Source organism: Leisingera sp. ABM4_103 (assembly GCF_056158685.1).
The window spans coordinates 229,692-343,520 of sequence record NZ_JBSWTU010000006.1 but is presented as its reverse complement, the minus strand read 5'-3'; the positions used below and the strand labels follow the sequence as shown (position 1 = coordinate 343,520).

Here is a 113,829-nt window from a genome sequence, read left to right as displayed (position 1 = left end):
TTTCAGGGTCTTCGAATTGTGCATATTTGGGTCCTTTCAGTTTAAGTGGATACACAAGGGGCCTCCCGCAGCTGTAAGCCGCGGGAGGCCACTCTGTGCGGAGTGGGTTTCGGGTCGTTGTTGATAGACGCTATGTGGAGCGACTGGGCGCCGCGCTTCCGGGCATTGGACGAACACAGGGTATGTGTTCAGCCGCTGAAATGTGCTTGGTCTGCGCCGATGCTGAGGTTGGAATGTTCATATGAGAGTGAAATCTGAGTAGTAGGGAGCAAGTATTGGTTGTTGGAGCCTACTGCCTAGACAATTAATAATATTCGCGAAACCTGCCAATTCGACCCCGGTCATAATGGCAATGCGAAACGTGAAATTTGCATGAAATCAGTTGCTTACAATGCAGGCACTCGCTGTTTCTGACTAGGCCAGATCAGCAGCTATGCTTCCCGCTAGACGTGAGTTACCTAACGGCACATCTTTCTTGGATATCCGGGTGCCTGCCATGTCATCGTTGCTTCAATTTCCCCGCCACCGTGAAATCTCCTCAGGAGAAGTCCCAAGGAAATCAGAACGAGTGGAACGCGCTGTCCGAAGTGGCTGCGATATTCCCAGCGCAGTGGCTGAACTGCTGGATAGCGTCGAAGCCGCAACTTCGCTCGAAGTGCTTCGGAACGGCATTTCACAGCAAATAAGTCAGCACTTTGATGCGGACCATATTGTTCATGTTAGTGTGCTTCGCTCTAGTAGCGAATATACATTGGGAACCTATCCCTCCGAGTGGATCAAACGGTATCTTGATCAAGGATACTTCAGTGTCGATCCTGTTTTCCGAAGCTGCCGCAACTGTTTCCACCCGATTGACTGGAGGCGCTTGGATTGGTCTCATCTATCCGTGCGGAAGTTCCTGGCTGACGCGCAGGCGCACGGCCTCGGAAACCAAGGAATTTCTATCCCCATGCGCGGCCCTCACGGTCAGTTTGGTGTGTTCTCGGTCAACAGATCCTGCAGCGATGAAACCTGGCACGAGTTCACCAGCCAGCGGACCAGGGATCTGATACTGACTGCGCATGCCTTCAACGAAAGGGTCCTGCAGTTGCAGCCCGACCTGGCGCTCCAAACCTTGCCGCATCTCGGCAGACGAGAGATCGATGTTCTTGCTTTACTTGCCAGGGGGTGCGGCCGTGCGGAAGCGGCGGCTAAGCTGGGAATTTCGGAAAGCACGCTGCGGACTTACGTTGAAACAGCGCGAGGCAAGCTCTCAGCAGCGAATACCACTCAAGCTGTGGCAATTGCCGCCAGCAGGGGATTGATTGTTGTTTAGGCAAGGGTTGGCAAGTGCATTCTGAAGATAAGATTTCTGTCCCCGTGGCAGATCATGCGAGTTGGCGAGGAGGTGGAACCTGGTCGTGAAGTCACCTCTTGAACACCCGAAACCCTGTCGCGAAGTCCCCCTTGACCTAATGCGATGAACTGCCTTCCCGCCGAGACCGCGGCTATTGTCATGGAGATCAGCGGAGAAAGAGGAGGATTCCGATGGAGATCGCAGTTCTGGGCATTGATCTGGGCAAGACGACTTCCAGTGTTGCGGGTCTCGATGGTGGCGGCGAGGTCGTTCTGCGCAAGCGTGTTCAACGTCATCGGCTGCTGGCCTTTCTGTCCGGGCTTTCGCCGTGCATCGTGGCGATGGAGGCGTGCGGCGGGGCTCACCACGTTGGTCATTTCTGCGTCGAGCACGGCCACGAGCCGCGCCTGATGTAGCCGCTCTTTGTCCGCCCCTACGTGAAGGTCCAAAAGACCGGCGACCGAGATGCCGAGGCGATTGCCGAAGCAGCGACGCGTTCGACCATGTCCTTTGTGACATTGAAGACGCCCGAGCAACTCGACCTTCAGGCGTTGCACCGGGCACGGTAACGCCTCGTCCAAAACTGGAACCGGTTGGTGATCCAGGCCCGTGGCTTCCTGATGGAGCGGGGCATCCACATCGGCACCGGCCGGCATTTTTTTCAGCGTGAGTTGACACGGCTGCTTGAGAGTGACGAAAAGCCCCTGATGTCCGCCATGGTCCGCATCCTGTCCGGCATGGCGGCCGAACTGACCGAAATGAATGAGCGTGTTGCCGCGCTCGTTGCGGCAATCGGCGATGGCATCATTTTCACGCGCGCGCGGGACCTGTCAGCCTGGCTCAGGCTCGTATCGAGGCAGATCACGACTGGCGGCAAAGCGCGTCTCATCGGCATCTCCAAGCACGGTTACAGCTATCTGCGAAAGCTGTTTATCCATAGCGCCCGGACCATCCTGCACCTTGTCCGTGACAGCTCGACCCCTTTGGCAAGGTGGATCGATGCGCTGAAGGAGAGAGCGCATGCCAACGTTGTCGGCGTTGCCATGGCGAACAAGCTTGCCCGGATTTCCTGGGCCGTGCTGACAAAGGGCGAACGTTTCAGACCGGGTGCCCTCGCGACGGCATAGCCTGAAAGAGGACGACGGAATCTACGAGTGAAGACGAGATGGACCAACGACCTGATCGGCGGTGTGCAAGTCTGGCGGGGGGCATGGCCTGTGAGTGCCGATGACCTAATGAGACGCACGCCGCGCGACTTCCCATCTTAGTCAGGGGCGACAGAATGCCCCGAGAACAGACCGAATACATAGAAGCAGGGTTAAAGGTGCATCGAAAAATCGCTTGTAGGGGAAGGCAGTTCATACATGACCCCCGCGAAATCCCTCACCATGAGGTAAAGTCTGCGTAACCTTGATGTGCTACCCAACGTGCGCTCGGCCGCTGTTAGAATTTCCGCGGTTCCATCAGGTTCACGGGCTGGTGTTGTGAACTGATTTCGTCAGGTCTGCCGGGACCTTGTTCCCGATAGCCCCGTGCGGGCGTTCTTCATTGTAGTCTCTACACCAAGCCTCCAACTTTTCGGTTGCATCTTCAAGTCTCAAGAACCAGTGCGCGTTCAGATGGCGTAATCGGGGCTCAGTCCTCGGGATCGTCGGTAGCTGGCGCTCTGGCGTTACGAATACAACACGGTCCGGCCGCACTCATCGCTCGGGAACAAAACACCGGCCGAAGCGCGCCGGACGCTTGAGCAATTTGAGAGCTCCGCGCCCGGCGCGCTTGCCCAGCCCAAAACCGACGACTATCAAAACCTTTGCCGCAGCAGTGGCATTCGGTTCGCTTGCTAAAGGCAGGAAGACTGAAGATTGGCCAAATCTGGAGTCTAGGGTCAGGATGCATTGATGTTCACAGCTCTGCGTGATTCACGGCTTCGACAATGGAGCGGTGACATGAGTGACCTTTGTTGACCGACGAGCAGATGGCCAGGCTTGCCCCTTTTTTCCCGAAGTCGCACGGCAAGCCTCGGGTCGATGACAAACGGGTGCTGAGCGGGATTATCTTCATCAACCGAAATGGTTTGCGCTGGCGAGACGCCCCCGAAGCCTACGGGCCGCACAAGACGCTTTACAGCCGGTGGAAGCGTTGGAGCGAGAAAGGCATCTTCGCGCGGATGATGGCGGGGCTGGCCGCCGAACACGGCGAGAATAAGACCGTAATGATCGACGCGATTTATCTGAAAGCACACCGTACCGCGACCACCCTGGCCGCGAAAAAGGGGGGTGCGGCCGCCTGATCGGTCCAACCAAGGGCGGCATGAATACCAAACTGCACGCCATCTGCGACAGCCAAGGGCGGCCGCTCAACCTGTTCGTCACCGCCGGCCAAGTTAGCGATTGCATCGGCGCAAGAGCGCTGCTCAACAGCCTCCCGAAAGTTGACTGGCGGCTTGGGGACCGTGGCTATGACGCTGACTGGTTCCGGGACGCGTTGAAAGACAAAGGCATACGCGCGTGCATCCCCGGCAGAAAGCAACGCAAGACAGCGGTCAAATACGACAAGCGTAGATACAAGCGGTGTAACAGGATCTAGATCATGTTCGGCAGGCTCAAGGATTGGAGGCGCGTGGCGACCCGCTATGACCGCTGTCCCAAAGTCTTCCTCTCAGCCATCGCCTTCGCAGCAACCGTCATTTTCTGGTTATGAATCCTGACCGTAAGGCCCTCGGGACCGCCCGGGTACTGAGCCCGGGGCACCAATCCTGAAAGGCTTCTGCCGCAGCACCGGCAGGCTCCCTTTGCCGTGCGCGCTGCCTTGCAACCGTGCAGTGCGATTGCCCCGCCGCCCGCTCTCCCCGCGGCTGCAAGCGCCCTGCCCTGCATTCACGTATCCTCTGGCATCCATAGCCCGGCCCTATTTGCGCGGAAGTCGGCTTCGGGGTGTTCTGCCGCCAATACCCCGACCAACAGGAGCATGAACGATGAACACCAAAGCCACTTTCTTCCGCTGCGGTCTGCTGGCCCTGGGCCTCGCCGCCCTGGCCCCGGCAGCGGCGCTGGCCGAAAGCGTCAGCATCCGTCTTGGCCACGTGCTGCCGGAAAGCCATAGCTGGCACAAGGCAGCCACCGGCTTTGCCGAAGACGTGAAAGCCCGCACCGAAGGCCGTGTGCAGATCGACGTCTACCCCTCCGGCCAGCTTGGAAGCGAGAAGGAAGTGATCGAAGGGCTCCAGTTCGGCTCGGTGCAGGCGGGGCTGATCGGCTCCGGCTCCTTCCAGTCGATCGAGCCGCGCGTCGGCATCATCGAGATGCCCTATGCCTGGAGCTCCCGCGAGCAGGCCTTTGCCGCGCTGGACGGGGAACTGGGCGCGGCGCTGGCCGGCATGCTGGAGGACAAGGGGCTGAAGGTGATCGGCTGGTGGGAGAACGGCTTCCGCAACATCACCAACAACACCCGCCCGATCGAGACGCCCGCCGATCTGGAAGGGCTGAAGATCCGCGTGACCCCGGACAAGGTGCGCCTGGCGACCTTCGAAGGGCTTGGCGCGGAACCGGCGCCGCTGTCCTTTGGCGAATTGTACTCCGCCCTGCAGCAAGGGCTGTTCGACGCGCAGGAAAACCCGCTTGCGATCATCCACTCTGCCTCCTTCTTCGAGGTGCAGAAATACGTCTCCCTCTCCGAGCACATCTGGGGCGCGGCAACCCTGACGCTGTCGAACCAGGTCTGGAACAAGCTGTCTGAAGGGGATCAGGCCATCGTGGCCGAGGCCGCGGCGGAATGGGGCGGCAAGCAGCGCGCCATGGTGGCGGAGGCCAACGACGCGCTGATCGCGCAGCTCAAGGCCGAGGGCATGGAGTTCAACACCGTCGACAAGGCCGCCTTTGCCGAGGCCGTGGCGCCGATCTGGGAACGCCAGAAGGACGTCTATGGCGCCGAACTGCTCTCCATCCTGGACCAGTACCGGAAATGAGCCTCGCGCCGGAAATCAAGGAAGTTGCATCGGTCGATCCGGTGCAGCTTTTCGACTTCAGCCAGAAGGTGCTGTTCTCCCCCGCCGCGCGCGGGGAGGGCTTCATCAAGCTCAGCGTGACCACGGGCAAAAAAGGCGCCCGCTCGGTCGCCCACAGCCACCCGCGTGACGAGGTGACGCTGACCCTCAAGGGCGAGGCGGTGCTGCGCGCGGGCGGGAAGGAATACCGGATGACCGAAGGCACCGCGGTGCGCCTGCCGCCCGGGCTCGACCACGAGGTCGAGGTGCTATCGGAGGAATGGGTGGTGGTGGCAGCCTATTGCGACGAATGCATGCTGTGCCGCGGCCCGGAAGGACTGATGCAACCATGAATATCTCTTCGACGACTGAAGCCGCCGCGACCGGGCTGGACCGGGCGGCGCGCTGGACCGGCGCGGCGATGGTCGCGGGCTTTGCCGCGATGGTGGTCTATGTGGTGATCTCGCGCTACCTGTTTTCCTCCACCCCCCGCTGGGCCGAGGAGCTGCCGCGGCTTCTGCTGGTCTGGCTAACCTTCACCGGCGCGGTGTCCTGCTTCATCCGCGGCAGCCATTTCCGCGCGGGCCTTCTGGACCTGATGCCGGTGCCCGCGCCTTTGCGCCGCGCATTTACGCTGCTCGCAGGACTGGCAAGCGCCACTTTCCTAGTTGTGCTGGCGGTGAACGGCGTCCGGCTGACCGGCATCACCTGGAGTCACCAGACCACGGCACTGTCGCTGCCGGTTGGGCTGTTCTACCTGGCGCTGCCGGTCTGCGGCGGCGCGGCGCTTCTGGGGATGCTGCTGAAAGGGGGCCGCGCATGAGCCTGGCCCTTGTCCTGCTCCTTGTGGCCTTCGTGGTGCTGGTGCTGATCGACGCGCCGATCGCGGTGGCACTTGGCTTGTCGTCGATGTTCTACCTGCTGATTGCCGATACCGCGCCGATGCTGGTGGTGGCGCAGCGGGCAGTGGCGGGGATCAACAGCTTCACGCTGCTGGCAATCCCGCTATTCCTGCTCGCGGGGCTGCTGATGGTGCATGGCGGGCTGGCGCCCAGGATCATCGCGCTGTGCTCGGCGCTGATCGGGCGGCGCACCGGCGGGCTTGCGATGGTGATGATCATCGCCTGCATGATGTTCGGCTCGCTCTCCGGCTCCGGCGTCGCCGACGTGGTGGCGATCGGCACCATGATGCTGCCCGCGATGCGCGACCAGGGCTATGCCCCGGGCTTCAGCGCCGCGGCGCTTGGCTGCGCCGGCTCCCTTGGCACCGTGATCCCGCCCTCGATCGTGCTGATCGTCTATGGCACGGCCACCAACAGCTCGATCGGCCAACTCTTCGTCGCCGCCATCGTGCCCGGCGTGCTTTTGGGCGTTGGCCTGATGCTGGTGGCCTGGCTGATCTCCCGCAGGAACGGCTGGCAGGGCGGGCGCGACTTTTCCTGGCCCGAGCTGGGCCGGGCCGCGCGCGGCTCGATCCTGGCGATGATCGCGCCCCTGGTGATCGTCGGCGGCATCCGGCTCGGCATCTTCACCCCGACCGAGGCCGCGGGCATCGGCGTGGCCTACGCGCTGTTCATCGGCGTCTTCGTCTACCGCGTGATCACCCTCACGCTGCTCATGCGGCTGTTGCGCGAAACCACCGAGATGACCGGCGCCATTCTGCTGGTGATTGCCGCGGCCTCGGTCTTCGGCTGGATCCTGGCCGCCGAGCAGGTGCCGCAGATGGCGGTTGCGGGCATCACCCAGGCCACCGAAAGCGCCACTGTCGCGCTCTTGATGATGATGGCGATCCTGCTGGTGCTTGGCACCTTCATGGAAAGCATCGCGATCATCCTGATCCTGGCGCCGGTGTTCCTGCCGATCCTGGGCCACTACGGCATCGACCCAGTGTATTTCGGCATCCTGCTGACCATCAACCTCGCGATCGGCGCCAATACACCGCCGCTTGGCATCGACCTGATGGCCGCCTGCCGTGTCGGGGAAATCCCGCTCAGCGACTCCTTCCGCTATCTGGTGCCTTTCCTGGGCGTGATGGCGGGAGTGCTGCTGCTGCTGGTTCTGTTCCCCTCACTCATCACACAGCTGCCCGGGGTCCTGTTCTGACCCCGCGGCCTCCTCAACAAGAAAGCTGATCCCATGCCCATTCCTGAAGACACACGCGCCGACCTCGGCCGGTTCTGGTCCACCATCGAAGCCTCCGCCGAGATCGGCAAGGGCCGCCCCGGCGGGCTCTCCCGCCTGACCCTCAGCGACGAGGACCGCGCCATGCGCGACCTGTTCTGCCGCTGGTGCGAGGAGGCCGGGCTGAGCGTCGAGGTCGATGCGGCCGGCAATATCTTCGGCCGCCGCGACGGTACCGACAACAGCCTGCCGCCGATCCTGATCGGCAGCCACCTCGACACCCAGATCAACGGCGGCCGCTTCGACGGCATCGCGGGCGTGCTCGCGGGGCTTGAGGTGGTGCGCCGCCTCAACGATCTCGGCCACACCACCCGCCGCCCCATCGTCATCGTCGACTGGACCAACGAGGAAGGCGCCCGCTTCTCGCCGCCGATGGTGGCCTCGGGCTGTTTCACCGGCCACTACGACATCGGCTGGGTGCATGACCTGATCGGCGACGACGGCACCCGCTTCGGCGACGAGCTGGAGCGCATCGGCTACAAGGGCGACCGCCCCTGCAAGGCGGGCGAGATCGACGCCTATTTCGAGCTGCACATCGAGCAGGGTCCGATCCTGGATGCCGAGAAGCGGGAGGTCGGCATCGTCACCGGCGGCTACCCGGTGCGCGGCATCCGCGCCTCCTTCAAGGGCCAGACCTCGCACACCGGCCCGACCCCGATGGACCTGCGCAAGAACGCGCTGGCGGCGGGCGCGCGCTGGCTCACTGCGGTGGATGACATCGGCTGGGAGTTCGCGGTGCATGACGGCAAGGCCACCGCCGCCCGGCTCACCGCCTGGCCCAACAAGCCCGGCATCCTGTCGGACACCGCCGAGGCGGTCTGCGACGTGCGCCACCCCGACCCGGTGACCACCCGCGCCATGGCCGAGAAGATGCGGCGCGCCCTGTTCGAGGCGGCCGCGCGCTGCGGCTGCGAGGCGGTGATCGAGGACGAATGGGAATGGGGCGGCGCCATTTTCGACGACGAGATGATCGAGGGCCTGCGCGCGGAGGCCGTCCGCATGGGCTGCAACTGGCGCGATATCCAGAGCCAGGCGGGCCATGACGCCTATTTCCTCGCCACCCATTGCCCGACGGCGATGATCTTCACGCCTTGCAAGAACGGCATCACCCACAACAACGAGGAACACTGCGAGCCGGAGGATTTCGCCGCCGGGCTGAACATCCTTCTGCACGCAGTCGTGAAGCGGGCGGACCGGTGAGCAGGCTGATTTCGCACGAGGGCGTGGAGTCGGCGCTGGACTGGGCGCCGCTGATCACCGAGCTGCGCCGTTGGTACCGTGCCGACAGCGTGGAGGCGCCGGAGCGGCAGGTGCTGAGCATCCCCCAGCCGGACGGCAGCGCGGCGACGCTGCTGGTAATGCCTGCTTGGGTGCCAGGGGAGGCCATCGGGCTGAAGGCGGTGACCTTCTTTCCGCAGAACGCGGCGAAGGGCCTGCCGACGATCAACGCGGGCTACCTGCTGTTTGACGGCGCCACCGGGCAGATGCGCGCAGCGCTCGACGGCGACGCGCTGACCGCGCGCCGCACCGCCGCGGCCTCGGCGCTGGCGGCGGATTGCCTGGCCCGGCGCGATGCCCGAAACCTGGTGATCGCAGGCACCGGCCAGCTTGCGCTGGCCGTCGCGCAGGCACATTGCGCCGTGCGCGACTACGCCAGCGTCCAGGTCTGGGGCCGCAGCCCGGAGAAAGCCGCGGCCATTGCCGAAGCGCTTGCCGCGCTCGGCTTGCCCGCCACGGCAACCGAAGATCTCGAAACCGCCTGCCGCAGCGCCGATGTGGTCAGCACCGTCACCGCCGCGACCCGGCCCTTCATCCGCGGCGCCTGGCTGCGCGGAGGCAGCCACCTGGACCTGATCGGCGCCTTCAAGGACGACATGCGCGAAAGCGACGATCAGGCCATCGCGCAGGCCGAGGTCTTCGTGGACCTGCGCAGCGGCGCCTCGCTTGCGGGCGATCTGGCGCAGCTGCTGGAGGCCGGGATCATCACGCCGGCGCACATCCTTGCCGACCTGTCCGAGCTCTGCCGGGGAGACCACCCCGGCCGCAGCAGCGATCAGGCCCGCACGGTGTTCAAATCCGCAGGCATGGCGCTGCAGGACCTCGCGGCCGCAAGCCTCGCGGCCGACGCGACCGGCTGATCGTACCCTCAGGCGCGGGTCTTCGCAGGCCCCCGCCCTTCCGCCGACCGGCTCAGGCCATGTCGGGGTAAAGCGCCAGCAGCTCCTTCGCGGTCTGCACGAATTTTTGCTCGGGCGGGGACAGCGTCTCCAGCGGGGCATGCACCAGGTAGACGTCCGCGCCGATCTGCTCGTCGGTGATCTTCAACGGCCAGAGATCGCCGCGCCGGATATCGTCCTGCGCCGTCATCAGGGGCAGGATGCCGATGCCCAGACCCGCCACGATCATCCGCCGCACCTCCTCCATGTTGGTGCTGAGCCCGTTGATGCGGCTGCCGATCCGCGTGCCCTCGCGCAGGACCGACATCGGCTCCAGCCCCATGCCCTCGGTCGCGCAGGCAAAGGAGATGAAGGGCTCGCGCTGGAGATCGCGCAGCGCCACCTCCTCGCGGCCGAACAGGGGATGCTCCGCCCCGCAGAACACCCGGAATTCCTCGCGGAACAAGAGCACGCAAGGCAGGTTCACCAGCGGCCGTGCCAGCAGGCAGAAGCCCAGCGTCGCCTTGCCCTGCTGGATCGCGCGCACGATGGACTGGCTGTTCTGCACCTCGCTCTGGAAGGCGACCGAGGGGTAGCGCTGGTGATAGAGACGGAACAGCTCGTCCAGCATCGGCGACACCAGGTTGCTGATGATCTGGTAGCGCACCTGGCCGCGCTCTTCATCCTCGGCGTTTTCCACCAGCAGCGCGATGCGCTCGGCGCTGTGGAAGATGTCGCGGCATTCCTGGAAGATCTTGTCGCCGCGCAGGGTCAGCTCGAAATGGCGGCTGCCGCGGAACACCAGCTGGCAGCCGAGCTGCGCCTCCAGCTTCTGCAGCGCGTTGCTGACCGAGGGCTGGCTCAGCCCCAGCCGCCGCGCCGCCTTGGTGATGCTGCGCTCGCGGGCGATCATGTAGAACACCCTGAGCAGGTTCCAGTTCAACTCGGACTGCAAGGGCATTTCCATCGCGTCTCTTCCACCGGCCGTTCCAGTTGCCGCCACCCTACCCGGCTTTGCCCCGATCCGTACATCGGCGCAAGCTATGGCTGGCATCGCGCCGGGCTATGGCCCGGCACCGGCCGCGGCCTGTGCGCCCGCGCGAGGCGCGGTTACTGCTTGTGGCGCAGAACCCACGCAAAGGAAAGCACCATGAGCATCACCCGCCTTCACCCCGGCCCGCGCATGAGCCAGGCCGTCATTCATGGCGAAACCGTCTACCTCGCAGGACAGGTCGGCACCCCCGGCGCCGATGCGGCCGCACAGACCCGCGACTGCCTCACCGCGATCGACCGGCTGCTGGAGGACGCGGGCAGCAATAAGTCCAAGCTGCTGCAGGTCACCATCTGGCTTGCCGACATGGCCGACTTCGACGCGATGAACGCGGTCTACGACGCCTGGATCGACCCCGCGAACCCGGCCGCGCGGGCCTGCGGCGAAGCCCGGCTGGCAACCCCGGACTACAAGGTGGAGTTCATCGTCACCGCCGCGCTCTGATCCTCCCGTCAGGGCCGCGCGGCGGCAGGGCGGGGGTAATGGCTGGCATAACCCCCGCCTATTTGACCCTGGCCGCGCGCCGCCGCCATCATCACGGACAAGCAAAAGCGCAGGACCGGGCATGACCTCAGCACTTCCCCACACGGACATCGAAACCGCCACCCTCGGCCATTTCCTCGATACCGGCTTCATGGCGCCGTCGGTGCAGGCGCTGCAGCCCGGGCCGCGCATCCTCGGCCCGGCGCTGACGGTGCGGCTGCATGGCGATGACGGTGCCGCGCTGGTCGATGCCCTGTCCCAGGCGGAGCGCGGCCAGGTGATCGTGATCGACCGCTGCGGCGACCTGCGCCACGCCTGCTGGGGCGCGGTCACCACCCGCGCCGCCCTGGCCCGCGGCGTGGCAGGCGCGGTGATCGACGGCTTCATCACCGACCGCAGCGCCATCACCGCGGCGGGCTTCCCGGTCTGGTGCCGCGGCCGCTCGCCCGTCACCACCAAGCCGCGCGGCATCGGCGGCGACGTCAACATTCCCGTCACCTGCGGTGGCGTGCCGGTGCGGCCCGGAGACCTGGTGCTGGCCGACGAAAGCGGCGTTGCGGTGCTCGACCCGGCGGCGGCCGAGGCGCATCTTGACCGCGCCCGGCAGATGCAGGCCGACGAGACCGCGATGCTCGCACGGCTGGACGCGGGCGAGACCCTGGCCGAGATCACCCGCCCCGCCCCGGCACGAAGGCGCTCCGCGCGGGGCTGAGCCGCCACCGCCAAACCACTGAATACCCAGCGCGAGAACCGGGCAAACCGGCACGCATACGACCCCCACTGCAACCAACAGAGAGACCCATGAAACCTGAATTTTCCTCCCGCCCCGTCGGCGGCGGGCTGTCCCTGCTCGCCTCCGCCTCCGCCGCCGTGCTCACCCTCGCCTGCGCCGCCCCGGCGCTTGCGGGCAAGGCGGACGACACGCTGAACGTCGCCTTTGCAGCCGAGCCGGAGCCGCTCGACACCTACAAGATCGCGGGCCGCCAGGGGCTGATCCTCGCCCGCCACATCTACGACGGGCTGCTCTACAAGGACCTCGACACCGGCGAGATCGTCCCGGCGCTGGCCGAAAGCTGGGAGTTCACCGATCCGATGACGATGGAGTTCACCCTGCGCAAGGGGGTGACGTTCCACAATGGCGCGGCGTTCAGTGCCGATGACGTGGTCGCCACGCTCAGCCGGGTGATCGAACCGGACTACGGCACCCGCTACTCGATCTCGGTGGACTGGATCGGCAGCGTCGAGAAGCTGGACGACCACAAGGTGCGCATCAAAATGGCCAAGCCCTTTGCCGGCGCGGTGGAGATGCTGGCCGATGCGCTGCCGATCTACCCGGCCGCGCAGTTCACCGCCGAAGGCTCCGCCGGGATGGCGGCGGAACCCGTGGGCACCGGCCCCTACCGCCTGGTCGCGCAGGATCCCGGCATTCGCTACGAGCTGGAGCGCTTCGAGGACCACTATGCAGGCAGCCCCAAGAGCGGCGCCGGCATCGGGCGTATCGTGGTGCGCACGATCCCCGAGATGAACACGCAATACGCCGAGCTGATGTCGGGCGGGCTGGACTGGATCTGGCGCATCCCGCCGGACCAGGCGGCGCGGCTCGAGGGCCGGGTGCAGGTGCTGAGCGCGCCGATCATGCGCATCGGCTATGTCGGCTTTGCCTCCGAGGCGCTGGAGGGCGAAAGCCCGATTGCCGACAAGCGCGTGCGCCAGGCGCTGATCCATGCCACCAATCGCGGCGCCATCGTGGAGGCCTTTGCCGGCGGCGCCTCGGAAGTGCTGAACACCCCTTGCAACCCGGCCCAGTTCGGCTGTGCGCAGGATGTCGCGCGCTATGACTACGACCCGGAAAAAGCGAAATCGCTGCTGGCCGAGGCCGGTTATGCCGAGGGCTTCGATCTGGAGATGGTCTTTGCCGCGATGCCGCGCCCGACGGCGGAGGCCGTGGCGGCCGATCTCGCCAAGGTCGGCGTCACGCTGGAGCTGAACGAGCAGCAGTATGTCGCGGGCATCGGCAAGTGGCGCGCCAAGGAACTGCCCGCCTTCTTCTCCAACTGGGGCAGCTACGGCATCGGCGACAGCGCCTTCATCCTGTCGAACTTCTTTGGCGGCGGTGCCGACGATCTGGTGCAGGACACCGAGGTCGCAGGCTGGCTGAGCGAGGCCGACACCGCGTCGGACCGCATGGTGCGCGAGGAGAACTACACCCGCGCAGTGCAGAAGATCGCCGAGGAGGCCTATTGGATGCCGATGTACAACTTCAACGTCAACTACGGGCTGTCGCCGGATCTGGACTTTACGCCGCATCCGGATGAATTCGCCCGCTGGTGGATGGCGGGCTGGAAGTAAGCGCCGCGCGCGCCTTTCCGGCACTGCGGCGGACGTCCCCCGGGGCGGCCCGCCGCAGACCCGGACTAATCCGGCCAAACCCGACCAATCGGACAAAGATCATGTTATCCTTCATCTGCAAGCGGCTCCTGGTGGCGCTCGCCGTCTGTCTCACCGTGTCGGCGCTCAGCTTCGGGCTGATGTTCCTTTCCGGCGATCCCGCCATCGCCATCGCAGGCGCCGGCGGGCGGGCTGAGGATGCCGAGGCGATCCGACAGGCCTATGGCTTCGACCGGCCGGTGCTGATCCAGTTCCTGGACTGGGCCGGCAACGCGATCAGCGGCGACCTGGGCCAAAGTATCTATTTCAACACGCCGGTCACCGGCATCATCGCGGGCCGCGCCGGGGTGACGCTGACGCTTGGCTTCATCTCCTTCGCGGTGGCGCTGGCCATCGCACTGCCGCTCGGCGTGGCGGCGGCGCTGCGGCCCAACGGCTGGATCGACCGGCTGGCGCTGGTGATCGCGGTCTCCGGCCAGGCGATCCCCAGCTTCTGGCTCGGGCTGATGGCGATCGTGGTCTTTGGGGTGTGGTACGGGCTGGTGCCGATCTCCGGCGCGGACAGCTGGCGCGGCTATATCCTGCCGGTGGTGGTGCTGAGCTACTACGCGATCCCCGAGCTGATGCGCATCACCCGCTCCGGCATGATCGACGTGCTGGCCAGCGACTACATCCGCGCCGCCCGCGCCAAGGGGCTGCCGATGCAGGTGGTGATCCCGCGCCACGCGCTGCGCAACGCGGTGCTGCCGCTGGTGTCACTGTCTGCGGTGCAGCTCGGGCAGCTCCTGTCCGGCTCCATCGTGATCGAAAGCGTCTTTGCGCTGAACGGGCTGGGCCGGCTTGCCTGGGAGTCGCTTCTGCGCAGCGACCTGCCCGTGGTGCAGGCGATCATCCTGATCCTGGCGCTGCTTTACGTGCTGCTGACCACCCTGGCCGACATCCTGAACGCCTATCTCGACCCGCGCCTGAGAGGAGCCTCCTGACATGGCCGATCTGAATACCGCCGCGCTGGACACGGAGCCGCCGCGCCCGTCTGTCTGGCGCAGGATGCGCCGCAACAGCGGTGCCGCGACCGGCGGCACGCTGCTGCTGCTGATTGCCGCCATTGCCCTTCTGGCGCCGCTGCTCGCCCCGCATGACCCGGTGGCGCAGGACCTGAGCCGCCGCCTGCTGCCGCCTTTCTGGCACGACCGCGCGGTGCCGGAGCATCTTTTGGGCACCGATCACCTGGGCCGCGATTACCTCTCCCGGCTGATCTACGGCGCGCGGGTGTCACTGGGTGTCGCGCTGGGGGTCATCCTGGTCACTGGTGCAATCGGCATCACACTGGGGCTGCTTGCGGGCTACTTCGGCGGCTGGATCGACATGGTGATCAGCTTTGCCATCACCACCCGCCTGTCACTGCCGATCGTGCTGGTGGCGCTGGCCGCGGTGGCGCTTGGCGGCGCCTCTTTCACCACGCTGATTACCGTACTGGGGCTATTGCTGTGGGACCGCTTCGCCGTGGTGACACGGGCCGCAGCGCAAAGCCTCCGGCACCAGGAGTTCATCCAGGGCTTGCACGCCATCGGCGCCAGCCGCGCCCGCATCCTGTTCCTCGAGGTCCTGCCCAACATGCGCGCGACCATCCTCGTCGTGGTCTCGCTGGAGGCCGCCAACGTGATCCTGCTGGAAGCGGCGCTCTCCTTCCTGGGGCTCGGGGTGCGGCCGCCGACGCCCTCATGGGGGCTGATGATCTCGGAGGGGCGCGACAACATCCTCTTCGATCCCTGGCTGATCGCCCTGCCCGGTGCTGCGCTGTGCCTACTGGTGCTGGCGGTGAACCTCTTTGGCGACGGCATGCGCGACATCATGGGGCCTGAACGCAAATGAGCGACCTGATACTGGATATCCGTAACCTGAAAGTAACCCTGCCAACCGAGGCCGGCGACCTGACCGTGGTGCGCGGCGCCGATCTGCAGATCCCTCGGGGCGAAACGCTCTGCGTGGTGGGAGAGTCGGGCTGCGGCAAATCGCTGACCGCGACCGCGATCTTGGGGCTGCTGCCGCGCTATGCCAAGGTGAGCGCGGACCGCTTCGCGCTCGCAGGCCGGGACATCACACACCGCCCGCAAAAGCACCTTGCCCGGATGCGGGGCCGCGCGGTGGCGATGATCTTCCAGGACCCCGCCAGCGCACTCAACCCCACGCTGACCATCGGCCGCCAACTGACCGAGGGCGTGATGCGCAGCGAGGCGCTGTCCCGCGCCGAGGCCGAGGGCCGCGCGATCACCCTCCTGGACCGAGTCGGGCTCTCCAACCCCGAAGCGCGGCTGCGGCAGTATCCGCACGGTTTCTCCGGCGGTCAGCGTCAGCGCATCATGATCGCCATGGCGCTGATGGGGCAACCGCAGCTGTTGATCGCGGACGAGCCGACGACGGCGCTGGACGTCACCATCCAGGCACAGATCCTCGCGCTGCTGAAGGAGCTGCAGGCCGACCTCGGCCTGTCCATGCTGCTGATCACCCATGACCTTGGCGTGGTGGCAGCGGCGGCCAGCAGCGTGGCGGTTATGTATGCCGGCCGCATCGTCGAGCGCGCGCCCGCGGCCGCGCTGTTCCGCGCGCCGCAGCACCCCTACACCCAAGGCCTTCTGGCCGCGATTCCGGTGCCGGGCGTCACCCCGCGCGGCAGCCCGCTGCCCGCGATTCCGGGCCGGGTGCCGGGGCTGATCGGCGGCATCGAAGGCTGCGCCTTCCGCAGCCGCTGCAGCCGTGCCGAAGCCGCCTGCGCCACGGGCCCGGTGCCGTGCCACGCCCCTGTCCCCGGCCGCTTTGCCGAGTGCGTCAATCCTGTGGAGGTGATCCAATGACCGCCGCTCCGATGATCCGCCTTGATGGCATCCGCAAGGCCTACCGGCTACGGCGCGGGCTGTTTTCCCCGCCCGAAGAGCTGGTGGCCGTCAACGGCCTCAGCCTCGATGTTGCCGAAGGCGAGACGCTGGGACTGGTCGGCGAATCCGGCTGCGGCAAGAGCACCGCGGTCAGCATCCTGCTGGGCTTGCGCGCGCCCGATGCCGGCACGGTGGAGATCGCGGGACGCCCGATCACCAGTCTACCCGCAGCGGAACGTGTGCGCCTGATCCAGCCGGTGTTCCAGAACCCTAACGCCTCGCTCAACCCGGTCAAACGCATCCGCCAGCTCATCGCTCAGCCGTTGACCCTGCACGGCGGCAGCGGATGCGCGACGGAGGCCGCGCGGATGATGGAGCTGGTGGGCCTGCCGTCGCGGCTGGCCGAGGCCTACCCGAGCGAGCTGTCCGGCGGCCAGCGCCAGCGCGCGGCCATCGCGCGGGCGCTGATCCTGAAGCCGCGCGTTCTGATCTGCGACGAGCCGACCTCGGCGCTGGATGTCTCGGTGCAGGCGCAGATCATCAACCTGCTGCTGGAGCTGAAGCGCGAGCTGGGGCTCACCATGGTCTTCGTCAGCCACAACCTCGCGGTGGTGGAGCACCTCGCCGACCGGGTGGCGGTGATGTACCTGGGCGAGAAGGTGGAGGAGGCCGCGACCGGCCGTCTGTTCTCCGCGCCGCAGCATCCCTACACCAAGGCTCTGCTAGCCGCGACGCTGATGCCAGATCCGGCCGCGGGCCTGCCCGAACAGCTTCTCGGCACCGCGTCGGCCGATCCCTTCGCCCGCACGCCAGGCTGCCTCTTTGCGCCGCGCTGCCCGGCGGCGGAGGATAGTTGCCGCACCGTCCCGCAAACGCTGCGCGCCGATGGCGGCGGCTCCCTGGTGCGCTGCGCCCGGGCCTGAGGCGCCCTCTCCCCCGCCTCCCGACTCCATGCCGCAGCCGCCACGCCGCCCGCCTGCCTTTCTGTGCGGCGGGCGGCGGAGGGCGAAGCCGTTTGGCCGCGCCCCCTGTCTCTGATCTTCAAGGCGACACTCAGGAAGAAGAAAGCCAGCAACAAAAATCGAATGCCGCGCGCGGTCAGGACAGAACGTAGAACGGCCGCTTTGAAGGCTCCAGCGGGTCCCTTTGTGCCCAGGTCCTGAGCGATAAGTGCGCTTTCCAGAATAGTCTTCAGAACCGTTCTCGCCAAAACTTCCGAGGCAAGGAGCCTGACTGCTTATGACAGCCTCTGGATGAACTAATGGGATGAACTGCCTTCCTACCAACTCGCTGCTACCGTCTCGGGTATAGGTGGAGAGAGGAGCATCTGATGGACATCAAGGTTCTGGGCATTGATTGGGGCAAGACCGTTTGCAGTCTTGCCGGGCTGGATGAAGCGGGAGCGGTCGTGTTCCGCAAACGCCTCCAGCGGCATCGGCTGCTGGACTTTCTTGACACGCTTCCGCCCTGCGTCGTTGCGTTGGAAGCTTGCGGCGGGGCGCATCACATCGGGCGCTTCTGCCTTCATAAGGGGCATGAACCTCGGTTGATGCCGCCTCTGTATGTCCCGCCTTATGTGAATGTTCACAAGAACGATGACCGTGATGCGGAGGCCATTGCCGAAGCCGCGACGCGTCCGACGATGTCATTCGTTGCAATCAAATCCGAAGAGCAGCTTGATCTTCAAGCCCTGCACCGTGATCGGGAGCGCTTGGTGTCAGACAGGACGCGTTTGATCAACCAAGGCCGCGGTTTCCTTGTGGAGCGCGGTATCCGGGTAGGAACAGGGCGCCATGTCTTCCAAAAGGAACTGGCTAGATTGGCCGCAGAGGGCGCTGCCGATCTTTCACCCCGAATGCTCCTGCTCGTGACTGACATGGCGTCCGAACTGGACGTAATCAATGATCGGGTCGCAGCATCGATGCCGAAATCAAGGCGCTGGCCAGGACGGATGCTGATATGCAGAGGCTGATGGAGATCCCCGGCATCGGTCCCACGATCGCGACGGCACTTGTGGCAGCCGTCGGCACGGGTAGCAGCTTTGGTAAGCGGTGTGATCTCGCCGCATGGTTCGGCATGGTGCCGCGGCAGATCACAACAGGCGGCAACTTCGGTCTCAAGGTCGGTATCGTCGGCAGAGGGAAGTTCGGAGGCCGCGTCCTGGAACTTGTCGCGGAACTGCCGGAACTGGAGAAGGTGATCTGCGTCTTGCTCGCGGCAAGGCGCCAACTCAGTGAGGGCTTCGCCAAACTGCACCGCGAGGTTGTGAAAATCGCGATGGGAGACACCGTTTGCATGCGCCTGATGACATTCCCAGGAGTTGGGGCGGTGAGTTCGCTTGCCTTCGTCAGCATCATTGATATCCCGGCTCGCTTTCGAAGGTCGCGAGCGGTTGGCCCGGTCTTGGGGCTGACACCGGTTCTAAATCAGTCCGGGGAAAGGCGCCAGCAGCTTCCCTTGGCACTATGCACCTGGAACAAAGGCGCACCGGCTGCTGGCGCTCGTGCTGATCAGGCGCTCAGCCGTTGCGGGGCCGCGTGACGAGCAGCTGCCGGATTGGCGCCGCCGAGGTCGAAGCTGCCGACAATTCCGGTCAGGCTGTGCAATTCATTCTGCAGCAGCTGGCTGGCGGCGGCGGCTTCTTCCGCCATGGCCGCATTCTGCTGGGTCATGCTGTCGAGCTGATGCATGGCGCCATCAATCTTCTCCAGCCCGCGGGACTGGGCGCGCACGCCGTCAGCAATATCCGTGACCAGGCCAGACACCGCCGACACCTGCTCGATGATGCTGGTCAAAGCGTCGCCGGCGCGGCCGACCATCGACACTCCGTTGGCCACGTGCTCTTCGCTGGCGCTGGTCAGCCCCTTGATCTGCCCCGCCGCGTTGGAAGCGCGCTGTGCCAGCGCCCGAACTTCGGAGGCGACCACCGCAAACCCGGCGCCTGCCGGTCCCGCCCTTGCAGCTTCGACACCCGCGTTCAGCGCCAGCAGGTTGGTCTGGAAAGCAATGTCGTCGATCATGTTGATGATCTTGGAAATTTCCGAAGACGCTTCCTGGATCTGATCCATTGCTTCCACGGCTGACGTCACAACCTCAGTGCTTTGCTCCGCTTCGCTGCGGGCGCCGCGCATGGTTTCGTCCATTTTGCCCGCCCGCTCCGCGGTGGAGCGAATGCCCTCCGTCAGATCGCGGATGGCGCCTGCGGTTTCCTCCAGGGTGGCTGCCTGGCTTTCGGTGCGATGCGCCATTTCCGTGGCGGCGCCGCGCTGCTCTTCGGAGAAACGCCCGACGTTCTCAGCGGCGCCAACAACCTGAGCCATCGAACTGCGGAGTTTGTCGAGGCTGCGGTTGAAGTTCTCCCGCAGCGCTTCGTACTGGCCCGCAAACGGGGCCTGGATGTCGCAGGCCAGGTTGCCGCGCTGCAGTTCGGACAGCGCTGCGCTCATGCTGTCGACCACCGCCGCGGTATGCCGCGCAGCCTCTACTTCACGTGCTGCGGCTTCATCCGCGTCTTTCAGCTTGCCGCGGAAGCTGTCGAGGCTTCGCGCCAGGTCGCCCAGCTCGTCTCCGCGGTCGCGGCCGTCGATTGCGGTATCGTAATTGCTATCCGCCAGCGCATTAGTGGCTTCGCGCAGGACATGGATCGGCCGGGTGACGCTGCGCGCCGCAAGCCAGGACACGCCGATGGCCGCCAGCAGCGCCGCGCCGATCAGGCCGGCTGCCGTCAGGCGGATCCGTTCGACCACGGCGAACGCGGTATGCTCATCGGTTTCCAGCACCAGCGACCAGTCAAACCCCGGCAAGCCCAGCGGCATCACCAGCGCAATTGCGCGCTCACCCAGCGAGGAGACCACTGCCTCGAATTGGCCAGCTTCCCGGGCCTTCGCGGCCTGGATCTGCGGTGTGTCGGGCATTGACTGCAGGACCGGAAACAGCCCTTCGACCGAAGACGGGCTGCGGGCGAGGCCATCGCTGCTGACGACAAAGATATTCTGGTGGGTGCCACCCGACAGGTTGCTGGTCAGGGCGTTGACAACGCCCGCCGTGCCCAGCTGCACAGCGATCACCCCGACCACCTCCTTGCGTTTGGAAAACACCGGGGCGGCCATGAAGGCAGCGACGCCGTCTGCGCTGTGGCTGTAGGCGGCAAAATCTGCGGCTTCCACGGTGCCGGCCTCTGCCTGCAGTGCGGCCTGAAACACCTGGGCCAGCCCGCTGCTGCCGCCGGGCTGAATGTCCGTCAGGAAGTCACCCTGCTTCTTTACCGAATAGACCACCTGCCCCTTGGCGCTGATCAGGTAGAGATCCTGATAGCCGTTGAGGCGCAGGCTTCGCAGGAAGGTCGGGTGATAGGTGACATGCGATTGGTTGTAATAGCTTCCGTCGCCCGCGTCTGTCAGCTCCTCCCGCTGGTCCGCGGGGTGCGGGTTTGCCTCCGCATAGGTCTGTTTCAGATAGGCGATAGGGTCGTCTTCCTCGACCATGCCGATCACCCGCTCGAAATTGCCGATCGCCCGGAAAACCGCAGGCTGGCCCGCCAGGCTCGACACATCGGAGCGTGCGGCCTTGATCAAAAACTCCAGTGCCTGGGCCCCGGACTTGGCCTCAATCTCCTGCGCGGCAAAGGCGTTTTCCCGGATGCTGCGCTCCGCCATTGAATAGACAAGCAGAGACACAGTGACGAGGAACGCGCCCGTCAGCGCCACCATGATCATCGGCAGTTTTAGTTTCAGCGGCAGTTTCGTGGTCCGGGGCATTGGCGAAAGTCTCCTGCAATCGGCGGCACGCCCCGGCTGCGGGGGCGCATACAGGAGTGTTAATCAGGAAATTCCTGAGAAAGTGTGTACCGCGATGCCACCGCAAATGAAGTTTTCCGGAATTGACGTTTCCATTATGCCGCAAAATTGAAGTCTGGAACGTTCTAAAGGCAGGAAGATGCTTTTCTTTATTTTTATAGGTATTCTGTCTGCATGTATTGAAACCGCGGGAAATTTGATGACGCAAATCAGCTGTGCTGAACATATTCATATTCCATGATCTTGCAGAAACGAGCCGGTGAGGTTTGACCGGAGACTAGCGATTGAAACGGTGCTGGAGTAATCTTCTGGCAGCTCCTTGCCCCGATGCAATTTGTACTCGGAATTGCTGGTGAGGCCGGTCCAAGCCGCCTGCAATTGAAAAACTTAACGGTTGGCCGCGCCGGAAGCCCTCAAAATTGCAGGAGAAATCGACGAAACAAGTTGTCAAATACGCCTTGCCGGATGAAAACTCGGCCATGGATGACAAAGACCACGACATTTTGCGGCTGATCCAGTGCAACGCTCAACTGACCGCCGAGGCCATCAGCCACGAGGTCGGGCTGTCAGCGCCCGCAGTTCAGAAACGGCTGAAGAAGCTGCGCGACACCGGTGTGATCGAGAGGGAAATCGCCATCCTCTCCCCGGCCCGGCTGGGGCGGGAGATGACGGTGATCGTGCAGGTGGTGCTGGAGCGGGAAAGCCGGATGCATCTTGATGCTTTCAAGCGCAAGATGCGCAAGGCAAAGCAGGTGCAGCAGTGCTACTACACCACCGGCGAGGCGGATTTCATCCTGGTGGTCATCGTCAAGGACATCAAGGAATACGAAGCCTTTACCCAAGAGTTTTTCTTTGACGAGTCCAACGTCAGCCGCTTCACCTCCTCGGTGGTGATGGACCGGGTCAAGGTGTCCCTGGATATCATCTAGGCCTGGGTGGCGCCGTACCGGGTCAAATTCGCCTCAGAGATCCGCCGCCGGCCGGGAATGTGCAGCAACCAATGTGTCGAGGAACAGTTTGGTGATGCGGTTCACCGCAGGGCGCTTGCGGGTGACTGCGGCGAATTGGCTGCGGTAAAAGGCCTCGTCCGGCAGCACCTTCCTCATCAGCCCGTTGCGGACAAATCCTGCCGCCAGGTGGTCCGGCAGGAACCCCAGATAGCTGCCCGACATAATCAGGATTGCCAGCGCCTGTTCGTTCTGCACCTTGGCGGCGCGGCGGAACCCCAGCTTTTGCCCGACGTGCAGGTTCGGCGAGTTCACCCGGATGCCTGCATAGTTCATCGCTTGCACGTCCCGCAGCCCCAAGCTGGTGTGGTCGCAATCAAAAAACGGATGCCCCTTGCCGCAGTAGAGAAACATGTTTTCTCCATAGAGCGGCATGTAGTCCAGGCTGGGCGATGGCCGGTGCAGCGCCAGGATGCCGATGTCGAGCTGACCGCCGATCACCTTGGTCTCGATCAGGTTGGGCGGCTCCAGCGACAGTTCGATCTCGACCGAGGGGGCGGCCTTGTTGAAGTCGCGGATACCACCCGGGACAAAGGCTTCCGGATTGGAGGCGCATTGGTCGAACAGTGCAATCCGGATGGTGCCAGCCAGCTGCTGCTTGATTTCATTCACTTCGGCGCGGAAATCCGCCACCGAGGTCAGCAGGCCCTCGGCGGATTTCAGGACCTTGATGCCATCATCGGTCAGCGAAAACCCCGCCGGACCGCGGTTGCACAGTTTCAGGTCCAGCCGCAGTTCCAGGTCGGCGATGTATTTGGAGATCGTTGATTTACCGATATTCAGCTCGGTTTCCGCGGCAGCCAGCCCGCCGCTTTCTGCCACTGCCTTGAACACCCGCAACAGTTTCAAGTCGGCATCAGCAACATGTTTGACGTGTGATTTCCGGTTCATACCTAAGTTCGATATATGTGAAACTTTGCTTTCAAAAGTTTACATTCTAGAAACATAAAACGCAATGTAGCTTCCCGCAGACCAAGGACGGATCGGACTGGCAATCACGCTGTGGAGGGCGGGCCAGCGCGCACCTTGGGCCCCAGAATGACAATACGGGAGGAAGTTATGTCATTTCTCAAGAAGGTCTGCACGCTGACCGCAGCCGTTTCTGCCGCCGCGTTGCTGACCGCCGGTGCGGTATCCGCCAAGAACTTCAAGATCGCTGTCGGCGACAGCGCCGGCAGCCCGCAGGAAGCCACCGGGAAGTTCTTTATCGAGGCGCTGGAAGCAAAATCCGGCGGTGAGCACAGCGCGACCCTGTTTCTGAACGGCCAGCTGGGCTCAGAACAGGACACCGTGAATGAAGCGGCGATCGGCACCTTGGACATGTCGCTGCTGGCGATCAACAACGTCACCCCGTTCTCCCCGACCGTGGGCGTGTTCACCCTGCCCTATGTGATCCTGTCGCTGGAAGACGCTGAAACCCTGACCCAAGGCCCTATCGGTCAGGAGCTGACAGAAAACACCTTGCGCGATGCCGGCGTGCGCATCATCGCCTGGACCTACACCGGCTTCCGCCGCCTGACCAACTCCAAGAAGCCGGTGACCTCTGTCGCCGACCTGCAGGACCTGGTGATCCGTGTTCCCAAGAACGAGATCATGATCGAAACCTACAAGTCCTGGGGCATCAACCCGACCCCGATGGCTTGGTCCGAGACCTTTACTGGCCTGCAAACCAAAGTGGTTGACGGTCAGGACAACCCCTACATGACCATCAACGCGATGAAGTTCTATGAGGTGCAGGATCACGTCACCAACCTGCGCTACATTTTCTCGATCGAGCCGCTGATCGTGTCCGAGGCCGTGTTCCAGGGGCTGAGCGAGGAAGATCAGCAGATGATCCTGGACGCAGGCAAGGAAGCTACCCTGAAATCGGCCCAGTTCCTGCGCGACTCCGAGGCCGCGATCAAGGAAGAGCTGATCTCCAAGGGCATGGAAATCGTTGACCCCGAAAACGATGAGGCCGAGTTTATTGAGCTGGCCACTGGCGCCGTCTGGCCGCAGTTCTACGACTCCATCGGTGGTGTCGAAAAGCTGAACGCGGTGCTGACCGCCATCGGCCGCGACCCGGTCCAGTAAGCCTCCGGCACATCCAAACGAACAACGGGGCAGCGTTCGCGCGCTGCTCCGCACAGGGGAGGAGACCATCATGTTCTGGAAGTTCCTGGACAATCTAGAAAGCTATATCTGCCGCTTACTGCTGTCCGGCTTTGTCATTCTGCTGTTTGTGCAGATCATCTCGCGCGAGGTGTTCGGGCACTCGTTTTCCTGGATCGAGGAGCTCTCGGTCTACATGTTTGTCTGGTTTGTCTACTTTGGTGCTTCATACGCGGCGCTGAAAGGCGCGCACAACCGGGTCACCTTCCAGTTCAAATTCCTGCCGGCGGGCTGGATCAAATACATTGAAGCTTTCGCCGACCTGTTCTGGCTGTTCTTCAACTGCTATTTCCTGTGGCTGGCGACCGATTTCGTCTTCAACAAGATGAACAAGTTCTGGAAGTCGCAGACCTTGGGCATCGAGATGAAATATATCTACATGGTGCTCCCCATCGCGTTCACGCTGATGACTATCCGCATCCTGCAGGTGAACTACCGGAAACTGATCCGTGGCGAAGAAATCCACGATCCCGACCAGATCGACCTTGATGAAATCAAGGCCGCCGCTGGCGCGGAAGGCCGCGTGTGATCAAGGGAGGGATAAGATAATGGAAACCGAAATCGTCACGATCCTGTTTGGATCATTTCTGCTGCTTCTGTTGCTCGGTGCCCCGATCACCGTTGCGCTGGGGGTGTCCTCGCTGCTGTCTTTCCTCTACCTGGACGAAAACCCGATCAAATTCGTGCAGATCGCCTTCACCTCAGTCGGGTCCTTCCCGCTGATGGCGCTGCCCGCCTTCATCCTTGCCGGTGCGCTGATGGAGGCGGCGGGGATCTCCAAACGCCTGATCAATGTGGCCGAAAGCCTGGCCGGTCCGTTCACAGGCGGAATTTCCGCCGCCACCGTGATGGCCTGCCTGTTCTTCGGCGCGATCTCCGGCTCCGGCCCGGCGACCACCGCGGCTGTGGGCATGCTGATGATCCCGGCCATGATCAACCGCGGGTACGAGCGCGGCTATGCCTCTGCCGTGACCGCGTCATCGGGCGGCCTCGGCATCATCATCCCGCCATCGATCCCGATGGTGATCTTCGGGATCGCAGCGCTTGGCATGGCGCCGCCGCCGGAGGCGGTGGAGAAATTCGGCACCTTCCAGTCGGTCTCGATCTCGAAACTGTTCATCGCGGGCTTTGTCCCGGCCTTCCTGATCGCCACCAGCCTGCTGATCATGAATTTCGTGATGTCCAAGAAGCGCGGCTACAAAGGCTCTGCTGACGGCTGGTCGGTGCGCAACGTGATGTGCGAAATGTACCGCGGATTCTGGTCGTTGATGGCGCCGCTGGTGATCCTGGGCGGTATCTACACCGGCTTTTTCACACCGACCGAAGCAGCGATCGTCGCGATCTTTTACACTCTTGTTATTGGCGTCTTCATTTACCGCGAGCTGACCTGGTCGTCGTTGTTCCAATCGCTGGAGGCCACGACCTGGCTGACAGGCCGTGTGCTGCTGATCCTGTTCACCGCCACCGTGTTCGGCCGCCTGCTGGTCGAAAACCAGATCCCGGCGCTGATTGCGGAGTCGATGCTGAGCTTCACCCAAAACCTCTATGTCATCTGGGCGCTGATCATCTTTTTCCTGCTGTTTGTCGGCATGTTCATGGAGACCCTGGCGACGATCCTGATCCTGGTGCCGGTGATGCTGCCGGTGGCCTATTCGGTCGGAATTGACCCGATCCACTTCGGGGTGGTGATGGTCTGCACCCTGGGCATCGGTTTCCAGACGCCTCCTTTGGGGGAGAACCTGTTCATTGCCTCAGGGATCTCGAATATATCGATCGAGACGATCTCGCTGCGCGCCCTGCCCTTTGCCGCAGTGAACACGATTGCGATCTTCATCATCGCCTTCTTCCCGGAAATCTCGCTGTGGCTGCCGCGGCTGTTTGGCTATTGATGGGAAAGGAACAGACATGACACCGATGATCACCAGCATCCTGTTTGCCACCGACCTGTCGCACAACTCCACCTTAGCACTGCGCCATGCGGCAAGTCTGGCGCACGCGACGGGGGCGGAAATTCATGTGCTGCACGTGAATGAGCCGATCTCAGAGGACGCCCGCATTACCTTTGAGATGTTCGTGCTGAACGACGAAACCCGCAAAACTGCGGCCAAGCGGCGGCACGAGATGGTCAAGCAGGTGCTGGCCGAACGCCAGGCCCGGTTCTGGGCGGCCTTCGAGGGCGATGACGCCAGGATCCGCGATCAGGTCACCTCGGTCGAGGTGACCGACGGCCACCCGGCGGAGGTTATCCTGCGCCGCTCGGTCGAGCTGGGCTGCGATCTGATTGTGCTCGGCGCTCATGACCACGGGTTTTCCCACACCTTCCTGGGTACTGTGGCCAAGCGGGTCCTGCGCCGGTCGCAGATCCCGACGCTGGTGGTGCCTTACCAGAATGGCGAGGACGTCTGACCCTGTTCGCGAGCGGCCACCCCTTGGCCGCTTGCGGTATGTGTCTTAGCCCTTGGCCGGAACGGTCCTGACAGCGGGATGCAGGTTCTTGTAAGGCACCTGTTTCAGGTCGCAGGGAAACACGCCGGGGGCGGCCACTGGATAAACGGCGCTGGCAATGGGCTCGAAATCGGCGCGGAAATGGGCGGTGCTTTTCACGCAGATGGTTGCGTACGCCTTGGGATCCAGGCCGATATGGGTGAAATGCGCCAGGTCCAGGCATTGGTTGCGGATGCTGGTAACGACCAAAGTGATATCCGCCTCCGCTCCATGAAGCCGCAGCGCAGCCGTTGGACCCAGCGTCGCCACCCCGCCGCCATACATCCCGCCGGTATAGCGGCAGCTGCCGTTACCAAGAGCGGCGACCTGAAATTCCGCTTCAAACGGCTGGTCGCCTGCAACCCCCGAACGCCCGCCAAGGGCTGCGCGGAAGATACCGCCCTCCCCTGCCTCATGCGCGGCGGCTGCGGCCTGGGGGTCATGGAACAGCCCCATCAAGACACCTTGCGCCCCGGCCGCAGCCAGTGCCGCCAGCAACCCGGTGGTGTCGGAAGTGCCGCCTGCACCCGGATTGTCCTGAACGTCTGCCAGCACCACAGGCTTGCCTGCGCGAGGCTGGCAGGCAATGGCCGCCGCTTGCTGCGGCGACAGCATCGGGTGGTACGACTGCGCCTCCAGCGCGGCGAACAGGGTCTCGATCTGGTCCACCGCCCGCCCCGCGGCCTCAGCCGTGGTGCCGTACGCCACGCAAGAGGGCCTGGTGTCCGGGAAATCCGCTGCGGTGAAGCCGAGCGCAATGTCAGCCAGAACTCCGGCTTCCTCCAGCGGCGGCAGCGCGGCATAGAGCTCTGCGCCGGGGGCTGAACCGGTGTACTGGGCGTGCAGCGGGATCAGATAGTCCATCTGCCGGAACGCCTTGTTCAGCTTTTCGCCCGCCAGCAGCCGTTGCAGAACCGGCAGGCAACGCGCGCCGGTGCCGTCCATGTCCAGATGCGGATAGGTCCGGAAAACGGCGATGTAATCCGCCAGTTCCACCGACGCTGCCGAGATATTGGCGTGCAGGTCCAGGCTGACCACGATGGGCAGGCTGCCTCCGGCTTGCTCCCGCACCCGGCGCAGAATCTCGCCCTCACCATCGGCATATGTTTCGGTCACCATGGCACCATGCAGATCAAGGTAGATGCCGTCCAGCGGCCCCGCAGTCCGCAGCCCGTCCAGGATCGTGCCGCAGATGGTGTCAAACGCCTCATCCGTCACATGCGCCGAGGGTTCTGCCGCGCACCACAGGATCGGTAGCACTTCCATCCCGGCCTCCTCCGCTGCCCGGGCAAAGCCTGCGATGGGCAGGTTCATGCCGCGGGTTTCGCGGACCACCTCCTCTCCGTGCAGCATGGCGGGCCAGGAATTGGCCATCTCAAACTCCGCCAGCCCGGCCTTGTTGATGCCAAAGCAGTTGGTTTCGTGCTGAAAGCCCGCAATGGCGATCCGCGGTTTGGCCTGCCTCATGTGTGCTCCTGCGCCCAGACGGTCCGTCCGCGGCGGATTGTTTGAGTGACTATGGTGGTTTCGATGGCATCCGGGTCTTCCAGCGGGTTGCGGTTCAGCACCGCAAAGTCCGCCAGCTTGCCGGGTTCGATGGAGCCGCGGGTGCCCTCCTGAAACACCTGCCAGGCGGCGTCGATAGTCTGCGCCCTGAGGGCTGACAGCGCGCTGACCCGCTGGTCCTCTCCCAGCCGCCTCCCGGTTGCGGTCAGCCGGTTCACTGCGCAATGGGCCAGATGGATAGGCCGGGTCGGCGTGACCGAGGCGTCGTTGTGGATGGTGTAACGCACGCCATAGCGCTCAGCGGAGGCGCAGGGCGAAACCCGCTCGGCCCGTTCCGGCCCCAGGAAGGTGTCGAAATGGCGATCGCCCCAAAAATGCACATGCGCCGGGAAGAAGCTGACGGTCATGCCCAGTTCAGCCATCTGCTGCAACTGATCGTCGCGCAGGGCTTGGCCGTGGATGATGGTGTGGCGGTGGTCGGCGCGCGGGTTGGCCTCCAGCGCCTCGGCAACCGCGTCGATGAACATCTGCGCCCCGGCATCGCCGTTGCAGTGGCAGTGTATCTGATAGCCCAAATCATGCAGCTTCTTCACTTCACGGCGGTGGTTGGCGGCATCCGCATAGGGCATCCCGCAAGGGTGCGCCGGGTCCACTGGCTTGTGATAAGGCGCACTGAGGAAGGCTGTCTGCAACTGGAACGCCCCGTCGGTGAACAGTTTGCGGGGCCCAAGAGTGAAATGCGGGTTGCCGGGCCAGTCGAGCGCTTCGGGGCCGCGGCTCAGCGCTGGCTCCAGCTCTCCAATGGGCAGCAGCATCAGGTCGTAACCCGGGTCCTGATCTGCGGGCAGAGAGGCGAAATGCTCCAGCATATCACGCGTGGCCCAGGCGTTCTGGGCGTAGGTGACGCCATGGGCCAGGTATTCATCGCGGCAGCTGTTGAACCCAGCCCAGAAGCGGTCGCGGTCGATCAGGAAATCGGTGTCTCCCATTTCACCCATCGCTGACAGGCCCTCGATCAGCCCGGTCAGCGCGCCGGTCTGAGGGTCGCGGCCGAAGCGGCCGCCCAGGGGATCGGGCGTATCGCGGTTCACACCGTGGCGTTCCAGCGCCAGCGAGTTTGCAGATCCGTTGTGGCCGGAAGCGTGGATCACCCAGACGGGGTGTTCGGTCGAGACACTGTCCAGCTCGGTGCGTGTGGGCATCCTCCCCTCTGCAATGGCAGTATTATCGAACAGCACCCCCATCACCCATTCCCCGGCGGGCGTCTCCGCCGCCTTGGCCCGCAGCCGCTTCAGCGCGGTTGGGATGTCCGGACAGTCGCCGCTGGGGGCAGAGGCGAGGTTGACACGGAACAGCCGGATGAAGCCGGGATCGGGAAAATGCCCGTGCGGGTCGATGAAGGCAGGGATCAGGGTCTGGCCCTGCAAATCCACCAATTGTGTGCCCGCAGGCATCCGCGCGCGCAGGTCTACCTCTGCGCCAACGGCCCGGATGGTCTCGCCTTCGGTCAGCACCGACGGGGCGCAGGAATTGGCCGCGTCCATCGTCAGGACAGCGCCGTTGAAATACAATGTGCTGGTCATGGTCTTTCAGATGTTGAGGGGTTTCGGGCGGAAGGCCGTCAGCTCAAGGGGGCAAGGCAGCGCAACCCGTGGCCGTTTTCGACCTCCCATTGCGGGGTTTGAATGCAGACCTCCTGCGCGAAGGGGCAGCGCTCGCGGAACTCGCAGCCCTTGGGGCGGCGCAGCAGGCTGGGCGGTTCGCCCTTTAGCGCGATGCGCTCCAGCCGGGCATCGGGGTCGGGTTCCGGATTGGCACTCAGCAAACAGCGGGTGTAGGGGTGGCGCGGGTCCTTGAAGATGGCCTCCGTCGTGCCCTCCTCAACCAGCCTGCCCAGGTACATGATGCCCATCCGGTCCGCCACATGGCGCACGACGTTCAGGTTGTGGGTGATGATCACCATGGCCAGCCCCAGCCGTTCGCGCAGATCATTCATCAGGTTCAAGAGTTCCCCCTGCACCGACACATCAAGGCCCGCAGTGGGTTCGTCCGCCAGGATCAGCTTCGGCTCCAGCGCCAGCGCGCGGGCGACACCGACCCGCCGCGCTTGCCCGCCTGACAGCTGATAGGGATAGCGGTCTGCAAAATGCGCAGGCAGGTTCACCATTTCCAGAAGACGCTTGGCCTCGGCGTCCAGATCGCGGTCCTTCATGCCTTGGATGCGGTAGGGTTCAGTGATCAGGCTGCGGATCGTCAGACGCGGCGACAGAGAGCCGACCGGGTCCTGGAACATCATCGAGATGTCCTTGCGCAAGGGGCGCAATTCGCGTTCCGAAGCGCCGCGGATTTCCCGGCCTTCGAACTTGACCGAGCCTTCCTGCGCCGGGGCCAGACCGGCAATCGCTCGTATCACCGTGGTCTTCCCAGAGCCGCTCTCGCCCACCAGCGCATAGGTTTCGCCTGGCTCAACGGTGAAGCTGACACCGGCGAGCACGTTGACAGGGCCATAGCTGGTCTTGAGGTCTTTGACTTCCAGCAGGCTCATTCCGCGGCCTCCTTGTGGTTCAGCCAGCAGGCGGCGTGGTGGCCGTCCTTCAGCTGTGTTAGCGGCGGAACATGCGACGCGCAGCGCGGCATTGCCTGGTCGCAGCGGTCGCGGAAGATGCAGCCGCCGGGCAGGTTTGCCAGATCAGGCACCTCGCCGACGATGGTCGGCAGCACGCGGGCGCGTTCCTTGATGTGGCCCGGGTCGCAGTCGATCAGGCGGCGGGTGTAGGGGTGCTTGGGATCGTGGAAGATCTCGCGCACCTCGCCGCTTTCGACCACGGCGCCCGCGTACATCACCACTACGCGATCGCAAAGCTCTGCAATCACGCCGAGGTGGTGCGAGATGAACAGGATGGCGCAGTCGAACTCCTGCTGCAGTTCCTGCAGGCGCTCGATGATCTGCACCTCCAGCGTGGCATCCAGCGCCGTTGTCGGCTCATCCGCGATCAGCAGGTCCGGTTCCGACATCAGCGCCATGGCTATGGCAATCCGCTGCCGCATCCCGCCGGAGAACTCATGCGGGAACTGGTCCAGCCGTGCCTCCGGGTCGGGGATGCCGACGGCCCCCAGCATCTGCGCGGCGCGTGCCCTTTTCTCTGCCTTCGTGGCCTTGGAACGGTGCTGGATATCCAGCATCTGCTGGCCGATCGACAAGACCGGGTTGTGGGTCTGCATCGGGTCCTGGAACACGATGGAGATATCGGCGCCGCGCAGATCACGCATCTGGCGCTCGGGTTTTTGCAGCAGGTCTTCACCCTTGAACCGCACCTCGCCCTGACGAAACCGGGTGTTCGGCGCGGTCAGCCGCAGGATCGAGGAGATCAGGGTGGACTTGCCGCAGCCCGATTCACCAACGATGCCGACGATCTCCCCCTTGCGGACGTCAAAAGAGATTTCGCGCAAGGCTTTCAGGTCGCCGCGGGCGGTCTCATAGTCGACGCTGAGGCGGTCAATTTCCAGAAGCGTATCGGTCATCGCTGTTTCCTCAGTTTCGGGTCAACCACATCGCGCAGGGACTCGCCCAGGAAGGTGAAGCCAAGCGTTGCCAGGATGATCGGCAGCCCGCCGCCCACCACCAGCCAGGGGGTCTGGCGGATCAGCGAGTAGCCGTCCTTCAGCAGCGCACCCCAGCTGGGTGTCGGCGGTTTCACCCCGAGTCCGAGGAAGGACAGCCCTGCCTCCAGCGCGATCACGGTTGGGATGTCCATCGCCGCCAGCACCGCCAGAACGCCGACGATATTGGGCAGCATGTGCACGCCCAGAATACGCTTCATGCTGGCACCCATGGATCGTTCGGCCAGAATGAATTCCGAGTTGCGCAAGGTCAGCGTCTGGGTCCGTGCCACCCGGCCGTAGGTCGGGATCGAGGTCGCCATGACCACAAACACCACGGTCTGCAGGCTTGGCCCCACCAGGGCAACCACCGCCAGCGCAAACATCACCGTCGGGAAGGAACGGATGGTGTCGAAGAACAGCATCAGCAGGTTGTCGAGCCACTTTGGTCCGTAACCCGCGATCATGCCCAGAGTCAGGCCGATGGCCATGGCACCGAAGACCGCGGGCAGTGCCACTTTCAGCGCCACCTGGCCGCCCATGATCACGCGGGAGAACGTATCGCGCCCCAGCTGGTCAGTGCCCAGAAGATGCGCCGCGGAGGGCCCTTGCAGGCGGTCCTTGATATTCATCGCCACGGGATCATAAGGCACGATCCAGGCGGCGAAGATCGCGCAGAACACGATGGTGCCGACAATGATCAGCCCCATCAGCCCCAGCGGGTCGCGGGCGACGCCGTGAAGGATCTGGCCCAGCTCGGACCGGGATTTGGGCGAGGCCCCAGGCGGGGAGGCCGGCTGTGTTCCGGATTGAACGTCAGACATTGCAGCCTCCTCAGGTCGCCGTGCGGGCGCGGGGGTCGAGCCAGGCGTTGATCAGGTCGGCCAGCGCGGTGGACACCACGAACAGGCCGGTCGAGATCAGCACCGACCCCATCACGATCGGGTAATTGCGGGTGGTGATGCTGTCGATCACCAGCTTGCCCAGGCCGGGGCGGGCAAAGACGATCTCGGCAAAAACGGCAGAGGACAGCAGGAACCCCATGCCAACACCGATCACTGTGACCACCGGCAAAATGGCGATGCGCAGCGCATAGACCATCACCACCCGGCGCTCGCTGATGCCAAAGGCGCGGGCGGTGCGGATATGACTCTCGCCCATCACCTCCAGCATCGAGGCGCGCACCAGCCGGGCGATGTAGCCCACCCAGCTGAGGCCGATGGCAAAGGCGGGCAGCACCAGATGGTTGAGGCGGCCCCAGAAGCCATCTCCCGCGCCGATCGCCGGGAACCATTGCAGGTTCACCGCAAAGATCAGCAGCGACAGCAGCGCGACCACAAAGGCGGGCGCGGCCACGAAACTTACCGAAATTGCAGCGGTGATGCGGTCAATCAGTGTGTTCGGATGCGCCGCGGCATAGCCGCCAAGCGCGATGCCCAGCGTAGCGGACCAGGTAATCGAGCCTAGGATAAGCCACAGGGTGTGCGGCAATTGCTGAAACACGATCTCGGTCACCGAGCGGCCCGAGAACACGTCGATCCCCAGATCTCCTTGCACCAGGTTTCCGTAAAAGATGAGAAGCTGTTTCCAGATCGGCTGATCCAGCGCCAGCTCAGCCGTCAGCCGCGCCTGCAGCTCAGGCGTGGCGCGCGGGCCCAGCATGATCTGGACCGGATCGCCGGGCACGGCGCGGATCATCAGGAACATGACGGTGACCGCCACGATCAGGATCAGCAGTGCCAGCCCGAACCGCCGGGTTGCATATAGTAACATGGCCGCATGGCTCCCTTATCTTCGCTGTGCGGATGAAAACGGCACGGCCGCGCCGCAAACTGCAGCCGTGCCAGGTCAGGTCCGGGGGGAGGACCGGGCCTGAGGGGAGTGTCAGGCCTTGCCGAAATAGCGCAGCAGCGCCAGCCCGTCGGGCCGCAGCGCAGGCACCACACCCGCCGAATGGATCACCGGCGTCGCCTCATGGGTCAGGAACCGGTAGGCACCGCTTTCCTCCATCAGATCCTGCGCGCGCTGATACATCTCGGCCCGCTTCGCCTGATCGGTCAGCTGATAGGCCGAGGCGTGGATCTGGTCGAACTCTTCGTTGCTGAAGCGTTCCCAGTTCCAATGCCCGACCTGCTCGGTGGTGAACCAGGAGGTCGCATAGTACGGGTCGGGGGTCATCGAGTAGCGGTTCAGCACCAGCTGCAGGTCCTCGTTATCCGCGCTGGCCCAAAAGGCCCCGGATTCCAGCACATTCACCTCAACCGTGATGCCGATCTGCGCCAGCGTCGCCTGGATCACCTGCGCCGCGGTGGTGAAGGTGGTCTTGTTCAGCGTGTCGAGTTTCAGCGTGACATTGGTCTCACCGGATTCCGCCAGCAGCACAGCAGCTTTCTCGAAATCCGCCTGCGGCGGCACCAGCGACTGCGGGCGGTTGCCTGCAAGGCCCGGGGCAATGATGCCGGTGGAGGGTTCGACAGCGCCGAAATATGCGGCCTCCAAGACCGACGGCACGTCGATGGCGTGCTGGATGGCCTGGCGCAGCTTCTTGTTCTGCAGCTTGGGGTGATCCAGGTTCATGCCCAGCCAAGCATAGTACAAGGACGGGTATTCCAGCAGTGTGCCGCCGTTCGGCACCCCGGCGCGGTAGCGCTCCACCGAACCCAGCGAGACGCGGGTGAAATCCAGCTCACCCGCCTCGAATGCGATCTCGGCAGTGTTTTCGTCGTCGATCGGCAGGATCTCGATGGTATCCCAGGCGGGGGCTTCGCCCTTCCAGTCCGGGTTGCGCTTCAGCACGGTCTTTTCCTTGGGCGACCAGCTGTCGCGCAGGTAAGGCCCGGATTCCGCCAGCGGATCGGTGGTTGCCTTGCCGCCCGCGGCTTCCCAGGCCTTTTTCGACACGATATTGCCGGTGATATAGGGCAGCGCGATGCTCCACAGCGGTGCAAAGGGTTCTTTCAGAACAATGGTTCCCTCGCGCTCGCCGGTCACCTCGACGTGGCTCAGCGGCCCCATGTCGGGTTTGTTCGGGCTCTCGGTCTCCTCCGCCACAACCCGTTCAAAGCTGTATTTCACGTCTTCGGCAGTCATCGCGCCAAAGCCGTTCGTAAACCCGATGTCATCGCGCAGTGCGAATTTGATGTGCGTCTCGTCACCCTGCTCGATCATCGCGGCGGCATCCATCTGCCAGTCCCATTCGCGGCCCGGCTTGTACTGGATCAGCTTGTTGTAGATCCCGGCGTGGATCTCCTCGTCGATCACACCTTTGGAGTACGCGGGGTCAATGCTTTGCAGATCGCCATAGGAGCGCACCCGCAATGTCCCGTCCCCAGCCGCCATGGCGCGGCTGCCCAAGCCCATCGGCAGAACGGCTGCCGCACCCAGCGCAGTGGCGCCCTTCAGGAATTTGCGCCGCCCCACCGGCGCCTTGGTCCATTCGATCCGCATTGTATCCTCCCTTGGATCAGATCAGGAAGCCCGCAAGACAGGGGCCTCCCATTGCGCCGTTCCTCAAGCCGCCCGCACCCCTACGTCCTCCTGGTCTGCGGTCCGCCAAAATCACACGGCTTGTTTCCAGAAACGCCGGTTTCGCCGGATTCAAAACTGTGCAAACATGCGCGGAGTGACGCTATATGGTTCGTGATAGCGTCAAAACGCGAAGGATTTTGGCACTTGTCCGTCAATTTTTCAGAAAACCTGCGTTCGCTTTGCGCCGAGCATGGCAGCATTGCGCATATCTGCCGCGAGATCGGTCTCAACCGGCAGCAATTCAACCGCTACCTCAATGGCAGCAGCCTGCCATCGGCGCACAACCTGCGCAGGATCGCCCGCTACTTCGGGATTGCAGAAGCGCAGCTGTTTACCGCGCGTTCCGATTTCGAAGCCCGCCTGGACGCTGCGGCCGGCCCGGGGCAGCATGGCCCGGGTGAGCAGTTTCTGGCCCCGTTCCGCGGCCAGCAGCGCAATCTGAAACGCTACCTCGGCTTCTACCACGCCTATTTCCACACCCCCTCCTGGGGCGATGGTATCTTTTGCGCGCTGACCCGGTTTATCGAAAAGGACGGGCTGATCCTGTCTCGCAACCTGGAAATCGCCCATGACCCGGAACAAAGCATCCGGCAGATCTCGCGGTATCAGGGATTGGTCACGATGCGCGGTAACCGGCTGTTTATCACTGAGCATGAGCGCGCTCATGAAGGCAGCGTGGCGCAGACCATCCTGTTCTCCGCCCACCGCCAGCAGCTCAAGTACCTGCGCGGTATGACTATGGGGCTGGCCTGGCGGCCGTTTCCCCGCCCCTATGCGGCGCGGACGATCTGGAAGCGGCTGGACGAACGGGTGTCTGCACGCGAAGCAATTGCCGCCTGCGGCGTCCACCCGGTACGCAGCACGCGCATTGATCCGACGGTGCGGAAGTATCTCGAAACTCCGGCCAAGGAGGATCTGCCGGACGCTCACGGCAGTTTCCTGTTCTGAGATCAACCGCTTGCTGCGTGATTGAACGCGGCTCTATCCCGCCGCCAGATGCCGGGTGGCCATGGAAAACAGTTCAGCCTGCGAGGAGATCCCCAGCTTGGAATAGGCATGGTGCCGGTGCACTTTCACCGTGCCCTCGGCAATGCCCAGATAGGCGGCGGCCGAAGGTGTCGAGTGGCCTTGCAGGATCAGCTGCACCACCGCCCGCTCGCGCGGGCTGAGAACGCCGGTGCCAAAGGTCTGCATGCGGTCTTCCCAGCCCTCCTGCTGGAACCCTTGCGCCGCGGTTTCCGCCTGCCCCCACTGCCGCCGGAGGGCGGCGGAAATCACCTCGAACACCGCGTTCAGCCGGCCGGTATCCGCTGCCTCAAACCGCTGCTGGCGGGCAAAGCGGGCGAGTGAAACGATGAACCAGCGCTCTGCCCGGTCCTGCACCAGCACGCCGATCTCATCGCTTATGTTTATCTTGCGGTAGAAGGCGCGGTAGTATTCCGAGCGGTAGAACGCCTCCGGCGCCAGGTCCATCAACCGGTAGGCGCCAGGTTTGCAGCCGTTGCGGCAGGCCTGGTAAAGCGGGTCCAGCAGGTAGGGGCCGCTCGCATAGAACTCCACCGTTATCGCCGCCTGCAGTTCATCCAGGTCCTGATAGAGCGACACCGGCGGCGACGCGCCCTCATAGCGCGAGATGATCATCGAATCGAAACTGCAGCATTGGCCAAGGATCTGCCGAAGCGCGCCGGGAAAACGCTCGGTGCCGGCGGTTTCGGCCAGGGCAGCCATTGGGCCCAGCCAGGGGGCAGGCAGCACGGGGAAGGCAGAATCTGATGTCATCTATACCCATAGATATATACCTGTTGTTGAGTTTACCGGCATAAGCGCGGATTTAAAACTGGGCTCAAGCAAATTCCAATGAAACGGAGCCCCAGATGACCGATACCTCCAGCGTGAACCCCGTGCAGGGCGACCTGGCATTTACCCGCGAAACCGACCGCGGGGTGATTGCTGAGGCCAGCTATGCCGGCGCGCTCAGCTTCATGCGCCGCCGCTACACCCGCGACCTGAGCGGCGCGGATGTTGCGGTGATGGGCGTGCCCTTCGACCTGTCGGTCTCCAGCCGCTCCGGCACCCGGCTGGGCCCGCGCGCGGTGCGCTCCGGCTCCAGCCACATAGCCTGGTCGAAACCCTGGCCCTGGGAGGACGACCCTTATGAGGCGCTGCGGGTCGTCGATTACGGCGATTGCGAATTCGACTATGGCTACCCGCACCAGGTGCCGGGGCAGATCGCCCAGGCGGCGCGGGACGTGCTGGCAACGGATACCGCGCTCTTGTCGATCGGCGGCGACCACTTCATCACCTATCCGCTGCTGAAGGCGCACGTGGAAAAGCACGGGCCGCTGAGCCTGATCCAGTTCGACGCCCATTCCGACACCTGGGCAGATCAGGAAGGCCGCATCGACCACGGCACCATGCTGTGGCATGCGATCCGTGAAGGCCTGGTGGATCCGGCCCGCTCGGTCCAGGTGGGAATCCGCACCCACAACCCCGATCCGATGGGCATGAACATCATTGACGCTATTGAGGTGCAGAAGACAGGACCGGAAGCGGTGGCGGAGAAAATCCGCGGCATCGTCGGCGGCCATAAGACCTATGTCACCTTCGACATCGACGCACTGGAGCCCGCCTCCGCCCCCGGCACCGGCACGCCGGTGATCGGCGGCCTCAGCCCATACCAGGCGCAGGAGATCATCCGCGGCCTTGCAGGCACCGACGTGGTCGGCATGGACGTGGTCGAGGTCGCCCCGGCCTACGACATCTCCGAGATCACCGCCATCGCGGCGGCCACAATCGCCAACGATTTGCTCTGCCTCTACGCCGCCGGAGACTCCGGCCAGCGCTGAGGCAGTGCGCAACAGGGAGGAAAACATGGCCAAATCAAAGACCATTCTCGCAACAACGCTGGCGGCCGCCCTTGCGGCGCCGGCAGCCGCCGGGGAGCTCGCTATCTACAACTGGGCGGACTACTTCGGCGAAAAAACCATCTCCGGCTATGAGGCCGCTACCGGCGCCAAGGTGACGCTGGACTACTTCGACAGCAACGAGGTGCTGGAAACCAAGATGCTGGCAGGCGGCTCGGGCTATGACGTGGTCTTCCCTGCCGCCTCCAACGCGGAACGCCAGCTGCAGGCCGGGGCGCTGCACCCGATAGATACATCGCGTCTGGAAAACTACGGCAACTTGCGCCCGGAAATCCTGGCCTCGCTCGACAAGGTCCCGGGCGGGCGCGAGCTGGGCGTGCCGTACACCTGGGGCACCATCGGCATCGCCTACAATCCCGCGCTGGTCTCCGAACGGCTGGGGGATCTGCCCGTTGACAGCTGGGAGTTGCTGTTCAACCCGGACTACGCCTCCAAGCTTAAGGATTGCGGCATCGGGGTGCTGGATTCGCCGGTCGAGATGCTGTCGGTCACTCTGAACTACCTCGGCGCTGATCCCTATTCCGAAGACAAGGCAGAGATCACGCAAGCGCAGGACCTGCTGGCCGGGGCGGCGCAGAATATCCGCTATTTCAACAACCAGAAGCCCTCCACCGACCTGCCGGCAGGCAATGTCTGCCTGGCGGTGATGTATTCCGGCGACGCGGGCATCGCTCAGGCCCGCGCGATGGAGGCAGATAACGGAGTCGAAATCCTCTACGCGATCCCCAAGGAGGGAACGCTGATGTGGATCGACCTGATGGCGATCCCGGAAGATGCTGCCAATGTGGATGCGGCCTATGCCTTCATCGACTACATGCTGCGGCCCGAGGTGATCGCCGAGGTCTCCAACACCGTGTTCTTCGCCAATGCAAATGCAGCGGCAGACGCGCATGTGCTGCCGGAGATCCTGTCCGATCCGGGGATCTACCCGGACGCGCCCACCCTGGCGCGTTTGTTCCCGGATAAAAGCCTCGGCGCCAAGGCGCTGCGCCAGCGCACCCGTGCCTGGACCAAGGTGAAATCAGGGATCTAAAACGCAGAGGCCGCCAGCCGGCCCCTGTGTCGATTCCAGCAAGGCTAGCGGGGGAGAATGGCACCTTGCAGCGAAAAATGCGCAGGGAACATCGCCGCCAGAAACCGGAAGATGATCCGCGCCGCCTCTTGCCGGTCGAAACGGTCGGGATGCAGCAGAAAGTCTGTCCACATCCCTTCCAACAGCGCCAGCGTGCCGTGGGTGGCGTCGCGGGCTGCGCCCGAAGCATCCGGTGTCCCGGCCTCCCGCACGATCCTGGAAAAGGCGTTGTGGACCATGCCGCGCAACCGGCCGTCGCGCGTGTCTGAGTGTTCGGCGATGGCCCTGCGATTGCGGGATTTACCACGGAAAGCGTACCAGATGCTGACATTGCGCCGGTTCAGAACCCGTTCGCTGAGGTCGCCGCGCACGATCATCTCAATCCGCTCCTGGGGGCTGTTGCCGGCTGTCTGCAGCAGCGCATCCAGCCCGTCGTAATACTCCTCCGAGGAGTAATGCGCTGCGGCCTGCACCAGGTTGTCTTTACCGCCGAAATGCAGATGGATCATGCCGCGCGACAGGCCCGCGCGCTGGATGATCTCGCTGACGGACGTTTCCGAGATCCCTTTTTCCGCCACCGAATCCAGCACTGCCTCAATCAGTGCCAGGCGGTTCTGTTCACGGTTTTGTTCCCTTTTTCCCGTCATCCGGTCCCAATTTTCCAAACACTTGCGCAGGTTTTCCCCGCTGTTATGCGGGTCCGCCTGCTGCGGCAAGCTGTGATGATTTGCCCATCTAGCCATATCGCGCAGATTTCTCCAAGCAAAATGGACGTTTGTACATTTTTTGGAAAAACCTGTTGACAGAACGGTCCCCCGGGCCGCAGATTTTGATGGACGATTGTCCATTTAAGATGGCAGCGCCACGCCCGCAGATCAAGCAAGCAACGGAGTCACATGGCCGGATTTCTCAGAACCGAGGCTGGCAAAGGCCTGGCGCTCAGCGCCCCGGCTTCGCTTTATGTGGGGCTGCTGGTGGCTGCGCCGCTGGGGATACTGGTGGCCTACAGCTTCTGGACCCAGACCTATGTCGAGATCGACAAGACGCTGACCTGGTCCAACTATCTGGAGGCCGCTACCGATCCGCTGGTGCGCCACCTGATGCTGCGCTCGATCGCGATTGCGGGCGCGGTGACAGCGGCCACCGTGGCGCTGGCCTATCCGATTGCCTATTTCATCGCCTTCCGCACCCGCAAGAAAACCCTGTGGCTCTTGCTGATCACCATCCCGTTCTGGTCAAGCTACCTGCTGCGGGTGTTCAGCTGGAAACTGATCCTCGGCTTCAACGGGGTGATGAACTCGGCGCTGATCTCATTGGGGCTGATCGAGGAGCCGCTGACCTTCCTGCTGTACAATGAATTCGCGGTGGTGCTGACCCTGGCCCACGCCTGGGCACCCTTTGCGATCCTGCCGATCTATGTCTCGCTGCAGAAGATCGACCGCTCGCTGCTGGAGGCCGCCACCGACCTCGGCTGCTCCAAGCTGGAACGCTTTGTCCGCGTCACCCTTCCCCTGACCGTGCCCGGCATCATCGCTGCCAGCCTGATCATCTTCATCCCTACCGTCGGCGACTACGTGACCCCGTCGCTGGTTGGCGGCTCGCAGGGCAAGATGGTCGCCAACCTCATCCAGGTGCAGTTCGGCCCGGCCAACAACTGGCCCCTGGGCGCCACCCTCTCACTGGTGGCCATGGCCTCGGTCGGCTTTGTCGCCATCCTGTTCGTCATCCTGGCCACCGCCCTGGGGAGGAGGATCCGTTGAGCACACCGATGAGCGAACCCCTGAACAAACCGCTGAACCCTGATGTCAGCAAGCCCCGGCGCAAACCCTTCCGCTTCCCCTGGCTCTTGGTCTATGCCATCGGCTACCTGATTTTCCTGTACCTCCCGGTGCTGCTGCTGCCGCTGTTCTCCTTCAATGACGGCACCATCGTGGCCTTTCCGATGAAGGGCTTCACGCTGAAGTGGTACGCCCAGCTGGGCGAACAGGACACGCTCTTGCAGGCGATGGCCAACTCGCTGATCGTTGGTGCGGTGACCGCAATTGTCGCCACCTCTCTGGGGCTGTTCGCCGCCCGCGCCTATGTCCGCTACCGCTTCAAGGGGCGTGAGCTGTCGGAAGGGCTGGTGATGCTGCCGCTGGTCATTCCCGGCATCATCGTGGCGTCGTCGATGCTGGTGCTGTTCATCTCGCTGGGGCTGAAGCCGTCGCTGACCACGGTGATCCTGGGCCACGTTTTTGTGGCGCTGCCCTTTGCAGTCTCGATCATGAAATCGGCCTTCGACGACTTCGACCAGTCGCTGGAGGAAGCCGCCTTCGACCTTGGCGAAAGCGTCATCGGCACCTTCCGCCGGGTGACCCTGCCGATCGTGGCGCCGGGGATTGTCGCCAGCCTGCTGGTCACCTTCACCGTGTCATTCGACGAGTTTGTGCTGGCCTTCTTCCTGTCGGGCAACCAGCCCACCCTGCCGGTCTACATCTGGAGCCAGATCCGCTTCCCGGCCAAGCTGCCGAACACGCTGGCGCTTGGCTCCTTGCTGCTGCTTGCCTCGGTGCTGCTCTTGCTGACCGCCGAATACTTCCGCCGCCGCTCCACCAAATCCGCCTGATGAAGGATACGCAGATGACCAGTCAGAACATCATCGAAATCTCCGGGGTGGAAAAGCGCTTTGGCACCTTTGTGGCGGTGCGCGACCTGAACCTGGAGCTGAAGGAGGGCGAGTTCTTCTCGCTGCTCGGCCCCTCCGGCTGCGGCAAGACCACGGCGCTGCGGATGATTGCAGGCTTTCAGGACCATGATGCCGGCACCATCCGCATCGCGGGGCAGGAAATGGCGCATATCCCGGCAAACAAGCGCCCGACCAACATGGTGTTCCAGTCCTATGCGATCTTCCCGCATCTGAACGTCGGCGATAACGTTGCCTTTGGCCTGCGCAAGCTGAACCTCGGCAAGGCAGAGGTTAAGGACCGCGTCGCCGAGGCGCTGGAAATGGTCGAGCTGGGCGGCCTGCAGGCGCGCAAGGCGGATGAACTGTCGGGCGGCCAGCGCCAGCGGGTGGCCTTGGCCCGCGCCCTGGTGATGCGGCCCAAGGTTCTGCTGCTGGATGAGCCTTTGTCGGCGCTCGACAAGAACCTGCGCGAGGCGATGCAGCTGGAAATGCGCCGCCTGCAGCAGAAGCTGGGGATCACCTTCGTGATGGTCACGCACGACCAGTATGAGGCGATGACCATGTCCGACCGCATCGGCGTGATGTTCGCCGGCAAGCTGGAGCAGGTCGACCGCCCCGAGGTGCTTTATGCCCGGCCCTGCAACCGCCGGGTCGCGGCCTTCATCGGCGGCATGAACTTTCTGGATGCGCGGGTGACCGCTGACAATGGCAAGTCGGTCAATGTCGATCTGCAGGGCTTTGGCCCGCTCACCATCGACGTGAACCCCAATGTGCTGGCCCGCAGCCCCGACCTGCTGGCGGGGATCCGCCCCGAACAGCTGGAAATCAGCGCCACCCAGCCGCCCGGCTATGACGCCTGCCTCCAGGGCAGCGTCAGCGACATCGCCTTCTACGGCGAGAGCGTCCACTACTACGTGCGCGCCGACGGGGTGGAGGAGCCGATCTCCGTGGCCGTCCCGAACTACTTCCACACGGTGGATCACAAGCGCGGCGACCGCGTCTGGCTGGGGGTGCAGAACGCCTCGGTCATCGACCTCGGCGCGCGGGAAGCATGAGAATAACAGGGAGGAAGGAAATGAAACATTTTGCTTTGGGACTGACGGGCGCTCTGGCCGCCGCCACCGCTTTGACCGTCCCGGCCGGCACTGCCCAGGCCGGGGCCGACAGCCTGTCGGTCTTCGACTGGTCCGGCTATGAGGACCAGGGGTTTTACGGCGATTACGTCGAGAAATACGGCGGCGCGCCCAGCTACACCTACTTCGGCAGTGTCGAGGAGGCCTTCACCAAGCTGCAGTCAGGCTTTGCCGCCGACATCGCCCACCCCTGCACCGACGCGCTGCGCAAATGGGTGGCTGCGGATCTGATCAAGCCGATCGACACCTCAAGGATCGACAACTGGGACAAGCTGCTGCCGCAGATCAAGGATGTGGACGGCGTCACCATCGACGGCCAGACCTACATGGTGCCGTTTGAGTGGGGCAACACCGGGCTGATCTACCGCACCGACCAGATCGACGAAGCAGACGTCTCGCTGCAGCTGCTGGCCGATCCCGCCTACCAGGGCAAGATCGCCATTCCTGACGCAGCTTCCTCGGCCTATGCGATGGCGGCGCTGGCCACCGGCGCCTCCAGCTATACCGACATGAGCGAGGAAGAGTTCCAGAAGGCCTCCGATTTCCTGCGCCAGATCCACCCGAACGTGCGGTTCTACTGGTCCGACGCGGGCCAGCTGGACCAGGCCATCGCCAGCGGCGAGGTGCTGCTAGGCTGGGGCTGGAACCAGTCGGAACTGAACCTGATCTGGAACGAAACCCCGGCCAGGATGATGCGCGACGTGGACAAGGGCATCGCCACCTGGGTCTGCGGCTATGTGCATCTGAACTCTTCGACGCAAAGCGACGAGCAGGTCTATGACATGCTGAACGCGCTTAGCGCCGAGGACAGCGGCAAATACATCATCGAGAACTGGGGCTATGCCCATTCCAACGCCGAGGCCTTCAAATCCGCCGACCAGGAGCTGATCAAGACCTATGGCTTTGCCGATGTGGACAGCTTCTTTGACGGCAGCCTGTTCTTCGACGCGGTCAACCCTGAGCTCGAAGGCCGGATGCTGAAGGAATTCGAACGCATCAAAGCAGGCTTCTGATCCCCGCAAGCGGCGGGCCATGCGGCCCGCCGTCCTGCCCCTTAACGACAATCTGTGAATAAAAGGATGTGCCAATATGTCAGGCGCAAATGGGTATTCCATTCTGTTTGAACCGGTGAAGATCGGTCCCGTCACCGCGCGAAACCGGTTTTACCAGGTGCCCCATTGCAACGGCATGGGGCATGTGCGTCCGCAGGCCGAAGCCGCCATGCGCGGTATGAAGGCCGAAGGCGGCTGGGCCGTGGTCTCCACTCAAGAAACCGAAATCCACCCCACGTCCGACCTCGGCCCGTATGCGGAAAACCGTCTGTGGGACGAACACGACGTTCCCGCCCTGCGGCTGATGACCGAGAAAGTGCATCAGCACGGCGCGCTGGCGGCAATCCAGCTGGCCCACAACGGCCACCACGCCACCAACCATCTGACCCGCGCCCCGGTGCTGGCGCCCTCTGACGGGCCGATCGACACGGTTTTCCCGAAACAGGCCCGCGCCATGGACAAGGAGGACATCCGCAACCTGCGCCGCTGGCACCGCGCTGCCGCCCGCCGTGCCAAGGAGGCCGGGTTCGACATCGTCTATGTCTATGCCGGCCACCAGATGACCCTGCCCCAGCACTTCCTGCTGCCGCAATTCAACAGCCGCAGCGACGAATACGGCGGCTCTTTGGAAAACCGCGTCCGCCTGACCCGGGAGCTTCTGGAGGAAACCCGCGAGGAGCTGGACGGGCACTGCGCCGTCGCCTTGCGCTTTGCGGTCGACCAGATGATGGGCGCGGACGGGATGCAGGCGCAGGAGGAAGGCCGCGCTGTGGTCGAGATGCTGGCTGAGCTGCCGGACCTGTGGGACGTGAACGTCTCCGACTGGAGCAATGACAGCCAGACCACCCGCTTCCAGCCGCAGGACGGTTTCCAGGTTCCTTATATCGACTTCGTCAAGCAGGTGACATCGAAGCCGGTGGTCGGGGTCGGCCGCTTCACCTCGCCGGACCTGATGACTTCGCTGGTCAGCAAGGGCGTGCTGGACCTGATCGGCGCCGCCCGCCCCTCCATCGCCGACCCGTTTCTGCCGAACAAGATCAGGGACGGCCGCGTTGAGGAAATCCGCGAATGCATCGGCTGCAACATCTGTGTGTCGGCTGACAATCTGGGCGTGCCGATCCGCTGCACCCAGAACCCCACCATGGGCGAGGAATGGCGCCGCGGCTGGCACCCTGAGAAGATCGCGCCCAAGCGCAATGAAACCAATGCCTTGGTGATCGGCTCCGGCCCGGCGGGCCTGGAATGCGTACTGCAATTGTCGAACCGCGGCTATGACGTGACCCTGGCCGAAGCCGCGCCCGAGTTCGGCGGCCGCGTCCTGCGCGAATCCCGCCTGTCGGGACTGGCGGCTTGGAAACGGGTGGCCGACAACCGGCTCTGGCAGCTGCAGCAGCGCGCCAATGTGCACATGTTCACCGACAGCCCGATGAGCGCCACCGAAGTGACCGATCTGGAAATTCCCAATGTCTTCATTGCCACCGGCAGCCGCTGGCTGCGCGACGGCAGCGGCCGCTCCAGCCACGCGCCCCTGCCGGTTGAGGGCCTGCCGGTTTTCACGCCCGACGACATCATGGCGGGCGAAATGCCCCCTGCGGAAGGCCCGGTTATGATCTATGATGACGATCAGGCCTACCTCGGCGGTGTGGTGGCGTACCACCTGGCCGCGGCGGGCCGCAAGGTGATCCTGGCCACGCCCGGGGCCGTGGTCTCAGCCTTTACCGAACTGACGCTGGAGCAGGCCCGGGTGCAGGCCAGCCTGATCGAGGCCGGGGTCGAGATCATCCCGCTGCATCTGCTGCAATCGGCCGATGCGGGTGGCGTCACCCTGGGCTGCGCCTACACCGGCCGCCCGCGGACCGTGCCCTGCACCAGCCTGCTGATGGTGACCGCCCGCCAGCGCGACGCGGCCCTTTATGAGGAGCTGAAGGCAGACCACCCGCACCGCTTCACCACGCTGGAGCTGATCGGCGATGCCGCATCCCCGGGGCTGATTGCCGATGCGGTCTATGCCGGCCACATGGCCGCCCGCAATTTCGAACGCGACCCGGCGGCGGCGGACGCGGACTGGTTCCGCCGTGAATTGATCTCTCTGAACGATATGGGAGGCAGCTGATGCCCAAAGATGACCTGCAAGTGATGCGCGAGCTGATGGAAAGCCACCAGGAAGGCTTTGCGCTCGAACGCCATTTCTACACCTCCCAGGCGGTCTATGAACACGACATCCAACGGGTCTGGAACCGAAACTGGATTTGGGTTGGCCACGTCAGCCAGATCGCCGAGCCCGGCAACTACTTCCTGTTCGACTACGGCCCGGAATTGGTGATCGTGGTGCGCGACCGCGAAGGAGAGGTGCGCGCCCATATGAACATCTGCCGCCACCGCGGCTCCCGCGTGTGCCTGGAAAAGCAGGGCACCGCGCGGGTGTTCTCCTGCCCCTATCACGCCTGGACCTTCGGGCTGGACGGGCGTCTGCGCGGCGGCCGCGCCATGGGGCCGGATTTCGACCCCTCCGAATACGGGCTGTTCCCGGTTCAGGTGCAGGTATTCCAGGGCCTGATCTTCATCTGTGCCGATGAAAACCCGCCGCCGCTGGAGGAAAGCCTCGCCCGGCTTGCGCCGCTGTCGGCACCGATGCAGCTGGACAACCTGAAACTCGCGCATGAGGCCTCCTATCCGGTTCCCGCCAACTGGAAACTGGCGCTGGAGAATTACCTGGAGTGCTACCATTGCGCGCCCTCGCATCAGGACTATTCCCGCAGCCATTCGCTCAAGGATCCCGCGGATGTGGAGAAATACGGCGCAGACTTGCGCGACCGCTCCGCCTCCGCCGGACTGCCAACAGAGGAGCTTGATCTGACCGGCCCGAATGCGATGGCTCTGGGCGCGGATGTCTACTGGCGGCGCTACCCGTTGTTTCCCGGTTACCAGACCGGCAGCAAGGACGGTGAGCCGCTGGCCCCGCCGCTGGGGCAGCTGACGGGGCATGACGGCGGCGCCACCGATCTCGCGATCGGCACGCTGAACTATTTCCTGATCTATGCCGACCACCTGGTGGGATACCGTTTCATCCCCCGTTCCCTGCAGGAAACCGACATCCAGATCGCCTGGTATGTGCGCGGCGACGCCGAGGAAGGCCGCGATTACAGCAAAGAGGCGCTGACCTGGCTGTGGCACGTCACCTCGCTCGATGACGAACGCATCATCCGCCACAATCAGGAAGGGGTGAATTCGCACCGTTTCGTCCCCGGCCCGCTGTCGGAGATGGAGTGGAGCCTGCCCGGCTTCTACCGCAGCTATTTCAGCATGATCTGAACGCTTCAGACCCCAAAAATGAAAGCAGGCCGCGCCTTTGCGGCCTGCGCTGACCTTTCCGGAGACCGCTATATGGTTGACGTCACCAAGACCCGAACCCGCCGCCGCAGCGGCGGACGCGAAGCGCGCGCCGCCGCCCGCACCCAGGCCGCGCCCTCGCAGGCCATCCACGCAGGCATCCCCGGCGGCCGCTACAGACCGCTGTCGGATGCGGACATGCAGAAGATCCACCAGGCGGCGCTGACCATCCTGGCCCAAACCGGCATCGGCGACCCGACCGAGGGGCTGCTCGATCTGGTCCTGCCCAAGGGCGCCGAGCTCAACGCCCACGGCCGCCTCTGCTTCCCCCGCGCGCTGATGGAGGACTTGCTGACCAAGGCGGCCAGCGAATTCTACGTCCACGCCCGCGGCAGCCGCGCGGGCAAGGATGACATGCACTGCACCAAGGAGAAGGTTTATTACGCCAACTCCGGCACCGCGGTCACAACCTTTGACGCCGCCACCCGCAGCTACCGGCCCTCGGTGCTCAAAGATATCTACGATTTCACCCGGCTGGTGGACCGGCTCGACAACCTACACATGACCGGCGACACGGTGCTGGCCACCGACGTGCCGCAGGATTTCGAGCATGACATGTCGATGCTCTATGCGATCCTGGCCGGCAGCGAGAAACCCTCCTGCCTCACCTTCCGCGACCGCGCCCATATCAAACCGGCAATCGAGCTGTTCGACATGGCCTCCGGCGGCGAAGGCAAGTTCCTCCAGAAACCCTCCGTGATCTTCGGCGGCTGCCCGATTGTCTCTCCGCTGCGGCTGGGGCGCGAGAACCTGGAGATCATGATCGACACCGCCAAACTGGGCCTCACCTGTGATCTGGCGGTGCCGCCGCAGGCGGGCGCGACCTCCCCTGCCCCGCTGGCCGGCACGCTGGCGCAGGCGGTGGCCGAAACCCTCTCTTGCGTGGCCATCGTCAACCTGATCAACCCCGGCACGCCGGTGGTGTTCGCCGCCTGGCCCTTCATCACCGACCTGCGCACCGGCTCCTTCACCGGCGGCTCGGGCGAGCAGGCGCTGATCTCCGCCGCCGCCATCCAGATGGGCAACTTCTACAACCTGCCCACCTCGGTCGGCTGCGGCATGACCGACTCCAAGATCCCCGACGCTCAATACGGCCTTGAAAAGGCGCTGACCTTCAGCCTCGCCGCCCATGCCGGCGCGAACCGTTTGTGCGAATTCGGCGGCATGGTCGGCTCGCTGATGGGCTGCTCCTTCGAGTCGATGGTGATCGACAACGAAGCCGCCGGCATGATCTCCCGCACCCTGCGCGGGATCGAGGTCAGCGACGACACCCTCTCGGTCGATGTGATCCACGACTGCGCCATCAGCCCGGGCCATTTCCTCGGAAACAACCAGACGCTTGAGTACATGGAGACGGAATACGTCTACCCCGAACTAATGGACCGTGAGCTGACGGACACTTGGGAAAAGGCGGGAAAGCAGACCCTGTTCGACCGCGCCCATGAGGCCTCGGAGCGGATCCTGGCGGAGCATTACCCGAACTATTTCGGCAGCAAGCTGGACGCGGAAATCCGTGCCAAGTTTCCCGTTAAGTTGCCGCCAAGCGCAATGCGCCCCGGCAGCTGAGGCCGGGGCAGCATCATGTCCCGATGGCTGGCAGGTCACCGCCTGCCGGCAACAATCCGGTCGAGGATCAGCGCGCAGAACAGGATCGCCAGACCCGCCAGAATACCCTGCCCCGCCGCCGCATATTGCAACGCTTCCAGAACGTCCTCACCCAGCCCCTTGGCGCCGATCAGCGAGGCCACCACCACCATCGCCAGCGACAGCAGGATGGTCTGGTTGACACCGGCCATGATCGTCTTGCGCGCCAGCGGCAGATCCACCCGCCACAGCAGGTAACGCGGCGTGGCGCCAAAGGCGAGCGCGGCCTCGCGCACCGTGTCCGGCACCTGCTGGAGCCCCAGCACGGTAAAGCGGATCACCGGCGGGCTGCCAAAGATCATTGTGGCCACCACCCCTGCCGGCTTGCCGGAGCCAATGAAGGCCACAACCGGGATCAGATAGACAAAGGACGGCATCGACTGCATGAAATCCAGCACCGGGCGCACCACCGCAAACACCCGCGGGCGCCGCGCACAGTAGATGCCCAGCGGAATGCCCAAGGTGATCGAGATCAGCGCCGCCGCGCCCAGCAGCGCAATGGTGGTCATCGCCTTTTCCCAGAAATCCAGCAGCCCCAGATAGGCCAGCGCTGCACCGGTAAAGATCGCCACCCGGGCGCCCGCTGACAGATAGGCCAGCATCACAATGACCAGCGCCACCACCGGCCAGGGGGTATCGACCAGCACCACCTCGATCCAGTCGAGGAGCGTCCGCATCCCCGCCGTCAGCCCGTCAAAGAAGCCGCGGCCGGACGTCTTGGTCCAGTCGAACGCCGCCTGCACCCCGTCCCCCACATTCAGCCGCCAGTCGCGGTTGGTGGGAAAGGCGTTCAGCAGCGAAAACGCATCCGGCATCGCAAACTTCAGCGCCGACAGCACCACGACCGCCGCTGCCAGCACAGTGGAAACTGCCAGCCGCGGCACGGACCAGCCGCTGGCCACGCTGCGGTCGGAGCGCCAGCGGGCAAACTGCCCCTCCAGCGTCCAGTTCGCCAAGGATGCCGCCAGAAACTTCACCGACAGCAGCAGGGCGATGCCCGCAACCAGGTAGACAACACCGCTTGCATTGGCCGCCGCCGCGGCCTCCTGCGCCCCGGCCAGCGCGCCCTCCAGCGACTCCGCGGCACGTTTCAGCGAGTCCAATGAGGACGCGCCAGAGGCCTCCGCCGCCTCAATCTGCTGCCGCCGCAGCTCCAGCGTCTGTGCGATCTGCTCCGCCCGGATGCGGAAGTCGCGGCCCAGATCACCAAACAGGCCCATCGCGATCTGGATGTAGGCCAGGGTTTCCAGCACCAGAAAGCCCAGGAACCAGGACCAAAGCCCCCTTGCCCCGAACCAGACCGGGCCCAAAAGGCCAGCCGCCCAGTTCAAGGTGAACCGGTAGCCCGGCGCCTCCATCATGTAGCTGAAAACCTGCTGATAGTAGCTTTGCGACTGGCCGGTGAACTCACCCACCAGCGCGCTCAGCCGCCCGGCGGTTTCCGGTTTGATCTGTGATTGGTCGATGTGCTTCATCACCCTCCTCCTTACGCCTGGCTGTCCTGAATGGCGCGGATCAGCCCCGCGCGGTTGATCACCCCGACGGTGGCGCCAGCATCGGCAACTTTGACGATGCCGTGGCCATCCACCGCCAGATCCATCAGGTCGCTCAGGTCCATGTCGGGCCGCGCCACCTTGGCATCCGCGGGCAAGGCGCCGTGGGAGGCCTCGAATTCTGCAACCGGCTTCATCACCGAATGGGCAAAGATCATGTTGAGCTTGGAGATCCCGGCCACGAAATCCGCCACATAGTCATCTGCCGGGTTCAGGATGATCTCCTCCGGGGTGCCGATCTGCACGATGCGGCCGTCCTTCATGATGGCGATGCGGTGGCCGATGCGGATCGCCTCGTCCAGGTCGTGGGTGATGAACATGGTGGTCTTACCCAGCTTGCGGCTCAGCTCCATGAACTGGTCCTGCAGCTGCTTGCGGATCAGCGGATCCAGCGCCGAAAACGGCTCGTCCATCAGCAGGATCTCAGGGTCGGAGGCAATGGCGCGCGCGAGGCCAACCCGCTGCTGCATCCCGCCGGACAGCTCATGGGCGTATTTGTCCTCCCAGCCCGACAGCTCCACCAGCTCCAGCACCCGGTCGGCTTCCTCCCAGCGGCGCGCCTTGCCGGTGCCGCGGATTTCCAGCGGCATCGCCACATTGTCGCGCACGGTGCGGTGCGGCATCAGGCCGAAATTCTGGAACACCATGGCAACGCGGCGGTTGCGCAGGTCGCGCAGGCCCTCGGCGTTCAGCCCCATCACGTCCTCACCATTGATGAAGATATGCCCGTCTGTCGGCTCCAGCAGCCGGTTCACGTGGCGCACCAGCGTCGACTTGCCGGACCCCGACAGGCCCATCACGCAGAACAGCTCGCCCCGTTCGATCTGGAAACTGGCATCCGCCACCCCGACCACGCAGTTAAACCGTTCCAGCACCTGCGGTTTTGTCAGCCCTTCCGCGTGAATGGCCTTCAGCGCCTCGGCTGAGCGTGCCCCGAAAATCTTCCAGACGCCGCGTGCGTCAATTGCGATATCACCCGCCATGGCCTCCCCCTGTCTTCAAAAGTCTTTTGCCGGCCCCGCCGCCAGCCGGTCGGCGGGGCCAAAGGATGGGATCAGTTCAGGCCCAGCCAGCCGTCCACGATTTCGCCATTGGCCGCCAGCCAGTCCGACACCGCCGCGTCGATCTCCTGGCCCTGGATCACCACCTGATAGGTGAGCTTGGAGAGTTCCCCTGCATCCATGTCGATCTGGCTCAGGAACGACGCCGCCGCCGGGTTCCGCTGCTCCAGCGACTTGGAATAGGCCACCGTCACCGTCTTCACCTGGTCGCCCGAGGTGATCGAGGATTTGCCGTACCAGTCCGCGTCCTGATCCGGCTGGATGATAGTATAGGCCTCCGGGTCGTGCTCTGGCTCTTCGATCATCGTCACGTCATACAGCGCATGCACGTAATGCGGCTTGTAGCAGTAAAAGACGACGCCCTCTTTCTGCTCCACCGCATCCTTCAGCCGCGAATAGAACACGGTTTCATCTTCGGAGGACGGCTCCAGAAATGTCTCGATCCCGTAATCCCGCACCTTCACCTTGTGCACATTCGTGGAGGCCCAGCCGGAGGCACCCACCCAGATCTCGCCCTTGCCGTCGCCATTGGTGTCATAAAGATCCTGCGCCGCCGGGGTGGCGAGGTCGAAGATCGACTTCATCCCGTGCTCCTCGGCCATATAGGTCGGGGTGCAGAAACCGGACCGCCCCTCGTAGCTGCCGGAGGACAGCGCCACGGTGCCCTTCTGGTCCACGTATTCGTCGGTAAAGGACGCCTGGTTCGGCAGCCAGACGTCGGGGTGCACGTCGATATCGCCGCGCCCGCCGTCCATCGCGGCAAAGATCACCGCATTGGCGCCTGGGGCATAGCCCGCCTCGCCGCCCAGGCGCGTCTCGATCACCTGGCCGATGATCCGGCTCATGATCTTGGCGCCGGGCCAGCTGGGCTCGCCCACCATGACTTTTTCCTGCGCCATCGCACCGGTGCCCAAGGCGGCAATTGCAGTTGCAAACGCGAGATGTTTCATCGGTTTCTCTCTCCTGTTGCTGTGAGGTTTCGCGCTCAGGCGCGGGCCCGCTTGCGCTGCGGGTCTATGAAAGGAATGTTCGTAACGGTGGCGCCAAGGCGTTTCATCCGCCCGTCAAGCTGGCCAACTTCCAGCCGGGCGCCGTCTTCGGCGTGCTCGACACCCAGCCGGGCGATGGCGATGGCATGCTCCAGCGAGGGCGAGCGGGTGGCGGAGGTCACCACACCCACCTGCCTCTCGCCGGCATAGACGGGGCTGCCGTGCAACGGCACATCGTTGCAGCCAAGCAGCAACCCCTTCAGCACCCGGCGCGACTCCCGCGCGTTGCGTTCCAGCGCCGCCTTGCCGGTGAATTCCGGTTTGGTCAGATCAACGGCAAAGCCCAGCCCAGCCTCAAACGCGTCCACGCCCGCTGCGAATTCCGCATTGGCGGCGGCCAGCCCGGCTTCGATCCGGATGATCTCCAGCGCGGCAGACCCCATCGGGGTGATCCCGAACTCCTCGCCCGCTTCCATCACCGCGTCCCAGATTTCCAGCGCGTGCGCCTTGGAACAGAATATCTCATAGCCCAGTTCGCCGGTGTAGCCGGAGCGGGACAGCACGAAGGGGGCGCCCTCCCGGTCATTGAGCCGCGCCACGGTGACGCCGAACCATTTCAGCTGGTCCAGATGCGGCACGTGCGGCTGGGTAAAGGCGATCTTGCGCAACAGGTCGCGCGACCTGGGGCCCTGGATCGCCAGATTTGGCATCGCCCCGCGCATATCGTGAATGCGGACTTGCAGCCCCATCTGCTGCGCCAGCGTCTCCAGCACCCGGCCGCTCTCCTCCGAGCCGCAGCACCAGCGGAACAGGTCGGGCGCCAGCCGGAACAGGGTGCCGTCGTCGATCACCGTGCCGGCCTCATCGCACATCAGCGTATAGGAGCCGCGCCACACCGCCAGCTTGGCCACGTTGCGGGTGGTCGCCTGCTGCAGCAGCACCTCGGCATCGGGGCCGGCGATGTCGTATTTCCGCAGCCCGCTCATGTCCTGCACCGTCACCGCATTGCGGCAGGCCCAGTATTCCCCGGTGGTGCCATGCGACGGGAAGCTCACCGGCGCCCACAGGTCGCGGGCCGGGGCAAAATGCTGGGTCAGCGGTTCAAGCCGGTCATGAAAAGCGGAGTTCTGGCTGATCGACATCGGAGCGTCTTCCTTTTCGCGGTAGGCAACAGCGCGGCGCAGGGGTGTTTCGGGGCGGTAGATGCGCACATGCACATCGGTCGGGTTCCAGCCGTTGATCGGGTCGATGTCGTCCGGACAGGCGGTGGAGACGCAGACCAGATCCTCCAGCGCCCGCATCGCCACATAGTCGCCGGGGCGCGAATGCGACTCCTCGGTCAGGATGTGGTGCGAATGCGGGTCGACCCAGGTGTTCCAGAAGAAGTTGACCGCAGGCCAGGCCGCCCGCAGCTGCACACCATAGGGCGCGAGCGCATGGGACATGTTGTCGGAGCAGTTCACGTGGCCGGGAAATCCGCGCTCCTCGTACCCGCGCGCGGTGCAGGCCAGGCCAAAGGTGTCATGCCGCCCGCAGGTGTCCTGGATCACGTTCAGCATCGGCCGCATATCGCGGTCAAAGAACTTGTCCAGCAATCCCGGCCCCGGATAGGCACGCCGCACCATCGACCGGGTGGCAGTGCTGTCGATCATCAGCTCCTCGCCCCGCTCCAGCCCATCGGCGCGGAAAGCGGTAAAGTCGGAGCACTGCTGTCCTTCAACGTCGATGACCTGGATGATCTCGCCCTGCTTCACCTCATAGGCAAAGCCGGTGCCACGGCTGACGGTGAATTCCTCCCGCGTATCGCCCAATAGCGGCGGCAGCAGCGGCGTGCTGCGCTCCGCAGGCTGCCAGGTGACCTTGGTATTGGCCGGGGCCGCGCCATGCACCAGCGCCTCAGGGCTGGCCGTATGGAACACCCAGACCGTCGCCGCGCTGACCGCTTTCAGGATCAGCGGCACGCCGTTAGCCGCCAGATTTGCAGCGGGAATATCAGCGGTGGCGCCGCCATTTGCCGCGACCCAGCCCAGCAGCTCCGCGCTGTCGCACTCCGCAACCCTCAGACGTGCATCCGCCTGCAACCCCAACGCTGCCAGCGCCGGGCGCCCGCCGGCATCAAAAGCTGCGATCTGCACACCATCCTCGGCTTGGGCAATCTCTACCGACAGCAGGTCGCCCGCCTGCATTTCCTGCCGGATCCCGTCGCGCAGCGCCAGCACGCGGGTGCTTCCCCGGGCGGGTTTCGCAAAGCCGGGAAAGGCCCGGGCAGGGCTGTCGAAACCGATGTTGTCAAGGCCGCGCAGGACTGTGTAGCGGGTCATCTCTTCTGCCGATTCTGCAAAATGTAACTGGTTACATCGTTGATGAAACTGGTTACATGTGTCAAGAATTTCCTATCCGACCGGCAAAGGCGGCAAGAAAGGCAAAGAGCGGATGAGCAAGACACCAGGCCAGAAACGCGCGAACTTACGGGATGTTGCCAGTGCGGCGGGGGTGTCGGTGGCGACGGTCTCAAGGGTGATGAACGCGCCTGAAACGGTGGCCGAAAAGACCCGCCAACGGGTCGAGGAGGCGATGACCAGCCTGCGCTGGGTGCCAAGCGCTGCGGCGCGGGCGATCAACACCGGGCGCACCCGGTTCGTCGGCGCGCTGGTGCCGACCCTAGACAACGCGATCTTTGCCCGCTTCCTGTCCAAGCTGGAACACCAGCTTGGCACCCATCGGCTGTCGCTTGTGGTGGCCACCACCGACAGTGACCCGCAGACAGAGGCGGAAAAGGCCAAGACCCTGATCGACATCGGCGCCGAGGGGCTGATTGTTTCAGGCATCACTCATGACCCCGCGCTCTATGACCTGCTGGAGCGCAGCCAGCGCCCGGCGATCGCCACCTCCTTTTACGATCCGGATTATACCCTGCCCACCATCGGCTATGACAACGCCGCCGCCGCGGCGCTGGCGCTGGAGCATCTGACCGGCCTGGGCCACCGCCGGATTGCCGTGGTGCATGGCCCCCGCGCCAACAACGACCGAACCCAGGCGCGGTTGAACGGGCTGAATGGCTCCGGCGCTGCGCTGCAGCTGTTCGAGACGGAGATTTCCATCGCCGGCGGCTGCACCGCCGCCCGCGATATCCTGCAACAGACGCAGCAGCCGACCGCCATTCTGTGCCTGTCCGACGTGCTGGCCTCCGGCGTCCTGGCAGAGCTGCACCGGCAAGGGGTGTCCGTGCCGGCGGATATCTCACTCATGGGCCTCGACGACCTGCCCGGCTCTGCCCACATCCACCCGGAGCTGACCACCGTCCACCTGCCCGTCGCCCGCATGGGAACAGCGGCGGCGGATGCCATCGCTCAGTGGGTGGAGACCCAGACCAGACCGGACCCCGCCATGCTGGAGTCCGCGCTGGTCCTGCGCAAATCCACGGCACCGCCTAAGTAGCGCCTGACGCTACGGGACCACCGGCTCCTGCGCCAGCTCCAGATGCAGCGCGCTGCCGGTATAGGGGCTGGCGGCAATCGCCTCGTCGTCCAGCTCCACCCCCAGGCCCGGCTCGCGGGATGGGATCACATAGCCCTCCTCCCAGGTGATCGAGGACTTGAGGCAGGACATATACGGCCCTTCAAACCGGCCAATCGACTCGAGGATCAGGAAGTTCGGGCTGCAGGCGGAGATCTGGATATTCGCCGCCGCCACCACCGGCCCGCAATAAAGATGCGGCGCGATCTGCGCCTGCCGGGTTTCCGCCATGCTGGCGATCTTCTTGGCTTCCAGCAGGCCACCGACCCGGCCCAGATCCATCTGCAGGATCGAGGCCGCGCCAGCCTCCAGCACCCGCGCGAATTCATGCTTGGTGCAGAGCCGCTCACCGGTTGAAACCGGCACCGAAGTAAACCGCGCCACTTCGGCCATATCAGCGGGATTCTCCGGCGGCACCGGCTCCTCGAACCACAGCGGCTCATAGGGCTCCAGCCGCCGCGCCATCCGCTTGGCGCCCGAAACGGTAAATTGCCCGTGGGTTCCAAACAGCAGGTCCGCGCGGGTGCCGACCGCCTCCCGGATGCGCTTCACGAACAGCTCGCTGCGCTCCAGGTCCTCCATCCGAGGCTGGTGGCCGTCGTAGATCGTATAAGGCCCGGCCGGATCGAACTTCACCGCCGTGAAGCCTTCGTTCACCCGCTGCAACGCGACCTCGGCGGCGATATCCGGGTCGTTATAGACATTCGGCGTGTACGGGTCAGGATACACATCCCCCTCCGGCGGGTATAGATAGGTATAGCTGCGCAGCCGGTCATGCACCTGCCCGCCCATCAGCTCGTAAACCGGCTTGCCCGCGGCCTTGCCGATGATATCCCAGCAGGCCATCTCCAGCCCGCTCAGCACGCCCATCACGGTCACATCAGGCCGCATCGTGTATCCCGCGCCATAGGATTTGCGCCACAACTTCTCGATATGATGCGGATCGCAACCCGCGAACTGGCGGGCAAACATCTCCTCGGCCATCGCGCAGCACAGATCCGGCCCGAAGGTCGCGTTATAGATCTCCCCCACCCCGGTGATGCCGCAAGCAGTGGTGAGGCGCACGAAGATGAAGTATCGCCCGCCATGGCGCGGCGGCGGGTTGCCGAACACAAAGGTTTCGATGGTGTCGAGTTTCATGCGCGTTTCCCTGTTATTCCGCCGCCAAACGCTTGTTTTCACTGTCTTCCAGCACCAGCTCCGCGCCACGCGCGGCCAGCATCATGGTGGGCGCATTGGTGTTGCCGGAGGTGACGTTCGGAAAGGCCGAGGCATCAATCACCCGCAGGCCCGCCACCCCATGCACTCGCAGCCGCGCATCCAAAACAGAGTCACCCGCATCCTTGCCCATCCGGCAGGTGCAGGAGGCATGGAACACAGAGCCCGCGCGCTCGCGGAAGTTCTCCAGCAGCGCCGCATCGTCCATGTCCAGAATGTCCGGCGCCCGCCGCTCCCGCGTGACGCGCTTGATGGCCGGTGCCGCCGCCAGCGCCTGCAGCAGCCGGCTCGCGCGGACTGCTGTCGCCTTATCTTCTTCGGTCGACAGAGAATTCGGCTCGATCCGCGGCGGCTGCGCCGGGTCGGCGGACTGGATGCTGATCTGCCCCCGGCTGGTGGGCCGGCCTGGCTGCACGCACAACAGGAATCCGTTGTCCCGGTCAATCTGCGGCTTGCCATTGGCCTGCGTCGAATAAGACGCCGGGTTGCAATAGACCTGCACATCCGGCCGCGCCGCGCCCGCCGTTCGGACAAAACCGCTGCACTGGTTGACCGGCACGCTCAGCGGTCCGTTGCGGGTCAGCACATATTGCAGCCCGGCCTTCATCTGACCGGCAAAGCTGCCCAGCCGGTCGTTCAGCGTGGCGCTATTGGCCCAGAAGAAATGCGACACCGCCAGATGATCCTGCAGCCCCCGCCCCACCTGCGGCAGATCATGTTTCACCGCGATCCCATGCCGCTTCAGCAGCGCCGCCGGCCCGATCCCCGACAGCTGCAACAGCTGCGGCGAGTTCACTGCACCCGCGCTCAGGATCACCTCCCGCGCTGCCAGCGCCATCTCCGGCAGGCCCTTCACCCGGTAGGCCACCCCGGTGGCCCGCCTGCCCGCCGTCATCACTTTCTCCACCAGCGCGCCGCTCACGACGGTCAGATTGCCGCGCCGCATCGCGGGCCGCAGGAACGCATCCGCCGAGGACCAGCGCCGCCCGTCCTTCACCGTGCTGCGGACAAAGCCCATCCCTTCGCTTGGCAGCGTATTGGCACCGGCATCAGCAGCCGCATTCATATCCGGCAGGAACGGCCAGCCCATCTCCTGCCCCGCGGCAAGGAAGTTCCTGGCAAAGGGATGCATCCGCTCGCTCAGGTCCGTGACCCGCACCGGCCCGTTGCCGCGCAGCCGGCGGCGGCCTTCGTGCCATTCGTCGTGGCTCTCCAGCGCCTCATAGCTGCGGCGGACAGCGTCCCAGCCCCAGCCCGCCGCCCCTGCGGCCTCCCAATCGTCAAAATCATGCGGCAGCCCCCGCACGTAGGCCATCGCGTTGATCGAGCTCGACCCGCCCAGAACCTTGCCCCGCGGCCAATAGGCCTCGCGCCCGTTCAGCCCCGGATCCGCCGCCGCCGAATAGCGCCAGTTCACCTTGGGGTCCGAGAAGGTAAAGCCATAGCCCACCGGGATCTTGATCCAGAACCGCCGGTCAGTGCCCCCGGCCTCGATCAGCAACACCTTATGCCGGCCGCTGGCCGTCAGCTTGTCCGCCAGCACACAGCCCGCCGATCCGGCGCCCACGATAATGAAGTCAAATGTTTGCGCCATGACGTGCCAAGCCCGTTGATATCCCGCGACCTTGCACAGTGCCCCAGACATAAATCAAACAATGCGTTTTGCCCCTTAGGCCTAACTATGCTTAAAGGTAACCATGACCGACCTGCCCCATGTCACCTGGCTCAAGGCCTTCGAGGCCGCCGCGCGGCTCAACAGTTTCTCTGCCGCGGCAGAGGAGTTGGGCCTGACCCCCGCCGCCATCAGCCAGCAGATCCGGCTGCTGGAGAAACACCTGAACACCCAGCTGTTCAAACGCCTGCCCCGCGGCGTGGCGCTGACGGATACCGGCCAGGCCTATGCCCAGCCGATCCGCAAATCATTTGATGATATGCAGCGCGCCACCACCGGCCTGTTCAGCAGCAAGCGCAAGCGCGTGGTGCGGCTGCGGGCGACGATCTCCTGCGCCGCCCTGGTCATCGCGCCGCAGCTGGCCCGGTTTCAGGCCGAACACCCGGACATCTTCGTGCAGCTCTCCACCACCGTCTGGGCCAGCCGTTTTGACGAGGAAGCGCTGGACATCGACGTCCGCTACGGATCCGGCGACTGGCAGGAGGCTCAGATCCTGCATCTGGGCCACGAAAACGCCATTCCGGTGTGCAGCCCCGCCTATGCCGGGGCGCTCGGCGGCAGCCCATCCATTGAGGACCTGGCGCGCGCTGACGTTGTGCAGATCATCGGCTCGGAAACCGACTGGGGCCGCCTGGCCGATCTGCATGGGCTGACCCTGCAGGTGACCACCGACTGGCTCAAGGCCAACTCCTCATTGCTTGCCTTGCAAACCGTCGCCGCGGGCCACGGGGTGACGATGGTGCTGGAAAGCTTTGCCAAACAATACCTGGAGCAAGGGCTGGTCATCGCCCCCACCGCATACAAGCTCCCGAAACGCCGCTCGCACTACATGGTGATCAACGACCGCGCGGGCCAGCGTGACGAGGTGAAGACGGTCGCCGCCTGGCTCACCTCGCTCTATCAGACGCTGACCTGAGTCTGTTTTCCCTGCCTGTCCCCACGGGGACAGCGGCGGAAAACGCAGGCGCCCTAGTCTTGCAGCGCCTCAAGCGAGGCCGCCATCGCGCTCCACAGCTCCTCCGCCGGCTCGGTTCCAACCGAAATCCGCACGAAACCCGGCGCCACCGCATCCCCCCAGCGAGCGCGGCGCTCCGCCGAGGTATGCACCCCGCCAAAGGAAGTGGCCGAGCGGATCAGCGGGCAGGAGTTGATGAAGGCATCGGCCTGCTCCGCGCTGTCCAGCGTGATCGAGATCAGGAAGCCGAACCGCGCCATTTGCTGCTTGGCCAGTTCATGCGACGGGTCGGATGCCAGCCCCGGAAAGCGGATCGCCTGCACCAGCGGATGCGCGGCCAGCCGTTCGGCCAGCAGCTCTGCGGTGCTGCACATGCGGTCAAAGCGCAGCTCCAGGGTTTCCAGCCCCCGGTGCGCCAGCCATGCCTCCTGCGGGCCGGGGATGCCGCCGCCGAACTGGCGCCATTCCCGCGCCGCCTGCAGCACATCCGCGTTTCGGGTGGCCAGATGCCCCATCAGCACGTCCGAATGCCCGCCCGGCGCCTTGGTGTCGGAGGCCACAACCACATCCGCGCCCAGCTCCAGCGGGCGCTGACCCAGCGGGGTCATGGTGGTGTTGTCCACAATCAGCAGCCCGCCAGCGGCATGAACCGCGTCCGCAATCGCGCGCAGATCGCAGAGGTCGAGACCGGGGTTGGACGGTGTCTCCGCAAAAACAACGTCAAACCCCTCAAACCCGCCCTCGGCAAAGCTGCTGGTTGGGCGTTGCTCAACCTGAACGCCGAGGTTTTGCAGGAACCGTTCGCTGAGGCGGCGGGTCACGTAGTAGCCATCCGACGGGATCAGGATGCGGGACCCGGCCTTGACCGTGGCGAACAGCGACGCCGAGATCGCCGCCATGCCGGAAGGAAAGGCCAGCGCCGGGGCATCCTCCAGATAACCCAGCACATGTTCCAGATGCTCCCAAGTGGCGTTGTCGGCACGGCCATAGCTGGGGCCGCCGCTCCAGTCGCCCGGCAGGTGGTACATTGAGCTTTGCGTCAGCGGCAGCGCCACCGGGTCGCCCTCGGACAGCGTATTGCCGCGTAAATGCAGCATGGCTCCGGCATTGGGTGCGGTTGGTTTGTCCATGGGGCGCCTCTCCTGAAACTGGGGGTTTCAGGATTGATAACCGGCAAAAACAAGAAAGGAAATCAATGACGCATGAGAACAAAATGCTGAGGGCAGCACCCGTCCGCGGGCGGAAGCGAAGCGCCCGCCCATGGGGGCGGACGGGCGCTGCCCGGCGGTGCCGCCGGGCAGTACAGTATAGAGAGTATTTACCCCATCCAGCGGCGCACCGGCGCGGCGGATTCTTCCAGCGCCTGGCAGACCACGTCAATCAGGGTCGGACCGTCATGGGCAAAAGCTTCCTGGATAGCTGGCTCCAGCTCCTCCGGCTTTTCAACCCGCCAGGTCTTGACCCCAAAGGCCTCAGCCACCGCAGCGTGGTTTGTGCGGTTGAAGTCCACATTATAGTAGCGCTTGCCGCAGTCATCCCGCTGGCTCGCCTTGATCCAGCCGAAATTCGCGTTGGAGAACACCACATAGGTGATCGGCGCGTTGCAGCGGACCACGGTCTCCAGCTCGCCGCAGGTGAAGTTGAAGGAGCCGTCGCCCATCATCCCCACCACCTTGCTGGACGGACGCCCGAACCAGGCGCCCAGTGCTGCCGACAGCGCATATCCCAGCGCCCCATGGGCGCGGTTGGTAATGTACTGGCGGCCCGGGTGTTTCTGCTGCGAATAGGCGTTGTAATAGGGGCAGCTGGTGCCGGGGTCGGAGACCACGATGGCGTCGCCGGGCAGGTTCCGGTTCAGCGCGTGGATGATCTGCTCCGGCAGGACCTGATCTGTCTTGCTGTTTGCCAGTTCCTCGAACTTGGCGAACTTGCGCTGCTTGATATCGGCCACTTTGGCGGCACCGCCGAAGGACGGCAGATCACCCTCGCGGCTGTCCAGATAGGCGTTCACCGCCTGCAGCGCCAGTTTCAGGTCAGCGACCACGCCGACCTCGGTCGGGTAGTTGGCGCCGATCACCATCGGGTCGTTGTCGAAATGCACGATCCGCTGGCCAGGCTTCGGCGCTTCCCAGCGCGAGGTGGTGGTGGACCCGGCGCGGCAGCCCATGAAGATCACCAAATCGGCACCCTCCATCATCTCCCAGGTCTCATTGGTGCCGCCGTTGGAGCCGACCACGCCCAGCGACTGCGGGTGGATGTCGGCCAGCGAGCCCTTGCCGGAGATCGAGGTGCCGACAGCAATGTCGAGCCGGGAGGCCAGCTTGCCCAGCTCCTCCATCGCCTGCGCGATCACCACGCCGCCGCCGCAGACGATCAGCGGCGACTTGGCGGTCAGGATGGCTTCGACAGCAGCCCCGGCCGCGCCCGGTTCCGGCGCTGCGCGGTAGGCGGGGTAGCTTTGATGCTTGGGGTCGCCCCAGATGTCATCCGCCGGAACATCGTCGTACTGGATGTCATAGGGCAGCCCCAGATGCGCCGAGCCGGAACGGCCGGTGGTCATCGCCCGGAACGCCTGGCGCACCATGCGCGGGATGTGGTCGGCGCGTTTAATCACCGTGTTGAACTTGGTCAGCGGCCCCATCAAGACCTCTTGGTTCACCTCGGTCAGCGGGTACTTTCCATAGGATCCGACCGAAATATCGGTGGTGATCGCCAGCACCGCATAGGAGCTTTCGTTGGCCTCAATGAGCCCCGGCAGGATGTAGGTGGCGCCGCCGCCGGACGGGCCTTCGCACACCCCGACCCGCCCGGTCACGCGGGAAAAGCCGTCGGCCATATAGGCGGCGCTGCGCTCGTCGCGGGTGAGAACATGGGTGATGCCATGCTCCAGCCGGTTCATCGCGTCATAGAATGGCAGCGTGGTGTCGCCGCACAGGCCAAAGATATGGGTGACGCCATGCGCCTCCAGGGAGCGCACCATCGCCTCGGCGCCGTTTATTGTATTTGTCATGGGACCTCCCAAAGCCTGCATGAAACCTGCCCCGGGGAGAGGCCCGGGATTCGCACTCCAAACTGTATACAATTCTGTAGATAGATGTGAAGACTAATCTTCGAAAACCGCTTCGCCTGTCGCGCAAGCGGCAGGCACGCGTCCGCCCGCCCCATGGCGGGCGCGTTCCCGCTCCCACCCGGACGGACGCTTAGCGGCTTGATATAACCGGTTGAGCTTTTGGGGCTTTTAGGTGCTGCTTTCAGCAGCGTCCGCCAGGATTTCCGTCACATATTCCCGCCAAGCCCCGGCAAAACTGGCGGCCAGCTGCGACAGGGGCCGCTCGCTGGGGGTCAGGATCGAATAGCCAAAGGGGATCTGCGGCTCGAACGGCAGGAAGCGGATCCGCGCCTCCCCCGCGTTGCTGCGGCGGTAGCTTTCGGCGCTGAGCACATCGACCACGGCACAGGCCTGGCCCGCGGCGATGAAGTGGAACAGCGGCAGGAAATACTGCGCGTCATAGCGCAGGTTGAACTCGGCGCCCGCGGCCAGAAACACCTGCGAGGTGGCCTGATAGGTGTTGTGATCCGGCTGCAAGGCCCCCATCGGCACGCCGTTCAGATCGGCCGCCGTGATCACCGCACGGTCTGCCAGCGGGTGGCTGGCCGGCACGGCACACAGGCAATTGCTGGGCAATTCCTCCGCCGTATACAGCTTGCGGTCGCCGCGGAACCGGGTCATGTCGCAGAACCCGATATCGAAACTGTTGGCCGCCACCAGGCTGCGCACCTGCGGCGACGACCGGGTGGCCAGCGTCACCCGCACCTCGGGCTTGCCGGCGACAAAGCGGCTGATGAACTCCGGCAGCAGAAAGGTCGATGGCCCCGGCATCGCCACGATGCGGATGGAGCCCTGCACCCGGTCGCGCATATTGGCCAGGTTCTGCTGCGCAGTTTCCATCCGCGACAGGATCTCGGTCGCCTCTTCCATCAGATACTGTGCCTCGGGCACCGGCACCAGGCGGCGGCCCTCGCGCAGGAACAGGGTCAGGCCCAGCTCCTCCTCCAGCGTCTTGATGGCGGCGCTGATGGCGGGCTGGGTGCGGTGCAGGTTGCGCGCCGCCTGGCTGACCGATCCGGTCTTCATCACCTCGTGAAAGACCGCAAGCTGGTGAGAGTTCATGTTCCGGCCCCTTAGCGCAAAGCAATCATAAATCTGATCTATGCATACAGTATAATTTTAAATTTGTACTTATGAGTTTCCTTAATCATGATGCAAAAATCGGAGGAGAGAGCTGCCGGGCAAAGCCGCAGCCAAAAACCAAGGGAAGAGACAATGGGAATTTTCAAGAAACTGACCGGGGCCGCGCTGGCGTGCACCATGCTGACCGGCGCCGCGGTGGCGCAGGACATGACCTTTTTCCGCATCGGCACCGGCGGCGCGGGCGGCACTTATTTCCCGATCGGCGGCATCATTGCAAACGCGATTTCCAACCCGCCGGGCTCGCGCTCCTGTGACGAGGGGGGCAACTGCGGCGTGCCGGGTCTGGTGGCGATGGCGCAGTCGACCAACGCCTCGGCCCATAACGTGAACGCCATTCAGGCGGGCCAGATGGAAGCGGGCCTCTCTGGCGCCGCAACCCTGCATTTCGCCTACCACGGCAAGGGCAAGTTCGAAGGCAACGCCAAGCCCGACCTGCGGGTGATCGCCAACCTGTTCCCGGAAGACCTGCACCTGGTGCTGCCTGAGGGCCACAAGCTGGAGAGCCTCGCGGCGCTGAAGGGCAAGCGCGTGGGCATCGCGCAGGCGGGCTCCGGCACCCAGATCGCGGTGGAGCTGATCCTGAACGACCACGGCGTCAACCGCGATAACATCGACGAGGCAGAGCTGAACAACGCCCAGTCCGCCGAGCGCATCGCCGACGGCCAGCTGGACGCCTATTTCTATGCCGCGGGCACCCCCGTCGCGGCGATGATCCAGCTCGACAACACCAAGGGCATGGAGCTGCACAACTGGTCGGCGGAAGAGGTCAAGATGGCCAACACCACCGTGCCTTACTACATCCCCTCGACCATTCCGGCAGGCACCTATCCGGGTGTGGACTATGACGTGAACACCGTGGCGGTCTCCGGCATGCTGGTCACCAACGCCAACATGGATGAAGACCTGATCTATGAGATCACCAAGGCGATGTGGTCCGATACCGCCCGCAAGCTCTTGGACAACGGCCACCCCAAGGGCAAGGCGATCACCTTGGAAACCGCACTGGACGGCGTTGAGGGCATCGGCGTGCCGCTGCACCCGGGTGCTGAGCGCTTCTACCGCGAAATCGGCATGCTGAAGTAACGTTTAACCGCGGCATTTCAATACAAAAGGTATCGCCCGGCGGCACCGCCGGGCAGCACCCGACCCTCCCCACGGGAGGGCGCTTCACGCCCACCCAGGGTCAGGCGCAGCCCTCAGTGTCAAGACGCGACCTGGCCCTCTGTTTCAAAGAATTACCGGGAAGCCTAAACACCTGCTGCAAGGAGATCCTTGCTGCCACTTTCCGTTTCCCGGCACCGTGCCGGTGAAGCCCCGGAACTGGAGACCCCGATGTCCCTAGACACCCATCTCGACAACAAGGCGCTTGAGGAGCTGGAGAAGCAGTACGACTCCGCCCTCAATACGCGTAACAACGGCCCCAGGCTGACTGGCGTCATCTATTGGGCCAGCATCGCCTTTGCCCTCTATCACCTTTGGACGGCCGGCTTCGGCACGCCGGTGGACCATGTGCATATGGGCATTCACCTGGCAGGGCTGTTCCTGTTTATCTTTGTGGGCTTCCCGATGATCCGGACCGCGCACAGCCTGGACTGGCGCGGGCCCAATCCGCTGCGCCCCGGCAATGTGCCGCTCTATGACTGGGCGCTCACCGGCCTCAGCATGGCGGCGGCGCTGTTCCTCTGGGTCAGCTGGCGCGGCTTTGACATGTTCGGCTTTGACATTGCCGAACAGGCGCTGCGGCAGGGCAACCCGTCCAGCCTGGATGTGTTCTTTGGCTCGGTGCTGATCCTGACGGTGCTGGAGATCGCGCGGCGCACCATCGGCTTTGTGCTGCCGCTGATCATCCTGGTGTTCATGGTCTATGCGCTGTTCGGCCCCTACATGCCCGCGCAGATCCTCAAGCATCCGGGTGTGAACTGGCAGCAGTTCGTCAACAACATGTATTTCCCGTCCGAAGGCATCTTTGGCGTGACGCTGTGGGTGGTCTCCACCGTGGTGTTCCACTTTGTGCTGTTCGGCGTGGTGGCGCAGCGGATGGGGCTGGGGCAGTTCTTTGTCGACAACGCCATGCTGCTGGCGGGCCGCTACACCGGCGGTCCGGCCAAGGTTTCCGTTGTCTCATCCGCCTTCTTCGGCACCATTTCCGGCTCGTCGATTGCCAACACGGTCTCCACTGGCTCGCTGACCATCCCCAACATGAAGAAACTGGGCTATCCAGGCCATTTCGCAGGCGGGGTTGAGGCGGCGGCCTCGGCAGGCGGCCAGATCACCCCGCCGATCATGGGGGCGGCCTCCTTCCTGATGGCCGAGTATCTGGAGGTGCCCTACACCACCATCGTGATTGCCGCGATTGTGCCGGCGATGATGCACTATATCGGGGTGATCTCGATCGTGCATTTCACCGCCAAGAAACTGGGTCTGACCGCCTATCCCAAGGATCAGCTGCCCAAGTTCCTGCAGGTCTGGAAAGACGGCTGGTACACCATCATTCCGCTGATTGCGCTGCTGCTGGTGCTGTTCTCGGGCTATTCGCCGAACATGGCGGCCTTTATCGGCCTCAGCCTGTGCGTGGTGGTCGGCTTCTGTGCCTTCAACAAGCCTGCGACCATGGTGATCCCGCTGGCCTTGCTCGGGTTCATCTTCTGGAAGGCATCGCCCTACTCCGGCGAGGGGTACACCCCTGTCATGGCGGGGATGCTGGCGGCGCTGACGCTGATCGGCTGCCTGCACCGCAACGAGCGGCAGAATTTCCGCGACCTGTTCGACAGCTTCCATGTCGGCGTGCAATACGCGCTGGCAGTGGGTGCTGCCTCAGCCGCCGTGGGCATCGTGGTCGGTGTGATCAACACCACCGGCGTCGGCTTCCGCCTCGGCTTCATGGTCACCGGCGGCGCGGCGGATATGGCGGCAGCGATTGCGCCGCTGCTGGACTGGACCACGATCGAGGCGTTCAGCCAGCCGTCGATCCAGCAGTTCCTGTCGCTGGTGCTGATCGCCATGGCCTGTATCCTGATGGGGGCCGGCCTGCCCACCACCGCGCTCTATATCATGCTGGTGGCGGTTGCGACGCCTGCCCTCAGCCAGCTGGGCGTGCCGCCGCTCGCCACCCATATGTTCGTGCTCTACTACGGTGTGATTTCCGAGATCACCCCGCCGGTCTGCGCCTCGGCCTATGCGGCGGCAGGGATTGCGGGCTCCAACCCGTTCCGCACCGGTCTGAACGCGTTCACCCTGGGTCTGGGCAAGCTGATGGTGCCGATGGTGTTTGTCTACGCGCCCACCATGCTGATCGTGCTGCCAGAGCATTTCACACTGCTGAGCTTCACTCAGGTCACCCTGACCTGCGCCGCAGGCGTCTTTGCCATCGCCACGGCTGTCTCGGCCTATTTTCTGGCCCCGCTCAGCGGTATCTGGCGGCTGCTGATGGCCATCGGCGGCCTGCTGCTGGTGGCGCCCTCCGGCGGCTCCGACATCGCGGCACTTGTGGTGATGGCGCCGGTGCTGGTGCAGCAGCTGGGCCAGCAGCGCAAACTTCAGACCGGGGCCGCGCAATGAGCGGCCCCGCCTCCCCCGATGTGACGGTCCTGGGGGCCGGCATCGTCGGCATCTGCTCGGCCCTCTCCCTGGCCGGGCGGGGCCTTCGGGTCCGCCTCATCGACCGCGACGCGCCGGGCCAGGCAACGTCTTACGGCAATGCCGGCATCATCTCCCCCTGGTCGGTGGTGCCGCAATCCATGCCGGGCCTGTGGAAGAAGGTGCCGGGCTGGCTGCTGGACCCGCTGGGGCCGGTGACGGTGAAGCCAACATACCTGCCCAAGGTCGCCCCCTGGGGCCTGCGGTTCCTGTCGGAGGGGCGCGCGGGGCGGATTCAGCAGATCTCCGACGCGATGGACACGCTGAACCGCAACTGCGTCGAGCTGTACCGCCAGCACCTGGCGGGCACCGGGCATGAGGATCTGGTGCAGGACAGCTATTACGTCCACGCCTTCCGCAATGCCGAGGCCGCCGATCTGAATTCGGTGGATTACCGGATGCGCGGCGACCGCGGCGCCGACATGGAGCGCATAGGCGCGGCGGAGCTGCGCGATCTGGAACCGGCGCTGACGCCCGAGTTTCAGGCCGCGATCCTGATCAAGGGCCAGGCCCGGGCGACCTCCCCGGGCCGGATCGGCACCGTTCTGGCGGAGAAGTTCCAGGCAATGGGCGGCGAGATCCTGACCCGGACGGTGCGTGGCATTCTGCCATCGGAGACCGGCGGCTGGACCTATACCACCGAGGCCGGCCGGGAATGGACGCCCAAGCTGGTTCTGGCGATGGGGGTCTGGTCCGGAGAGCTGCTGAAGCCGCTGGGCATCAGGATCCCGATGGAATCCGAACGCGGCTACCACGTGTCGTTTCAGAATCCCGGCGTCGCGCTCAACAACTCGATTATGGATATGGACATGAAATTCGTGGCCTCCTCGATGGAGGAAGGGCTGCGGGTGGCGGGCACCGCCGAGTTTGCCGGGCTAGACCAGCCGCTGAACCAAAAGCGGCTCGACGGGCTGGTACAACTGGCCAAGGCGCTGCTGCCGGACCTGCGTGCGGACGATATGGACACCTGGTCCGGCCAGCGCCCCAGCCTGCCCGACAGCCTTCCCTGCATCGGCGAGGTCGAGGGGTTCCCGGATCTGATCGCCGCCTTCGGCCACAGCCATTACGGCCTGATGATGGCCCCGAAAACCGGGCGGCTGGTGGCGGATATCGTGAGCAAAACTCCCGTGAATGAAGACCTCTCGCCGTTCCGGGCGCGGCGTTACGAAAGGATCAAGGCATGACCATCCACCCCGGCGGGCAGAATATCTGCGGCGTCTCCATCGGCGTTCTGGCGCTGGAGAGCTACTTCCCCAAGCCGCCCGGCCATATCAAGAACCCTTCCAGCCTGCAGTTCACCACGCTCTATGAAATGCTGGACGGGATTACTGTGCCGAAACTGCTGGCCAACCCTACCGGCGAGATGAAGGACCGGCTGATCGGCGCCGCCAAGCGGCTGGAGGCCAAGGGGGTGCGGGCGATCACCGGCTCCTGCGGCTTCCTGGCGATTTTCCAGAAGGAGATCGCGGCCGCGGTGAATGTGCCGGTGTTTGTCTCCTCGCTGATCCAGGTGCCGCTGGCGCATCAGATGACCGGGCGCACCGTGGGGGTGATCACCGCCTCAGCGGGCAGCCTGACCGAGGCGCATCTGCAAGGTGTCGGCGCGGAGAACACGCCTATCGTGGTGCAGGGGCTGGATGATGCCGAAGAGTTCTCCACCGTGATCCTGCGCAATGAGCGCACGGCGATGGATCTGGCCAAGGTGGAGGCGGAGCTGCTGGCCGCCGCCGAGGGCATGATCGCCCGCAACCCCGGGATCGGCCCGATCGTGCTGGAATGCACCGACCTGCCGCCCTATGCCCATGCGTTGCAGGCAGAGCTTAACCGGCCGGTATTCGACATCATCACGCTGTCGGAGATGGTCCACCGGGCCGCGCTGCGGGTACCGTTTTCGGGGTTTATCACTTAAAGCACTCCTACGGTCATGCACCGCCCTGCCGCAGGCCGGGCCGCGCCGACCCGCCCCCATGGGGCGGCGCGATTGCGCCACCCCGCGGGTCAACGCCGCCCTTCGGTTACTCTCCTGATCCCAGGGGCTTGAATTTGCCTACCCCGAAGGGTCTTCCCGCAAAGAAATTTCGGCCCCTAAGCCCCGGAAGTTTTTGGATGCCCCAGCCCGGCATCCACCCTACTGTGGCGGCAACTCAAACGCCTTACGGTTGGACTTGCTATGCCCCAGATCAATGACACCCTCCTTGACCAGATCCGCGCCCGTTTCGCCCAGGTGGACGAATGCCCCCAGCAGGGGCCGCGCGTTTTCTTCGAGAACGCCGGCGGCGCGCTGACGCTGAATTCGGTGGTGGAGACCTCTGCCCGCTATGCCGCGATCCCCGACAACCAGGGCCGCGACAACCCCGGCAGCCATGAGCTGGTGCGGGTGATCGCCAAGGCCAAGGACGACATGCGCGTGATGATGAACGCGCCCGGCGGCCAGTTCTTCGCGGGCGAAAGCGGCACCGAGCTTCTGTTCCGCCTGATCATGAACGCCTGCCTAGGCACCGCGGAAGGCTGCACCGTTCTAGGCTCGACGCTGGAGCACCCGGCCACCCGCTCCGCCTGCGCCCGCTGGGCCGGGGTGGCGCGGCAGAAACACGTGCTGATCCCGCATGACGACGCCAGCGGCACAATCACCGCGGAGGCTTACGCCCAAGCCGTCACGCCGGACACGGTTGTGGCAACCATCGTCCATACCTCTCCGGTTACTGGCATGGGCGTCGATCTGACTGCCTGCGCCGCCGCCATCCGCAAAGTTGCGCCGGAGTGCTTCATCATCGTTGACGGCATCCAGCACGCCGCCCACGGCCGCATCGACCTGACCGCCTACGGCGTCGATGGTTATGTAATCTCGCCCTACAAGATGTTCTCGCGCCACGGCTATGGCCTCGCTTGGATCTCGGACCGGCTGACCGCCCTGCCGCATAACGCACTGATTGACGGGCCTGCGGACAACTGGGAAATGGGCACCCGCGACACCGGCAGCTATGCAACGCTCTCGGATGTGGCCGGATACCTGGAATGGCTCGGCGGCAAGGTCAGCGATGCCACCGACAGGCGCGCGAAATTCGTAGCCGCGGGCGAAGCGATCCATGCCCATGAAAAAGCACTGACCGACGCGATGATCCATGGCATCGGCAACCTGCCCGGCCTGGCAGAGATGGAGGGCGTCACCATCCTGGGCGGCGCGGACAACCCCGCGCGGGAAGGGCTGGTGTCGCTGACGGTCGCCGGCGTGCCCTCGGTCGATGTGGTCAAACGCCTGAACGAGCAGGGTATCCGCACCCACCTGCGCAAGGCGGACCATTACTCCGGCAACATCCTGACGCCGCTTGGCATGGACAGCTGCGTCCGCGTCTCCATGTGCCACTACAACAGCGTCGGCGAAGTGGCGAAATTCCTCGGCGTGATGAAAGAGATCACCGGGTAAAAAACAGAGCTGAGGGCGGCGCCTTCCCAGGGGGAAGGTCAGGCGTTGCCCGGCCTCTCGGCCGGGCGGTCCGTATCTGAAGGGATCGCTTAGATGACCCAACGAATCCGGGGCCATTGGGTCTGAATTCTTCACGGGTCATCCCCTGCCTCCGCCGCTAGGGTCGCCGGGAAGGATTTGAGCGGCCCGCCCCGGCCTGCAGGGCGCGCCGTGCCAGAAGCGCAGGCAAAGGAACATGACGCATGAAAACCCATGCACAGGCAGTTGTCATCGGCGGCGGGCTGGTCGGCTGCTCGATCCTCTACCACCTGGCGAAACTCGGCTGGAAAGACGTGGTGCTCTTGGAACGCGATGAGCTGACCGCGGGCTCCACCTGGCATGCGGCAGCCAACATCCACGGGCTGCACGACAACAACAACGTGACCCGCATCCAGCACTACACGATGAACCTCTATAAGGAGCTGGAGAAGGAAACCGGCCAGGGCTGCGGCGTGTTCCAGCCGGGGTCCCTGTATCTGGCCAAGACCGAGGAGCGCGAGCATCAGCTGCGCCTGCAGGAGGCCAAGGCGAAATACTACGGCCTGAACTTCCATGAGGTCAGCCGCGAGCAGGCCAAGGAACTGCACCCGCTGGCGCAGTTCGACGACATCCGCTGCATCATGTTCGAACCCGACGGCGGCAACGTCGACCCGTCGGGCGTGACCATGGCCTATGCTGCCGGCGCCCGCGCCATGGGCGCCCAGATCGAACGCTTCTGCCCGGTGATCGGCACCGAGCAGCAGCCCGACGGCTCTTGGATCGTGAAGACCGAAAAGGGCGACATCCATACGCAATGGGTGGTCAACGCAGGCGGCCTCTGGGGCCGCGAGGTGGCGGCGATGGCAGGTCTCACCCTGCCCTTGCAGCCGACCGAGCACCAGTATTTCGTGACCGAGTCCATCGACGAGGTCGCCAAGCTGGGCCGCCGCCTGCCCTCCATCGCAGACCGCGACGGCGAGTACTATTTCCGCCAGGAGGGCAACGGTTTCCTGATTGGCGCCTATGAGAAGGACATGCGCTTCTGGGCCGAGGATGGCACCCCGCTGGACTTTGCGCATGAGCTGTTCCCCGACGATCTGGACCGGATCATGGAAAACGTGATCCGCGCCACCGAACGCGTTCCCTGCGCCGAGACCGCAGGCGTCAAGCGGGTGATCAACGGCCCGATGATCTGGTCGCCCGACTCCAACGCCATCTGGGGCCCGGTGCCAGAGCTGAAAAACTACTTCTGCTGCACCGGCATCATCCCCGGCTTCTCGCAGTCCGGCGGCCTCGGCCTGCTGGCCGCCCAGTGGATGATCGAGGGCGAGCCGCAATACGACATGTTCGCCTGGGACCTGGCGCGTTTCGGCGACTGGGCCGACAAGAAATTCACCAAGGCCCGCGTCGAGGACCAGTACGCGCACCGCTTCGCCATCCACTTCCCGAACGAGGAACGCAGCGCCGGCCGCCCGGCCCGTGTGCGCCCGGCATATGAGCTGCAAAAGGAAATGGGCTGCGTCTTTGGCCTCAACTGCGGCTGGGAGCATCCCCTGTGGTTCTCCGGCACGCCCGGCACACAGGACACCAACAGCTTCACCCGCCAGAACTGGTGGGAGCCGGTGGGCCGCGAGGTCAACATGCTGCGCGAAAACGTCGGCGTGATCGACATCTCGAACTTTGCCAACTACGTGATCAAAGGCCCGGGCGCGTTTGAGTGGCTCGACAAGCTGGTCGCCAACAAGGTGCCGGCCGAGGTCGGCCGCTCCTGCCTCACCCCGCTGATCTCGGTCCGCGGCGGCGTGGCTGGCGACTTCACCATCACCAAGGTGGCGGATGATGAATACATGATGGTCGGCTCCGGCATGGCGGAACGCTATCACCAGCGGTTCTTCAACATGATCGAGCTGCCGGAAGGCACCACGTTTGAGGTCGCGACCAACCGCATAGCGGGCTTCAACGTGGCGGGTCCGAAATCCCGCGACATGCTGCAGCGGCTGACCAATGCGGACCTGTCGAACGAGGCTTTCCGCTTCATGCGCTCGCGCACCATCGAGGTGGCGGGGGTGGAATGCCTGGCGATCCGCGTGTCCTTCACCGGCGATCTGGGCTGGGAACTGCACTGCGCCGAGGAGGATCAGGTCAAACTCTACTCTGCCCTGCTGGCAGCCGCGGCGGAGTTCGACGGCGGCCCTGTGGGCGGTCGTGCGCTCGGCTCCCTGCGGATCGAAAAGGGCTATGGCTCCTGGGGCCGCGAATACAGCCAGGAATACTGGCCGCAGGAGGTTGGCCTGGCCGGCCTCATCAAGCTGGACAAGGACTTCCTCAACAAGGAGGCCTATCTGAAGGTCAAGGACAACGCCCCGCGCGAGGTGCTCTCGGCCTTTGAGATCGAAGCGGTGAACGATGCCGATGCCTCGGGCGGCGAGCCCATCTTCACCCCGGACGGCAAGCCGGTGGGCCGGGTGACATCCGGAGCCTACGGCTACTCGGTCGGGAAGTCGCTGGCGCTGGGATATGCCAACCCGGCAGTTGCCAAGCCGGGGGATGAGGTCGAGGTCTATATCCTGGGCAAGCCGCACAAGGCGCGGATTCTGGAAGCTGCGGCTTTCGACCCCTCCGGCGCGCGCCTGCGGGCCTGAGATCCACCCAACCAGTCAGCGGGCCGCCTCAATTGGCGGCCCGAATTGAATTGAGAGGGGCAGTGCCGACCGCGGGCGGAAGCGAAGCGCCCGCCCATGGGGGCGGTCGGGCGCTGCCCGGCCTTCGTCCGGGCGGGTCTTTTGTGCAAGGGGGCCGAAGTATTAAATCGGCTGCATCCCTGCCGTCAGCCACTCCGCAAATGCCTGCTCGTCCACATCCCCGGTGGCGAGGTCCTCCATCATCCGCACACCCTCCACCGGCTCCGGGCGGAACTGGTATCCGTTCAGCCGCAGAAACGTAACGGCGGTCACGAAGGCCGTGCGCTTGTTGCCGTCGACAAAGGCATGCGCCTTGGCAATCCCGAACGCATACGCCGCGGCAACCTCCGCCACGCCTGCATCCGAATAGGCCGCCAGGTTCATCGCCCGCGCGCAGCCCATCTCCAGCAATGCCCTGTCGCGCATCCCCGCCGCGCCGCCGTGGCGGGCAATCTGCCGGTCATGAATAACAGTAACGGCTGCCAGCGGCACCCATTTGTAGGTGCTCACGCCAGGGCCTGAAGCAGACCGCGGTTCTCATCCATCACGATCTCGGCCGCGGCCAGCGCCTCGGCCACCGAGGGGTCATGCGCCATCACCCGCAGGCTGCCGTCATCGCCGCGCACCACAAACAGCGTGTCGCCTTCCTTGGCGTCCAGCATGGTGAGCATCTCTGTCGTCAGCGTGATGACGGCAGAATTTCCGACTTTCCTGATTTTGGTCTCAATCATTGGCAGGCCTCATGTATATATACTCGTATATACGGCAAGGGCCACAGAATTTCAATGTCCGCGGCAAACGGCGGTCAGGCCCTACAACTCCATTTCTGCCGCAGCCTTCAGCAGCCAGGTCTTGAAATGCTTGACCGAGGGCGTCGCCGCCTTGTCCTTGAACGTGGCGAAATAGGTCCAGGGGCAGTCAAGGTCGAACGCGAACGGCTCCACCAGCCGCCCGCTGGCCACATGGCTCCGCACCAGCGATTTCGGCAGCACCACGCAGCCCATGCCGTTCACAGCAAACTCCAGACCCATGTTGGAGGAATTGGTCTGCAGCCCGCCCTTATGCTCAATCCCGGTCAAGCCAAAGTGCTTGGCGATCTTCTCCCAATAGACCGGGCGGCCCAGGATGTGGATCAGCTTGGCCTCCGCCAGCTGTTCCGGCCGGGTCAGCGCCTCACCGCCAACCCGGTAGTCCGGCGCGCAGACCAGCGCCAGCTTCTCGTCCCACAGCTTCACTGCCGGCCCGATCACATCATCCACATGGTTGATAGTGATCGAAATGTCAGAGACCTTGGTTTCCACATCCACCCAAATGGTGCTGTGAATGGTCAGGTCGATATCCGGATGTGCCGCGGTGAACTCCTCGACCACGTTGATCAGCCATTTCTCCGCCAGGCTGACCGGGCAGGAGATCACCACCTCCCGCTTGTGGCTTTGCGAGATCAGGAGCTGGGTGGCTGAATCAATCTCCTGCAGCGCATGGCGGACCGAGGGCAGATAGGCCTCCCCCACATCGGTCAGCGACAGCGACCGCGGGTGGCGCACGAACAGCGGCCGGCCGATGAATTCCTCCAGGCTGCGCACGTGGTTGGACACCGCGGACTGGGTGCAGTTCAGCTCATCCGCCGCCGAGGTAAAGCTGAGATAGCGCGCGGCGGCCTCGAACGAGCGCAGGAATGTCAGGTGGGGGAGATTCTTCATCAGGCAGTCCGCTGGCGGTTTCGGGGCCATGTTCACATGCTTTGGAATGCGCCGCAATTCCCAAGGGTTAGCGGCCCGGGATGGTTCAAAAACGACGTCCAGCACGCATTTCACGAAATAAAGCAGGCCTATGACCCCGGTTTATTTGCGGGTCACCGGCCCCCGGAAAGCCTAGCCTGACGCCCAAACCGCCCCTGCGAGAGATCCGCCATGACTGCCGCCTTCGACCGCGCCGCCGACTTCACCTTCGGCCTCACACCCGCCGTTTTGCCGGAAACCACCCGCGAGGCGGCGGCGCTGATGTTCCTCGACACCCTGGGGATCACCATCGGCGCCACCCCGATGGAGGCCGGCCGCATCGCCCGCGACACCGCCGTGGCGCTCTATGGCTGCGGCGAGGAGGGTTTGGCCGCGCGCATGATGTTCGACGGCCGCAAGGTGAGCGTCGCGGGGGCCGCCTATGCCGCCGCCACTGCCACCGACAACCTGGACGGCCATGACGGCTATGCCCCGACCAAGGGCCATATCGGCGTGGTGGTAATCCCTGCCATCGCCGCACTTGCGGAAACCGTGCCGGACTTTTCGGGGCCTGAGGCGCTGGCGATCACCACCCTGGGCTATGAGCTGGCGGGCCGCGCCGCCCTGTCGCTGCACGCCACTGTCAGCGACTACCACACCTCCGGCGCCTGGAACGCGCTGGGGGTGGCCGCGATGGCGGCCCGGATGCGCGGCCTTTCCCGCGCCCAGCTGCGCGAGGCGCTGGGGATCGCCGAATTCCACGGCCCCCGCAGCCAGATGATGCGCGAAATCGCCAACCCCTCGATGCTGCATGATGGTTCGGGCTGGGGCGCGATGGTGGGTATGTCAGCGGCGGTTCTGGCGGAGAAAGGTTTCACCGGCGCGCCCGCAATCACCATCGAGGAAGACCGGGTAGCGGAGCACTGGGAAGACCTCGGCAGCTTCTGGCAGATGGAGCATCAGTACGTGAAGCCCTACCCGGTCTGCCGCTGGGCCCATGCCCCGATCGACGCGCTGCGCCAGGTGATGCTGGAGCACGGTCTGACTCACGAACAGCTCGCCAGGATCCGCATCAACACCTTCCACGAAAGCGCCTGCCTCTACCCTGGCATCCCCGCGACCACCAGCCAGGCGCAGTATTCGCTGGGCTTTGCGGTGGCGGTGCAGGCGGTCCATGGCCGCATCGGCGTCGAGCATATCTCAGGCGCGGGCCTGGCGGATCCGCTTGTGGCCTCGATCCACGAGCGGATCTCGGTTGCGGAAGCCGCGCGCCATTCGGTCCGCTTTCCGGCCTGCCGGGTCGCCGATGTGGTGGTGACGCTGACCGACGGGCGGGTGATCGAATCCGGTGACGTCCACGCCCGCGGCGGCCCCGAAGCACCGTTCTCGCAGGCGGATGTGGTGCGCAAGTTCATGGAATTCGCCACCCCCGTGTTGGGCGGGACCCGCGCCGCTGCAATCCGCGATGCCGTGCTGGGGTTCACCCGGGACGGCAGTAAATTCTCCGATCTGAGCCGCTTGATTTACGCTGCGCCTTAAGCGGGTGGAAGCGAGGGGCCGGCCCCTCGCGCTCCCCGGAGTATTCTCGCAAAGGTGAAAACGCCAGGGGACCGGGAAGCTCCCTGGCGTTTCGCGCTGCAAGCGGGCTCAGCCGAAGTGCAGGGTTTTGACTTCCTGATAATCCTCCAGCCCCAGCATCCCGCCTTCGCGGCCGTTGCCGGACTGCTTGTAGCCGCCAAAGGGCGAACCATAGTTGAAGCCGCCGCCGTTGATATGCACGGCCCCCGCCCGCAAGCGGGCGGCGACCCGCTCGGCCCGCTCCTCGTCGCCCGTCTGCAAATAGGCCGCCAGCCCGTAAGGCGTGTCATTGGCGATGCGGATGGCATCTTCTTCGTCCTCGAACGGGATGATCACCAGCACCGGGCCAAAGATTTCCTGCTGCGCAATCTCCATGCCGTTGGTGACATCGGCAAAGACAGTGGGGCGCACGTACCAGCCCGTGTCCATCCCCTCGGGCCGGCCCAGACCGCCAGCCAGCACCGTGGCCCCTTCGTCGATGCCCTTTTGGATCATGCTCTGCACCCGGTCGAACTGGATTTGGTCGAACAACGGGCCGATGTGATCGCCTTCCTCCGCCGGGTCGCCCACGGCCTGGCCCTCGGCCGCCGACCGGGCGATGTCCAGCACCTGATCGTAGCAGCTCTTCTCCACCAGCATCCGGGTCGGCGCGTCACAGCTCTGCCCGGTATTGTACATGCACTCCAGCACCGAGGCGGTGACCTTCTCCTCCAGATCGGCATCGGCAAACACCAGGTTCGGGGATTTGCCGCCCAGCTCCAGCGTCACCCGCTTTACCGTGTCGGCGGCGTCCTTGGAGACCGCAATCCCCGCCCGCGTCGAACCGGTAAAGGACATCATGCCGATATCCGGATGCCGCGACAGCCCGGCGCCAACGGTCGGCCCGTCGCCGTGGATCAGGTTGAACACCCCCGCCGGGAAGCCCGCATCATGGATCATCTGCGCATAGACGGCGGCGGACATCGGCGTGTGCTCCGACGGTTTCAGCACGCAGGTGCAGCCGGTGGCCAGCGCCGGCAGCACCTTGAGCGCGATCTGGTTCACTGGCCAGTTCCAGGGCGTGATCAGCCCGCAGACGCCAATCGGCTCACGCACCAGGATATCGCCGTTTGGCAGCGTCTCGCGCAGCTCCTGGGTTTTCAGCGCGTCCAGGATGCCCTCCAGATGGCCGATCCCGGAATCGGCCTGGGCATCGCGCGCCATCGAAATCGGCGCGCCCATCTCAGCCCGAATTGCCTGCGCCAGCACTTCCCGCCGCTCTTTGCTGATCTCCAGCAGCTTCTCCAGCAGCGCAATCCGCTCCTCCCGCGAGGTCCGTGAGTAACTGCCGAAGGCTTCCTTGGCCGAAGCGACAGCAGCGTCCACATCCATTTCGTCACCGAGGATGATCGTCCCGATCTGCTCCTCCGTGGCCGGGTTCAGCACCGGGAATTCCCGGGTCGAATGCGGCGTCACCCAGGCGCCGCCGACATAGAATTTTTGCAGTTCCATCAGGTTGTTCTCACTTTCACGTCGCGGTTGCGGTTCGGCTGCCAGGCAGGGCCGCCGGCGGGCTCACGGCCGTGATCCAGTCCGCCCGCGGGCAAACAGTGGACGGGCCGTATGCTTGCGTCAAGCTCAGGCACAGGCAGGCGGTTGTGCTCCTCCTGGCTGCCAAAGCCCTGCGCGTTGGCCCGGCAGGATGGCCTTCCACCGCCTTGCCTGAGGGGCCAAATCCGGCAGAACCACCCGGATTTCCGCAGATGCCGGCCTGTGGGCCAGGCGCATCAGTACCCCGCAAAGTCCGCCCTTGCGGCAGGAAGTTGTTCGCCGCAACAGCCGGTGCTGCCTAAGATTGCGGTAATGCCCGCATCAGACCGGGCGCCCAGAGGCAAGCCATGAGCAGATCCAATTGGACAGCCCGTTCCGTGCTGCTGGCCGGAACTCTCCTGTGCAGCTGCACCGTTGCAGGCCGGGATTACCAGCGCCCCGGTTTCGCGGTGCCCGCCAGCTATTACCAGTCCCGCACCTATGCCACCGCCCAAGGCGCAGCCGAGGCCTGGTGGCAGGCGCTGGACGATGCCACCCTGAACCGCCTGGTGGCGGCAGGCCTGGCGCAGAACCTGAACATCAAGTCTGCCCGCCAGCGTCTCAAGGCCGCAGAGGCGGTGCGCCGCGCCAGCGGCCGCCCGCAACAGGTAAGCGGCGATCTGGAGGGCAGTTCAATCTTCTCGCGCCGTGAATCGCAGGACGGCTCGACCAGCCTCGACTCCGCCGAAATCGGCGCCACCTATGTCTTCGACCTCTTCGGCGGTTTCCAGCGGCGCTCGGAACGGGCCGTTGCCGGCCGCGACGCGCAGTTCTACCAGATGGCCACCACCCGGCTGGCGATCATCGACGCGATAACGCGTACTTATATCGAGGCGCGGTTCTTCCAGCGCGGCGCCGCCGTCACCCGCAAGACGATTCAGCTGCGCCAGCAGATCCTGGCCACGGTGGAGGAACTTAAGGCCGCCCGCGCCGTCCTGGCCCTGGATCTGGAGCGCACCAAGCTGCAGGTCGCCAGCGCCAAGGCCGATCTGCCGGCCTTCATTTCCAACTATGAAACCTCCGTTTTTGCGCTGGCCACGCTCCTGGACCGCGACGCCGCAGAGGTGTTTGCAATGATGCAGAGCGGCTCTGGCCAGCCTTCCCCCAAGACCCAGCCGGAGCTGGGGGTGCCTGCTGCCCTGCTGCGCAACCGGCCCGACGTGCTGCTGGCCGAGGCCCAGCTGCGCAGCGCCACCGCCGATATCGGCATCAACGAGGCACAGCTCTATCCGTCGCTCGAAGTTACCGGCTCCATCGAGGCGTTCCGCGGCCTGCCCGACCTCTACCAGATCGGCCCGGCGCTGACGCTGCCGCTGTTCAACCGCCCGGTGCTGCGCGCCTTCCACCAAAGCGCCATCGCTGAGGCCAAGGCCACCGAATTCGATTACCGCTCAGCGGTCCGCGGCGCGGTGGAAGAGGTGCAAGCGCAGCAAAGCGCGCTCAAGTCCGCCCGCGAACGCACCGCCGCGCAGGCGCGCGCGGTCAACCTGGGCACCAAGGTTGCCGGTCTCGCGCGCGAAACCTTCCGGGCCAATGAAATCACCCTGTTCGACCTCCTGAACACCGAAGAGGCGCTGCGCGACAACGAGCTGAACCTGATCGCCGCGCGGCGCGACCTGGCGCTGGCCTGGTCCCGCCTGCAAATAGCCCTGGGCAAAGGCTGGGCGCCGGATCAAAGCCCCGCGGCGGCGAGGCAAAGCCCTGCGGCAGAGTGAAAAGCCGTTTCCCTGCGAGGGAAACGGCCATGAAAAATCAATTTTTCATAGCTGAAATCCGCACCGGATTTCAGCCCGCGGCCAGCCTCAGGCCTTCTGCTCTTCCTGCATCCGCTCGACCATTTGCCGCGCGCGCTTGCATTGCAGCTTGTCGCGCAGCGGGCTGTCCGGGTCGATGTCCTTGGAGCAGACCACACATTTGTCAGCACCGGAAATCGCATTCAGGCCGCCGCAGCTGCCCTTGATCTTCTTGTCCATCAGCATGACGCCCAGCGACATGCCCAGGGTCACGATCAGCAGCAGGATGAAGGCCAGAAGAAAGGTGCTCATTGGGGTCCCTCGCGGTGTCGCTCAGTGCGCGGCTCAGTTTCCAGTCAGCGCCTCGAAAGCGCTGCTTGCGGACGTCATATAGGCATCTTCGCCGGCTTGCACGTCCCGATCTATGAAAAACACGGCAAGTTTATGCTGCTCCGCCAGTTTCAGCCCGTCCTCGCTGCCCAGAACCAGCATCGCGGTCGCCCAGGCATCCGCCAGCATCGCGTTCTGAGCAATCACTGTGACCGAGGCGGTGCGGTGCGTCACCGGCCGCCCGGCGACCGGATCAAGGATATGGGAATAGCGCTGGCCCTCGTGCTCGAAATAATTCCGGTAATCGCCGGAGGTCGCCAGGCCCAGGTTGCTGACCGGCACGATCAGCTGCACCGTCTGTGCCGCGGCGTCCGGTTTCTCGATGCCGATGCGCCAGGCCTCGCCCTTGGCGTTTTCGCCCTTGGTGACCAGATCGCCGCCGATTTCCACCATATAATGCTCGACGCCAAAGCCCTGCAGCGTCTGCGCAACCGCATCGACGCCATAGCCCTTGGCGATGGCCGACAGGTTGATGCCGGTCTCCGGCGCCGATTTCTTCAGGGTCCCGGCCCCGGCATCCAGCGTCAGCAGCCGTGCCTGCCCGACGCCCTCCAGCGCCTCAGTGATGGCCGCATCCGACGGTACCGGGTCCTCCGGCTTGCGCGGGCCGAATCCCCACAGCTCGATCAGCGGCCCCAGGGTCACGTCGAACTTGCCGCCGGTTTTTTCATGCACGTCGTTGGCCGCGGCCAGCACATGGGCAAACTCCGGCGACACCCGCACCGGCGCGGTGCTGCGCGCGGCCGAAAAGGTGGAAACCTCCGAGGCCGGATCCCAGTTCGACATCTTGGCATTGACCGCCGCCAGGGTGGCCTCCACCTCCGCCGCCAGAACCTCCTGATCCAGATCCTCGCCAATGGCGATCACGCTGTAGGTAGTCCCCATGGTCTGGCCCGTCAGGCGCACCTCCTCCGGCTCGCTGCCGAACCAGCAGCCGGACACCAGCAGCACCGCGGGCAGGATCAGGGCAAGCAGAAACCGTCTGGGCATCGGTCAACCTCCGGGGATAAAGCTGGCGCTGCTATGCCCCTGCCCCGCGCCAGAGTCAAATGCGGCCTCAGAACTTCAGCGGCAGAAAGGCCAGCGCCAGAAGGCCCAACGCGGCCGGCACGCCGTAAAGCCACGCCCTGAGCCGCGCATCATGCGCCTCGGACTTCCAGTTCTGCCGGTAAAGATGGCCGCAGACCACCACCAGGAACACGGTCAGCGCGCCGGTCACAGGGGTCAGGTAAAGGGTTTCGAACATATTGTTTTCCGGCCTTTGTTAGCGCTCGCGTCATTTCGCCCCTTCCCGGATCGTGATCCGCCGTTAAGATGGGGGCAGGACCTGATGCAGGATAGGAGGAGACCCGCGCATGGCACCGTTCTCATACCAGCCTCCGACCCGGGGCGACAAGGCCGGCCAGGAAAGCCACAGCCAGTCGCCCGAGTCGAATTTGTCGCACGGCCAGTCGACCGTTGCGAAACTACTGGAGGCCAAGGGCGACGCGATTTTTGCGATCCGCCCGAACGACACCGTCGGCCATGCGGTGGAGGCCCTGCGCGACAAGCGCATCGGCGCCCTGGTGGTGACCGACCAGAACGGCGCGCTGCAGGGCATCCTGTCGGAGCGCGACATCGTGCGCCGTCTGGCAGAGACGCCGGGCCACACCCTGCCGCAGCTGGTCGAGGATATCATGACCCGCGAGGTCAAGACCTGCGATCCGGACGATCTGCTGATCGACGTGGCCAAGGTGATGAACGAGGGCCGCTTCCGCCACCTGCCGGTGGTCAAGGACGACCGCCTGTGCGGCATGATCACCGTCGGCGACGTGGTGAACTTCCGCCTGCAGGAGCTGGAGTATGAGGCCCTGCGCATGAAGCAGATGATCGTCGGCTGACTCAAGGTTTGCGGCAGCGGCGGATCAGGGAAATGGGCCGCCGCCCGTCTCCTGCAGGTGTTCCAGAAACCCCTGCAGGTCCCCGGCCCTGGCCAGCGCCTCCATCTTGCGCTTGATCGCGGGGCCATAGACCGCCCACATCTTGAGGCGCAGCGCCGCGCCCTCGGCGGTTATGTGCAGTATTTTACCGCGCCGGTCCTGCTCAAAAACCGTTTCGCGCACCAGCCCTTGTTTGATCATCTGCGCCAGAATGCGTGACAGGTTGGACTGTTCGAACAGCAGGTTCCTGGTCAGCTCAAAGGCGCGCACGCCGCCCTCCCCCGCCATTTCGATCCCCCACAGCACGTCATACCACCGCAGCGGCGGCAGCCCGGCCTCCCGCAGCTCCGCCTCCATCTCCCGGTGCGCCTGACGGTGAGCCCGGTTCAAAAGAATCCAGATTTCAGTTTCCCGTTTGCTTGGTGTCATTTGCCTTCACGAGTTGGTGAGCGAACTGGCCGCCAGGCCAGTTGCTTATGGATACGCCGAAATAGATGTCATAGCATCTACCTTGCATTCAATGCGTAAAAGGACCCTAGAACTTCACAATCGCCTCAAGACATATCAGACAGGAAGAACCTCATGCTGATCAAGATTGCCCCGCTTGCAACCGCAGCCCTGCTTGCTGCGCCCGCCGCCCTGGCGGCCACCTACAAGACCGATCAGGGCCATACCGAGGTCCGGTTCAGCTGGAGCCACGCAGGTGTCTCGATGCAAAGCGGTGAATTCACCGAGGCAGAAGGCACGCTAGAGCTGGACGCGGAAAACCCGGAGGCATCCTCGCTGACTGTCACGATCCAGGCAGACAGTGTCTCCACCGGGTTCGGGCCGCTGGACGACCACCTCTCCAGTGCCGATTTCCTTGAGGTCGCAACCTATCCGGAAATCACCTTTGTCAGCACCGGCATCGAAAAAACCGGCGACAAGACGGCCAAGGTAACCGGCGACCTGACCATTCACGGCACCACTCATTCCGTGGTGCTGGATACCACCATGACCCACCTGGGTCCGCATCCTCTGGGCGGGGCGCTGGAGTATTACCAGGGCGAATGGGCGGCCTTTGAGGCGACCACTACCATTGATCACCAGGCCTTTGGCGTCGGCGGCTTCTCCACCGGCCCGATCACCATCCAAATCGTCAGCGAGCTGAAGGCGGAGTGATCTCTGCCCCGCCGGTGCACGGCCGGTGCACAGGGGGTGTACAGGGGGTGTACAGGGGGTGCACAGATATCACCCCCCCTCCCCGGCCCGTTTCTGAGAACAGAAAAAGCCCCGGATGTTTCCACCCGGGGCTTCTGATTTTCTGCCTTGCTCTCTGGCTTAGCCGCCGAAGTCGTCGAGCATGATGTCCTCGCGGTCCACGCCCAGATCCAGCAGCATGTTGATCACCGACTGGTTCATGATCGGCGGGCCGCACATGTAGAATTCGCAGTCTTCAGGCGCCGGGTGGTTCTTGAGGTATTCCTCGTAAAGGACGTTGTGGATGAAGCCGGTGTAGCCTTTCCAGTTATCCTCCGGCTGGGCGTCGGACAGGGCGACGTGCCATTCGAAGTTGTCGAACTCCTCGGCCAGCTGGTCGAAGTCCTCGACAAAGAACATCTCCTTCTTCGAGCGCGCGCCGTACCAGAAGCTGATCTTGCGGTCGCGGTTCTCCAGCCGTTTCAGCTGGTCGAAGATATGGGAGCGCATAGGCGCCATGCCGGCACCGCCGCCGATGAAGACCATTTCCTTCTGGGTGTCACGGGCGAAGAACTCGCCGAACGGGCCGGAAATGGTGACTTCGTCACCCGGCTTCAGGTTGAAGATGTAGGACGACATCTTGCCTGCCGGAATATCGGTGGAGCCCGGCGGCGGCGAGGCCACACGGACGTTCAGCATGATGATGCCCTTCTCGTCCGGGTAGTTCGCCATCGAATAGGCGCGCTCGATCGGCTCGTCCACGACGGATTTGTACTGCCACAGATTGAAGCGGTCCCAATCCTCGCGGTACTCCTCCTGGATGTCGAAGTCGGTGTAGGACAGCTGGTGCTCCGGCGCTTCGATCTGGATGTAGCCGCCGGCGCGGAAGTTCACGTCCTCGCCTTCGGGCAGTTCCAGAACCAGCGCCTTGATGAAGGTCGCCACGTTGTCGTTGGAGCGCACCTTGCAGCGCCATTTCTTGACGCCGAAGACCTCTTCCGGAACTTCGACCTCCATGTCCTGCTTGACCGCGACCTGACAGGACAGGCGGTCGCCGCAGGCGGCTTCGCGCTTGGTGATGTGGCTTTCCTCGGTCGGCAGGATGGAGCCGCCGCCGGAATGCACCCGCACCCGGCACTGGGCACAGGTGCCGCCGCCGCCGCAGGCGGAGGGGACGAACAGTTTCTCTGCCGCCAGCGTTTGCAGCAGCTTGCCGCCCGCAGGCACCGAGATGGTTTTTTCACCGTTGATGGTGATGTTGACATTGCCGGTCGCGACCAGGCGGGAGCGGGCAGCCAGAATGATGGCCACCAGCGCCAGCACGATCACCGTGAACAGAACAACGCCGAGCGAGAAAGTTTCCATAACTTCAGACGCTCCCTTACAGTTTGACGCCGCTGAAGGACATGAAGGCCATCGCCATCAGACCCGCGGTGATAAAGGTGATGCCCAGGCCCTGCAGGCCGTCCGGCACGTCGGAATACTTCAGCTTCTCGCGCACACCCGCCATCGCGGTGATCGCCAGCGCCCAGCCGAAGCCGGAGGAGAGGCCGTAAGTGGTTGCTTCCGCGAAGTTGTAGTCGCGTTCCACCATGAACAGCGAGCCGCCCAGGATGGCGCAGTTCACCGTGATCAGCGGCAGGAAGACCCCCAGCGCGTTGTAGAGCGGCGGGAAATACTTATCGAGGATCATCTCCAGGATCTGCACCATCGCCGCAATCACCCCGATATAGGAGATCAGGCCGAGGAAGGTCAGATCCACATCCGGGAAACCCGCCCAGGCCAGCGCGCCCGGCTTCAGCAGGTAGGTCAGCAGCAGGTTGTTGGTCGGCACGGTGATCGCCTGCACCAGCATCACCGAAATCCCCAGACCCAGCGCGGTGGAGATCTTCTTGGACACCGCGATGAAGGTGCACATGCCCAGGAAGAAGGAGAGCGCGAGGTTCTCGACAAAGATGGCCTTAACGGCGAGTGAAATCAGCCCTTCCATCAGTGCGCCTCCACGGATTGGATTTTGTATTCACGCTCTTCCACCTGGTTCGGTTTCCAGGTGCGGAACGCCCAGATCAAGAGGCCGATCACGAAGAACGCCGAGGGGGGCAGCAGCAACATGCCGTTCGGGACATACCAGCCGCCGTTGTTCACGGTTTCCAGGATGGTGATGCCGAACAGGGAGCCGGAGCCGAACAGCTCGCGGACCACGCCCACCAGCATCAGGATCAGGCCGTAGCCCAGACCATTGCCCAGACCGTCGATAAAGGACGCCACCGGCGGGTTGCTCATGGCAAACGCCTCGGCGCGGCCCATCACGATACAGTTGGTGATGATCAGGCCGACGAAGACCGACAGGGTCTTGGAAATCTCAAAGGCATAAGCTTTCAGCACCTGGTCCACCAGGATCACCAGCGAGGCGATGATCACCATCTGCACGATGATCCGGATCGAGCTGGGGATCTGGTTCCTGAGGATCGAGATGAACATCGACGAGAACGCGGTCACGAAGGTCACCGCCAGGGTCATTACGAATGCCACCTGCAGCGACGAGGTCACCGCCAGCGCCGAGCAGATGCCCAGCACCTGCAGGGTGATCGGGTTGTTGTCGACCAACGGGTCGATCAGCATGTCTTTCTTGCTCTGGGACATCAGAACTCTCCCGCTTGCAGTGACTTGAGGAACGGCCCGTAGCCTTCTTCGCCCATCCAGAACCGCACCAGGTTGTCCACGCCGACAGAGGTCAGCGTCGCACCGGCGAGGGCGTCGATGTGGTGTTCGGGTCCGGCGGCAGGCACGGTCTTGGACACGGTGATCTCCAGATCGCCGTCTTCATCCCGCAGCTCCTTGCCATGCCACAGTGCTTTCCAGCGCGGGTTGTCCACCTCGGCGCCCAGGCCCGGGGTTTCGCCGTGCTGGTAGAACTGCAGGCCAAAGATGTCGTTGCCGTTCTCCTCCACCGCGATGAAGCCATAAAGGGTGGACCACAGGCCATAGCCGTGGATCGGCAGGATCACCTTGTCCAGATCGCCGTTTTCCTCGCGCAGCAGGTACACGGTCTTGTAGCGCGACTGGCGGCCGATGCCCGCCGGGTCATTCACCAGCTCGCGGCTCAGCTCCGGATCCTGCGCGGCGGCAAGGCCGTCAAAGGTGGCGGCGTCGAACTGGTCGGTGAAGGTGCTGGTTTCCAGATCCAGCACCTGCGGCTCAAACGCGGCAAAGGCTTCGGCCACGTTCTGGCCCGGCTCATAAAGGCCGGCCACCTGCAGAACGTTCAGCTGCTTGTCGCGCTTCTTGTTGGTTTCCTGCACCGGGCGCAGGGACACGGCGGCGGTGGACACGATCATCGAGGCCACCAGGCAGACGGCGACGGCGATGAACACGGTCTTGCCAACCGAATCCGGCGATGCGGCGAGGAAGCGGCCAATCAGGCCCTTGCTTTGGGTATCAGCCATGGCGGCGCGCCCTCCGTTTGATGTTTGCCTGCACGACGAAGTAGTCGATCAGCGGTGCAAAGACGTTGCCGAACAGGATCGCCAGCATCATGCCTTCGGGGAAGGCCGGGTTCAGCACCCGGATCAGCACCACCATCACGCCGATGAGGGCACCATAGATGTAGCGGCCCGCGTTGGTGTGCGACGCCGAGACCGGCTCGGTCACCATGAACACCAGGCCAAAGGCATAGCCGCCCAGCACCAAGTGCCAGTACCACGGCATCGCGAACATCGGGTTGGTGTCGGAACCGATAACGTTCAGCAGCGCTGAAAAGCCGATCATGCCGCCCAGGCAGCCCACGATAAGGCGCCAGTTGGCAATCTTGGTCGCCAGCAGGAAGACCAGGCCGATGGCGCAGGCCAGCGTCGAGGTCTCGCCAAAGCTGCCCTGGATGGTGCCATAGAACGCATCCGACCATTCAATGCCCTTGGCGGCCAGAGCCTGCACGCCCTCAGCAGCGGACACACCCAGCGCGGTTGCGCCGGAGAAGCCGTCAACCGGGGTCCAGACACTGTCGCCCGACATGTTGGCCGGATAGGCGAAATACAGGAACGCACGGCCCGTCAGCGCCGGGTTCAGGAAGTTCTTGCCGGTGCCGCCAAAGACTTCCTTGCCGATCACCACACCGAAGATGATGCCAAGCGCCACCTGCCACAGCGGCGTCGAGGCCGGCAGGATCAGCGTGTACAGCATCGAGGTGACCAGGAAGCCCTCGTTCACCTCGTGGCCGCGGACGGTCGCAAAGACGACCTCAAAGATGCCGCCCGCAACCAGCGTCACGATGTAGATCGGCAGGAAGTACAGGAACCCGTGCGCGATATTGGCCATCGGGTTCGCCGCATCCAGCGAAATGCCGAACATCTGCAGCAGGGCAATCCGCCAGCCGGTCGCGGCATCGGACCCCAGCGCTGCAATTGCCGAGTTCGCCTGATAGCCGGTGTTCCACATGCCCCACAGGATGCACGGGATGGTGGCGATCACCACATAGGTCATGATCCGCTTCATATCGATGTAGGAGCGGGCATGCGGCGCCACGGTGGTGACGGTTTTCGGGGTATAAAGGAAGGACTCCACCATTTCGTAGACGGGGAAGTACTTCTCGTACTTGCCACCCTTCTCGAAATGCGGCTCGATCCTGTCAAAGAAGCTGCGCAATCCCATCCGGCTCAGCCCTCCTTTTCAATCTTGGTCAGGCAGTCGCGCAGCGCCAGCCCGTATTCGTACTTGGCCGGGCAGGCAAAGCCGACGAGGCCCATGTCCTCTTCATCCAGCTCCAGCGCACCCAGCTCCTGTGCGGAGTCGGTGTCCATCACCAGCAGCGCGCGCAGCAGCTGCGTCGGAAGGTAGTCCTGCGGCATCAGCCGCTCGAAGGTGCCGGTGGGCACCATCGCCCGGCGGCCGCCGTTGAGGTTGCTGGTCAGGTTGAACAGCTTGCGGCTGAGGGCAGAGCCCAGCACCGGCTGCACGGCGTATTTGCCGGGCATCGGGCGGATCCAGCCCATCGGGATCTGCTCGCGGTCTTCCTCGATGATCGCGACCTGGCGGGCAAAGCGGCCCAGATAGGCCAGCGGCCCTGCCGCCTGGCGGCCGGACAGGATCGAACCGGAGATCACCCGCACCGGGCCGTCAACGGCGATCTCGCCGCGGGTCAGCTCCTCGGTAGAGGCGCCCGTCACGGTGCGGACCAAACGGGGGCTGCGCGCAGCGGGACCGGCGATGGCAACCACGGTGGAGGGGTCCAGGTGGCCGGTCAGCAGCAGGCGGCCGATGGCGATCACGTCCTGATAGGACACGGTCCAGACCTGATCGTCAGCACGGACCGGATGCAGGAAGTGGATGTGGGTGCCAGCCAGGCCCGACGGATGCGGCCCGTCAAAGGCAGCAGCTTCCACACCGGCAAGATTGGCACCGGGGATGCTGTCGCCTGCCTTCTGGCACAGGAAGGTGGTGCCGTCGGTCAGCAGGGTAATCGCCTTCAGGCCCGCCTCGAACGCCTCGGCAGCGTCATTGATGATGACCGCGGCATCAGCGGCCAGCGGCTCGCTGTCCATCGCGGTCACGAAAATCGCTTCGGGCTTGGACCCCGGCTGCGGCATCTTGGAATAGGGACGGGTGCGGAACGCGGTCCACAGACCGGCCGCGCACAGCTTGGCGGTCAGGCCCTCAGCCGTGCCGGCATCGCCAACGGCGGAGAAATCGATGCCCTTGTCTTCGGCATCCGAAATCTCGATCACCACGCTTTGCAGAACACGGCGCGCACCGCGGTTGATCGCCACGACCTTGCCGGTCATCGGCGCGACCATCACCGCGTCTTCCGCGTCCTTGTGGCAGAACAGCGGCGTGCCGCGCTGCACGTCCTCGCCTTCCTGCACCAGCATGCGGGGTTTCAGACCCAGATAGTCGGGGCCCAGCACGGCCACCGAGGTGATGGCGGGGCCTTGGTGGATTGTCTGTTCCGGTGCGCCTGTCACCGGCAGATCCAGCCCCTTTCTCAAGTTAAATGTCTTCATATTTGCGCTACGTCCCTCCAAGGCCGAATCCCGTGGCGGTTCTTACCCCGTTCCGGCAGCGGCGGCAAAGAAAACGCACAAAACGCCGTTTTCCGCACATCCGCACAGCCTGTCCTGATTTCCGGCGCACTCGAATCAAATTCGGCACCGATTGGCAAGGCTGTGGCCCTGCCTGTATCTCAAATTCCTGTGCATAGCGCGGATTTGTCAGCCTGTTGGCGCTCACGGGCCTTGGGAAACCGTCAAAGCAGGCGGGCGGAAACGGCAACGCCGTTCCGGCAGGCGCCGCTAAAGCGGGCCTGTGTGCCTGCCTGGCTCAACGGTGCGTTGAAACTGATTCTACCAAATACTGCGTATTCAGGCGTCCCAGACGGCCTGCGGTTCGCCCATCAAATCGCGGTCAACGGTGATCCCCAGCCCCGGCGCATCCGGCACCAGCACGCCGCCGTCCATTACGGCTGCGTCGAACTCTGCCGTTTTCAGCGTCACCATATCGCGGCAGTCCAGAATGCAGCGCAGCGACCTTTCCGGCACCGTCGCGCCCAGATGGGCGATGGCCGAAAACGCCACCACCGATCCGACGGTATCCTGCACGCTCACGGTCGCGCCCGCGGCCAGGCACATGTCGCGGTGCCGACGCCCATGGGTCAGCCCGCCCGCCTTGGAGATCTTGAGGCCGATACCGTCGGCCACATCCTCCGCCAGCATCAGGGCGACATCCTCATCCTGCTGCACCAGCTCATCCAGGATGATCGGCACGGTGCAGCGCTTGCGCAGCGACATCGTCTCGCGCCAGGTCTTGCAGGGGGCCTCCATCACGAAATCCAGCCCCTCCGGCAGCATCCGCAGCATCCGCAGGGCGGTTTCCGGCGTCAGCCCGCCATTGGCATCGACCAGGAAGAACTCGCCCGGTTGCCGGTCGGCCAGCGACGCGCGGATGCGCTCGGCGTCCAGCGCCGGGCCGCCCTCGGCATCAAGCGCGCCGATCTTCACCGAATGGCCCAGATAGCCCATCTCGCGGTGCTGAGCGACACGGGCGCGCATGTCCTCGGGTGAGCCTGCATAGATCGAAGAGATCACCGGCAAGCGTTTCCCGGTAGAGCCGCCCAGCAGCTCGCAGACCGGCATGTTCACCGATTTGCCGAACAGGTCCCAGCAGGCCAGATCAATTGCGGATTTGGCATGATTGTGGCCCAGCAACGACTCGTCCATCGCCTCGTTGATGCGGTCCATCTGCCGCGGGTCGCGGCCCAAGAGATAGGGCGCAATCTCGGCGATGCCCGCGCGTGCGCCCAGGGCGTGCGCGGCGATATAAGTGGAGCCGAACGGCGTGCTCTCGCCCCAGCCCTCGAGGCCCGTATCGGTGGTGATCCGCACAAAAGATGCATCAAAGCTGCGGTACTCCCGCCCGCCTGACAACTTGTAGACGCCGCCGGAATAGGGCAGATCCAGTTGATAAAGCTCGATTTTCTTGATCTTCATGCCTCAACCTCCGGGATCATCAGCACCAGCTTGCCGGTGTGCTTCTTGCTCAGGAAGTCCTCCTGCGCCGTTGCAATCTCGCTCAGCGGGTAGGTCTTGGCGACCAGCGGGCGGATTTCCCCGGCTTCGATGTAGGAGATCAGATTGGCGAACACCTCATCCTCCTGGAAGGTGCAGCCCATCAGGGTCAGATCCTTGAGGTAGAGCGTGCGCACGTCGATCTCAGAAATCGGCCCGGCGATGGCACCGGCGGTGGCGTAACGTCCGCCGCGCCGCAAAACGTCCAGAAAAGAGGGCCACTGCGGACCGGCCACCAGGTCCACCACCACGTCGATGGACCCCTCGCCCAGCTCCTTCACCAGGTCGGCGTTGCGGTCGACCACCCGGTCGGCCCCCAGCGCCAGGACCTCCTTCGCCTTGGCGGCGGAGGACAGCGCAATCACTGTGGCCCCGCGGCGTTTGGCCAGTTGCACAGCAGCAGAGCCGACGCCGCCCGAGGCGCCGGAGATCAGCACGGTTTCGGCGCCGAGGCCCACCCGGTGCAGCATGTTCTCCGCCGTGGAATAGGCGCAGGGGATCGAGGCCAGCTCCGCATCGGACCAGTCGCAGTTCACCGCGTGGGTTTCCCGCGCAGGCGACACCGCGAACTGAGCAAAGCCGCCGTCGCATTCGCTGCCGAAGGTCCAGCATTCATGGGGGCGGTAATCGACGTAAGTTCGCAGCATGTTGCGCACCAGAACCCGCTCGCCGATGCGGGCGGGGTCAACGGTCTCGCCCACCGCGGCGATATAGCCGCAAGCGTCGGCACCTTGAATGCGGGGAAATTCCAGCGGCTTGCCGGACCAGCTGGCGTCGTCGTCGTTGACGCTGTCAAAGCCGGTGGCGCCGCCGGCGTTGGTGTCGGCGTCCACCGCCTTGGAGTACCAGCCGATACGGGTGTTGATGTCAGTGTTGTTCATGCCCGCCGCCGCAACGCGGATCAGCACTTCACCTGGGCCGGGCTGCGGCACCGGCACGTCGGTGCGGTAGTCCAGTTTCTCGATGCCGCCGTGGCCGGTCAGCAAAACCGCTGCCATTTTCTCCGGGATCATGCCCCTGCCCTCCCCTTTCAGAATTAGATTGGCCGGCCCTCCCCTGCCGGCCAAAACAGGCTGCTGTCCCCGCGGGGACAACGGCCTGAAACTTGTGTCACAGCTCCAGCGGATGCGCCCGGCCGCGGTCCGCCAGGCGGCGGTTCAGCTCGCGGGCTTCCGGCAGCCCGGCCTCCAGCGCAAAGACAAAGGCGTGGGTCAGGTAGAAGCAGGCGGCGTCGATATTGCCCGCCGCCTCCGCCATGTCACCGGCCAGCGTGTAAAGCCGGACCAGCTCTTCGCTGTTCTTGTCTTCATGCGCCTGCAAAAGCGCCCGGTCGAGCTCTGCGCGCTCCATCGCTCAGCCCTTCAGCGAGATCGCGATGTTCTTGGTGCGCACATAATTATAAAGCGCCTCCAAGCCCTTCTCGCGGCCGAAACCGGATTTGCCGACGCCGCCAAACGGGGTGGAGATGCCGCCCGCGAACCATTCGTTCACGAACACCTGCCCCGCCCGCAGACGGTTCGCGACGCGATGCGCCCGCGCCAGATCGCGGGTGAAGACACCGGCCACCAGCCCGAACTCGGTGCCGTTTGCCATGGCAATCGCTTCCGCCTCGGTGTCAAACGGAGTGAAGCAGGTGACGGGGCCAAAGATTTCTTCCTGCGCCACGCGCGCGCCCGGGTCCACATCCGCCAGAATGGTAGGCGCCATGAAGTAGCCTTCGCGCTCCAGCCGGGCACCGCCTGAGGCCGCGCGGGCGCCGCTTTGGCGGGCCGTAGCGGTGAGGGTTTCGATTCCGTCGAGCTGACGGGCAGAGATTACCGGCGTGAGTCCGGGGTTTTCCAGCCCGTGGCCGACGCTGAGGCCACCCGCCAGCGCTGCGGCGCGTTCGACCGCCTCGTCATAGATCGAGCGGTGCACCAGGACCCGCGACATGGCGGAGCAGACCTGGCCCGCATTGTAGAAGATGCCGCTTTGCAAGGAGGACATCAGCGTGTCCAGATTGGCATCCTCAAACGCCACCGCCGCGGACTTGCCGCCCAGCTCCATCAGCGCGGGCGTCACCGGGTTGGCGGCGGCGCGCAGGATGGCCTGGCCGGTTGGCACCGAGCCGGTGAAGACGATCTGATCCACCGCCGGGCTTTCGACCAGCCGCGCGCCGAGTTCAGAGCCGATGCCATTCAGGATAGACACCGCCCCCGCGGGGACCTCAGCGCGTTCCAGTGCCACACCCAGCATGGCGAGCGCCATCGGGTCCAGCTCGGGTGATTTGATGATCACCGAGTTACCAACCGCCATCGCAGGCGCCAGTGAGCGCGCCGCAATCGACACCGGGAAGTTCCACGGCACGATCTGCGCGGAAACGCCGTAGGGCTCATAGACCGTAAAGTCAGCGTAATCGGGGCCGAGCGGGATCGACTTTCCTTCGATCTTGTCGGCCATGCCGCCGTAGTATTCGAAATACTGCGCGGCCTCTTCGAATTCATCATGCGCCGCGCTGAGGCTCTTGCCGCTTTCCCGGCACAGAAGTTCAGCACCCTCGTCGGCAATGCCCCGGATCTCCGCCGCGATGCGCTGCATGAGCTGGCCGCGCTTGGCGGGTTTCATCGCCGACAGATCGCCGCGCTCGAAACTTGCCCGCGCCGCTTCCAGCGCCTTTTCCAGGGTTTCCTCACCCGCCAGCGCGCAGTCACCCACGTGGCTGCCGTTGCCGGGATCCTCGACGGCCATGCGCGCACCGCCGTCGCCTTCGACCCATTCGCCGGCCAGGAAATTCCTGGCCAGCCCGTCTTTCAGGAAAGACCTCATGCCTCGCGGCCTTTGGTCACCTGATCGGCCACCCAGGCGTGGAAGTTGTGGGTCGGACCGTCCATCGCCGGCGAAAAGCGGCCGCCGTCGAACAGCTCGCCGTGGCGGCCTTTCTGCATACCCTCGACGACAAAGACGTCTTCCTCGAACACAGTCTTCCACAGTTTCGCGTTTTCGGTGCGCAGGTCTTCCAGCTCCGGCGTGTCCTCGTTGGACTTCGCGTAGTAGAGCTCGATGTGCTCGACGGTGTTTTCGGTGTCGACCGGCTCCAGGATGATCGCGAACGCATGGTCGCGCTGCACGCCCAGCAAGACGTTCGGATAAACCGCGGTGTATTCGCCGCCCTCATCCCATTTGCTGCTTAGGCCCTCGAAATCCGGGAACAGCTCGCCGTTTTCGCCCTTCAGCTGGCGGTAGACCAGGGTGCCTTGGCCGGAATACTTGCCCGGCACCTCGATGTTGTAGTGGTCTTCCAGCCGGGAATAGCTGTTGAGACCCGGATGCACCCACGGCAGGTGGTAGCTTTCGCAGTAGTTCTCGACCGCCAGTTTCCAGTTGGTTTTGACTTCCAGCTTGAAGCCGGAGTCTTCACCGCCGTGGTGCACCGGGGTCTCGAATTCCTTCCAGCGCTCCAGCAGGTCGGCGTGGGCCTCCTCGAATTCCGGAGCGGTGCCGTCGACGTTCACGAACACCACATCGCGCCAGACATAGGAGCGGATGCGCACCAGGCCCAGTTCGTCCAGCTTGATGTCTTCATGCTTGTTGTTGCCGGGGCCGCCGACATGCGGGGTGGAGACCAGGCGGCCATCGAGGCCATAGCACCAGCTGTGATAGGCGCAGCGGATGGCGCCGCGGATCTTGCCCGGCTTGTCGACCAGGATCATGCCGCGGTGGCGGCAGGTGTTCTGAAAGACGCCGACTTCGCCGTCCTTGTCGCGCACGATCAACAGCGGCATGCCCAGGAAATCCACCGGCTTGGCATAACCCGGCTCCGGCACATCCTTGCCAAATCCGATGCCGGACCAGTTCTTGAACAGGACTGAGCGTTTTTCTTCGGCAAAGACGGCGGGGTCGATGTAATGGGCGTTCGGCAGGCCGTTGGCCACGTTGACCGGAGCCATAACCGGGGCAAGCGTGTCATGCTTGTTCATCTGGGTCTCTCCAAGGCAGGAAATAGATGTGCGCGTTTTGCGCCATTGAAGGGAGAGAGCGGATTTACTCAATATCAGGAATTTTCGCGCTGGGATTAGCTGGATTCACCTGAACTTCGATTGACCTCGTCAATGACCCAATTGCGAAGCAATCGGGCGGATTCCGACAGTTCTGCGTCGGGGCGGCCCACCAGATGGAAGCCATGCGGCGCGGCCAGAACATGCGGGCCGATCGGCACCAGCTGGCCGGTGGTCAGCAAGGGGTGCAGCAGCCGCTGCCAGCCCAGCACCAGCCCGACCCCGTCCTGCGCCGCCTGCAGCGCCACCGCGTAGTTGTTGACGCGCACGCCCGGCGCGATGGGACCGTCATAGCCCAGCTGCTGGAACCAGTCCGCCCAGGTCGTCCAGCTCTTGTCGTCGGACTCCAGATGCAGCAGCCGCTGCTGCGCCAGTTCCTCCAGCGGGCAGCCGGTGAGCTTGTCCGCCAGTTCCGCGTTGCCGACCGGCACCAGATGGTCGCGGTAGAGTTCGGTCTGCTCCACCCGGGTATCCCGTTCACGCCCGTAACGGATATAGAAATCCACATCCGGTACGCTGCGCAGGGGCCGGTCGTTGACGATCTGGTTGACGTTCACGTCCGGGTGCTTGCGCCAGAACCGCACCACCGAGGGCGACAGCCACAGAGAGGCGACGGCGGAGGTGGAGCCGATGGTCACGGTATCACCAGTCTGCCGGTCGCGGATGGTTTTCAGGCTGAGCGAGATCTTGGAGAACGAGGATGCCAGGGTTTCAAACAGCGCCTCGCCTTCCTCCGTCAGTTCCACGCCGCGGTGTTTGCGCTGGAACAGCGGCACCTGCAGCTCTGCCTCCAGCGCCTTCACCTGGTGGCTGACGGCGCCGGGGGTGACAGACAATTCCTGCGCGGCGTTCTTGAAGCTGAGGTGCCGGGCGGCGGCCTCGAATGCGGCCAGAGTGGTGAGCGGCGGCAGGTTGTAGTGGCGGCGGGACATCTGCGGCTCCTGGCATGTGGCTCGGATGAAAGGGCTTCATTCCAATATGGGAAATGCAGCTTTGAAGGCCAGCAAAGATTTCGCCCCAAGCCCGCCGTTTTCATTCGATGAAAACGGCCATGAAAAAACGATTTTTCATGGCCGGAAACCGCGCCGGTTTCCGGCTCCTAGCCGATCCGGCCGCGTTGCAGCATCGGGGTTACGTTAAATGCTGCCTTATACACCCGCGAGAAATGGCCCGGGCTGTCAAAGCCACAGGCCAGTGCCACATCGGTCACCGAGGCCTCGGTCTGGATCAGCAGGTTGCGGGCGCGCTCCAGCCGCATTTCCATCGAGTATTTCTTGGGCGAGGTGTTCAGGTATTTGCCGAACAGCCGTTCCAGCTGGCGGGTGGAGATGCCGATATCATCGGCGATGCGGGCGGGTGAGATGGGATCGCTGATGTGATCCTGCATCATGTGGATGGCGCGGGCCAGGTGCGCGTTGCGCATGCCGTTGCGCGATTGCAGCGAGACCTTCTGCTCCGCCGTGGCATTGCGCACCGCGTTATAGACCATCTGATCTGCCACCGCGACGGCCAGGTCATAGCCGTGGCCGCGCTCGATCAGATGCAGCATCAAATCCGCCGTCGCAGTGCCGCCCGAAGCCGTCACGTGCTTTTCATCCGCCACGAACACATTGCGCACCAGGTTCACCTCGGGAAACGCCTCCATGAAGCTGTCGTGGTATTCCCAGTGGATTGCCGCCTGCATCCCGTTCAGGAATCCCGCTTCGGCCAGCACCCAAGCGCCGGAGCACAGCGCGCCGACTGGTGTCCCCCGCGCCCTCTCCCGGCGCAGCGCCGCCAGCAAGGGTTTGGTGACATGGTTGCGCATGCGGATGCCTGACAGCGCAAACAGCCGGTCGCATTTCGGGATCGCGTCAAAACCGTAATGCACCAGCGTAACCGAGCCGTTTGAACAAGTCGCGGTCTCGCCGTTCTCCGATCCGAACGACCAGTCATACAGATCCTCGCCGCTGACCAGGTTTGCAATGCGCAGGGGCTCCACCGCGCAGGAAAACGCAAGGTGGGAGAACTCCTCCACCAGCAGAAAGGCAAAATGCTGTGTTTTAGACATGGGACTACCGCCTGACAAGTAACGCTGGGCGGGCCTGGCTGCACAGCCCTGCGGCCCGGACAGGCTAAGCCTCCCGCCCTGCCGGCCGCAAGTGGTGAGCACCCGCAGTTTGCACACACCATATTTTTTCTGTGTACACAATATGTATTTTCGTGTCATAGAGGCCGCGAACAGACGAATCCGTCCCGCAGCAGCGGCAGGAGAGATCCCCATGAAAGACGCCTCAAAGAACCGGAAGGCTGCGCTCTACAGCCGCCTGAAGACCGCAATCATGACGCTGGAGCTGCGCCCCGGCGCCGATCTGGACGAGGCGAAGCTGTCCGAGGAGTCTGGCCTGTCGCGCACCCCGCTGCGGGAGGTGCTGCGCCAGCTGGCGGGCGAGGGATATGTGGATCTGCGCGAAAACCGCGGCGCGCGGGTCAGCGAGATGTCGCATATGACCCTGCGCGATTTCTTCCTGGCCGCGCCGATGATCTATGGCGCGGTCATGCAGCTGGCAGCCAAACACGCCACGCCCGCGCAAGTCTCGGCGCTGAAAGCCGCGCAGGAGGCGTTCAAGGCGGCACTGCGCACGGGCTCCAGCGCCGACCGGGCGATGGCCAACAACCGTTTTCACGAGATCACTGGTGAAATGGCGGACAATATCTATCTGCTGCCGTCCTTCCAGCGGCTGCTGATCGACCATGCCCGCATCGGCATGACCTTCTACCGCCCCCAGGACGCCCGGATGGCGGAAAACCTGGATGAGGCCAGCAGCCAGCACGACACCATCATCGCCGCCATCGAAGCGGGCGACGAGGCGGCGGCGGGCCAGCTGGCAATTGAGCATTGGAACCTGTCACGCGACCAGATCGAGCTGTTCGTCATGCCCGCCGGGCTGGACGTGCCGCTGGGCACAATCGCGCGCAAAACCCCTGCATGAGGACGCAGATGACCCCTATTTTCAAGTTCGAAGGGATCTACACCCCTGTGGTGACACCCCACTTTGAGGACGGCAGCGTCAATTGGGACGCGCTGGCCGATGTCATCGAATATCTGATCGACGCCGGTGTGCACGGGCTGATCTCCGGCGGCTCCACCGGCGAGAACTATGCTCAGACCGTGGAAGAGCGCGTGGCCCTGGCCCGCTTCACCCATGAACGGCTGAAGGGCCGCCTGCCGCTGGTGGTGGGCACCGGGGCGATGCTGACCAGCGATTCCATTGCGCTGGCGGAAGGCGCCAAGGAGATCGGCGCGGATTCGATCCTCTTGGCCTCGCCCCCCTACTCGGTCCCGACTGACCGCGAAAACGCGCTCAATGCGTTGGCCATCGACAAGGCCGCGGATCTGCCGGTGATGCTCTATAACTACCCGCACCGCACCGGCACCATGATGGGCGAGGAGTTCCTCGACCGCGTCGGCCGTTCCCGCAATTTCTGCGGCATCAAGGAAAGCTCCGGCGATATCAACCGGGTGCATCTGCTGGCGCGGGACTATCCGCATATCCAGCTGGGCTGCGGCATGGACGACCAGGCGCTGGAGTTCTTTGCCTGGGGCGCGCCCTTCTGGGTTTGCGGCGGCTCGAACTTCCTGCCGAAGGAACACGTGGCGCTCTATAATGCCTGCGTGATCGAGGGCAATTTTGCCAAGGGCCGCCGGATCATGTCGGCAATGATGCCGCTGATGCGTGTCCTCGAACAGGGCGGCAAGTTCATCCAGACCATCAAACACGGTGTCACCATGAACGGCATCGATGCCGGTGCCATGCGCGCGCCGCTGAAGGGGCTGAACAAGGACGACAAACGCGCGCTGGAACAGGTCGTGCGGGTGCTGAAACAGAAAATCGCAGATATCGAGGCGGAGGGCTGATCCATGTCGCTGCTTACACAGGACGAATACAAATCCATCGCCGCCAATCTGGACCTGCCCACGGGCGCGTTCATCGACGGCAAATTCTGCCCGGCCGCGTCCGGCAAGACGTTCGAGACCGTGAATCCGGCCACCGGCGAGAAACTGGCCGACATCGCGTCCTGCGGCGCCGCGGATGTTGATGTCGCGGTTGAAAAGGCGCGCGAAGCCTTCGACGATGGCCGCTGGTCCCGCCTGCACCCGTCAGAGCGCAAGGACGTGCTGATCCGGCTGTGCAAGCTGATGACCCGCAACGCCCATGAGCTGGCGGTGACGGAAAGCCTGGATTCCGGCAAGACCATCTATGACTGTGAAACCGTAGACGTGCCGGAGACCATCCACTGCCTGAAATGGCATGCCGAAGCCATCGACAAGATCTATGACCAGGTGTCGCCCGCCTCCGACGATCACATCGCCATGGTGGTGCGCGAGCCGATCGGCGTGGTCGGCCTGGTGCTGCCCTGGAACTTCCCGCTCTTGATGCTGGCATGGAAGATCGGCCCGGCGCTGGCCGCAGGCTGCTCCGTGGTGGTGAAACCCGCCGCCGAGACCACCCTGACCGCGCTGCGGGTTGCGGAACTGGCAATGGAAGCGGGCCTGCCCCGCGGTGTGCTGAACATCGTGCCCGGCGGAGGTGCAGAGGTGGGCGAACCCATCGGCCGCCACATGGATATCGACATGGTGTCCTTTACCGGCTCCACCGTGACCGGCAAGCGCTTCCTGACTTATTCCGCGGAAAGCAACGCCAAGGAGGTGGTGCTGGAGATGGGCGGCAAGAACCCCGCCATCGTCATGGACGACGCCGAGAACCTGGACCGGGTGGCATCGCATATCGTGAACGGCGCCTTCTGGAACATGGGCGAGAACTGCTCTGCCTCCTCCCGCCTGATCGTGCATAAGGATGTGAAGGCAGAGCTGCTGGAACGCATCGCGCATCACGCCAAAGCGTGGAACGTCGGCGACCCGCTGGACCCGGAAACCCGCATGGGCGCGCTGGTGTCTGCCGCGCATTTCGACAAGGTTTGCGGCTATCTGGAGCAGGCCGACAACGTGGTGCTGGGCGGCAAGGCGCATGACGGCGCATTTGTCGAGGCCACGGTCGTCGAGGTGCCCGGCAACGACACGGTGCTGGCGCGCGAGGAGATTTTTGGCCCGGTGCTGTCGGTGATCGAGGTTTCCGGCTTTGACGAGGCGATCCGCATCGCCAATGAAACGCAATACGGCCTCTGCGCTTCGATTTTCACCGCCAACGCCAAGCGCGCGATCCGCGGTGCCCGCGCCATCCGCGCAGGCACGGTGACGGTGAACAGCTTTGGCGAGGGCGATATCTCCACCCCCTTCGGCGGCTACAAACAGTCGGGCTTTGGCGGCCGCGACAACTCTGTCCATGCCCACGACCAGTACACCCAGCTGAAAACCATCTGGATCGACCTGGCCGACGACGCAGACGAGGCCGTGGATTGACCGCGTACACCGCCCAGCGTCTGCCCAAGCAGACAGGGGCTGCGGGATGGAATGCCATCCTGCCGCCCCAGGCCCCCTTGCCGGTGCTGGACTGCGATCTGACCGCCGATGTCACCATCATCGGCGGCGGGTTCGCGGGGCTGTCCGCCGCCCGCCGCCTGCATCAGCTGGACCCTTCGCTGAAGGTGGCGGTGCTGGAAGCCGGCCGCTTTGCCGAAAGCTCCGCCGGGCGCAATTCCGGGTTCATGATCGACCTGCCGCATGATCTGGCCTCCGACAATTACGCGGGAGCGGGGCTTGAAGCGGACAAGGCTGCCATCGCCATGAACCGCAAGGCCATCGCGTTTGCCAAAGACGTGGCCGAAGACTGCGCCCTGCCGCAGGAGATGTTTGATCCCGCCGGCAAGATCAACGCCGCCGCGACCAAGGCCGGCGACAAGCACAACCGCGATTTCGCCGCCCATCTGGAGCGGCTGGGCGAACCGCATACGCTTCATTCCCAAGCGGAAATGCAGGCGCTGACCGGCAGCCCGCATTACACCTCCGGCCTTTATGCGCCCGGAACCGTGATGATCCAGCCCGCGGCCTACGTCAGGGCATTGTCCAGCCATCTGGCCGGGCAGGTCAGCGTGTTCGAAAACTCCCCCGCCACCGGGTTTGAGAAACAGGGCAACGGCTGGCTGGTCCAGACGCCAAAAGGCCGGATCTCCACCGGCGCGGTCATCCTCGCCAACAACGGCCACCTTGAAAGCTTCGGCTTCTACCAGCGCCGCCTGATGCACATCTGCCTCTATGCCTCGATGACGGAACGGCTGACGCCGGAGCAGATCGGGCGGCTGGGCGGTGAATCCCGCTGGTCGGTCACGCCGGCGGATCCGATGGGCACCTCGGTGCGGCGGATTTCCGGGTCTTACGGCGACCGGATCCTGATCCGCACCTGCTCCAGCTTCCACCCGACAATCGAGACCAGCGACGTGCGCCTGCGCAACGCGGGCTGGGTGCACGACCGCAAGTTCAAGGAGCGGTTCCCGCAATTGGGCGGCGTGCGGATGGAGCACCGCTGGGCCGGGATGCTGTGCCTTAGCCGCAACGGATCGGCGGCGTTCGGGGAGCTCGACCAGGGCGTCTATTCCACCTGCTGCCAGAACGGCCTCGGCATTGCCCGCGGCACCCTGCAGGGCATGGGCATCGCCGAGTTGCTGGTGCAGGGCGGCTCAGACATCGCCAGCCACTTCCTGGCCCAGCCGGTGCCGCCGAAGCTGCCGCCGGAACCCTTTGCCTCGCTTGGCGCCAATACCTACCTGGCGTGGAAGGAATGGCGGTCAGGCAAGGAGTAGCGGGGGCATCCTGCCGGATGCCCCCGGCGGGATCAGCTCGCCAGCACGTTGCGGAACAGCCAGGGATCGCTTTCGTCGATGTCCTCGGGGAACTGCACCCAGCGGTCTTGCAGCGGCGTCCAATCGGTATAATGCGCCTCGACCGGGCCAAGATAGGGCCGCTGCACCTCAAGACAGCGGGCATGGTCCATCTCGTCCGTCTCGACAATCCCGGCCTCGGGATTTTCCAGGGCCCAGACCATGCCGGCCAGCACTGCCGAGGTGACCTGCAGCCCGGTTGCGTTCTGATAGGGCGCAAGATCGCGGGCCTCCTCATTCGACAGCCGTGAGCCGAACCACAGCGCGTTCTTTTCGTGGCCATAGAGCAGCACGCCAAGCTCATCGATGCCTTCGATGATCTCGTCCTCAGTCAGGATATGGTGCCGCTCCTGCTGCTGGCCCGAGCCGAACAGCTCATGCAGGCTCAGCACCGCGTCGTCGCAAGGGTGATAGGCATAGTGGCAGGTCGGGCGGTATTCGGGATCGGCGCCCGCGCCCACGGTGTAGTAGTCGGCGATCGAGATCGCCTCGTTATGGGTGACCAGAAAGCCGAACTGCGGCCCCGGTGTCGGGCACCAGGTGTGCACCCGGGTGATTGCGCCCGGGCGCTCCAGCCAGATGGCGGCTTGGCAGCCGGTGTCCTGCCGGTGCCCGTTCTCGGGGAACCAGGTCTCGTGCGTGCCCCACCCCAGTTCGGCGGGCTGGAAGCCTTCGGCGATAAACCCCTCGACCGACCAGGTGTTGACGAAAGTGCCCCTGGCGCGCGGCACCCGGCGGGCCTGGGTATCCCGTTCGGCGATATGGACGCCCTTGACGCCAAGCGACTGCATCAGCCGCGCCCAGCCCTCTCGGCTGGCAGGCGTCTCAACCTCGCGGCCGGTATCGCGGGCCAGCGTCAGCAGCGCTTCCTTGACGAACCAGCTGACCATGCCGGGGTTGGCACCGCAGCAGCTGACCGCCGTCGTGCCACCGGGATTGCGCGCCTTTTCATCCCTGACCGCCTGCCGCAGCGCGTAATTTGTACGGGCCGCGTTGTCGGTGGTGCCGAAGTAGTATCCGGCCCAGGGTTCCACCACGGTATCGATGTACAAAACGCCGAGCTCCCGCATGAAGGTCATGAGTTCGAGCGAGGACGTGTCCACCGACAGGTTGACGCAGAACCCTTTGCCCTCGCTGAACAGCCCGCCCAGGACCTCACGGTAATTTTCCGGCGTCAGCGAGACCTGCAGATGGTTGATCTTGTGCTGGCGCAGGAAATTTGCCTTGGCGGCATCTGGCTCGATGACCGTGAGCTTGGAGGCGTCGAAATCGAAATGGCGCTCGATCAAGGGCAGCGTGCCTTTGCCGATCGACCCGAAGCCGATGATGACGATGGGACCGTCGATCCGGCCATAGATGGGATAGTCTTGTGCCATAAGGGTCTCCTCGCAGAATTGGGCGCTGCCGCCAGTATGGGCCAGCTGGCGGAAATCCGGGTGCGAATAATGCGCTTGGAGCCTTTCAGCAGCTTTACGTCCGCCGCCGGAAGTATCGGCAGCCTGCCTAATAATTGGGCACAGCCGGGCGGTACGCCGTCCGCGCGCCCTGGCAGGCCTTTACAGATTGCACGCCCCAAGCCGATGTACTGGCTCATGCCTGATGCCCTGTCCATCATCGTCGTCGAAAGCGACCGGGAACGCGCGTTCATGATCGTGGACGGACTGCGGGAAGCCGGGGAATTCGATATTCAGGTGATCTCAGAGCCATCCGGCCTTGCCCGCCAGATACAGGTCCGGGACCCGGACGTCGTGCTGATAGACATCGCAGACCCCTCGCGCGATGTGCTGGAAGAGCTGACATTGGCCTCCGGTCCAAAGGAGCGCCCGGTGGCGATGTTTGTCGACCGCAGCGCGGAAGGGCTGTCCGCGGCCGCCGTCGAGGCAGGTGTCTCCGCTTATGTGGTCGACGGGCTGCAGCCTTCCCGGCTGAAGCCGGTTCTGGACGCCGCCATCGCGCGGTTCCGGATGTTCCACCGGATGCGCACCGAGCTGGCCGAGGCCAAGCGGGCACTGGAAGAGCGCAAAGTGATCGACCGCGCCAAGGGCATGATCATGAAGGCCCGGGGCATCGAAGAGGATGCGGCCTATGCGCTGTTGCGCAAGGCCGCGATGGACCAGAACAAGCGCGTCGCAGAGGTGGCGCAGGCGCTGGTGACGGCGGCGGGGCTGCTGGCATGAGCCTGACGAGGATCCCTGCCGGTTATGTCCCGCTGACGGATGCCGCGCCGCTGATTGCCGCACAAGAGATGGGGTTTGCCGCGGAAGAGCGGCTGACGCTGGATTTGCACCGCGCGCCGTCCTGGTCGTCGCTGCGGGACATGCTGGCCTTTGGCCAGGTGGATGCCGCCCAGATGCTGGCCCCGGTGCCGGTGGCGGCGGCCATGGGCCTGGGCGGTGCCAGCGCGCAGTTTTCCGTGCTGTCAGTGCTGTCCATCAATGGCACCGTTATTGGTGTCAGCAGCAGGCTGGCCCGCAAAATGGCGGCTGCGGGTTACAGCTTTTCCTTCGGCGATGCAGTTGCCGCCGGGCGGGCTTTGGCTGCCGCCTCCGGCGGGGAGCTGCGGATTGGTGTGCCCTTCCCCTTTTCCATGCATGCCGAGCTGCTGGCCTATTGGCTGGAAGGGCTGGGGCTGAGCACATCTCAGGACATCATAATCCGCACAGTGCCGCCGCCGCTGATGGCTGACGCACTCCGGCGCGGCAGCATTGACGCCTTCTGCGTCGGCGAGCCCTGGGGGTCCATCGCTGTCGAGCAGGGCGAAGGCGCGCTGCTGCTGCCGGGCCGGGCCATCTGGTCCTGCGCGCCGGAAAAGGTGCTGGCCGTCCGCAGCGATTGGGCCGAAACGGAACCCAGCCTGTCCGGCCGGCTGATCCGGGCGCTGTGGCGCGCAGGGCGCTGGCTGGCCGATCCCTCCTGCCGCGGTCTGGCCGCGGAAATTCTGTCCGCCCGCCATTATCTCGACCTGCCCGCCGAAATCATCGAGCGCGGCCTGCTGGGCAAGTTCACTGTGACCGCGCAGGGGCTGCAGCGCGAAGCGCCTGGCTTTGTCGGCTTTCATGACGGTTCCGCCGGCTTTCCCTGGCGCAGTCAGGCCCAATGGATTGCGCTGCGGCTGGCGAAACGGAACGGCCTGGATCCGCAGACCGCGCTGAAAAAAGCGGCGCCTGTGTTCCGCAGCGATTTGTACCGCACCGCCCTGAGCGGCACGGGCGCGGAGCTGCCGGCAGCATCGTCCAAGCTGGAAGGCGCGTTGGACGCCGGAACGCTGGCCGCCGGAGAATCGGACCCGGCCGCCTTGCTGGAAAACCGGTTCTTCGATGGCCGCGTTTTTGATCCCTTGGCCGCCGGCTGATGAAAAATCAGGCAATCTGCTGAACACCAATGCTGCAATGCAGAATTTCTCGCTGCATCAGCAAAGAACCCTTTGGCGCCGGGCCGCTCTTCCTGCACACTGAACCCAGACAGGCAATGGCGCCTGACAAAAAAGTTTTTCCCGACGACCGGGTTTCACTGAGCAAAGCCGCTCGACCCACCGCCACTCCTCCCGGCGGTGCGCGTCAGCGGCTTTTTTTCTGTCCGGGCGTCTGCCCCGGACGCAGCAAACAAAGGAAACCAACCCGATGAAGACCCTGATCCTTGCCCTCGCAGGCTCCACCGCCCTGACTGCCCCGGCACTGGCTGACATGCTGGAGCTGGAAAAGGACGTGCTGACCTTCGGCTTCATCAAGCTGACCGACATGGCGCCGCTGGCGGTCGCCTATGAACAGGGGTTCTTCGATGACGAGGGGCTGTTTGTTACGCTGGAGGCGCAGGCCAACTGGAAGGTGCTGCTGGACGGGGTGATCGACGGCACCCTGGACGGCGCCCACATGCTGGCGGGACAGCCGCTGGCCGCCACCATCGGCTATGGCACCGAGGCGCATATCATCACCCCCTTTTCGATGGACCTGAATGGCAACGGCATTACCGTCTCCAACGAGGTCTGGGAGATGATGAAGCCGAGCCTGCCCACCGACGCTGACGGCAAGGTCTCGCACCCGATCTCCGCCTCCCATCTGAAACCGGTGATCGAGGACTTCAACGCCAGGGGCAAGCCGTTCAACATGGGCATGGTCTTCCCGGTCTCCACCCACAATTACGAGCTGCGCTACTGGCTGGCCGCCGGCGGCATCAACCCCGGCTACTACAGTCCCGAGAACGTGACCGGCCAGATCGCCGCCGAAGCCTTCTTGTCGGTGACCCCGCCGCCGCAGATGCCCGCCACGCTGGAGGCCGGCACGATCTCCGGCTACTGCGTGGGCGAGCCCTGGAACCAGCAGGCGGTGTTCAAGGGCATCGGCGTGCCGGTGATCACCGACTACGAACTGTGGAAGAACAACCCGGAAAAGGTCTTTGGCATCACCGCGGAATTTGCCGAGGAGAATCCCAACACCACACTGGCGGTTGTCAAAGCGCTGATCCGCGCGGCGATGTGGCTGGATGAAAACGATAACGCCAACCGCCCGGAAGCGGTGGAGATCCTCAGCCGCCCCGAATACGTCGGCGCCGATTACGATGTGATCGCCAATTCGATGACCGGCACCTTCGAATATGAGAAAGGCGACACCCGCGCGGTGCCGGACTTCAACGTGTTCTTCCGCTACAACGCAACCTATCCGTTCTATTCCGACGCGGTCTGGTACCTGACCCAGATGCGCCGCTGGGGCCAGATCGCCGACCCCAAGCCCGACAGCTGGTTCGATGAGGTCGCCCGCTCTGTCTATAAGCCGGAGATCTATCTGGAAGCGGCCCGGCTGCTGGTCGCGGACGGCCTCGCCGATGAGGCGGACTTCCCCTGGGAGAGCGACGGCTACAAGGCCCCTACCCCGCCGGAGGATGTGATTGACGGCATCCCCTATGACGGCCGCGCGCCGAACGCCTACCTCGACAGCCTGCCGATCGGCCTCAAGGGCAGCCAGACCGTCGTTGGCAACGCCGTCCAGGGCTGAGCCCGGACGGGAGGGCGGGCGGGGCGAGGCTCCGGCAGGAGCGAGCGCCGTCCCCCTCCCCCGCATCAGCCAACCCAGCAAAACGCCAAGGTGAGACCTTCCCCATGACAACCGTTGACCCCGCATCGCTCAACACCGAGGCCCGCCGGGCCAGGCTTTTCAACCGCATCAGCAAGGCCGACGCCTGGTTTCAGGTACTGGGCCTCGCCTGGATCACCCCCATCCTGAAGGCCGCAGCGGGCGACAACCCGCGCGCCCAGGCCAAGGAAATCTGGCGCCTGCTGGCGGTGCCGCTGCTGGCCATTCTCGGGTTCCTGCTGCTGTGGGGCACGCTGGCCCCGCGGGTGCAGACCTCGCTCGGCGCCATCCCCGGACCCGCCCAGGTCTGGGCGGAAGCCGTCAGCCTGCACCAGGACGCGCAGCAGAAGGCGGTCAAGGAAGCCGCCTTTTACGAACGGGTCGACCAGCGCAACGAACGGCTGATTGCCCAGGGCAAGGCGGACCAGGTCAAGGACATCCCCTATACCGGCGCGCCCAGCTATTACGATCAGATCTGGACCTCGATTCAGACCGTGTTCTTCGGTTTTTTGATCGCGGCGATTGTGGCCATCCCGCTGGGCATTCTGGGCGGGCTGTCACCGCTCGCCAATGCGGCAATCAACCCGCTGGTGCAGATCTTCAAGCCGGTCTCGCCGCTGGCCTGGCTGCCGATCGTGACCATGGTGGTCTCGGCGCTTTATGCCAGCAATGACGGGCTGTTCGCGAAATCCTTCCTGGTCTCCGCCATCACCGTGACCCTGTGCTCGCTGTGGCCGACGCTGATCAATACGGCGCTTGGGGTGGCCTCCATCGACAAGGATCTGGTGAATGTCTCCAAGGTCCTGAAGATGAGCACCCGCGCCAAGATCACCAAGCTGGTGCTGCCCTCAGCGCTGCCGCTGATCTTCACCGGGCTGCGGCTGTCGCTCGGGGTCGGCTGGATGGTGCTGATCGCCGCCGAAATGCTGGCCCAGAACCCCGGCCTTGGCAAATTCGTCTGGGACGAGTTCCAGAACGGCTCCAGCCAGTCGCTCGCCCGCATCATCGTCGCGGTGCTGACCATCGGCATCATCGGCTTCCTGCTGGACCGGGTTATGTACGCGCTGCAGTCGCTGTTCACCTTCTCAAACAACCGGTGACCCGTCATGAGCATTCTTGAATTCAAAAATGTCTGCAAAAGCTTCGGCGAAGGCGCAAACCGCACCGGCGTGCTGAAAAACATCAGCCTCAGCGTTCAGGAGGGCGAGTTTCTGGTGCTGCTGGGCTTCTCCGGCACCGGCAAGACAACGCTGATCAACCTGATGGCGGGGCTGGAGACACCGACCTCCGGAACCGTAACCTTCAAGGGCCGCCAGATCACCGGCCCCGGCCCCGAGCGCGGCGTGATCTTCCAGAATTACTCTCTGATGCCCTGGCTGACAGTGGCGGGCAACGTGGGACTGGCAGTGGACTCGCTCTTTCCCGGCCTGGCGGCTGGCGAAAGGCAGGCCAAGGCAGCGCATTACATCCGGATGGTCGGCCTTTCCCACGCCGCCAGCCGCCGCCCGGCGGAGCTATCGGGGGGCATGCGCCAGCGGGTCAATGTGGCGCGGGCGCTGGCGATGGACCCGGAGGTGCTGCTGCTGGATGAGCCCCTGTCGGCGCTGGATGCGCTGACGCGCGCCAACCTCGCCGATGAGATCGAAGCGATCTGGGAGGCGGACAAGAAGACCTGCGTGTTGATCACCAATGACGTGGACGAGGCGATCCTGCTGGCCGACCGCATCATTGCGCTCAACCCGGACGGCACGCTGGGAGAGGAGTTCAAGGTCACCCTGCCCCGCCCGCGCGACCGCAGCGCGATGAACCACGACAAGACCTTCAAGACGCTGCGCGCCGGGATCACCGGCTACCTCATGGACGCAGGTATCAAGGGCAAGACCGGCGGCGACAGGGTGCTGCCGGATGTGACCCCGATCCACAAGCTGCCAGCCGCGGTTGCCGAGGCCGGCAAGTCGATGGCCGAAGAACGCTACCTGGATTTTTCCCAGCTCCACAAGATCTACCCGACGCCGAAGGGGCCGCTGACCGTGGTCGAGGATTTCAACCTCAAGATCAACAAGGGCGAGTTCATCTCACTGATCGGCCATTCGGGCTGCGGCAAGTCCACCGTGCTGACCATGGCAGCCGGGCTGAACCCGATCTCCAAGGGCGCGATCAAGCTGGACCGCCGTCATGTGGAGGGCGCCGACCCGGAGCGCGCGGTGGTGTTTCAGTCGCCAAACCTGTTCCCCTGGCTCAGCGCGCGGGAGAACTGCGCCATCGGCGTCGACAAGGTCTATCCCAAGGCCAGCCAGGCGGAACGGCAGGACGTGGTGGAATACTACCTCGAACGTGTCGGCCTGGCGGACGCGATGGACAAGCCCGCAAACGCCATGTCGAACGGCATGCAGCAGCGGGTCGGCATCGCCCGTGCCTTTGCGCTCTCGCCCAAGCTGCTGCTCTTGGATGAACCCTTCGGCATGCTCGACAGCCTCACCCGCTGGAAGCTGCAGGAGGTGCTGATGGAGGTCTGGAGCCGCACCAAGGTGACCGCGATCTGCGTGACCCATGACGTGGACGAGGCGATCCTGCTGGCGGACCGGGTGGTGATGATGACCAACGGCCCGCAGGCCACCATCGGCAAGATCACCGAGGTCAACCTGCCCCGCCCGCGCACCCGCAAGGCGCTCTTGGAGCACCCGGATTACTACACCTACCGGCAGGAGGTGCTCGATTTCCTCGAGGAATACGAGCACGGGGCGACACCCAAGCCCAAGGCAGCCGCAAACCAGATTGCAGCGGAGTGAGACCATGACCCAGAAACTCGTCATCATCGGGGCCGGCATGGCCTCTGGCCGGGTGATCGAGCATCTGCTCGACGCGGACCCGGATGCCTATGACATCACCCTGTTCAACGCCGAGCCGCGCGGCAACTACAACCGCATCATGCTGAGCCCGGTGCTGTCGGGCGAGAAGACCTATGAGGAGATCGTCACCCACTCGGACGATTGGTATGCACAGAACGGTGTCACCTGCCGCTTCGGCGAGCATGTGGTGAAGATCGACCCCGAGATGAAAGTGGTCGAGGGCGAGAACGGCCATGTGCCTTACGACAAGCTGGTGATCGCCACCGGCTCCGCCCCCTTCATCATCCCGGTGCCGGGCCACGATCTGCCGGGGGTGATTTCCTACCGCGACCTGGACGACACCAACGCGATGATCACCGCCGCCGCCAATGGCGGCAAGGCGGTTGTGATCGGCGGCGGCCTCTTGGGGCTGGAGGCGGCCGCGGGGCTCAAAGAGCGCGGCATGGATGTGACCGTGCTGCATCTGATGGGCCACCTGATGGAACGCCAGCTGGACGAGGCCGCAGGCTACCTCTTGCGCAAGGATCTGGAGGCGCGTGGCATCACCGTGAAGACCCAGGCCTCTACCAAGGCGATCCTGGGCGAGGACCGCGCCGAAGCGGTGCTGCTGGAAAGCGGCGAGACGCTGGGGGCGGATCTGGTGGTGATGGCGGTGGGCATCCGCCCGGAAACCCGCCTCGCCACCGATGCGCATCTGGATGTGGCGCGCGGCATCGAGGTGAACGCGCAGATGCAGACCTCGGACCCGGATATCTACGCGGTGGGCGAATGCGTGGAGTTCGGCGGCCATCTGTTTGGCCTCGTCGCGCCGCTCTATGATCAAGCGAAGGTGCTGGCGGACAGCCTGCTGGATCAGCCGAATGCCTTCGTGGTCAAGGAACTGGCCACCAAGCTCAAGGTCACAGGCTGCGACCTGTTCAGCGCCGGGGATTTCGCAGAGGGTGAAGGGCGCGAGGATATCGTCTTCCGCGACCCGGCCCGCGGCATCTACAAGCGGCTGGTGATCGAGGACGACCGGCTGGTCGGCGCCGTCATGTATGGCGATACCGCCGATGGCAGCTGGTTCTTCGGCCTGATCAAGGACGGCACCAACATAGATGAGATGCGCGAGACGCTGATCTTCGGCCCGGCCTTTCAGGGGGGCGCCTCCGCGGACCCTCTGTCAGCCGTTGCAGCCTTGCCGCCTGAGGCGGAGATCTGCGGCTGCAACGGCGTCTGCAAGGGACAGATCACCAGCGCCATCAAAGGCGGCGCCAACGACCTCGGCGCGATCCGCGCCACGACCAAGGCCAGCGCCTCCTGCGGCACCTGCACCGGGCTGGTGGAGCAGCTTCTGTCGGTGACGCTGGGCGACGATTACGCCGCCCCGCAGGCGCAGCCCATCTGCGGCTGCACCCATCACACCCACGAGGACGTCCGCCGCCTGATCAAGTCTCAGGAGCTGAAAAGCCAGGCGGCGGTCTGGCAGGAGCTTGGTTGGACCACCCCAAACGGCTGCCATGTCTGCCGCCCGGCGGTGAACTACTACCTGCTGGCGGACTGGCCGCTGGAATACCGCGACGATCCGCAGAGCCGTTTCGTCAACGAGCGCAAGCACGCCAACATCCAGAAGGACGGCACCTTCTCGGTGGTGCCGCGCATGTGGGGCGGCATCACCACCCCGGATGAGCTGCGCGCCATTGCCGATGCCGCGGACAAATACGATGTGCCGACGGTCAAGGTCACCGGTGGCCAGCGCATCGACCTATTGGGCGTCAGAGGCGAGGACCTGCCTGCGATGTGGTCCGATCTGAACAAGGCAGGCCTCGTCTCTGGCCACGCCTATTCCAAAGGGCTGCGCACCGTGAAGACCTGCGTCGGCACCGACCACTGCCGCTTCGGCACGCAGGACAGCACCGGCCTTGGCATCAAGCTGGAGAAGCACCTCTGGGGCTCCTGGACGCCGCACAAGCTGAAGCTGGCGGTCTCCGGCTGCCCCCGCAACTGCGCCGAGGCGACCTGCAAGGACATCGGCGTGGTCTGCGTTGACAGCGGCTATGAAATCCACGTGGGCGGCGCCGCGGGCATGGAGATCAAGGGCACCGAGATCCTGTGCAAGGTGGCCACCGAAGAAGACGCGATCGAGGTGATCTCGGCGATGACCCAGATCTACCGCGAAAACGCCAAGTACCTGGACCGGATCTACAAATGGCTCGCCAAGGTCGGCCTCGACTGGGTCAAGGAACAGATCGTGGAGGACGTTGAGAACCGCAAGGCGCTCGCCGCCCGGTTCGAGCTCTCGCAATCCGTCTACCGCAAGGACCCCTGGGCCGAACACGCGCAGGACAGCACCACCCGGGCGCAATACGCGCCGCTTGCCAATCTCACACTGGAGGCTGCCGAATGAGCTGGATCGACATTGGCCATATCGACGACATCCCGCTGCATGGCGCGCGGGTGGTGAAAACGCCCGTGGGCTGCGTCGGCTTGTTCCGCACCGGCCCGTCGGAGGTCTTTGCAGCCTCCGACCGCTGCCCGCACAAGGGCGGGCCGCTGTCCGAAGGCATCGTGCACAGCCAAAGCGTGACCTGCCCGCTGCACAACTGGGTGTTCGACCTCAACACCGGCGAGGCGCAGGGCGCCGACGCCGGCCGGATCGAGACCTACCCGCTGCGGGTCGAGGCAGGCCGCCTCCTGCTCGACGGCGCCGCCGTCGGCAAGCGGAGCGCGGCGTGATGGCAGGCCCCGGCTGCAAGGAGGTCCGTTCAACTTGTCCCTATTGCGGCACCGGCTGCGGCGTGCTCCTGCGCCCGGACGGCCAGGGTGGGCTGGCGGTGCGCGGCGACCCGGACCACCCGGCCAACCGCGGGCGGCTCTGTTCCAAGGGGCTGGCGCTGGGGGAAACCCTGGGGCTGGAGGGCCGCCTGCTGGCGCCGCAAGTGATCGGGCAGGAAACGGATTGGGACAGCGCACTGGATCTGGTGGCCGCCAAGTTCCGTCAAGCCGTGGAGGAGCACGGCCCGGGCAGTGTCGGCTTCTACCTGTCGGGGCAGATGCTGACCG

At 64.3% G+C, this 113,829-nt stretch carries 98 protein-coding genes and 4 pseudogenes (1 of these 102 cut by a window edge); 58 read left to right on the top strand and 44 right to left on the bottom strand.

What is annotated here, in order from left to right:
• The first annotated feature begins 568 nt into the window (after positions 1-568).
• Both ACXAED_RS22305 and ACXAED_RS22300 read left to right on the top strand, forming a co-directional pair.
• The gene (locus ACXAED_RS22305; RefSeq protein ID WP_475053728.1) at positions 569-1,315 is read left to right on the top strand and encodes a helix-turn-helix transcriptional regulator; all 747 of its coding nucleotides are present in this window, start codon (positions 569-571) and stop codon (positions 1,313-1,315) included.
• Positions 1,316-1,527: 212 nt separating this feature from the next.
• Positions 1,528-2,463: pseudogene (locus ACXAED_RS22300) on the top strand (IS110 family RNA-guided transposase).
• A 342-nt stretch (positions 2,464-2,805) separates the two neighbouring features.
• On the opposite strand, the pseudogene ACXAED_RS22295 reads toward ACXAED_RS22300, so the two are convergent.
• Positions 2,806-2,967 (bottom strand): annotated as a pseudogene (locus tag ACXAED_RS22295) (integrase core domain-containing protein); the annotation flags it as partial.
• 27 nt (positions 2,968-2,994) lie between these two features.
• Between ACXAED_RS22295 and ACXAED_RS22290 the strand changes: the two are divergent.
• The 8 genes and pseudogenes from ACXAED_RS22290 to lhpI form a co-directional block, all read left to right on the top strand.
• Positions 2,995-3,180, top strand: a pseudogene (locus ACXAED_RS22290) (integrase core domain-containing protein); the annotation flags it as partial.
• A 131-nt stretch (positions 3,181-3,311) separates the two neighbouring features.
• Positions 3,312-4,036: pseudogene (locus ACXAED_RS22285) on the top strand (IS5 family transposase).
• Between the two features lie 274 nt (positions 4,037-4,310).
• Positions 4,311-5,300, top strand: a complete 990-nt coding sequence (locus tag ACXAED_RS22280) for a TRAP transporter substrate-binding protein (protein WP_475053726.1) — start codon at positions 4,311-4,313, stop codon at positions 5,298-5,300.
• Entirely contained in the window at positions 5,297-5,671 is a 375-nt protein-coding gene (locus tag ACXAED_RS22275) for a cupin domain-containing protein (RefSeq protein WP_475053724.1), read from the top strand. Before ACXAED_RS22280 ends, ACXAED_RS22275 begins: the two co-directional genes overlap by 4 nt.
• On the top strand, positions 5,668-6,141 hold the full coding sequence (locus ACXAED_RS22270; protein ID WP_475053723.1) for a TRAP transporter small permease: 474 nt from the start codon (positions 5,668-5,670) through the stop codon (positions 6,139-6,141). The genes ACXAED_RS22275 and ACXAED_RS22270 overlap by 4 nt, the downstream gene beginning before the upstream one ends.
• Positions 6,138-7,421 carry a TRAP transporter large permease gene (locus ACXAED_RS22265; protein ID WP_475053721.1) on the top strand — a complete coding sequence of 428 codons (1,284 nt, stop codon included), beginning with the start codon at positions 6,138-6,140 and terminating at the stop codon, positions 7,419-7,421. Before ACXAED_RS22270 ends, ACXAED_RS22265 begins: the two co-directional genes overlap by 4 nt.
• Before the next feature lie 33 nt (positions 7,422-7,454).
• Positions 7,455-8,699 (top strand): Zn-dependent hydrolase, encoded by a 1,245-nt coding sequence (locus tag ACXAED_RS22260; protein ID WP_475053719.1) that lies wholly within the window; start codon positions 7,455-7,457, stop codon positions 8,697-8,699.
• Positions 8,696-9,637, top strand: a complete 942-nt coding sequence (lhpI, locus tag ACXAED_RS22255; protein ID WP_475053717.1) for a bifunctional Delta(1)-pyrroline-2-carboxylate/Delta(1)-piperideine-2-carboxylate reductase — start codon at positions 8,696-8,698, stop codon at positions 9,635-9,637. Before ACXAED_RS22260 ends, lhpI begins: the two co-directional genes overlap by 4 nt.
• A 52-nt stretch (positions 9,638-9,689) precedes the next feature.
• Here lhpI and ACXAED_RS22250 read toward each other — a convergent pair whose 3' ends face one another.
• Positions 9,690-10,622 carry a LysR family transcriptional regulator gene (locus tag ACXAED_RS22250; RefSeq protein WP_475053716.1) on the bottom strand — a complete coding sequence of 311 codons (933 nt, stop codon included), beginning with the start codon at positions 10,620-10,622 and terminating at the stop codon, positions 9,690-9,692.
• Between the two features lie 183 nt (positions 10,623-10,805).
• Here ACXAED_RS22250 and ACXAED_RS22245 point away from each other — a divergent pair, with 183 nt between their 5' ends.
• The 9 genes from ACXAED_RS22245 to ACXAED_RS22205 all read left to right on the top strand — a co-directional run bounded on the left by ACXAED_RS22245 (position 10,806) and on the right by ACXAED_RS22205 (position 18,991).
• Positions 10,806-11,150 carry a RidA family protein gene (locus ACXAED_RS22245; RefSeq protein ID WP_475053714.1) on the top strand — a complete coding sequence of 115 codons (345 nt, stop codon included), beginning with the start codon at positions 10,806-10,808 and terminating at the stop codon, positions 11,148-11,150.
• 121 nt (positions 11,151-11,271) lie between these two features.
• Positions 11,272-11,901: an RraA family protein gene (locus ACXAED_RS22240; RefSeq protein WP_475053711.1), complete on the top strand. Its 630-nt coding sequence runs from the start codon at positions 11,272-11,274 to the stop codon at positions 11,899-11,901.
• Between the two features lie 89 nt (positions 11,902-11,990).
• Complete coding sequence (locus tag ACXAED_RS22235) at positions 11,991-13,538, top strand: ABC transporter substrate-binding protein (RefSeq protein ID WP_475053710.1); 1,548 nt, start codon at positions 11,991-11,993, stop codon at positions 13,536-13,538.
• A 101-nt stretch (positions 13,539-13,639) separates the two neighbouring features.
• A complete protein-coding gene (locus ACXAED_RS22230; protein WP_475053707.1) occupies positions 13,640-14,560 on the top strand; it encodes an ABC transporter permease in 921 nt (306 codons plus the stop codon).
• A 1-nt stretch (position 14,561) separates the two neighbouring features.
• The gene (locus tag ACXAED_RS22225; protein WP_475053706.1) at positions 14,562-15,449 is read left to right on the top strand and encodes an ABC transporter permease; all 888 of its coding nucleotides are present in this window, start codon (positions 14,562-14,564) and stop codon (positions 15,447-15,449) included.
• Positions 15,446-16,429, top strand: a complete 984-nt coding sequence (locus tag ACXAED_RS22220) for an ABC transporter ATP-binding protein (protein ID WP_475053705.1) — start codon at positions 15,446-15,448, stop codon at positions 16,427-16,429. The genes ACXAED_RS22225 and ACXAED_RS22220 overlap by 4 nt, the downstream gene beginning before the upstream one ends.
• On the top strand, positions 16,426-17,373 hold the full coding sequence (locus ACXAED_RS22215; protein WP_475053704.1) for an oligopeptide/dipeptide ABC transporter ATP-binding protein: 948 nt from the start codon (positions 16,426-16,428) through the stop codon (positions 17,371-17,373). The genes ACXAED_RS22220 and ACXAED_RS22215 overlap by 4 nt, the downstream gene beginning before the upstream one ends.
• Positions 17,374-17,780: 407 nt before the next feature.
• Positions 17,781-18,422, top strand: a complete 642-nt coding sequence (locus tag ACXAED_RS22210) for an IS110 family RNA-guided transposase (RefSeq protein WP_475053701.1) — start codon at positions 17,781-17,783, stop codon at positions 18,420-18,422.
• A complete protein-coding gene (locus tag ACXAED_RS22205) occupies positions 18,422-18,991 on the top strand; it encodes a transposase (protein WP_475053699.1) in 570 nt (189 codons plus the stop codon). The genes ACXAED_RS22210 and ACXAED_RS22205 overlap by 1 nt, the downstream gene beginning before the upstream one ends.
• Here the strand turns inward: ACXAED_RS22205 and ACXAED_RS22200 are convergent.
• Positions 18,961-21,207: a methyl-accepting chemotaxis protein gene (locus ACXAED_RS22200; protein WP_475053697.1), complete on the bottom strand. Its 2,247-nt coding sequence runs from the start codon at positions 21,205-21,207 to the stop codon at positions 18,961-18,963. The two genes, ACXAED_RS22205 and ACXAED_RS22200, sit on opposite strands and share 31 nt — an antisense overlap.
• A gap of 518 nt (positions 21,208-21,725) precedes the next feature.
• On the opposite strand from ACXAED_RS22200, the gene ACXAED_RS22195 reads away from it, so the two are divergent.
• Positions 21,726-22,175, top strand: a complete 450-nt coding sequence (locus ACXAED_RS22195; protein WP_475053696.1) for an Lrp/AsnC family transcriptional regulator — start codon at positions 21,726-21,728, stop codon at positions 22,173-22,175.
• Between the two features lie 33 nt (positions 22,176-22,208).
• Here ACXAED_RS22195 and ACXAED_RS22190 read toward each other — a convergent pair whose 3' ends face one another.
• Complete coding sequence (locus tag ACXAED_RS22190; RefSeq protein ID WP_475053694.1) at positions 22,209-23,144, bottom strand: LysR family transcriptional regulator; 936 nt, start codon at positions 23,142-23,144, stop codon at positions 22,209-22,211.
• A 168-nt stretch (positions 23,145-23,312) separates the two neighbouring features.
• Between ACXAED_RS22190 and ACXAED_RS22185 the strand changes: the two genes are divergently transcribed.
• The 4 genes from ACXAED_RS22185 (at position 23,313) to ACXAED_RS22170 (ending at position 26,810) form a co-directional block, all read left to right on the top strand.
• A complete protein-coding gene (locus ACXAED_RS22185; protein ID WP_475053693.1) occupies positions 23,313-24,326 on the top strand; it encodes a TRAP transporter substrate-binding protein in 1,014 nt (337 codons plus the stop codon).
• A gap of 70 nt (positions 24,327-24,396) precedes the next feature.
• Positions 24,397-24,933, top strand: a complete 537-nt coding sequence (locus tag ACXAED_RS22180) for a TRAP transporter small permease (RefSeq protein WP_475053691.1) — start codon at positions 24,397-24,399, stop codon at positions 24,931-24,933.
• A gap of 19 nt (positions 24,934-24,952) precedes the next feature.
• Positions 24,953-26,293 carry a TRAP transporter large permease gene (locus tag ACXAED_RS22175; protein WP_475053689.1) on the top strand — a complete coding sequence of 447 codons (1,341 nt, stop codon included), beginning with the start codon at positions 24,953-24,955 and terminating at the stop codon, positions 26,291-26,293.
• A 16-nt stretch (positions 26,294-26,309) separates the two neighbouring features.
• Positions 26,310-26,810 (top strand): universal stress protein, encoded by a 501-nt coding sequence (locus tag ACXAED_RS22170; RefSeq protein WP_475053687.1) that lies wholly within the window; start codon positions 26,310-26,312, stop codon positions 26,808-26,810.
• 45 nt (positions 26,811-26,855) lie between these two features.
• Here the strand turns inward: ACXAED_RS22170 and ACXAED_RS22165 are convergent, their stop codons facing one another.
• The 7 genes from ACXAED_RS22165 to ACXAED_RS22135 form a co-directional block, all read right to left on the bottom strand.
• Positions 26,856-28,355, bottom strand: coding sequence for a M81 family metallopeptidase (locus tag ACXAED_RS22165; protein WP_475053686.1), 1,500 nt, complete (start codon positions 28,353-28,355; stop codon positions 26,856-26,858).
• A complete protein-coding gene (locus ACXAED_RS22160) occupies positions 28,352-29,977 on the bottom strand; it encodes an amidohydrolase (protein ID WP_475053684.1) in 1,626 nt (541 codons plus the stop codon). Before ACXAED_RS22160 ends, ACXAED_RS22165 begins: the two co-directional genes overlap by 4 nt.
• A gap of 38 nt (positions 29,978-30,015) precedes the next feature.
• On the bottom strand, positions 30,016-30,939 hold the full coding sequence (locus ACXAED_RS22155; protein WP_475053683.1) for an oligopeptide/dipeptide ABC transporter ATP-binding protein: 924 nt from the start codon (positions 30,937-30,939) through the stop codon (positions 30,016-30,018).
• On the bottom strand, positions 30,936-31,916 hold the full coding sequence (locus ACXAED_RS22150) for an ABC transporter ATP-binding protein (RefSeq protein WP_475053682.1): 981 nt from the start codon (positions 31,914-31,916) through the stop codon (positions 30,936-30,938). Before ACXAED_RS22150 ends, ACXAED_RS22155 begins: the two co-directional genes overlap by 4 nt.
• Positions 31,913-32,818, bottom strand: coding sequence for an ABC transporter permease (locus ACXAED_RS22145; protein WP_475053681.1), 906 nt, complete (start codon positions 32,816-32,818; stop codon positions 31,913-31,915). The genes ACXAED_RS22150 and ACXAED_RS22145 overlap by 4 nt, the downstream gene beginning before the upstream one ends.
• A 10-nt stretch (positions 32,819-32,828) precedes the next feature.
• Complete coding sequence (locus ACXAED_RS22140) at positions 32,829-33,767, bottom strand: ABC transporter permease (protein WP_475053680.1); 939 nt, start codon at positions 33,765-33,767, stop codon at positions 32,829-32,831.
• Between the two features lie 111 nt (positions 33,768-33,878).
• A complete protein-coding gene (locus tag ACXAED_RS22135; RefSeq protein WP_475053678.1) occupies positions 33,879-35,441 on the bottom strand; it encodes an ABC transporter substrate-binding protein in 1,563 nt (520 codons plus the stop codon).
• 225 nt (positions 35,442-35,666) lie between these two features.
• Here ACXAED_RS22135 and ACXAED_RS22130 point away from each other — a divergent pair, with 225 nt between their 5' ends.
• Complete coding sequence (locus ACXAED_RS22130) at positions 35,667-36,470, top strand: helix-turn-helix transcriptional regulator (RefSeq protein WP_475053677.1); 804 nt, start codon at positions 35,667-35,669, stop codon at positions 36,468-36,470.
• Between the two features lie 33 nt (positions 36,471-36,503).
• On the opposite strand, the gene ACXAED_RS22125 is transcribed toward ACXAED_RS22130, so the two are convergent.
• On the bottom strand, positions 36,504-37,301 hold the full coding sequence (locus ACXAED_RS22125; protein WP_475053675.1) for a helix-turn-helix transcriptional regulator: 798 nt from the start codon (positions 37,299-37,301) through the stop codon (positions 36,504-36,506).
• Positions 37,302-37,396: 95 nt separating this feature from the next.
• Between ACXAED_RS22125 and speB the strand changes: the two genes are divergently transcribed.
• On the top strand, positions 37,397-38,368 hold the full coding sequence (gene speB, locus ACXAED_RS22120) for an agmatinase (RefSeq protein ID WP_475053673.1): 972 nt from the start codon (positions 37,397-37,399) through the stop codon (positions 38,366-38,368).
• Between the two features lie 25 nt (positions 38,369-38,393).
• On the top strand, positions 38,394-39,479 hold the full coding sequence (locus ACXAED_RS22115) for an extracellular solute-binding protein (protein WP_475053672.1): 1,086 nt from the start codon (positions 38,394-38,396) through the stop codon (positions 39,477-39,479).
• Positions 39,480-39,523: 44 nt separating this feature from the next.
• On the opposite strand, the gene ACXAED_RS22110 is transcribed toward ACXAED_RS22115, so the two are convergent.
• Positions 39,524-40,165: a TetR family transcriptional regulator C-terminal domain-containing protein gene (locus ACXAED_RS22110; RefSeq protein WP_475053671.1), complete on the bottom strand. Its 642-nt coding sequence runs from the start codon at positions 40,163-40,165 to the stop codon at positions 39,524-39,526.
• A 249-nt stretch (positions 40,166-40,414) separates the two neighbouring features.
• Here ACXAED_RS22110 and ACXAED_RS22105 point away from each other — a divergent pair, with 249 nt between their 5' ends.
• The 7 genes from ACXAED_RS22105 (at position 40,415) to ACXAED_RS22075 (ending at position 49,327) form a co-directional block, all read left to right on the top strand.
• A complete protein-coding gene (locus ACXAED_RS22105; RefSeq protein ID WP_475053669.1) occupies positions 40,415-41,278 on the top strand; it encodes an ABC transporter permease in 864 nt (287 codons plus the stop codon).
• Between the two features lie 8 nt (positions 41,279-41,286).
• On the top strand, positions 41,287-42,126 hold the full coding sequence (locus tag ACXAED_RS22100) for an ABC transporter permease (RefSeq protein WP_475051479.1): 840 nt from the start codon (positions 41,287-41,289) through the stop codon (positions 42,124-42,126).
• 14 nt (positions 42,127-42,140) lie between these two features.
• On the top strand, positions 42,141-43,241 hold the full coding sequence (locus ACXAED_RS22095) for an ABC transporter ATP-binding protein (RefSeq protein ID WP_475053667.1): 1,101 nt from the start codon (positions 42,141-42,143) through the stop codon (positions 43,239-43,241).
• 20 nt (positions 43,242-43,261) lie between these two features.
• Positions 43,262-44,332, top strand: a complete 1,071-nt coding sequence (locus ACXAED_RS22090) for an ABC transporter substrate-binding protein (protein WP_475053664.1) — start codon at positions 43,262-43,264, stop codon at positions 44,330-44,332.
• 76 nt (positions 44,333-44,408) lie between these two features.
• Positions 44,409-46,484 carry an oxidoreductase gene (locus ACXAED_RS22085; protein ID WP_475053661.1) on the top strand — a complete coding sequence of 692 codons (2,076 nt, stop codon included), beginning with the start codon at positions 44,409-44,411 and terminating at the stop codon, positions 46,482-46,484.
• Complete coding sequence (locus ACXAED_RS22080; protein ID WP_475053659.1) at positions 46,484-47,683, top strand: aromatic ring-hydroxylating oxygenase subunit alpha; 1,200 nt, start codon at positions 46,484-46,486, stop codon at positions 47,681-47,683. The genes ACXAED_RS22085 and ACXAED_RS22080 overlap by 1 nt, the downstream gene beginning before the upstream one ends.
• A gap of 72 nt (positions 47,684-47,755) precedes the next feature.
• Complete coding sequence (locus ACXAED_RS22075) at positions 47,756-49,327, top strand: trimethylamine methyltransferase family protein (protein WP_475053656.1); 1,572 nt, start codon at positions 47,756-47,758, stop codon at positions 49,325-49,327.
• A 35-nt stretch (positions 49,328-49,362) separates the two neighbouring features.
• Here ACXAED_RS22075 and ACXAED_RS22070 read toward each other — a convergent pair whose 3' ends face one another.
• The 4 genes from ACXAED_RS22070 to ACXAED_RS22055 form a co-directional block, all read right to left on the bottom strand.
• A complete protein-coding gene (locus ACXAED_RS22070) occupies positions 49,363-50,880 on the bottom strand; it encodes an ABC transporter permease (protein WP_475053654.1) in 1,518 nt (505 codons plus the stop codon).
• A gap of 11 nt (positions 50,881-50,891) precedes the next feature.
• Positions 50,892-51,941, bottom strand: coding sequence for a quaternary amine ABC transporter ATP-binding protein (locus ACXAED_RS22065; protein ID WP_475053651.1), 1,050 nt, complete (start codon positions 51,939-51,941; stop codon positions 50,892-50,894).
• A 71-nt stretch (positions 51,942-52,012) separates the two neighbouring features.
• Positions 52,013-52,969 (bottom strand): ABC transporter substrate-binding protein, encoded by a 957-nt coding sequence (locus tag ACXAED_RS22060; protein ID WP_475053649.1) that lies wholly within the window; start codon positions 52,967-52,969, stop codon positions 52,013-52,015.
• 35 nt (positions 52,970-53,004) lie between these two features.
• Complete coding sequence (locus ACXAED_RS22055) at positions 53,005-55,329, bottom strand: DUF1989 domain-containing protein (RefSeq protein WP_475053646.1); 2,325 nt, start codon at positions 55,327-55,329, stop codon at positions 53,005-53,007.
• 112 nt (positions 55,330-55,441) lie between these two features.
• Between ACXAED_RS22055 and ACXAED_RS22050 the strand changes: the two genes are divergently transcribed.
• Complete coding sequence (locus ACXAED_RS22050) at positions 55,442-56,446, top strand: LacI family DNA-binding transcriptional regulator (RefSeq protein ID WP_475053645.1); 1,005 nt, start codon at positions 55,442-55,444, stop codon at positions 56,444-56,446.
• 9 nt (positions 56,447-56,455) lie between these two features.
• On the opposite strand, the gene ACXAED_RS22045 is transcribed toward ACXAED_RS22050, so the two are convergent.
• Together ACXAED_RS22045 and ACXAED_RS22040 are read right to left on the bottom strand one after the other, a co-directional pair.
• A complete protein-coding gene (locus tag ACXAED_RS22045; RefSeq protein WP_475053644.1) occupies positions 56,456-57,664 on the bottom strand; it encodes a mandelate racemase/muconate lactonizing enzyme family protein in 1,209 nt (402 codons plus the stop codon).
• A 13-nt stretch (positions 57,665-57,677) separates the two neighbouring features.
• Positions 57,678-59,336: a GMC family oxidoreductase gene (locus ACXAED_RS22040; RefSeq protein ID WP_475053643.1), complete on the bottom strand. Its 1,659-nt coding sequence runs from the start codon at positions 59,334-59,336 to the stop codon at positions 57,678-57,680.
• Positions 59,337-59,439: 103 nt separating this feature from the next.
• Here ACXAED_RS22040 and ACXAED_RS22035 point away from each other — a divergent pair, with 103 nt between their 5' ends.
• A complete protein-coding gene (locus ACXAED_RS22035; protein ID WP_475053640.1) occupies positions 59,440-60,330 on the top strand; it encodes a LysR substrate-binding domain-containing protein in 891 nt (296 codons plus the stop codon).
• Between the two features lie 53 nt (positions 60,331-60,383).
• Here ACXAED_RS22035 and ACXAED_RS22030 read toward each other — a convergent pair whose 3' ends face one another.
• The 3 genes from ACXAED_RS22030 to ACXAED_RS22020 form a co-directional block, all read right to left on the bottom strand.
• Positions 60,384-61,499 (bottom strand): cystathionine gamma-lyase, encoded by a 1,116-nt coding sequence (locus tag ACXAED_RS22030; protein WP_475053638.1) that lies wholly within the window; start codon positions 61,497-61,499, stop codon positions 60,384-60,386.
• A gap of 188 nt (positions 61,500-61,687) precedes the next feature.
• The gene (locus ACXAED_RS22025) at positions 61,688-63,379 is read right to left on the bottom strand and encodes a thiamine pyrophosphate-binding protein (protein ID WP_475053636.1); all 1,692 of its coding nucleotides are present in this window, start codon (positions 63,377-63,379) and stop codon (positions 61,688-61,690) included.
• A 228-nt stretch (positions 63,380-63,607) separates the two neighbouring features.
• Positions 63,608-64,540, bottom strand: a complete 933-nt coding sequence (locus tag ACXAED_RS22020) for a LysR family transcriptional regulator (protein WP_475053634.1) — start codon at positions 64,538-64,540, stop codon at positions 63,608-63,610.
• A gap of 153 nt (positions 64,541-64,693) precedes the next feature.
• On the opposite strand from ACXAED_RS22020, the gene ACXAED_RS22015 reads away from it, so the two are divergent.
• The 6 genes from ACXAED_RS22015 to ACXAED_RS21990 all read left to right on the top strand — a co-directional run bounded on the left by ACXAED_RS22015 (position 64,694) and on the right by ACXAED_RS21990 (position 74,341).
• On the top strand, positions 64,694-65,704 hold the full coding sequence (locus tag ACXAED_RS22015) for a TAXI family TRAP transporter solute-binding subunit (RefSeq protein WP_475053632.1): 1,011 nt from the start codon (positions 64,694-64,696) through the stop codon (positions 65,702-65,704).
• 249 nt (positions 65,705-65,953) lie between these two features.
• Entirely contained in the window at positions 65,954-68,179 is a 2,226-nt protein-coding gene (locus tag ACXAED_RS22010) for a TRAP transporter permease (protein WP_475053631.1), read from the top strand.
• Positions 68,176-69,441 carry an NAD(P)/FAD-dependent oxidoreductase gene (locus ACXAED_RS22005; protein WP_475053629.1) on the top strand — a complete coding sequence of 422 codons (1,266 nt, stop codon included), beginning with the start codon at positions 68,176-68,178 and terminating at the stop codon, positions 69,439-69,441. The genes ACXAED_RS22010 and ACXAED_RS22005 overlap by 4 nt, the downstream gene beginning before the upstream one ends.
• Positions 69,438-70,166 carry an aspartate/glutamate racemase family protein gene (locus tag ACXAED_RS22000; protein WP_475053628.1) on the top strand — a complete coding sequence of 243 codons (729 nt, stop codon included), beginning with the start codon at positions 69,438-69,440 and terminating at the stop codon, positions 70,164-70,166. Before ACXAED_RS22005 ends, ACXAED_RS22000 begins: the two co-directional genes overlap by 4 nt.
• A 261-nt stretch (positions 70,167-70,427) precedes the next feature.
• Positions 70,428-71,681, top strand: a complete 1,254-nt coding sequence (locus ACXAED_RS21995) for an aminotransferase class V-fold PLP-dependent enzyme (protein ID WP_475053625.1) — start codon at positions 70,428-70,430, stop codon at positions 71,679-71,681.
• Between the two features lie 242 nt (positions 71,682-71,923).
• Positions 71,924-74,341 carry a GcvT family protein gene (locus ACXAED_RS21990; RefSeq protein WP_475053624.1) on the top strand — a complete coding sequence of 806 codons (2,418 nt, stop codon included), beginning with the start codon at positions 71,924-71,926 and terminating at the stop codon, positions 74,339-74,341.
• Between the two features lie 162 nt (positions 74,342-74,503).
• Here ACXAED_RS21990 and ACXAED_RS21985 read toward each other — a convergent pair whose 3' ends face one another.
• The 3 genes from ACXAED_RS21985 to ACXAED_RS21975 all read right to left on the bottom strand — a co-directional run bounded on the left by ACXAED_RS21985 (position 74,504) and on the right by ACXAED_RS21975 (position 76,080).
• Entirely contained in the window at positions 74,504-74,890 is a 387-nt protein-coding gene (locus ACXAED_RS21985) for a type II toxin-antitoxin system death-on-curing family toxin (protein WP_475053622.1), read from the bottom strand.
• The gene (locus tag ACXAED_RS21980) at positions 74,887-75,111 is read right to left on the bottom strand and encodes an AbrB/MazE/SpoVT family DNA-binding domain-containing protein (RefSeq protein ID WP_475053619.1); all 225 of its coding nucleotides are present in this window, start codon (positions 75,109-75,111) and stop codon (positions 74,887-74,889) included. The genes ACXAED_RS21985 and ACXAED_RS21980 overlap by 4 nt, the downstream gene beginning before the upstream one ends.
• 81 nt (positions 75,112-75,192) lie before the next feature.
• On the bottom strand, positions 75,193-76,080 hold the full coding sequence (locus tag ACXAED_RS21975) for a LysR substrate-binding domain-containing protein (protein WP_475053617.1): 888 nt from the start codon (positions 76,078-76,080) through the stop codon (positions 75,193-75,195).
• 210 nt (positions 76,081-76,290) lie between these two features.
• Here ACXAED_RS21975 and ACXAED_RS21970 point away from each other — a divergent pair, with 210 nt between their 5' ends.
• Positions 76,291-77,637 (top strand): MmgE/PrpD family protein, encoded by a 1,347-nt coding sequence (locus tag ACXAED_RS21970; RefSeq protein ID WP_475053615.1) that lies wholly within the window; start codon positions 76,291-76,293, stop codon positions 77,635-77,637.
• 108 nt (positions 77,638-77,745) lie between these two features.
• Here the strand turns inward: ACXAED_RS21970 and ACXAED_RS21965 are convergent, their stop codons facing one another.
• Complete coding sequence (locus tag ACXAED_RS21965) at positions 77,746-79,167, bottom strand: aldehyde dehydrogenase family protein (protein WP_475053613.1); 1,422 nt, start codon at positions 79,165-79,167, stop codon at positions 77,746-77,748.
• Positions 79,168-79,553: 386 nt separating this feature from the next.
• On the opposite strand from ACXAED_RS21965, the gene ACXAED_RS21960 reads away from it, so the two are divergent.
• The gene (locus tag ACXAED_RS21960; protein ID WP_475053610.1) at positions 79,554-80,960 is read left to right on the top strand and encodes an efflux transporter outer membrane subunit; all 1,407 of its coding nucleotides are present in this window, start codon (positions 79,554-79,556) and stop codon (positions 80,958-80,960) included.
• An 87-nt stretch (positions 80,961-81,047) separates the two neighbouring features.
• On the opposite strand, the gene nqrM is transcribed toward ACXAED_RS21960, so the two are convergent.
• The 3 genes from nqrM to ACXAED_RS21945 all read right to left on the bottom strand — a co-directional run bounded on the left by nqrM (position 81,048) and on the right by ACXAED_RS21945 (position 82,614).
• Entirely contained in the window at positions 81,048-81,290 is a 243-nt protein-coding gene (gene nqrM / locus ACXAED_RS21955; protein WP_475053608.1) for a (Na+)-NQR maturation NqrM, read from the bottom strand.
• Positions 81,291-81,323: 33 nt separating this feature from the next.
• Positions 81,324-82,358, bottom strand: a complete 1,035-nt coding sequence (locus ACXAED_RS21950) for an FAD:protein FMN transferase (RefSeq protein ID WP_475053606.1) — start codon at positions 82,356-82,358, stop codon at positions 81,324-81,326.
• Between the two features lie 67 nt (positions 82,359-82,425).
• Entirely contained in the window at positions 82,426-82,614 is a 189-nt protein-coding gene (locus tag ACXAED_RS21945; protein WP_475053603.1) for a hypothetical protein, read from the bottom strand.
• A 109-nt stretch (positions 82,615-82,723) separates the two neighbouring features.
• Here ACXAED_RS21945 and ACXAED_RS21940 point away from each other — a divergent pair, with 109 nt between their 5' ends.
• The gene (locus ACXAED_RS21940) at positions 82,724-83,248 is read left to right on the top strand and encodes a CBS domain-containing protein (RefSeq protein WP_475053600.1); all 525 of its coding nucleotides are present in this window, start codon (positions 82,724-82,726) and stop codon (positions 83,246-83,248) included.
• A 24-nt stretch (positions 83,249-83,272) separates the two neighbouring features.
• Here the strand turns inward: ACXAED_RS21940 and ACXAED_RS21935 are convergent, their stop codons facing one another.
• On the bottom strand, positions 83,273-83,716 hold the full coding sequence (locus tag ACXAED_RS21935) for a MarR family winged helix-turn-helix transcriptional regulator (RefSeq protein ID WP_475053597.1): 444 nt from the start codon (positions 83,714-83,716) through the stop codon (positions 83,273-83,275).
• Between the two features lie 153 nt (positions 83,717-83,869).
• Between ACXAED_RS21935 and ACXAED_RS21930 the strand changes: the two genes are divergently transcribed.
• Positions 83,870-84,448 carry a YceI family protein gene (locus ACXAED_RS21930; RefSeq protein WP_475053596.1) on the top strand — a complete coding sequence of 193 codons (579 nt, stop codon included), beginning with the start codon at positions 83,870-83,872 and terminating at the stop codon, positions 84,446-84,448.
• 159 nt (positions 84,449-84,607) lie between these two features.
• On the opposite strand, the gene nqrF is transcribed toward ACXAED_RS21930, so the two are convergent.
• The 13 genes from nqrF to ACXAED_RS21865 form a co-directional block, all read right to left on the bottom strand.
• On the bottom strand, positions 84,608-85,831 hold the full coding sequence (nqrF, locus tag ACXAED_RS21925) for an NADH:ubiquinone reductase (Na(+)-transporting) subunit F (RefSeq protein ID WP_475053593.1): 1,224 nt from the start codon (positions 85,829-85,831) through the stop codon (positions 84,608-84,610).
• A 16-nt stretch (positions 85,832-85,847) separates the two neighbouring features.
• Positions 85,848-86,456 (bottom strand): NADH:ubiquinone reductase (Na(+)-transporting) subunit E, encoded by a 609-nt coding sequence (gene nqrE, locus ACXAED_RS21920; RefSeq protein ID WP_019296950.1) that lies wholly within the window; start codon positions 86,454-86,456, stop codon positions 85,848-85,850.
• Complete coding sequence (locus ACXAED_RS21915; protein WP_475053591.1) at positions 86,456-87,109, bottom strand: NADH:ubiquinone reductase (Na(+)-transporting) subunit D; 654 nt, start codon at positions 87,107-87,109, stop codon at positions 86,456-86,458. Before ACXAED_RS21915 ends, nqrE begins: the two co-directional genes overlap by 1 nt.
• Complete coding sequence (locus ACXAED_RS21910) at positions 87,109-87,912, bottom strand: Na(+)-translocating NADH-quinone reductase subunit C (RefSeq protein WP_475053588.1); 804 nt, start codon at positions 87,910-87,912, stop codon at positions 87,109-87,111. Before ACXAED_RS21910 ends, ACXAED_RS21915 begins: the two co-directional genes overlap by 1 nt.
• Positions 87,905-89,113, bottom strand: coding sequence for an NADH:ubiquinone reductase (Na(+)-transporting) subunit B (locus ACXAED_RS21905; RefSeq protein WP_475053586.1), 1,209 nt, complete (start codon positions 89,111-89,113; stop codon positions 87,905-87,907). Before ACXAED_RS21905 ends, ACXAED_RS21910 begins: the two co-directional genes overlap by 8 nt.
• 5 nt (positions 89,114-89,118) lie before the next feature.
• Complete coding sequence (locus ACXAED_RS21900; RefSeq protein WP_475053584.1) at positions 89,119-90,462, bottom strand: Na(+)-translocating NADH-quinone reductase subunit A; 1,344 nt, start codon at positions 90,460-90,462, stop codon at positions 89,119-89,121.
• A gap of 357 nt (positions 90,463-90,819) precedes the next feature.
• Entirely contained in the window at positions 90,820-91,944 is a 1,125-nt protein-coding gene (locus tag ACXAED_RS21895; RefSeq protein ID WP_475053582.1) for a mandelate racemase/muconate lactonizing enzyme family protein, read from the bottom strand.
• Entirely contained in the window at positions 91,941-93,035 is a 1,095-nt protein-coding gene (locus tag ACXAED_RS21890) for an alcohol dehydrogenase family protein (RefSeq protein ID WP_475053580.1), read from the bottom strand. The genes ACXAED_RS21895 and ACXAED_RS21890 overlap by 4 nt, the downstream gene beginning before the upstream one ends.
• Positions 93,036-93,132: 97 nt before the next feature.
• The gene (locus ACXAED_RS21885) at positions 93,133-93,372 is read right to left on the bottom strand and encodes a hypothetical protein (RefSeq protein WP_475053578.1); all 240 of its coding nucleotides are present in this window, start codon (positions 93,370-93,372) and stop codon (positions 93,133-93,135) included.
• Between the two features lie 3 nt (positions 93,373-93,375).
• The gene (locus ACXAED_RS21880; RefSeq protein WP_475053577.1) at positions 93,376-94,827 is read right to left on the bottom strand and encodes an aldehyde dehydrogenase family protein; all 1,452 of its coding nucleotides are present in this window, start codon (positions 94,825-94,827) and stop codon (positions 93,376-93,378) included.
• Complete coding sequence (locus ACXAED_RS21875) at positions 94,824-95,978, bottom strand: aromatic ring-hydroxylating oxygenase subunit alpha (protein ID WP_475053576.1); 1,155 nt, start codon at positions 95,976-95,978, stop codon at positions 94,824-94,826. Before ACXAED_RS21875 ends, ACXAED_RS21880 begins: the two co-directional genes overlap by 4 nt.
• Positions 95,979-96,073: 95 nt before the next feature.
• Entirely contained in the window at positions 96,074-96,988 is a 915-nt protein-coding gene (locus ACXAED_RS21870; RefSeq protein WP_475053575.1) for a LysR substrate-binding domain-containing protein, read from the bottom strand.
• A 167-nt stretch (positions 96,989-97,155) separates the two neighbouring features.
• Complete coding sequence (locus tag ACXAED_RS21865; RefSeq protein ID WP_475053574.1) at positions 97,156-98,106, bottom strand: GlxA family transcriptional regulator; 951 nt, start codon at positions 98,104-98,106, stop codon at positions 97,156-97,158.
• 211 nt (positions 98,107-98,317) lie between these two features.
• On the opposite strand from ACXAED_RS21865, the gene ACXAED_RS21860 reads away from it, so the two are divergent.
• Genes ACXAED_RS21860 through ACXAED_RS21845 form a run of 4 tightly spaced genes read left to right on the top strand, consistent with a single transcriptional unit; the run spans position 98,318 to position 102,794 of the window.
• Positions 98,318-99,028, top strand: coding sequence for a GntR family transcriptional regulator (locus ACXAED_RS21860; protein WP_475053571.1), 711 nt, complete (start codon positions 98,318-98,320; stop codon positions 99,026-99,028).
• Positions 99,029-99,036: 8 nt separating this feature from the next.
• Positions 99,037-99,954 carry a dihydrodipicolinate synthase family protein gene (locus ACXAED_RS21855; RefSeq protein ID WP_475053569.1) on the top strand — a complete coding sequence of 306 codons (918 nt, stop codon included), beginning with the start codon at positions 99,037-99,039 and terminating at the stop codon, positions 99,952-99,954.
• Between the two features lie 3 nt (positions 99,955-99,957).
• Positions 99,958-101,457 (top strand): aldehyde dehydrogenase, encoded by a 1,500-nt coding sequence (locus tag ACXAED_RS21850; RefSeq protein WP_475053568.1) that lies wholly within the window; start codon positions 99,958-99,960, stop codon positions 101,455-101,457.
• Positions 101,454-102,794, top strand: coding sequence for an NAD(P)/FAD-dependent oxidoreductase (locus ACXAED_RS21845; RefSeq protein WP_475053565.1), 1,341 nt, complete (start codon positions 101,454-101,456; stop codon positions 102,792-102,794). Before ACXAED_RS21850 ends, ACXAED_RS21845 begins: the two co-directional genes overlap by 4 nt.
• A gap of 32 nt (positions 102,795-102,826) precedes the next feature.
• On the opposite strand, the gene ACXAED_RS21840 is transcribed toward ACXAED_RS21845, so the two are convergent.
• Positions 102,827-104,248 carry a homospermidine synthase gene (locus ACXAED_RS21840; protein ID WP_475053564.1) on the bottom strand — a complete coding sequence of 474 codons (1,422 nt, stop codon included), beginning with the start codon at positions 104,246-104,248 and terminating at the stop codon, positions 102,827-102,829.
• 216 nt (positions 104,249-104,464) lie between these two features.
• Between ACXAED_RS21840 and ACXAED_RS21835 the strand changes: the two genes are divergently transcribed.
• The 8 genes from ACXAED_RS21835 to ACXAED_RS21800 form a co-directional block, all read left to right on the top strand.
• Positions 104,465-105,049: an ANTAR domain-containing response regulator gene (locus ACXAED_RS21835; protein WP_475053563.1), complete on the top strand. Its 585-nt coding sequence runs from the start codon at positions 104,465-104,467 to the stop codon at positions 105,047-105,049.
• Positions 105,046-106,224 (top strand): CmpA/NrtA family ABC transporter substrate-binding protein, encoded by a 1,179-nt coding sequence (locus ACXAED_RS21830; protein ID WP_475053560.1) that lies wholly within the window; start codon positions 105,046-105,048, stop codon positions 106,222-106,224. Before ACXAED_RS21835 ends, ACXAED_RS21830 begins: the two co-directional genes overlap by 4 nt.
• Positions 106,225-106,492: 268 nt before the next feature.
• Positions 106,493-107,860 carry a CmpA/NrtA family ABC transporter substrate-binding protein gene (locus ACXAED_RS21825; protein ID WP_475053557.1) on the top strand — a complete coding sequence of 456 codons (1,368 nt, stop codon included), beginning with the start codon at positions 106,493-106,495 and terminating at the stop codon, positions 107,858-107,860.
• Between the two features lie 104 nt (positions 107,861-107,964).
• Positions 107,965-109,038, top strand: a complete 1,074-nt coding sequence (locus ACXAED_RS21820) for an ABC transporter permease (protein ID WP_475053555.1) — start codon at positions 107,965-107,967, stop codon at positions 109,036-109,038.
• Positions 109,039-109,044: 6 nt separating this feature from the next.
• A complete protein-coding gene (locus ACXAED_RS21815) occupies positions 109,045-110,727 on the top strand; it encodes an ABC transporter ATP-binding protein (RefSeq protein ID WP_475053553.1) in 1,683 nt (560 codons plus the stop codon).
• Positions 110,728-110,731: 4 nt separating this feature from the next.
• On the top strand, positions 110,732-113,173 hold the full coding sequence (gene nirB / locus ACXAED_RS21810; RefSeq protein WP_475053551.1) for a nitrite reductase large subunit NirB: 2,442 nt from the start codon (positions 110,732-110,734) through the stop codon (positions 113,171-113,173).
• Complete coding sequence (nirD, locus tag ACXAED_RS21805; RefSeq protein WP_475053549.1) at positions 113,170-113,502, top strand: nitrite reductase small subunit NirD; 333 nt, start codon at positions 113,170-113,172, stop codon at positions 113,500-113,502. Before nirB ends, nirD begins: the two co-directional genes overlap by 4 nt.
• Positions 113,502-113,829, top strand: partial view of a molybdopterin-dependent oxidoreductase gene (locus tag ACXAED_RS21800; protein ID WP_475053547.1) — the 5' portion only. 2,303 nt of this gene lie beyond the right edge of the window; 328 of the gene's 2,631 nt are visible here — the first part of the coding sequence; its start codon is at positions 113,502-113,504; the stop codon falls past the right edge of the window. Before nirD ends, ACXAED_RS21800 begins: the two co-directional genes overlap by 1 nt.

Excerpts from the sequence above, each read along its gene's own strand:
- ACXAED_RS22280 (WP_475053726.1), top strand. The coding sequence starts at position 4,311 with ATGAACACCAAAGCCACTTTCTTCCGCTGCGGTCTGCTGGCCCTGGGC.
- ACXAED_RS22275 (WP_475053724.1), top strand. The coding sequence starts at position 5,297 with ATGAGCCTCGCGCCGGAAATCAAGGAAGTTGCATCGGTCGATCCGGTG.
- ACXAED_RS22270 (WP_475053723.1), top strand. The coding sequence starts at position 5,668 with ATGAATATCTCTTCGACGACTGAAGCCGCCGCGACCGGGCTGGACCGG.
- ACXAED_RS22265 (WP_475053721.1), top strand. The coding sequence starts at position 6,138 with ATGAGCCTGGCCCTTGTCCTGCTCCTTGTGGCCTTCGTGGTGCTGGTG.
- ACXAED_RS22260 (WP_475053719.1), top strand. The coding sequence starts at position 7,455 with ATGCCCATTCCTGAAGACACACGCGCCGACCTCGGCCGGTTCTGGTCC.
- ACXAED_RS22250 (WP_475053716.1), bottom strand. The coding sequence starts at position 10,622 with ATGGAAATGCCCTTGCAGTCCGAGTTGAACTGGAACCTGCTCAGGGTG.
- ACXAED_RS22245 (WP_475053714.1), top strand. The coding sequence starts at position 10,806 with ATGAGCATCACCCGCCTTCACCCCGGCCCGCGCATGAGCCAGGCCGTC.
- ACXAED_RS22240 (WP_475053711.1), top strand. The coding sequence starts at position 11,272 with ATGACCTCAGCACTTCCCCACACGGACATCGAAACCGCCACCCTCGGC.
- ACXAED_RS22235 (WP_475053710.1), top strand. The coding sequence starts at position 11,991 with ATGAAACCTGAATTTTCCTCCCGCCCCGTCGGCGGCGGGCTGTCCCTG.
- ACXAED_RS22230 (WP_475053707.1), top strand. The coding sequence starts at position 13,640 with ATGTTATCCTTCATCTGCAAGCGGCTCCTGGTGGCGCTCGCCGTCTGT.
- ACXAED_RS22225 (WP_475053706.1), top strand. The coding sequence starts at position 14,562 with ATGGCCGATCTGAATACCGCCGCGCTGGACACGGAGCCGCCGCGCCCG.
- ACXAED_RS22220 (WP_475053705.1), top strand. The coding sequence starts at position 15,446 with ATGAGCGACCTGATACTGGATATCCGTAACCTGAAAGTAACCCTGCCA.
- ACXAED_RS22215 (WP_475053704.1), top strand. The coding sequence starts at position 16,426 with ATGACCGCCGCTCCGATGATCCGCCTTGATGGCATCCGCAAGGCCTAC.
- ACXAED_RS22210 (WP_475053701.1), top strand. The coding sequence starts at position 17,781 with ATGGACATCAAGGTTCTGGGCATTGATTGGGGCAAGACCGTTTGCAGT.
- ACXAED_RS22205 (WP_475053699.1), top strand. The coding sequence starts at position 18,422 with ATGGAGATCCCCGGCATCGGTCCCACGATCGCGACGGCACTTGTGGCA.
- ACXAED_RS22200 (WP_475053697.1), bottom strand. The coding sequence starts at position 21,207 with ATGCCCCGGACCACGAAACTGCCGCTGAAACTAAAACTGCCGATGATC.
- ACXAED_RS22195 (WP_475053696.1), top strand. The coding sequence starts at position 21,726 with ATGGATGACAAAGACCACGACATTTTGCGGCTGATCCAGTGCAACGCT.
- ACXAED_RS22190 (WP_475053694.1), bottom strand. The coding sequence starts at position 23,144 with ATGAACCGGAAATCACACGTCAAACATGTTGCTGATGCCGACTTGAAA.
- ACXAED_RS22185 (WP_475053693.1), top strand. The coding sequence starts at position 23,313 with ATGTCATTTCTCAAGAAGGTCTGCACGCTGACCGCAGCCGTTTCTGCC.
- ACXAED_RS22180 (WP_475053691.1), top strand. The coding sequence starts at position 24,397 with ATGTTCTGGAAGTTCCTGGACAATCTAGAAAGCTATATCTGCCGCTTA.
- ACXAED_RS22175 (WP_475053689.1), top strand. The coding sequence starts at position 24,953 with ATGGAAACCGAAATCGTCACGATCCTGTTTGGATCATTTCTGCTGCTT.
- ACXAED_RS22170 (WP_475053687.1), top strand. The coding sequence starts at position 26,310 with ATGACACCGATGATCACCAGCATCCTGTTTGCCACCGACCTGTCGCAC.
- ACXAED_RS22165 (WP_475053686.1), bottom strand. The coding sequence starts at position 28,355 with ATGAGGCAGGCCAAACCGCGGATCGCCATTGCGGGCTTTCAGCACGAA.
- ACXAED_RS22160 (WP_475053684.1), bottom strand. The coding sequence starts at position 29,977 with ATGACCAGCACATTGTATTTCAACGGCGCTGTCCTGACGATGGACGCG.
- ACXAED_RS22155 (WP_475053683.1), bottom strand. The coding sequence starts at position 30,939 with ATGAGCCTGCTGGAAGTCAAAGACCTCAAGACCAGCTATGGCCCTGTC.
- ACXAED_RS22150 (WP_475053682.1), bottom strand. The coding sequence starts at position 31,916 with ATGACCGATACGCTTCTGGAAATTGACCGCCTCAGCGTCGACTATGAG.
- ACXAED_RS22145 (WP_475053681.1), bottom strand. The coding sequence starts at position 32,818 with ATGTCTGACGTTCAATCCGGAACACAGCCGGCCTCCCCGCCTGGGGCC.
- ACXAED_RS22140 (WP_475053680.1), bottom strand. The coding sequence starts at position 33,767 with ATGTTACTATATGCAACCCGGCGGTTCGGGCTGGCACTGCTGATCCTG.
- ACXAED_RS22135 (WP_475053678.1), bottom strand. The coding sequence starts at position 35,441 with ATGCGGATCGAATGGACCAAGGCGCCGGTGGGGCGGCGCAAATTCCTG.
- ACXAED_RS22125 (WP_475053675.1), bottom strand. The coding sequence starts at position 37,301 with ATGACATCAGATTCTGCCTTCCCCGTGCTGCCTGCCCCCTGGCTGGGC.
- speB (WP_475053673.1), top strand. The coding sequence starts at position 37,397 with ATGACCGATACCTCCAGCGTGAACCCCGTGCAGGGCGACCTGGCATTT.
- ACXAED_RS22115 (WP_475053672.1), top strand. The coding sequence starts at position 38,394 with ATGGCCAAATCAAAGACCATTCTCGCAACAACGCTGGCGGCCGCCCTT.
- ACXAED_RS22110 (WP_475053671.1), bottom strand. The coding sequence starts at position 40,165 with ATGACGGGAAAAAGGGAACAAAACCGTGAACAGAACCGCCTGGCACTG.
- ACXAED_RS22105 (WP_475053669.1), top strand. The coding sequence starts at position 40,415 with ATGGCCGGATTTCTCAGAACCGAGGCTGGCAAAGGCCTGGCGCTCAGC.
- ACXAED_RS22100 (WP_475051479.1), top strand. The coding sequence starts at position 41,287 with ATGAGCGAACCCCTGAACAAACCGCTGAACCCTGATGTCAGCAAGCCC.
- ACXAED_RS22095 (WP_475053667.1), top strand. The coding sequence starts at position 42,141 with ATGACCAGTCAGAACATCATCGAAATCTCCGGGGTGGAAAAGCGCTTT.
- ACXAED_RS22090 (WP_475053664.1), top strand. The coding sequence starts at position 43,262 with ATGAAACATTTTGCTTTGGGACTGACGGGCGCTCTGGCCGCCGCCACC.
- ACXAED_RS22085 (WP_475053661.1), top strand. The coding sequence starts at position 44,409 with ATGTCAGGCGCAAATGGGTATTCCATTCTGTTTGAACCGGTGAAGATC.
- ACXAED_RS22080 (WP_475053659.1), top strand. The coding sequence starts at position 46,484 with ATGCCCAAAGATGACCTGCAAGTGATGCGCGAGCTGATGGAAAGCCAC.
- ACXAED_RS22075 (WP_475053656.1), top strand. The coding sequence starts at position 47,756 with ATGGTTGACGTCACCAAGACCCGAACCCGCCGCCGCAGCGGCGGACGC.
- ACXAED_RS22070 (WP_475053654.1), bottom strand. The coding sequence starts at position 50,880 with ATGAAGCACATCGACCAATCACAGATCAAACCGGAAACCGCCGGGCGG.
- ACXAED_RS22065 (WP_475053651.1), bottom strand. The coding sequence starts at position 51,941 with ATGGCGGGTGATATCGCAATTGACGCACGCGGCGTCTGGAAGATTTTC.
- ACXAED_RS22060 (WP_475053649.1), bottom strand. The coding sequence starts at position 52,969 with ATGAAACATCTCGCGTTTGCAACTGCAATTGCCGCCTTGGGCACCGGT.
- ACXAED_RS22055 (WP_475053646.1), bottom strand. The coding sequence starts at position 55,329 with ATGACCCGCTACACAGTCCTGCGCGGCCTTGACAACATCGGTTTCGAC.
- ACXAED_RS22050 (WP_475053645.1), top strand. The coding sequence starts at position 55,442 with ATGAGCAAGACACCAGGCCAGAAACGCGCGAACTTACGGGATGTTGCC.
- ACXAED_RS22045 (WP_475053644.1), bottom strand. The coding sequence starts at position 57,664 with ATGAAACTCGACACCATCGAAACCTTTGTGTTCGGCAACCCGCCGCCG.
- ACXAED_RS22040 (WP_475053643.1), bottom strand. The coding sequence starts at position 59,336 with ATGGCGCAAACATTTGACTTCATTATCGTGGGCGCCGGATCGGCGGGC.
- ACXAED_RS22035 (WP_475053640.1), top strand. The coding sequence starts at position 59,440 with ATGACCGACCTGCCCCATGTCACCTGGCTCAAGGCCTTCGAGGCCGCC.
- ACXAED_RS22030 (WP_475053638.1), bottom strand. The coding sequence starts at position 61,499 with ATGGACAAACCAACCGCACCCAATGCCGGAGCCATGCTGCATTTACGC.
- ACXAED_RS22025 (WP_475053636.1), bottom strand. The coding sequence starts at position 63,379 with ATGACAAATACAATAAACGGCGCCGAGGCGATGGTGCGCTCCCTGGAG.
- ACXAED_RS22020 (WP_475053634.1), bottom strand. The coding sequence starts at position 64,540 with ATGAACTCTCACCAGCTTGCGGTCTTTCACGAGGTGATGAAGACCGGA.
- ACXAED_RS22015 (WP_475053632.1), top strand. The coding sequence starts at position 64,694 with ATGGGAATTTTCAAGAAACTGACCGGGGCCGCGCTGGCGTGCACCATG.
- ACXAED_RS22010 (WP_475053631.1), top strand. The coding sequence starts at position 65,954 with ATGTCCCTAGACACCCATCTCGACAACAAGGCGCTTGAGGAGCTGGAG.
- ACXAED_RS22005 (WP_475053629.1), top strand. The coding sequence starts at position 68,176 with ATGAGCGGCCCCGCCTCCCCCGATGTGACGGTCCTGGGGGCCGGCATC.
- ACXAED_RS22000 (WP_475053628.1), top strand. The coding sequence starts at position 69,438 with ATGACCATCCACCCCGGCGGGCAGAATATCTGCGGCGTCTCCATCGGC.
- ACXAED_RS21995 (WP_475053625.1), top strand. The coding sequence starts at position 70,428 with ATGCCCCAGATCAATGACACCCTCCTTGACCAGATCCGCGCCCGTTTC.
- ACXAED_RS21990 (WP_475053624.1), top strand. The coding sequence starts at position 71,924 with ATGAAAACCCATGCACAGGCAGTTGTCATCGGCGGCGGGCTGGTCGGC.
- ACXAED_RS21980 (WP_475053619.1), bottom strand. The coding sequence starts at position 75,111 with ATGATTGAGACCAAAATCAGGAAAGTCGGAAATTCTGCCGTCATCACG.
- ACXAED_RS21975 (WP_475053617.1), bottom strand. The coding sequence starts at position 76,080 with ATGAAGAATCTCCCCCACCTGACATTCCTGCGCTCGTTCGAGGCCGCC.
- ACXAED_RS21970 (WP_475053615.1), top strand. The coding sequence starts at position 76,291 with ATGACTGCCGCCTTCGACCGCGCCGCCGACTTCACCTTCGGCCTCACA.
- ACXAED_RS21965 (WP_475053613.1), bottom strand. The coding sequence starts at position 79,167 with ATGGAACTGCAAAAATTCTATGTCGGCGGCGCCTGGGTGACGCCGCAT.
- ACXAED_RS21960 (WP_475053610.1), top strand. The coding sequence starts at position 79,554 with ATGAGCAGATCCAATTGGACAGCCCGTTCCGTGCTGCTGGCCGGAACT.
- nqrM (WP_475053608.1), bottom strand. The coding sequence starts at position 81,290 with ATGAGCACCTTTCTTCTGGCCTTCATCCTGCTGCTGATCGTGACCCTG.
- ACXAED_RS21950 (WP_475053606.1), bottom strand. The coding sequence starts at position 82,358 with ATGCCCAGACGGTTTCTGCTTGCCCTGATCCTGCCCGCGGTGCTGCTG.
- ACXAED_RS21945 (WP_475053603.1), bottom strand. The coding sequence starts at position 82,614 with ATGTTCGAAACCCTTTACCTGACCCCTGTGACCGGCGCGCTGACCGTG.
- ACXAED_RS21940 (WP_475053600.1), top strand. The coding sequence starts at position 82,724 with ATGGCACCGTTCTCATACCAGCCTCCGACCCGGGGCGACAAGGCCGGC.
- ACXAED_RS21935 (WP_475053597.1), bottom strand. The coding sequence starts at position 83,716 with ATGACACCAAGCAAACGGGAAACTGAAATCTGGATTCTTTTGAACCGG.
- ACXAED_RS21930 (WP_475053596.1), top strand. The coding sequence starts at position 83,870 with ATGCTGATCAAGATTGCCCCGCTTGCAACCGCAGCCCTGCTTGCTGCG.
- nqrF (WP_475053593.1), bottom strand. The coding sequence starts at position 85,831 with ATGGAAACTTTCTCGCTCGGCGTTGTTCTGTTCACGGTGATCGTGCTG.
- nqrE (WP_019296950.1), bottom strand. The coding sequence starts at position 86,456 with ATGGAAGGGCTGATTTCACTCGCCGTTAAGGCCATCTTTGTCGAGAAC.
- ACXAED_RS21915 (WP_475053591.1), bottom strand. The coding sequence starts at position 87,109 with ATGTCCCAGAGCAAGAAAGACATGCTGATCGACCCGTTGGTCGACAAC.
- ACXAED_RS21910 (WP_475053588.1), bottom strand. The coding sequence starts at position 87,912 with ATGGCTGATACCCAAAGCAAGGGCCTGATTGGCCGCTTCCTCGCCGCA.
- ACXAED_RS21905 (WP_475053586.1), bottom strand. The coding sequence starts at position 89,113 with ATGGGATTGCGCAGCTTCTTTGACAGGATCGAGCCGCATTTCGAGAAG.
- ACXAED_RS21900 (WP_475053584.1), bottom strand. The coding sequence starts at position 90,462 with ATGAAGACATTTAACTTGAGAAAGGGGCTGGATCTGCCGGTGACAGGC.
- ACXAED_RS21895 (WP_475053582.1), bottom strand. The coding sequence starts at position 91,944 with ATGAAGATCAAGAAAATCGAGCTTTATCAACTGGATCTGCCCTATTCC.
- ACXAED_RS21890 (WP_475053580.1), bottom strand. The coding sequence starts at position 93,035 with ATGATCCCGGAGAAAATGGCAGCGGTTTTGCTGACCGGCCACGGCGGC.
- ACXAED_RS21885 (WP_475053578.1), bottom strand. The coding sequence starts at position 93,372 with ATGGAGCGCGCAGAGCTCGACCGGGCGCTTTTGCAGGCGCATGAAGAC.
- ACXAED_RS21880 (WP_475053577.1), bottom strand. The coding sequence starts at position 94,827 with ATGAGGTCTTTCCTGAAAGACGGGCTGGCCAGGAATTTCCTGGCCGGC.
- ACXAED_RS21875 (WP_475053576.1), bottom strand. The coding sequence starts at position 95,978 with ATGAACAAGCATGACACGCTTGCCCCGGTTATGGCTCCGGTCAACGTG.
- ACXAED_RS21870 (WP_475053575.1), bottom strand. The coding sequence starts at position 96,988 with ATGTCCCGCCGCCACTACAACCTGCCGCCGCTCACCACTCTGGCCGCA.
- ACXAED_RS21865 (WP_475053574.1), bottom strand. The coding sequence starts at position 98,106 with ATGTCTAAAACACAGCATTTTGCCTTTCTGCTGGTGGAGGAGTTCTCC.
- ACXAED_RS21860 (WP_475053571.1), top strand. The coding sequence starts at position 98,318 with ATGAAAGACGCCTCAAAGAACCGGAAGGCTGCGCTCTACAGCCGCCTG.
- ACXAED_RS21855 (WP_475053569.1), top strand. The coding sequence starts at position 99,037 with ATGACCCCTATTTTCAAGTTCGAAGGGATCTACACCCCTGTGGTGACA.
- ACXAED_RS21850 (WP_475053568.1), top strand. The coding sequence starts at position 99,958 with ATGTCGCTGCTTACACAGGACGAATACAAATCCATCGCCGCCAATCTG.
- ACXAED_RS21840 (WP_475053564.1), bottom strand. The coding sequence starts at position 104,248 with ATGGCACAAGACTATCCCATCTATGGCCGGATCGACGGTCCCATCGTC.
- ACXAED_RS21835 (WP_475053563.1), top strand. The coding sequence starts at position 104,465 with ATGCCTGATGCCCTGTCCATCATCGTCGTCGAAAGCGACCGGGAACGC.
- ACXAED_RS21830 (WP_475053560.1), top strand. The coding sequence starts at position 105,046 with ATGAGCCTGACGAGGATCCCTGCCGGTTATGTCCCGCTGACGGATGCC.
- ACXAED_RS21825 (WP_475053557.1), top strand. The coding sequence starts at position 106,493 with ATGAAGACCCTGATCCTTGCCCTCGCAGGCTCCACCGCCCTGACTGCC.
- ACXAED_RS21820 (WP_475053555.1), top strand. The coding sequence starts at position 107,965 with ATGACAACCGTTGACCCCGCATCGCTCAACACCGAGGCCCGCCGGGCC.
- ACXAED_RS21815 (WP_475053553.1), top strand. The coding sequence starts at position 109,045 with ATGAGCATTCTTGAATTCAAAAATGTCTGCAAAAGCTTCGGCGAAGGC.
- nirB (WP_475053551.1), top strand. The coding sequence starts at position 110,732 with ATGACCCAGAAACTCGTCATCATCGGGGCCGGCATGGCCTCTGGCCGG.
- nirD (WP_475053549.1), top strand. The coding sequence starts at position 113,170 with ATGAGCTGGATCGACATTGGCCATATCGACGACATCCCGCTGCATGGC.